The organism is Curtobacterium sp. MCBA15_005, from assembly GCF_001864855.1.
GTDB lineage: Bacteria > Actinomycetota > Actinomycetes > Actinomycetales > Microbacteriaceae > Curtobacterium > Curtobacterium flaccumfaciens.
Map to the genome: position 1 here is coordinate 2,966 of NZ_MJGL01000005.1, position 102,472 is coordinate 105,437.

Sequence of the window (102,472 nt, forward strand, 5' to 3'; positions counted from 1 at the left end):
CGTGCCTCCAGTCCGTCAGCCGTTGCGTTCAGAAGCGCCGGCAGCCGGATCCGCTCGTTGTGTTCAGGGGACGTCCTCGCCGAAGGCGAGCAGCGTCCACGGCTCCAGGTCGTGCATCCCGACGCTGGTCTCCCGCTCGGTACGATCCGGCCGGAACTCTCGCTTGACGTAGTCGACGAGATCATCGCCGTAGATGACCACGTCCGTCTGGTACACCGAGAAGACGGGCGCCCCGCTGCCGACCGGCGCGGCAGGCAGGTAGCGGTGCGAGTACAACGGCACCAGCTGCGGCCACTGCAGCAGGTGCCGCTCGGCCACCTCGAGACGCTGCGACTCATCGCTGGGTCGCTCGCCCCACGACCCGGGCCAGAAGGCGTCGTGACGGACGTCGAACAGGACGCCCTCGACCGGCCACCGGATCGCCCGTCGCAGCCGTTCGTCGTTCCGAGCGCGCCAGTCGAACCAGCCGTCCCCGCTCGGCACTGCGAGGGAGAGCAGGGCTCGGTGGTCCGCGCCGAACCGGACGCCGTACCGACGCTCGGCCCGGGCCAGTTCCCGTTCGGACAACCCGCGTTCGATCGCAACGCCGAACGTCCGGAGGAGTTCGACGGTCAGGGCTGCAGACACCCCCGCAGCCTAGGCGGACGGATGCGAGCCCCACGAGCACGTGGCAGACGAGACGGCGTGGATCTGACGGAACCCTCGGCACGACAGCGAAGATGGCCAGGTGAATCGCACCGATCGGCTCTACGGCCTCGTGGAGGAGTTGCGCGCCGTCTCCCCGCAACCGCGGAGCGCGCGTCGTCTCTCGGAGCGGTTCGAGGTGTCGGTCCGGACCATCGAACGGGACATCTCCGCGTTGCAGCAGTCGGGTGTGCCCATCTGGGCGGAGCCCGGCCGGACGGGTGGGTACGTCATCGACGCGTCCGCGACGCTCGGTCCGGCGGGCTTCACGCCGGATGAAGCCCTCGCGGTGCTGATCGGGCTCGGCTCGCTGGGGCGCAGTCCGTTCCGGCACGCGGCGCACACCGCGGCCAGGAAGACGCTCGCGGTGATGCCCGCCGGGGATGCCGCACGAGCCAGCGCGTTGGCCTCCCGGGTGCACTTCCTGGAGGACGACGAGGACACGGTCGTCCCGGCCGAGTTCGCGGCGGCCCTGCGCGCGGATCGAGTCGTGCGACTCCGGTACCGGGACGCCGACGGAGCGGAGTCCGTCCGGGACGTCGAACCGCTGGGGTCGATCGGGAAGGACGGTCAGTGGTACCTGATCGCCTGGTGCCGGATGCGCGTCGGAGTGCGGGCGTTCCGGGGCGACCGGATGCTGTCCGTCGAGGTCACCGACGAGCGGCCCGCGCAGCGCGTCCTGCGATCCGAGGACCTCGCGATCCAGTACGGACGACTCCGGCCGGTCCTCGACGGGTAGCTGCGCCGTCGGTTTCCGGAAACACCGACAGGACGGTGTCGCGACGGCCGGTGAAGCTGGTCGCTCCGAGTCAGCAGCACCACCGTGAGGAACCCCATGTCGTTCGCATCCGTCCGCATCATCACCGACGACCTCGAAGGCATGGTCGCCTTCTACAAGCGGATCACCGGCCAGCCGGCCGAGCGCCCCGCACCGGTCTTCGCGCAGTTCAGCGGCACGGGTGGGACCCTCGCGATCGCCAGCACCGCCACGGTCGCCATGCTCGGCGGCGCGCTGACGCCCGCGACGAACCGTTCCGTGCTCATCGAGTTCGAGGTCGCCGACGTCGACGGCGAGTTCGCCGGACTGCAGCTCAGCAGCGACGACGTCGTCCTCGAACCGACCACGATGCCGTGGGGCAACCGCTCCGCACTGGTCCGCGACCCGGACGGCAACGTCGTCAACCTGTTCAGCAGGCCCGCCGCCAGCTAGTCGGGGGTGCTCAGGCGGCGGCGGCGTTCGCCGACGAGCGGCACTCCTCCGGCGGCCGCCCCGCGACGGACTCCGCCGCGATGTCGCGGAGCCGCGCGAGGCGGTCGTGGGTGGCACCGAGGGCCTCGATCTGGCGTCGGATGCGATCGCTCTCCTCGTCGAAGTGGTCGAGCATCGTCCGCGTCGCGACCCCGGTGTCGAGGAAGGGCAGGATCTCGACGATCCGACGACTCGGCATGCCCGCCGCGTAGAGCATCTGCATGAAGCGCACCCGCGCGACATCGGGCTCGCGGTACTCCCGGTGTCCGCCCGTGGTCCGCTCGGACTCGAGGAGGCCCTGTTCCTCGTAGTACCGCAGCGACCGGACGCTGACGCCGGCCCGTTCTGCGAGTTCACCGATCCGCATCGTTCTGTCCCTCGGGCTTGATTCTCACGTTGACGTCAGGTTCTACCGTAGCGGCATGAACCTCTCTGGAGCCACTGCCCTCGTCACCGGCACGAACCGCGGTATCGGACGCCACCTCGCCGCACAGCTGATCGCACGCGGGGCGAAGGTCTACGCCACCGCCCGACGCCCTGAACTGATCGACCTCGAGGGCGTCGAGCGCCTCGCCCTCGACATCACCTCCCCCTCGTCGGTCGCAGCGGCCGCCGCGGTCGCCACCGACGTCGATCTGTTGATCAACAACGCCGGGATCGCGACCACGGCGACCCTGCTGGGCGATCTCGATGCAGCGCACGCCGACATGGACACGAACGTCTGGGGCACCCTGTCCGTGATCCGCGCGTTCGCGCCGGTCCTGGCGGCGAACGGCGGTGGGGGCATCGTGAACATCGCCTCGGGTGCCTCGTGGCTCGCCATGCCCGGAGCCTCCGCCTACGCGGTGTCGAAGGCCGCCCTGTGGAACATGGGCAACGCGTTGCGTCACGAGCTGGCCGGCCAAGGAACCACGGTGATGTCCGTGCACCTCGGAGTGGCCGACACCGACATGACCGCGGGGATCTCGATGGCCAAGACCGACCCGGCGGACGTGGCGCGCGCGACCCTGGACGGGGTCGAGCGCGGCGACTACGAGGTCGTCGTCGACGAGCAGACCGCGTTGATCAAGCAGATGCTCGCCGGCCGCCCCGAGGAGCTGTACGCCGTGGTGGCGCAGATGCTCGCCTCGTAGGAGCCGGGCTTCACGCAGCCTTCGGCACGTCCGCCAGCGTGCGGCCGTGTCGTGCTGTCTGCTCTTCAGCACGGACCCGCAGCTCGTCGGCCAGCTCCGCGAACTGGTCGAGGGCGGGGTTCACCCCGACGAGCGTGAACTCACGCGTCACCACGTCGAGGTCGGGCTGCGACTACTGAGACGGCCCGGTCGTGAGTTCGGCCACCTCGACGACCGCATCGTCCGGCATCTCGGGGTAGTAGTTCTCACGGAGCTGCTGGCCGAAGCGCCGCATGTCCGTCTCCGGCGGCTGATGCGCCTGTTCTGCCGTGAGGGTGTCGAGCCGGTACCGGTGCACGGCGGTGATCGTGCCGGCCACCGGTTCGGCGGTCGGGTGATCGTCGAAGACGAACATCGCCTCGCCGACCTGCACGGACTCGTTCCACCGCACGGTGGTGACCTTCTCGCCGCGGACGATCGCTTCGTGGTGCTTCTGGTGGAAGTGGACGGTCCCAGGGGCTGTGTCGGCCATTCCCCAGCTTGCCGCACGTCACGCGCGGTGAGCGCGCCCCGTCCCGCGCTGAGGACTCAGCGATCGAGGAGGACCGGCAACTCGCGATCGGTCTCGGCGACCTGGGTGAGCTTCATGGCGACTGGTCGGAGCGGCCGTGACATCAGCACCTTGTTCAGGAGCCCGCGGAGCGCGAGCGCGAGTCGGGACTGCGGGTACGCCAGGGCCTTGAGTCCGCGAGGGAGGTCCTGCACATCATCGACCAGCGGGCGCATCCACTTCTCGTACGCGGTCAGCGCTGCCTCCTGGTCCTTCGTCGCGTCTGCGAGCTCTGCGGCCAGCACGTACCCGGCGGTGAGCGCGAGCGAGGCACCGCCGCCACCCATCGGCGTGACGCACCATCCGGCGTCACCGGCCATCACGACGTGGCCGCGGTGCCAGGTCCGCATCCGGATCTGCTGGAGCTGGTCGATGTAGACGTCCGGGGACGTGTCGAGCGCGTCCAGGACCCGCGGCGCCTCCCACCCGACTCCGTCGTACCTGCGCCGCACCGCCGCCAGTGTCTGCTCACGAGTCAGACCGATGACGTCGTCCCCGGGAGAGTAGGCGAGGATCGCGCGCGTGGTGCCGTACGGGTCGGGTCGCAGGTGGACCTGGCGTCCGCGGACGGCGTTGTGCCACCGCCACCGGTCGTCATCGCCGTCGGTCCGCGGGATGGTCCCGAAGACCATGGTGACGTCGAGGTCGCGCTGGTCGACGTCGTCCTCGTCGAAGACCATCGCACGGCTCCGGGACCGCACACCCTCGGCGATCACGAACAGGTCCGCGCGGAGGCGCTGCCCCTTCGCGGTCGTCACGGTGACTCCCGCAGCGTCGTCATCGACGTCCGACACGGTGTCCCCGTAGACGAAGGAGACGCCGGGCGGCAGGTTGTCGAGGATCGTCCGAGCGAGGTCGCCGCGCAGGATCTCGAGTTCCGCTGTCGCACCGCCGGCCCCGTCGGAGGGCAGTTCGGCGGTGACGGCCCCTCGCCCGTCGACGAGGACGGTACCCGTCTCGGTGGTGTTCCGTGCCTTCACGGCGTCGAACAAGCCCATCTTGCGGAGCACGTCGCGCGCGACGCCTCGAACATCGACGTTCTGTCCGCCGTCACGGAACGCAGCGGCGCGTTCGATGACGGTCACGTCCCATCCGGTCCGGCGGAGCCAGTAGGCGGTCGACAGGCCAGCGATACTGGCTCCTGAGATGACAGCGGTGCGGTTTGCCATGGTGTTCCTCCGTTGCGAGCTTTACAGTAAAGATACTACACAGTAAAGGAATCAGATGGACGACGTGTTCGAGATGGAGTGGGACGCACCCCAGGTCGAGGTGATGGAAGCGCTCCAGACGTGGGCCGTGGCGTTCGCCGAGCTCAATCAGCTGATGTCCTCGTGGCTCGACCTGCCGACCACGGACGCGAACGCCCTCGGACAGGTGCTCTGGGCCGACTCGTCCGGGGACCCGCTGTCGCCCGCACGGCTCGGGCAGCGGATCGGCATGACCTCCGGCTCCGTGACGGTGCTGCTGAACCGCTTGGAAGCGGCCGGTCTGCTCGCACGCAGCCGCGAGCACACCGACCGGCGCCGGGTGACGCTCCGTCCGACACCGGCTGCGCGGGAACGCGCGCGGGCGTTCACGGAGCGGTCGACCGCCGAGATCGCTGCCGCCCTGCAAGAGGTGCCTGCAGCAGAGCTCGAGCACCACGCCGCGTTCATCCGCCGCATGGTCGGTGCCGCGTCGGATGCCGCGGACCGGCTCCGCGGGTAGACGCCGTCGAGGTTTCCCGGCCGACCACCGGGGGTCTCGCTGGCCGATCGGCCACCCAGACAGGGACGCGTCGGGGGAACGGTCTCGTTCGCCGGCGCCGTCGTCGTGGCGTTGTGCTCACCACTCAGGACGATCGCCGTTCGGTAACGGATCGACCACCGAATGAGCCTGCCAGCGTCTCAGGTTCGCTTCGACCGGTCACGCTCGGATCGGGCAGACCCGTGGAGTGCGAAGCCGATCGCTCCGACGCTCGCAGCCAGCAACCCCATCGTCGCGATGACCAGCCCTCCGGCCACGAGCCCGACGTACTGGACGCCCGCACCGAGGAGCGCGATCACGAGCCCCGCGACCAGAGCCCCGAGGCCGAACGCAAGGCCGAGCACACGAGGCGGAACGCGGGATTGCATCCTCCCACCCAACTCCCTACGAACCGCGCGCGGTATCGGAGCGACGCACGTGCCGGGCCACCTCTAGTCCGTCGACGGCGGCGTTCCTCCTCGCCCGACGGTGACCGCAGGTCACGCCCGATCACTCGACCGCGGTGCCGCCTCGACTGGAGAACTCACCGAACTCCTTTCGTTTCGCCGCGAGCGAGCCAGGTTCGAGCTCGCTGCCCTTTTGTGTTGAGGTCTGGGCCGAACAGCCGCAGGATCCCCGGGCCATTCGGCCCGCTGGTCTCGAGTGACACCGCGAACAGCGTCGGTGACGGAAATGGGTTGCGATCTGCCAAGCGTCCTCGGTCTGCATCCATGCACCTTGCCAACGGACGCCGCTGCCGCCCGAGGCTGCGCGCGCATCACCGTGGCGATCAGGGCACGTCCTCGCCGAACCCGAGCAGCATCCACGGTTCCAGGTCACTCACTCCCCCCGATGCGCATCTGCGACAACGGGTGGGTCCTCGAGGGCGTTCAACGGTGACCGTTCAGCCGAGTGCCGGCGGGAGCGCCCCGATCTGCCCGAGGATGCTGAGCACGTCAGGCTGGCCGACCTCGTCGACGATCAGTCCCTCGTCGAAACGATAGAAGTTGCTCGCGTTCGCGACCACCGTCCTCCCCGTAGCGGGGACACCGAGGAACTCGCCGTCGTGCGTGCCGCGGAGTTCGAAACGTGCTGCGACCGTGTCGCCCTCGACGACGATCCGGTCGATGCTCCACTGGATGTCAGAGAACGCGCCCCGCATGATCGTCAGGATCTGCAGGTACCCCGGCAGCCCGCGCAGCGGCTCGGGCGAGAACGGCGTCAAGAACGCCGCTTCCGGTGCGATGACCGTCTCACCGATGGACGGGTCGGCGCTGTTGATGAATTCGACGAATCGCAGGAACGAGAGGCGTGTGTCTGTGGTCATGGACAACTACTTTACATAGCAAGTAGATGCCGTAGAGTCGAAGCATGAGCACGGACCTCGCCCCCCTCCCTGGAATCGACGCCCCGGATGACCGGACTGGGCGAGCGGCGCGTCTGCACGAGTACTTCGCCGCGCTGGTGCGGCACGAGACCGACGTGTGGAACGCGGTCGAGAAGCGGATGCGGGGCGAGGGTGTGCTGAGCCTGGCCCGACTGGAAGTGTTGCGGATCGTCCAGGCAGCCCCATCGGGCGCCCGGGTGCAGGACGTCGCGACCGGCGTCGGGACGTCGATCGCTGCAGCCAGCCGTTTGCTCGACCGGCTCGCCGCCGATGGCTTCCTCGAGCGTGCGACGGACCCGGACGATCGGCGCAGCGTCCGCAGTGTGCTCTCACCCCAGGGGAGAGACGCCTTCGCCCTCGCGGACGAGCGGTTCGACCAAGCGCTGGACGCCGTGCTCTCGGATGCCGATGCCGCGGCGATCGCGGATGGTGTCGCGGCACTCGAGCGCCTGCAGTCGACGTTGGAGGCAAGGCGATGACGGCCACCATGCGGGCCGTCGTGATCGACGCACCCGGTGGGCCCGACGTGTTGCACCTCCGTGAGCTGCCGATCCCGATCCCAGGCCCGGGCCAGGTGCTGATCCGTGTAGAAGCGTTCGGGCTCAACCGGTCCGAGCTGCACTTCCGCCGCGGCATGGGCCATTTCGGGACCTTCCCACGGGTGCCCGGGATCGAAGCCGTCGGGACCGTGGAGGCAGCCCCAGGTGGAGAGTTCCCCGCCGGTACCCAAGTAGCCGGGCTGATGGGCGGGATGGGTCGCGACTTCGACGGGGGCTACGCCGAGTACACCGTCGTTCCGGCCAGCAGCGTCGTGCCGTTCCGGAGCGGCCTCGACTGGTCCGTGCTCGGCGCCGTCCCCGAGATGCTGCAGACCGCACACGGGTCGCTCACCGTGGGCGTCGGTGCCCGCCGGGGCGACACGATCCTGATCCGCGGTGGCACTTCGTCGATCGGCCTGGCGTGCATCGTGCTGGCGAAGCAGCAGGGCATGACCGTCATCGCCACCACGCGCAACCCGGACCGCACCGAGCGACTGCACGCCACTGGTGCGGACCACGTCGTGGTGGACTCGGGCATGATCGCCGACGCGGTCCGTCGAATCGTGCCGGACGGCGTCAACGGAGCGGTCGAGTTGATCGGCACCGACACGCTGCCCGACACGCTCCGGGCGACAGCCGTCCACGGCACCGTGTCGTTCAGCGGGATGCTCTCCGACGTCTGGACCATCCCCGACTTCTACCCGATGGCGGTGATCCCCAACGGGGTGCGCCTCACCGCGTACTCCGGCGAAGCGAGCGACCTGCCGGCATCGGTGCTGCAGGCGTTCCTCGACACCGTCGCAGCCGGCACCGTGCAGGTCCCGATCGCGAAGGTGTACCCGCTCGAGGGGATCGTGCAGGCCCACCGCGACATGGAGGACGGGACCCGGTCAGGCAAGCTCGTCGTCACCATCCGATGATGGGTACGGGCTCTCCGGAACCCCGCTCTCGGGGTGGAACCCGTTCGTCCTCGACAAGGGCGCCAGCCAGTGCAAGGAAGGAAGGTCTGATGTCTCCTCGCAGCTACAAGATCACCTTGGCCGTCCTCGGCCTGGTCAGTCTCTTGCTCGTGCCGTTCTTGGTGCAGGGCGCCCTGCCAGCGATGTACGGCACGGTCGCACTCGTCGTTGTCGTCGCCTGGCTGCTCTACGGCGTCGTCAGCTCGAAGCTGACCCGACGATCCGGGCACAGCTAGGCAGGTCTCGGTGGCCCGCATCTGACGGACTGGAGGCCCGGTGCCAGCTGGCACCGGGCCTCCAGTCCGTCAGCGGCACGCGTCCAGGGCCTGCGCTCCTGTCGTCGCATCGCACGCGCGCCGCCGTGCCCGGCAGCACCGTCCGGTCACCCCCAGGTCAAGGGCTGTTCACCCGCTGCCGCTACCTCTGCTTGTCGGACCGCCGCCCGAGGTCCCGATACCGGAGGCTCCATGAACACCCGCACCGCACTGTCCTGCATCGCCGTCGCTGCCCTCGCCTCGCTGATGCTCGGAGCACCGGCACACGCCGCCGAGGCCAGCTTCTACAGCAGCAAGCAGCCGTACATCGCCCCCACCCAGTCGGACATCGACGCCTACTCGTCGGCACCGACGGGCTACGCACCCGTCGCCACGGAGTCGGTCGCCCGCCACGGATCCCGGGGGCTCTCCGCGTACAAGTACGACGCGCTGCTGCACCGTCTCGCCGCGACCGCGCAGGCCGAGAACGGGTTCCTGACGCCGGAGATCGGGAAGGAGTTCTCCGCGAACCTCGATGCCATCACCGCGGCGAACGTCGCGAACGGTTACGGCATGCTCACCGGTCAGGGCGCCGCCCAGCACCAGGGCATCGGGGCGCGAGCCGCGCAGCGCAACAAGCAGCTGTTCGCAGCTGCGGCGAAGACGGGCGGGCGAGTGGTCGCCGAGACGTCGGGCGAGTCTCGCGCCACGGAGTCGGGCGAGAACTTCTTGCGGGGCTTCGGGGCCCCGGGTGTCAAGCTCGAACCGCGCCCTGACCTGCTCTACTTCCACGACGTCGAGAACCCGGACGGCACCGACAAGGCCGAGGGATCGCCCGAGCGCCAGCGCGCCCAGGCGTACCAGGACTACGTCGCCGCACAGACCGGTGACGGCGGCACGATCGCGGCGGCCTTGCAGTACATCGAGGCGAAACCGCGATCGGTCGAGGCGGCGCAGGACCTGCTCTCCGGCATCTTCACGCCCGGGTTCATCGCCGCGATCGGCACGGACAAGGCGCACGTCTGGTACAACACCGCCGACGGCTCCAAGGGCGGCCCGGTGGCGTGTGCGCCCGGCGCCGACACCAAGGCCGATCCCGATGCCTGCGGCGACCCGAAGAAGTCGATCAAGAGCACCGTCGATGCGGCGATGTCGCTGTACAACCTGTACATCATCGCGGCCGACATGCAACAGGAGAACGTCGCTCCGCACGCGTTCGACTTCGCCCAGTACTTCGCTGGCCGGCCGGCCGATGCCGAGTGGTTCGCGTACCTGCTCGACGCCGAGGACTTCTACGAGAAGGGCCCGAGCCTCGCCGGGCACGACGAGACCTACTCGATCGCCGAGCCCCTGCTCGACGACTTCTTCGCCACGATCGACGCCCGCGTCGCTGGTGGTGACGTGGTCGCGACCTTCCGCTTCGCGCACGCCGAGACGATCATCCCGTTCGCTGCGCTGCTGCGTCTGCCCGGATCCACCGTCGCCGCGCCCGACAACGCTGCTCCGACCTCGGACGCCGACGTCTACGACGACGCCACCAACCCGTGGCGAGGCTCCCAGGTGACGCCGATGGCGGCGAACGTGCAGTGGGACGTCGTGGCACGAGCAGGCATCGACCCGGCTACCGGAAGGGCCTACACACCGCTCGTGCGCATGCTCTACAACGAGCGGGAGATCGCGTTCGCCTCCGGTTGCCGTGCAGTCGCCGCAGGGTCGAACTGGGTGAAGGAGACCGAGCTCAAGCACTGCCTGACCGGCACGGCGATGACCGAGAGCCCGCTGATCGCTGCAGCCACGCCAGGACCGACCGCGACGCCCACCGCGGAGCCCGCGCCGACCCCGACCGTGACACCGGCGACCCAGGGTGCCGGCACACCGACGACCCCGGCGACGGCGACGGGAACGCTGGCCGCGACCGGAGCGGAGTCGCCTGTCGGACCGGCGTTGCTCGCGACACTGCTCCTGATGGCCGGTACCGGGACGCTGGTGCTGCGTCGCCGGCGTCGCCTGCGACCCACCGAGTGACACTGGCGCGGATCCGCGGCTTCTCGAGATGACCAGCCGGTACCGGCGCCCCGCCCCAGCGGGGTGACGGCCGGACTGGAGGCGCGGCGCCAGCTGGCACCGTGCCTCCAGTCCGTCAGCGGTTGCGCTCCAGGTCCTCGCCGAGTTCACCCGCTCCGGGCGATGGGCGCCTCCCCCATCACGACGAAGGTGGTGGTCCGTTCAACGGACCGACGGCCGGGAGCAGAAGGCATGAGCAGTACAGAGCAGTCCGATCGCCGGACACGTTGGCGCTCGAACCGCGAGCTCATCACCGTCCTCATCCTCTCGATCACCGCGGTCCTCACCGCCTGGTGCGGGTTCCAGGCATCGAAGTGGAGCGGCGAGATGTCGATCGCGTTCAGCCAGGCCTCGAGCGCTCGGGTGCAAGCCGCCGATGCGACCTCTGAAGCGCGCGACGCCCGGCAGTGGGACCTCACGATCTGGGTGCAGTGGGTCCTCGCTGATGCACGCAACGACACGGTGCTCAGGGACTACGTCGAGCAACGGTTCACCCCGGAGCTCCGGACCGCGTTCGAGGCATGGCAGACAGACGGGAAAGCAGCGGCCGGACCGTTCGCCGAGCGGTCCTACTTCCCCGAAGGCACCGCCACCGCTGCCGCACTCGCCGAGCGGGCTGACGGACGCTTCACCCGGGCGCTCGAGATGAACCAGCGTGCGGACAACTACTCCATCCTCACCGTCCTCTTCGCCCTCGTCCTGTTCCTCACGGCCCTGTCCCAACGGGAACTGCGCGAGCGACTGCGAGACGTCCTGTTGATCACAGCCGTCGCTGGCGCGCTCGCCGGCGTCGCCCTGCTCGCCACCTTCCCCGTCAAGCTCTGACCGGCCGGATCGAGGTCCGAGACCGGTGCGGTCGATCGGGAGAGCACCTCGTTCAGACGAGGACATCGCTCGGATGAGCGATGAGCGTCACGGCACCAGCACGGCCCTTCGGATGGAAGGCGCCTGAAGCAGAACGACGCTTCTGCGGCGATCCAGCAGCAGGCTGCACTCCTGTCCGATCCGGCCGTGAAGCAGGGGCTGTTCGACCACGACCGGTGTCATCGCGATCGATCTGCTCATCTCCGAAGAGACCCCGACGGGAGCCTGCGACGCCGAGCGCGTGCCTGAGCCCACCTGGGCGGTCACCTGACAGGGGCGACTGACGGACGGGAGGCCCGGTGCCAGCTGGCACCGGGCCTCCCGTCCTTCCGGGTCGCGCTGCAGATCCCCGGGCAGGCGTCCGCAGGAGGGTTGCGACGGAGGTCACGTTTGCTCGACAGATCGATCTGCGTCTGACCTGTTAACGGCTAGCTTCAGCGCACCTGCTGCTGCGTGAGGGGAACGACGTGACGAAGCGACAGATCACGGCAATCGCGGGCCTGCTCCTGCTGGCCATGCTGTTGACGGTCTTGATCGGGGTGTTCGACGCTCGCCGACGTGTCATCGCCGCGGAAGGCAATGACCTCCGGACGGGTCAGAGTGCGTGGGTGACCGCGACGCTCGACGATCTCGAGCGTGCGCGGAGCGCGGAGCGCGTTCGAACCAGCGCAGCGCGTCGCGATCGCTCGGGCCATCGCGAAGCGCCCAGCCGTCGTCCTCGCCGATGAGCCCACCGGCGCACTGGACGAGACGACCGAAGACGACGTGCTCGCCCTCTTCGACCGGCTGCAGCAAGCAGGAAGCAAGTTCGTGATCGTCACCCACAGTGAGCGCGTTGCACAGCGGTGCGGACGGCGACTCCAGCTGCACCATGAGCAGCTCATCGCGCGCGGCACGTGACGGACTGGAGGGACGGTGCCAGCTGGCACCGGGCCTCCAGTCCGTCAGTGGTTGCGCTCCAGATCCCCGATCACGCGCGCGCAGTGCGGTCGCGGCTGAAGAACTCGGCGAACATCTCCCGCTTCGCCGCGTGTGAATCGGGCTCGAGCTCGAGCCCCTCCATGTTGAGGTCGGTGCCGAACAGTCGCAGGATCCCAGGACCACTCGGCTCCGCGGTCTCGAGGGACACCGAGAACAGTGTCGGCAACACCTCGTCTGCGGCGATCCGCCGGGCCTCTGCAAACGCCGCACGGTACGTCGCGTCGGTGACGCGGATCACACTGACCGAGCAACTCGTGGCGTCCCAGTCGGGCGCGACCATCTCGCCGCTCAGCGCGTGGAAGAAGTGCACGACGAATGTGTCACGCTCGCCTTCGGTGCCGTAGTGCCGCTCGTCCACTTCCTCGATCTGCACGAACTCATCCTGTCAGCATCAGCCGGGGCGTTCGAGGCCGCGGACCAGCGGGCGCGAATCTCTACTGGGACAGCGCGGTGCTGAGGTGCGGCTCGATGCTGTCGGCAAGCGCCGCGTGCCCGGCGTCGTTGGGGTGCACACCGTCGGGACAGAGGAGTGCAGCATCGTGCTTGATCGCTGTTGCGAGTCCCGGGATCAGTTGCAGGCCCACCCGAAGCGTCTGTTCCTGCAGGATCTGCCGCACGGCTCGCCATCCAGGCGGGTATTCGGCCCCGTACGGTGAGTACAGGTCCAGCACCGCGAGGGCACCGTCCGGGAAGTGCTGCACGAGCGCTTCCAGGTCCCGTGCGACGGCTGCGCGCACCTCGTCCTCTCGGCCGAGAACGATCACCGAGTCGTTGCCACCGAGCGCGACCACGCATCCGTCTGCACCAGAGGCGAGGACATCGGAAAGGAGGCCGAGCGCCTCACCGTCGTCGGTGCGGTCCGCTCCCCGGCGTCGCACGAAGCCAACGCCGTTCATTGCGAAGTTCAACTCGCACCAGCCGAGACGGTCCGACACGATCGTCGTCCACCGTTTGTTCCTCGTGCTGATCCCTCGCCAACCCGTGACGATGGAGTCCCCGTAGAACGCGATCACCGGCATGCTCCGATCGTAGAACGCGCGCGGTAAGGGATCGGCTGTCGAGACCGCCGAGCGCCGCCGGAACGGCGACAAGATGTTCGATCAGCTCGAGTGACACGTCGGCCTCGCCTCGCCACGACTCGCGAGCGGAGTGAGAGAAGTAGCCAACCCGTCGACACATCGGGCGCACGTCCCTCGCCCGCGCTTCGAGAATCAGCCCTGCCCTTGGTCGGTGAGGCGCCACCCATCGCCGGTCTTGGTGTAGCAAAAGCTCCACTCCCGCTTGCCGTTCATCGGCTCCTGCTCGCCGGAGGCCTTGCTCGTGACGGTCGTCGCGACGCAGGTCTCCTTCCTGTGCCCAGGATTGAACGGAACGACCTCGGCCTTGCTAGCAACTGTGTAGGACTGCAGCGTCGGGTTCGTGCACCACGCCCACGTTCTGCTGCTCGTGAGTGCCTTCGTGACATCACACTTCTTCGCTTTCGCAGCGGCCAAGTAGATCTTCGTCAGAGCCACGGGATCCGTGGATTTCGGCGGGAGCTCGGGTGAGCTGCAGGCCGACAGCGCTCCGAGGAGCGCTACTGCGGCGATGGCTGCCGCGAGTGCACGCTTCACTTGGCTTCCACCGGTCGGGTTACCCAGAGGTACAGGTGCGGATTGGAGCCGTGCCACGAGTGCCACCCCTTTTCGTTGTTGAGAGAGTCGATGGTGTTGCTGGTGTGCTGCGCGATGTACGCGTTCTTGCTGGTCACTCGAACGATGACCCCCGTGTGGTCGACGTGGTTGCCGCTGCGGTCTCCGTTCCAGTTGACGTAGACAATGTCGCCCGTGCCCATGCCCGCCAACGAGTGGCTCACGGCGGTGCCCTGATTGCGAAGGAACGCGAAGTTGTTCTTCGCAACACCCCACGACTTGGAGTACAGCGGCCGCCAGGTGCGCTGGTGGTACCAATGCTTGTCGTTCGAGTCGATGTGCGGCAGCGATCCAGACGGCTTGATCATGTGCATGCCACCGCCGTAGTACATGGCGCGGGACGCGAAGTCCGTGCAGTCGTCGTTGTAGCCGTTGTCCTGCGAGCTGTAGGCGTTGTTCGAGGCCCACATCGTGATGCCGTCGTAGTTCACGCTGACGTACTTCGAGGCAGCCCGGCTGACGGCCGCGCTTGTCGTAGCCGTGCTGGTGGTCACGCTGGATGACGTGAAAGCACCGGTTTGTGTGTTCAGCTCCAGCGGTGCCGCACCGAGGGACGCGGTCGCGTCGTCAGCAGCTGTCAGGCTGTCGGCCGCAGTCGGGGGCACGGGTTGCGCCAAAGCGCTGGTGTTCCCCGTGCTGACGACCGTTGGGTCACCGCTGTTGGTCAACGTGAAGGCTAGTTCGTTGACGGATCCGGTCTGGATCGTGAAAGCGTCGCTCGGGTCGCTGGTGTCGACCGTGGTGCCCTTGTCCGTCACGGTGGTGAAGACCGTGACAGTGCCGGCGGCAGCGTTGTAGGACACCAGCGTGTCCGACAGGGTGGTGGCGTTCGGTGTGTTCGCCTGATCGTTCAGCTCGGCCCCGTCGCTCTCGGTGATGAGCTGGCCGCCGTTGACACCGAGGGCATCGCGCACGGTTGCGTCGCCCTGTGAGGCGTCGCCGGTGCTCTGGCTGGCGCCGGACTCGAGCTGGGTTTGCGCAGTCGCGAGCTTCTGCACCTCCGAGGTGTACGCCGCAGTTCCGTTCGGTACTGCGACCGGCGTTCCCACAACCGATGCTGCAGGGCTGGCTCCAATCGGGTTCTTCGCGGTCACCGCAACTTGATACGCAGTAGCGTTCGTCAGTCCGGAGATGACGGCTGAAGTACTGGTGGCGGTCGTGGTGATGCTCGCGCCTCCGGCGGACGGAGTCGCGGTGATGGAGTAGCCCGTTACCCCGCTCGTCGTGCCGCTTTGGTCGAGGTAACCAGTGTCGGTTGGAAGAGCCCAGCTGACGAGGAGACCGCCGTCACCGGCAGTGGTCCGCACCAGCGTCGGAGCCGTGGGGACAGTTGGTGTTGCGTAGGTGATTTCAAGGGATTCCGCCGGGTCGAGACGGAATCCGGTCGAGCCGGACGCGGCGGAGAGAATCGCGCCGTTGTTCGAGACCGAACCCGCCCCGTACCAGGACTGGACCAAAGCGGTGAGGTCGGTGTCACCAACATTCCCGCTGAGAGCTACGGCGTCGCTGGTAACTGGGATCGCTGCGGCATCGTCCGGGGTGCTCAACGCTGCAACGTCTGAGTTCGACGGGGTGAGCGCTGCGGCCTGTGTCGAGCAGTTCGAGTTCGTCAGGCAGGTAGCGGATCCGCCGTGCAGCACTGCCTTCACGATCCGTGAACCGACGGGCAGCGCCGAGAAGTTGACCTTCATCGTGGACACCCACTGCGTGGACCCGTCCGTGCCGGCGGTCAGCGGGCCGCTCGCGAATGCACCACCGACTGGGCCTGCTTGGACGCCGAGGTCAGAACCGGTGATCTGCACGGTCGTCGTCGGCGGTGCGACTGTGGTGTCCTGTCCCATCGTGAAGGTCTGCTTCGCAGATGTTGCCTGTGCGGCGCACGAGTCGTCGGTGCTGGCGTGCATCCACCACGTGTACTTCGCCCCGACAGTCAAACCGGATGGGTGGAAGATCGCCGCGGTTCCCGAATCGACGGTGCCAGTCGCAGCGGGAGTTGCACCGACCGCTTTCCCACTCGCATCAACCAGGTAGAGGGCGGTGGTAACGCTCTGCCCGAGACCGTTCGTCACGGCGGCGGACAGGGTGGGAACTCCGTCCGCGGCCCCGGTCGTGGCGATGTTCGACAGCGTGATGTCGTCATGGTTGCACAGCGTCGAAGACGCTCCGGCGTACCAGCCTTCGATGTCGATGACGAAGTCGACGGTGGTGTTGCTGAGGTTGTGGATCTGGATCGCCCCGTCGAGACCGACGGGCACGGTGTTGGTGTTCGATCGGATCGAGTTGGGTGCGTACTCGACGTCAGAGATGTTCGGCTCTGCGGTCCCGTCCGCCCACGCTCGGGCGAAACCAGCGGTGTCGTTCGAGGCGTGCACTGCAGTCAGGTCGACGACGACGGACGAAAGACCTTGGTAGGTATTCGGGATGCCGTGCGTGCCTCCGAGCGGAACGGTCAGCGTCTTCCCCGCAGCGACCGACCTGTGCGGCTTGACACGGGTGTCGTACGCGCGGCCGGAGCCGGCGGTGAAGGCGCCAGTGGTAGATGACCCCTGCACGAAGTAGCCCTCGACGTCGATGTTGAGTTTGATAGCAGATCCGGCTCGGTTCCAGACTTCAAGCTTTCCGTCGGAACTCAACGACACGTGCGCACTGGTAGCGGTTGCCACGTTAGCTACACCGGGATAGTTGAGCGACGTCACCGGCGGCTCCGCTGCAGCGGGACCAGGGGAGATACGCCCCGGCGTGGTGCCCTGGTTCTTCACGATGAAGTCTGCAACGACCGCGGTCGCGTTCGAGGGGATGCCGTTCACCCCGGTGATCTGGCTCGTGAAGTTACCTCCCGATGCGATGACCTGCTCCCCCACGTATCGCTTCCCCGCGATCGGGACGAAGCCCCCGGTGGCGGACGAAGCGTTGGAGTAGTAGCCCTCGACGTCGATCACAAGCTGCGTCGATGCGTTCACCCGCACCTGGATCGTGCCATCACTGTTCACGGCCACGTCCGCCTGGTTCGAAGTCGACCCCAAGTCACCGCCGTCGAACGTCCCAACGAGCGTCGACGCGGTGTCCGCATTCGGCCTGGCAACGATCTGTCCCAGACCGTCCGGACTCACCTCGATCAAGTTCAGCGCCACCGCTGTGACGGCGGTTGAGTCCGGGATACCTGCCATGCCTGTCACCTGTACGGTGCGCCAAGTGTTGGCAGGCATCGCCGTCTTGTACCCACCGGTGCCGTCCCGAGTGTCCAATATTCGTCCAGCTGCCGAAACGAATTGAGCGCCGCTACCAGTATCCGCGACAGCGGTATCCGGCGAAGCGACAAGCAGCGTCGCAAGCAACCCTGCGACGACTGAGATGACAACAACCACGACGCGAATCGGCGTGGACGTCTGGCTCAAGCGCACCGGTATCCCCTTGCTCCGCTAGGTCTCTCCTCGACGGATCGATGCAAGCAAAGCGTAAGAGGACGTTGAACATCCATGAACGCCTCTACAGCTCGCGCCCCCACAACGGGGCACCTAGGCGGTCGGAAGAACAGGGCCCCCGTAAGCGGATGCGCACGTTGGTGACGGAAGAGGTGTCCCGTCAGCCGATCATCTGCCGGAACGACCCAGGACGCTCAGTCAGGCGGAGTCGCTGCCGTGCCATCCCCAGAGTCCGGCGGCAGCAGTGAGGCGTGCGTGTTCTTCGGTGTCGGTCTGATGCCATCCGTAGTTCGCGACGACGACGTAGCTCTCGCCGCCGTGATCTTCCCGGATGCGTCCCTGTCCCAAGCCGTCAGTGAACACCTCTTCGTCGATCCAGGTGAGGAGTTGCCCGACCCAGTCGGCAGCATCCTCCGGTCGGGCGTAGACCCAGTACTGAGGCGACCCGGAAGCGGGCATCCCGACGAGCAGACGAGCGGACTCGCCGTCGCGCTGTGTGACGCGCACGTCGAGGACGTGTCCGTCTCGCACGCGGACGTCCGTGAGTCGGTAGTCCAGCCGACTGCTCTTCCGAGGGTCGAGAAGGCGCCATGCTGTTTCCCGGCGCAGAACCTCAACGATCGCATCGTCACTCAGCATGACCGGATCCTCCCATGCGACCGGTACCCGATCGGTTGTCGGACAGCGTCATCGGCTTCGACGGGCCAGTCCGTTGCGGCGGTAGAAGGTCTCCAAGGCAGCGCGGTCCGACAGGAACACCTTCGGCCCCTCGAACTCGTCGAAGGCCTGCTGATAACGGAGCCGGTTCCTCCTGGCGGGCCCGAGCATGAAGCGCAGCATCTCGACGCGGACTCGGTCACGAGTGCCTTCCAAGCGTCCAGCACGGTCGGGCTCGAAGAAGGTGCGCCGAAAGTAGCGGACGATGCCCACGGCGGTCGAGACGTCCAGCAGCACCAGACCGGTTGCTCGCCGCAACCGGGCTGGCAACCACCGCGAATAGTTGCCCTCGATGACCCACTGATCGGTGCTCATCGCTTCGTTGTGCATGGACTCGAAATCGAGGTCCGGTCGCTCGAGCCAATCTGTTCCGGGTAGGTGTCGGTACTGGTCGAGGTGCACGACCGGCAGCGAGCGGGCTCGGCCGACAGCAGCCGCAAGGGTCGACTTGCCACTGTTGGACGGCCCGAGAATGCAGATCCGTTGACCGAGCTCGTCGAGGTCCATCGTGCGAGTCTCGCAGGCACACGCAGAAATGTCGGCTCACTCGGGCGAGGAGACCGTTGATGGACCGTTTACCGGTCAGGCAGGCAGGTACTGACTAGGCCAGGTCACTTGGCTCGCGAAGCTCACCCCAGGCGAACGTGGTCTCTGCGAGGAAGTCCTGGAGATCACTTTGGACAGACAACACCATCTCTCGGGTGCCTTGAGCCAGCTGCAACGATCCGGAGCCCCCGTCCTCGCCAAACACCGCCCAGCGAAGCCAGGTCGAGCCGCTCTCGATGATGTCGGAGTCGAAGAGCTCGTGCCCGTCGGCGATCTGCTCGACCCGTACCGTGAGCGTTTTCCGTTCACGGGGAGTGAGCATGGAGTCGAACATGGGGTCGAGTAGCCGCATCAGATCCGCCACGGACAGCAAGGTGCTCACGCGGTCACCATAACGCTGCCCATCCGGTAGCCGATCACCTACGGGGCGCCTTCATCGTTCAGGAGAGAGGGCTGAGCACAACGCAGCCGGTTCCAGCGTCGACGCGCACGACTGGCAGACCGTCTCCATGTCCCTCGGCTCGAACGACGACGTCCTTGCCTACTGCTGAACTCACCAGCCGAAACAAGCGAACAAGCCCGTTGACGGCCTCGTCATCGATCAGCTCCCGAAGGTCGAAGTCGAACTCGATGGGGGCTCCCCAGTCGAAGAAGAAATTGACGTGGACGCCGTCGGTCGGCCAGACGGAATAGCTTTCTCCTTCATCACCTCCACGGCGCTCCTCAACACGGATCCACGGCGCGCTCGTGAGGGCGTCACGCAACGTGTCGATGTCACCCCCCAGGGAGCCGATCACCTCAGCATCAGGAAGGACCAGCGGCTCCAAGCCGTCAGCTTCACGGAAAGCCTTCCGCAGAGCCCCTGCAGTGACCTCACCATCCACGACTCGAACCTCTCAGCTGAGCCCGGCGGGCGCAACGTCCCTTTGAGGGATCCCTGACCGGTCGAGCTACGGGACCAGGTGCTGCATGATCGAGCCGTCCGCCCCGTTGAGTCGGACTTCTGCCATGGCGCCGTTCACGAGTGGCATCTGCGGCGGCTGGTGCCCGGTGTCGAAATCGAGGAGTACCGGCACGTCGAGGTCGCCCAGCACCCGACGCACGGCTTCTTCCTGGGTCAGTTCGGGCACGGCCGCGCCGTCGGTGCGGCCGATCAGAACACCGTTCGCGTCGTCGAACCAGCCCGCGAGGCGCAGCGAGGTGAGCATCCGAAGGACGGTGATCGCGTTGGACTCGGCTGCTTCGAGGTAAACGATCGTGCCCTCCGGGGCGTACTTCCGCGCGAATCCAGGTACGTCGCCATAGGGCGTTCCGGCGAGCAGCGACACGGTTTCGAGGCACCCGCCGATCAGACGGCCGCGCATCGTCACGTCATTCGCACCGTCGAGGGACCGCCACCTCGTGGGGGATTCGTACGCGTGTTCGCGATCCAACGGCTCATCAGCCCACGCTCCCCACGGGCGGCTGCGCCGGCGAGGTGCGCTGTACTGCTCGAAGGTGCTCCCTGGCGGAAGCGCCACGACGTCGGTCCATCGCTCGAACTCGGTAGGCAGCTCGTACGGCTCGTCCATGAGGTTGGCGCCGTGGAGTGTCGCGAGCCCTGTCCGCGTTGTCAGCGGCAACAGCAACGTCGAGATGTCCGACCACCCCACGAACCAGGGGCGAGCTTCAACAAGGGCGTCCCAGTTGATCTTCTCGACCAATTCGATAGCAAGCTCCCCGCCCCACGGTGGAAGTACCGCGTCGGCTGCCTCGAACGCAGCGTGCAGATCCTCGGCGCGGGCAGCGGCAGGCGCCGGCGTGAGACCAGTCGTGGACGTGTGCGGGCGCACATGAGTCTCGAACCCGAGTGTCGTGAGCGCTTCGACCGAAGTCTGCAATCGCTCGAGGAGATGCACGGGAACCCCCATCGACGGTGCAGGAACCTCGATCCGCCCGCCTGGTTGGAGCGGCGTTGGGTAGGTGATGCTCGCCATGATTCGACCGTAGCGGCATCCGAAGCATGTCCCGCAAGCCGGTCCTCCCACGGACCACGGTGTCCAACTCGGACTCGGATTCGAACCGGACGATCCGCGAGAAGACTTGTGTCGCAGATAGGTGGTCCGCTCATCGTCGCAATGACGGAGCCCTATGCGGACGACCCAACGACACCCGCCGGAACGACAGAAGCCCACCGAGATCCTCGGCGGGCTTCTGTCGTCGTGTCAGAAACGTTTCGGTCGGGCTGACAGGATTTGAACCTGCGACCCCTTGACCCCCAGTCAAGTGCGCTACCAAGCTGCGCCACAGCCCGCGAGTTCCGGAGAACTCAGGATCCCGGAGGATCCTCGCCCGCGTCCGACCGGAGCGCGAGCGACCGGTCCAGCATAGCGGACGTCAGACCCCCTCCGTGCCACGGCGAGTCGCACCGAACGAGCACCGCACAGGCAAAGAACAGGAGCACGCACGCACGCTCAGCCCGGCCGCACCACCTCGCGCCGCGCCGCCAACCACGGCAACCCGAGCCCGACGAGCAACCCGCCGGACCCGTCCGCCGCCAGGTCCCCGATCGTGTCGTCGTACCCGACGAAGATCTTCGAGTCGACGAAGTTGTGCCCGAGCCACTCCCCCATCTCCCAGACCGCCCCGACCGCGAGTCCCGCGCACAGCGCGAGCACCGCGACGACCACCCGGCGCTCGGCGTGCGGCGCCGGTACCGCCCGCAGATCGGCACCGATGACGTAGAGCACCGCCGCGAGCAGCCCCGTCAGCACGACGTGCATGAACTTGTCCCACAGGAAGACGGTCGTGTACCACTCGAGCACGCTCGACCACCCGGCGAGGAGCACGAGCACGCACACCGCCACGTCGAAGGCCGGCCGCAGCCCGAGCATCCGCGGCACCACGACGCCGAGCAGCGCCAGCGCCATGACCGGGAACGCCGTCCCACCCCACCCGACGCTCGCCACGACGACGCTCACGAGCGTCAGCGCCCGTACCACGTCGGCCACCAGGAACCGCGGCCGCAGGAACGTCGGTCCGAGCGTGGCGATCACGACGCCCACCGCACGACCGCGTGCACGGCAGCGTGGTCGGACGGCCACACGCCGCCCGGCCGCCGCACGTCGACCGCGACGCGGTCCACCTCCGCCTCGGATGTCACGAGCACCCCGTCGATCCGCCGGCCACCGACACGCGGACTCCCGTAGTGCGGGTACGTCCCGTAGGGCTCACCCACCTGCCTGGAGGCCCGCCCCCAGCTGTCCTCGACACCCGCCTCCGCCAGGGCGCGCCATGGTGCGGAACCGGCGGGGCTGTTCCAGTCGGCCATGACCACCGCGGGCAGGCCGCGCTGCCGGACGATCCGGCCGAGCAGTTCGGCGGACCGCAGTCGGGCCCACGGCGAGGCGACGTCGAGGTGGGTGGCGATCGCCAGGAACCTGATGCCGGTCGCGCGGTCGTCGACGACGGCTCCGACGGCGTGCCGGGGGAAGGACGTGGCCCACGACCGCGAGCCGGAGCGGTGGGGTGTGCGGGAGAGTGCCCAGGTGCGGCGCTCGACGACGTCGAGGCGGGAACGGTCGAGGAACAGGCCGACCTGTTCGCCACCGCCGCGCGTTCCCCGCCCGGCCAGGACGGGCTCCCAACCCGACCCGAAGCCGGACATCAGGTCGTCTGCCTGCGTGGGCAGGGCCTCCTGGACGGCGAGGACGGTGGGCGCTTCGGACGTGACGAGCGCGAGCACGGCGTCGCGGCGACGATCCCAGGCGTCCGGATGGGTCGGCTGTCGCGGCACGCGGCGACGCACGTTGAGCGTCATGCAGTGCACCTCGGGCGACCGGACCGGTCCGATGAGCGGGCGGTCGTCGGGGTGGTGGGGCATGCCTCCCTTCTACGAGACGACACCCGTCGGATTCCCAGGGACCTCTCCGTCTGGCTCGTATGGTGGCTCGATGCGTTCTCGTTCCACCCCTCGCTTCCTGTTCGCGATCGCGGTCTCCGGGCTGCTGCTCGGAGCCGCCGGGTGCACGTCGAGCGGACCGGACACGAGCCGCCCGACCCTGGCGAAGGCCTCGGCCGACACCGTCACGGTGGCCGACGCTGCGGACGCCGCCGCCCGGTCCGTCCGCGTCAGCAAGGCCCTGTTCGCGAGCGCTCCCGGAGCGGTCGTCGCCCGGGCCGGCGACGCCGACGGGATCCGTGGTGCGGCGAAGGCAGCGGCGAGCGCCCACGTCCCGGTGCTGCTGACGACCAAGGACACGAGCGCCGCCGTCGCCCGCGAGCTCGACCGGCTCGGTGCCGACTGGTACCAGGCCGAGGGCGACGTGTCGGTCGACACGGACGTCGAACAGCGGCAGGCGCCGGACGGCGGTGACGCACCGGAGCCGACCCGGGCCTCCCGGCAGGCGACCGTGGTGGTGGCGGACGCGAGTGCGGACGCTGCCGCCGTGGCGACCGCGAAGGCCGCCGGCGCCCGCGTCGTGACCATGCCGGAGGGCGTGACCGACCCGGCTGCCGCACCCGACGTGGTGACGGCGCTGCACGAGCGGGCGAAGCACCCGACCGTCCTGGTCGGCGCGGCGTTCGACACCCTGCCGGATCCGGAGTGGACGGTCCGGGCTGCCGAGGGTGGGTTCCAGCTGCGGAACGGCGGCCAGCGGCCGTTCGACGGGCACCGGTACGTCGCACTGTACGGGGCTCCCGGAGCGCCGGCGCTGGGCGTGCTCGGCGAGCAGGGGCCGAAGGAGACCGTGCACCGTGCCGAGCAGGTCGCGAAGCCGTACCGGGCGGAGTCCGACGAGCTCGTGACGCCCGCGATGGAGGTCATCGCGACCGTCGCCGCCGGGGACGCCGGCGCCGACGGCGACTACTCGACGGAACTGCCGGTGTCGACGCTCGAGCCCTACGTCGATGCCGCGCACGAGGCGGACATGCCGGTCATCATCGACCTGCAGCCCGGGCGGTCGGACTTCCTGTCGCAGGCCAAGAAGTACGAGTCGCTGCTGAAGAAGCCGGGCGTGTGGCTGGCGCTCGACCCGGAGTGGCGGCTGACGAAGGACCAGGTGCCCCTGCAGCAGATCGGCAGCGTGTCGGCGTCCGAGGTGAACGAGGTCTCCTCGTGGCTGGCTGCGCTGGTGCAGAAGGAGGGGCTGCCGCCGAAAGCCCTGGTGCTGCACCAGTTCCGGCTGTCGATGATCCAGGACCGCTCCGCACTGCAGACCCACCCGGAGCTCGACATGCTCGTGCACGTCGACGGGCAGGGGTCGCAGCCGGACAAGCAGGCGACGTGGAAGGCACTGCACCAGGGCGCGCCGGAGGGGCTGCACTGGGGCTGGAAGAACTTCTATGACGAGGACACGCCCATGCTGACGCCCGCGCAGACCATGCAGCAGGTGCAGCCGACGCCGTCGTTGGTCACGTACCAGTAAGCGCGCGCCGTCGCGTTGTCCACAGTCTGGAGGCGCGGGTCGGGTTTCGTCGGTCGGTGCTGACAGCATGGGGGCATGGACACCCCCTCCGCCGCTCCGTCTGTCGTCTCGCCTTCTGCGGACATCGCCGCCGAGGCGCAGCAGGCGCTCGCTGCGCTCACCGGGCGCCCCGACGCGGTGTCCCACCCCGGACAGCTCGAGGCCATCTCGGCGCTGGTCGAGCACCGGCAGCGAGCCCTGGTCGTGCAGCGCACCGGGTGGGGCAAGTCCGCGGTGTACTTCCTCGCGACGCTGCTGCTGCGCCGACGCGGAGGCGGCCCGACCGTCCTGGTGTCGCCGCTGCTCGCCCTGATGCGCGACCAGGTCGCCGCCGCCGCGCGGGCCGGTGTCCGCGCGGTGTCGATCAACTCCGCGAACGCCCACGAGTGGGGCGAGACCCAGGCCGCCCTCGCCCGTGACGAGGTCGACGTGCTCCTCGTCTCCCCCGAGCGACTGAACAACCCGAAGTTCCGCGACGAGCAGATGCCGACCCTGATCGCCCGGATGGGCATGCTCGTGGTCGACGAAGCACACTGCATCTCGGACTGGGGCCACGACTTCCGGCCGGACTACCGCAGACTGGCCGAGCTCATCCGGTCGCTCCCCCACGGCGTCCCCGTCCTGGCCACCACCGCGACGGCGAACGAGCGCGTGGTCGAGGACGTCGCCGAACAGCTCACCGCCGGTCCGGCCGACCCGGTGTTCACCATCCGCGGGTCCCTGGCTCGCAAGTCCCTGCGCCTCGGCGTGCTCACGCTGCCCGATGCCCGGCAGCGGCTCGGCTGGCTCCTCGCGCACCTCGGCGACCTGCCCGGCAGCGGCATCATCTACACGCTCACCGTCTCGGCAGCCGAGGACATCGCACGGCTGCTGCGCGACAACGGGTACGCCGTCCGGGCCTACACGGGGCGCACCGACACCGACGAGCGCGAACAGCTCGAACAGCAGCTCAAGGGCAACGAGCTGAAGGCCCTGGTCGCCACGAGCGCGCTCGGCATGGGGTTCGACAAGCCCGACCTCGGGTTCGTCGTGCACGTCGGGGCTCCTTCGTCGCCCGTCGCCTACTACCAGCAGATCGGTCGTGCGGGTCGCGCGACCGACAACGCCGACGTCCTGCTCCTGCCCGGGCGTGAGGACCGCGAGATCTGGCAGTACTTCGCCAGCGCCTCGATGCCGACCGAGGCCCGCGCCGCCGCCGTGCTCGGCGCCCTGTCCACCGACACCGCGATGTCGACCGTGGCGCTCGAGGGCCTGGTCGACATCAAGCGTTCCACCCTCGAACTCCTGCTCAAGGTGCTCGACGTCGACGGCGCCGTCCGACGCGTCACCGGCGGCTGGGTGTCGACCGGGCAGCCGTGGGAGTACGACGCACCCCGGTACGAGCGGGTCGCAGCGGCCCGCGCTGCCGAGGCAGCGTCGATGCTCGACTACGAGTCCACCTCTGCCTGCCGCATGCAGCTGCTGCAGCAGGACCTCGACGACCCCTCGGCCGAGCCCTGCGGCCGGTGCGACAACTGCGCCGGGGCGTGGTTCCCGACCGCCGTGTCCGACACCGACTCGTCCGGGGCAGCGGCCGCGCTCGACAAGGTCGGCGTCGAGATCGCCCCGCGTGCCCAGTGGCCCTCGGGGATGTCGTCGCTCGGGGTCTCGGTGCGGGGCAAGATCGGCGCGGACGAGCTCGTGCAGCCCGGCCGTGCGGTGGCGCGTCTGACCGACCTCGGCTGGGGCGGTCCCCTGCGTGCGCTGTTCTCGACGTCCACCCCCGATGCCCCGATCTCGCGCGAGCTCGTCGACGGCTGTGTCCGGGCGCTCAAGGACTGGCCGTGGGAGACCCGGCCGACCGGTGTCGTGGCGATGTCGTCACGGTCGCGGCCCGAGCTCGTGGGGTCCCTCGCCCAGGCGCTGTCCACGATCGGGCGGCTGCAGTTCCTCGGCACGCTCGGCCGCGCCGGCGGGACCCCTCGTGGCGACGGTGCGACGAACAGCGCCTACCGACTGTCCGGCGTGTGGGACACCTTCGTGGTCGATCCATCGCTCGCCGCAGCCCTGCAGGCGCACGAGGGCCCGGTGCTGCTCGTCGACGACCTGGTCGACAGCCGGTGGACGATGACCGTGGCCGGCCGGGAGCTCCGGCGTGCCGGGGCCGCCGCCGTGCTGCCGTTCGCCCTGGCCACGGTCGCGTAGCCCGGTCGCGCCGCCCCCGCACCTGTTCTGCGACAGTCCACGTGTCGATCGACGCGTGTTCTGTCGCGGTGCCGGTCCGCCCGCGCGAGCGTCGACGCCGACGCCGAACGACACCACCGACGTCGTACGACACCGACATCGTCGCTCCCGAGCGTGCGCAACAACCCGCGCCCGCAAGAAGCGACACCACCGACGTCGTACGACACCGACATCGTCGCTCGGCGTCGGCACCCGCCCGCCGGAGCCCTAACGCCGCGCGGGCTTCGGGAACGTCGCCCGCATGTGGTCGCTCGTCAGCACGTCGCCGATGCCGACCATGAGCACCGAGAACAGGATCTGCTCGATGACCATCCAGAACGGGTAGAGCCCGGGGATCGCCGCGACGATCAGCGTCACGATCGGGAAGATCCGGCTGAACAACCGCAGCCGCTGGTACGCCCAGTAGTACCCGAGCTGCGCCCGCCAGGCGAACACGTAGAGCGTCAGGGTGATGAGCAGCACCACGGTGGACCGGAACCACACCGCCCACGACAGGGACTCCCCCGCGCGGGTCAGCAGCACGGCGACCACGATGGCGGTGAGCCCGACGACGGTCTCGGCGACGAGCAGCCACCGGATCCACCGGAACGAGCGGACGGTGTCGGGGTGTCCGAGCATGTCCTCGCGGATCACGTACCCGGACTGCCGGCCTCCGGCCAACCGGTCGAGCCGCAGACGGCACCACACGCGGTCGGCGAGCACACCGAGTCCGTCGTTCTGCTGCGTCACCAGTACATCGTGCCCCATCCCGGCGGCGGCAGCGGACGCGGCACAGCCACGAGCATCGACGTGGAACGACACTGTCGACGTCGGACGACCACGACAGTGTCGTTCGGCGTCGGCACAGCAAGGCCCCAGCGCGCCGCGCTCAGTCCGACGGGACGAGTGCCGCGCCGCCCAGCACGGTGCCGGTGTCGGCGTCGAGCAGGACCAGGGAACGGACCTCGTCGGGCAGTGACCACGGATCGCTGAGCACGACGGTCAGTCCCTGTTCGACCCCGGCGGCCTGGAACAGGTCGTAGGACTCCCCGGCGGGTGTCCACACCGGCTTCGAACCACCGCGCACCGTCCCCGCGGACAGCACGACGTCGACGGGGCCGTCCCCGCCGGTCTCCAGGTGGTCGATCTCCACCGCGAGGGTCTCGTCACTCGTGTTCGCGGCGATCCGGACGTGCCCGGAGGCCGCAGCCCCGATGCCGACGATGTCACCGGACACCGGCGGGACGCGGCGCCACCACGGGTCGATGGGCGAGCCGTCGACCGGACGGACGGGTTCGGGCTCGATCGGTTCCTCGAGGCCGTTGGACGGCGGCAGTCGGACGTCGGGCGACTGCGCCGGCTCGGAGGGCACGGGGTCGGCACGGGTGACCGTGTCGCCGTCGTCGGACGTGTGCGAGATCGTCCAGAGGGACACCGAACCCACGACGACCACACCGACGAGGACGCCCACCAGGGCGAGTCGACGTCGGTCCGCTGCCCACGGCCCGGTACCCACGCCCCCATGATGCCGCACCGGCGCGACGGACCGGCTCCGGGCCTCCAGGCCGAGCACGAACGCAGAACGCGCCCCGACGGATCGGGGCGCGCTCTGCGTGACGGGTGGGACGGCTCAGCGCTTCCGGCGCTCGCGCACCCGCATGTTGACGTTGATCGGCGTGCCGGAGAAGCCCCAGACCTCGCGGAGGCGACGCGTGATGAAGCGTCGGTACTGCGGGTCGAGGAACGCCGACGTGAAGAGCACGAAGGTCGGCGGCTGGCTCGACGCCTGGGTCCCGAACAGGATGCGGGGCTGCTTGCCGCCGCGCACGGGGTGGGGGTGTTCCTGCACGAGCTCGGCGATGAAGGCGTTGACCTTACCGGTCGGGATGCGGGTGTCCCACGACTCGAGGGCGGTCTCGAGCGCCGGCACGAGCTTCTCGAGGTGGCGGCCGGTACGGGCCGAGATGTTCACGCGCGGGGCCCAGGCGACGTGCGCCAGGTCCTGCTCGATCTCACGCTCCAGGTAACGGCGTCGCTCGTCGTCGAGCAGGTCCCACTTGTTGTAGGCCAGCACGAGGGCACGGCCGGACTCGAGGACGAGGTCGATGATGCGGAGGTCCTGCACGGACACCGGCTCGGTGACGTCGAGGACGACGACGGCGACCTCGGCCTTCTCGAGCGCGGCGGTGGTGCGGAGCGACGCGTAGAAGTCGGCGCCCTGCTGCATGTGGACGCGCTTGCGGATGCCGGCGGTGTCGACGAAGCGCCACACCTTGCCGCCGAGCTCGATCTGCTCGTCCACCGGGTCGCGGGTGGTGCCGGCGATGTCGTTCACGACGACCCGCTCTTCACCGGCGGCCTTGTTGAGCAGCGAGCTCTTGCCGACGTTCGGGCGGCCGAGGATGGCCACGCGGCGGGGGCCGCCGACCTCCTGCTTGGCGACGGCCGAGGTGTCAGGCAGCGTCTTGATGATCAGGTCGAGCAGGTCCGCGACGCCACGGCCGTGCAGGGCCGACACCGGGTGCGGCTCGCCGAGCCCCAGGTTCCAGAGTTCGTAGGCGTCGAGTTCACGGCGCTCGTCGTCGGCCTTGTTCGCGACGACGATGACGGGGCGGTCGGTGCCGCGGAGCATCTTGACGACGTGCTCGTCGGTGGCGGTGATCCCGACCGTGACGTCCACGACGAACAGCACGGCGTCGGCGAGGTCGATCGCGACCTCGGCCTGTGCGGCGACCGAGGCGTTGATGCCCTCGGCGCCGGGCTCCCAGCCGCCGGTGTCGACGAGCGTGAAGCGCTTGTCGTTCCAGTCTGCCTTGTAGCTGACACGGTCGCGGGTGACGCCGGGGACGTCCTGCACGACGGCCTCACGACGACCGAGGATGCGGTTCACGAGCGCGGACTTGCCGACGTTCGGGCGGCCGACGATCGCGAGCACCGGGTAGGCGGGCAGGTAGTGGACGCCGTCCTCGCCGACCTGACCGGCCTCGAGCAGCGCGAGGTCTTCGTCCTCGAGGTCGTACTCCTCGAGTCCGGCGCGGAGCGCGGTCGCGCGCTGCTCGGCCTCGGCCTCGTCGAGTCCGGCGAGCCGCTCGCCGAGGGCGTCGTCGTACTGGGGGAAGTCGTCGTTGTCCGGGTTGTCCAGCTGAGCCATCTTGGGTTCCTCGCGAGCGGCCGGGGCCGCGGTGTCGGTGGCCGTTGCCGGCCGGGCCGGGGGTCCGGCCGTGGTGGACCGTCCCGCCGAGGCGGTCCGGTCTGCGTCAGTGCGTGATCGGCCCGCCGAGGCGGTCCGGTCTGCGTCAGTGCGTGGCCGCGCGGGCCAGGTCGACGACCGCCTGCACGGTCTGGTCGAAGTCGAGGTCGGTGGAGTCGAGCGTCGTGACGCCGTCGGCGGCGTTCATGAAGTCGACGACCTTCGCGTCCGCCGCGTCGCGACGAGCGAGTGCTGCGGAGGTCTCGGCGGCCGACTGGGTCGTGACCTCTGCCGAGCGTCGGGCCATTCTAACGGACTCGTCGGCCGTCAGCAGGATCCGGACCTCGGCATCGGGTGCGACGACCGTGGTGATGTCCCGGCCCTCGGTGATGATGCCCGGGGCGTCGGTCTTCCGCATCACGTTCCGGAACAGCTGGACCAGGCGCTTCCGGACGTCCGGGAGCTTCGCGATGTGGGCGACCGCGCCGGTGACGTCGGGGGTGCGGATGGCCTCGGTCACGTCGGTCTCCCCCACCTTGACGTAGTAGTCGTCGGGGTCGGTGCCGATGGCGTAGTCGAAGGTGTCCCAGCTCGCGAGGATCGCCGCGGCGTCGTCGAGGTCGACCCGCTGCTGCAGGGCGTGCCACGCGAGTGCACGGTAGGCGGCGCCGGTGTCTTGGTAGCCGTAGCCCAGGGCGCGGGCCGCCGCACGGGAGACGCTCGACTTGCCGCTGCCGGCGGGGCCGTCGACCGCGATGACGATCTTCGCCACGTAGGCGCCGTCGGCCAGGCCGGATGGCATCGGGGCGCTGGTCGAACCGGGCTCCCCGCCGGGTTCGCCGAGGCCGCCGGCCGGGCCACCGAGGGGGCCACCCTCAGCACCGCCGCGTGCCCCGTCGCCAGGAGTCGGCGTCGGCAGGCCGGAGTCGGGTCCGTCGGTCCCACCGGCGGGAGCGCGTCCACTGATCACGCCGGAGTCGTTCGTGTCGTCGTTCAGGCCCATGCTGCTGCGATCCTCCATCCGCGCCCCTCGAGTTCCTCGACGAGTCGCTGTTCCTGCTCGGGCAGCACCGACACCTCGACGATGCCGATCTGTGCGCCCGGTGAGTGCTCGAGGCGCATGTCCTCGAGGTTGATGCCGATCTCCCCGATGAACGTCAGGAGTGCGGCGATCTGCCCGGGGGTGTCGTCGACCAGGACGACCACCTGGGCGAAGCGCTTGGTGGTGCCGTGCTTGCCGGGGAGCCGTTCGACCCCGCGGTTGCCGTCGGCGATCGTCTCGGCGATGGTGCGCGGCGATCCGGCACCGTCTGGGTCGCCGAGCGCGTCGATCACGCGGGACAGGTCGTCGCGCAGGTCGGTGAGCACCGGCCGGATGTGCCCGGCGTTCGCCCCGATGATCTGCACCCAGAGCCCCGGGTCGCTCGCAGCGATCCGGGTGACGTCGCGCACACCGCCGCCGGCCAGGCCGAGCGACCCGTCGGGGGCGTCCCGCAGGCGCGAGGCCATCAGCGTCGACACGAGCTGCGGCGCGTGCGAGACGTACGCGACGGCGAGGTCGTGCGACTCCGGGTCCATCGGCACGACGGTGGCGCCGACGTCGAGCGCGAGGTCCTCGACCACCGCGGCACGCTGGTACGTGATGCCGTCGTGCCCGGCGATCACCCACGGGCGACCGACGAACAGGTCGGCGCGGGCGGCGGTCGGTCCGCTGCGCTCGCGTCCGGCCATCGGGTGCGACCCGATGTAGCGGGAGACGTCCGCGCCGGCCGCCACCAGGGCGGCGAGCGGCCCGGACTTCACGCTGGCGACGTCGGTCACCACGGCGTCGGGGTGGGCGGCGAGCTCGCGCTCCACCACCGTCGCGACGACGTCCGGCGGTACCGCGACGACGACGAGCTCCGGCTGGTCGCCGGCAGCCGGTCGACGCCCGGCGCCGTAGTCCACGGCGAGCGCCAGCGCGGCGGGCGAGACGTCGTCGAGGACGACGTCCACACCCTTCTCGCGCAGGGCGAGACCGATCGAGGCGCCGAGCAACCCGGCACCGACGACCCGGACCGGGCCGCGCAGACGGCGGTCGATGTCGGTCGGGGTCACGTCGGTCACCGGGCAAGCCTACCGATCGAGGCTCGGGCATCGGTCGATGCCCGTGCGTCGGGTTCGGTCAGTCCGCCGACTCGTCCTCGTACTCGTCGTCGTCCTGGTCGAGGGCGACGTCGCGGTCGTCACGAGCGGACGGCTTCGCGTCACGGACGGTGCTGAGCAGCTTGCCCACCTCGACCGTGCCGAGCTCGCGCATCTTGCCGGGCGGCAGGCTGCCCAGGTGCAGCGGTCCGAACGACCGGCGGACGAGTTCGAGGACCGGGTGGTCGACGGCCTCGAGCATGCGACGGACGATGCGGTTGCGGCCGGAGTGCAGGGTGATCTCGACGAGCGACTCACCCCGCGAGGACTCGAGCAACCGCACCTTGTCGGCCTTGATCGGACCGTCCTCGAGCTCGACGCCCTCGGTCAGGCGCTGCACCACGGCGGGGTTCACGTTGCCGTGGACCTTCGCGATGTACGTCTTCTGCACGCCGAACGACGGGTGCGCCAGCACGTGTGCCAGGTCGCCGTCGTTCGTCAGGACGAGCAGCCCGGACGTCTCGGTGTCGAGACGGCCGACGTTGAACAGGCGCTCCTCGTAGCGGTCCACGAACTCGGTCAGGTCGCGGCGACCGCGCTCGTCCTGCAGGCTCGAGACGACACCGGTCGGCTTGTTCAGCACGATGTAGCGCCGCGACGAGTCGATCTGCACCGGCACGCCGTCGACGCTGATCGCGTCCTTCTCGGGGTCGACGCGACGCCCGAGGGCGTCCACGACCTCGCCGTTGACCGTCACGCGGCCCTCGACGATCAGGTTCTCCGCGACCCGGCGGGATGCCACGCCGGCAGCGGCGATCACCTTCTGCAGGCGCTCACCCTCTGCCTGGAGGCCCGGCTCGGCCCCGGCAGGCGCCGTTCCGTCCGCCGCGTCCCAGTCCTCGATGATCGGCCGTTCGGGCGTGCCCTCGGCCGGGTTGCCCCGGTCGTCGCGCTGCCCGCTCGGCTTCGGCGTGGTGCGGTCGCTGTTGCGGACACTCGTGGTGCCGCCGACGTAGCGGCGGCCGTTGTGCCAGACGCGGCTCTGCTGGCCGTCCGGGGTGCGGCGGTCATCACGTGGCGCGGAGCTGCCACGGTCGTCACGGCCGCGGTACCCACCACGGTCGTCGCGCGGGGCGGAGCTGCGGTCGTCACGGCCCCGGTAGCCACCACGGTCGTCGCGCGGGGCGGAGCTGCGGTCGTCACGGCCCCGGTAGCCACCACGGTCATCGCGCGGGGCCGAGCTGCGGTCGTCACGGCCGCGGTACCCACCACGGTCGTCGCGCGGAGCGGAGTTGCCGCGGTAGCCACCACGGTCGCCGCCACCGGAACGGTCGTCGCGACCCCGGTAGCCGCCACGGTCCTCGCGCGGGGCAGGAGCACCACGGTCGTCACGGCCGCGGTACCCACCACGGTCGTCGCGCGGTGCGGAGGTCCCGCGGTCGTCGCGGCCCCGGTAGCCGCCACGGTCGTCGCGCGGAGCCGAGTTGCCGCGGTAGCCACCACGGTCGTCACGCGGAGCCGAAGCCCCACGGTCGTCACGGCCGCGGTACCCGCCACGGTCGTCACGCGGAGCCGAGTTGCCGCGGTAGCCACCACGGTCGCCACCGCGGTCGTCGCGCGGCGCAGAAGCCCCTCGGTCGTCACGGCCCCGGTAGCCACCACGGTCGTCACGCGGAGCGGAGGCACCCCGGTAGCCACCACGGTCTCCGCCACCGGAACGGTCGTCACGACCCCGGTAGCCACCACGGTCGTCACGCGGAGCCGAAGCCCCGCGGTACCCGCCGCGGTCGCCGCCACGGTCGTCACGCGACGGGTACCCGCCACGGCGGTCGTCGTCACGCGGCGGGCGTGCGCCCCCGCGGTCGTCGCGACCGTACCCGCCGGAGCGGCCACCGGCACTGGAACCGGCCCCGCCGCGTCCGCCGGCCGGGCGGCCGGAGCGATCCGGGCCTCCTGAGCGTCCGTTGCGGTCGTCTCGGTCTCGGGGCGCGCCGCGCCCCCGGTCGTCAAACCCTGCCATCGGGGATCCCTTCGTTCTGCTCGAAGCCGTCCGCACCGTCGTCCAGGAGGGGCGAGATGAGCGGCAGCTCGTCGAGCGAGTTGATGCCGAGCTGCTGCAGGAGCAGGTCGGACGTGACGTAGTTGATGGCGCCGGTCTCGGCGTCGGTGAACGACTCCTCGATGAGGCCGCGTGCCACCAGGGTTCGGACGACGCCGTCGACGTTGACGGCGCGGATCGCAGCGATCTGCGAGCGGGTGATCGGCTGCTTGTAGGCGACGACCGCCAGGGTCTCGAGTGCAGCCTGCGACAGCCGCGAGGGGCGCTCGGCCTCGACGAACTGCTCGACCACGGGGTCCAGGTCGGCGCGGACGTAGAAGCGCCAGCCGCCACCGACCTCGCGGAGCTCGAAGCCGCGGCGGATCGTACCGTCGACGCCGTCGAAGTCGGCGACCAGGCGGTCGATCGCCTGGCGGACGGCGGGGACGGGCGACCCGACGGCAGCGCCGAGGGCGACGAGCGACTGCGGCTGGTCGGCGATCATCAGGATGGCCTCGAGCTGGCGGTCGATGGGGATGGTCGGGTGGGCCTGCGATGCGGTGCGCTCGTGGATCTCGTGCTCGATCGCGCGGGCGTCGGCCATCTCGTCGGCGCCGCCGGGTTCGGCGCTGGACGTGTCGTGCACGTCATCCGTCATAGTCGGCTCCCAGGTTCGCGAGGCTCTCGTCGGACCAGTCCTCGGCGGTCCACCGCAGTGTCAGCTCCCCGAGCGGCTCGAGCTGCTCGAACGAGATCGACGCGTTCCGGTACAGCTCGAGGATCGCGAGGAAGCGAGCCACCACGATACCCGTCTGGTCGACGCCCGCGACCAGTTCACGGAACGAGACGCCCTCACCATCACGGGTGCGGAGGATCGAGACGACGATCGCGGCCTGTTCGCGGATGCTGATGAGCGGGGCGTGCAGGTGGTCGAGGCCGACGGTCGGGATCTCCCGTGGGGCGAAGGCCAGCGCGGCCAGTGCTGCGAAGTCCTGCACCGACAGGGTCCAGACGAGCTCCGGCGTCCGCGCACGGAACCGCTCCTCGAGCCGGACGCTGCGGACGTGCCGGCGCGACTCGACGCCCCAGCGCTCCCCGAACCAGTCGGCGGCCTGCTTGAACGCCCGGTACTGCAGCAGTCGGGCGAACAGCAGGTCGCGAGCCTCGAGCAGGGCGACGTCCTCGGCGTCCACGAGCTCGCCCTGGGGCAACAGCCCGACGATCTTCAGGTCGAGCAGGGTCGCCGCGACGACCAGGAACTCGCTGGCCTCGTCGAGCTCGTCGGCGGACTCGGCCTGCCGGACGTACTGGATGAACTCCCCCGTCACGGCACCGAGCGACACCTCGGTGATGTCGAGCTCGTGCTTCGTGATGAGCGACAGCAGGAGGTCGAACGGTCCGTCGAAGTTGGCGAGCCGGACCCGGAACCCCGCGTCAGGCGACGGCGCCACGCTGGACGAGCTCTCGTGCGAGCTGCCGGTAGGCGTGGGCGGCAGGGTGGTCCGGCGCGGTCTGCGTGATCGGGCGTGCGGACACCGTGGCGTCCGGGAACTTCACGGTGCGGCCGATGACGGTGTCGAGCACGCGGTCGTCGAAGGTGTCGACGACCCGCTCCATGACCTCGCGCGAGTGCAGCGTGCGCGAGTCGTACATGGTCGCCAGGATGCCGTCGAGCTTGAGCGCCGGGTTGAGGCGGTCGCGCACCTTGTCGATCGTCTCGATGAGCAGGGCGACACCGCGGAGCGCGAAGAACTCGCACTCGAGCGGGATGAGCACGCCGTGCGCCGCGGTCAGGGCGTTCACGGTGAGCAGGCCGAGCGACGGCTGGCAGTCGACCAGGATCACGTCGTAGTCGTTCGCGACCTTGCGCAGCACGCTCGCCAGGATCTGCTCGCGGGCGACCTCGTTGACCAGGTGCACCTCGGCCGCGGACAGGTCGATGTTCGCCGGGATGACGTCGAGGCCGGGGGTGTTCGTCGGCTGGATGACCTGGTTCGGGTCCTTCACGGCACCCATCAGCAGGTCGTACACGGTGTGGATGTCGTGGGTCCGGACCCCGAGGCCGGCGGACAGCGCGCCCTGCGGGTCGAAGTCGACGGCCAGGACCTTGCGGCCGTACTCGGCGAGCGCGGCGCCCAGGTTGATGGCCGTCGTGGTCTTGCCGACGCCGCCCTTCTGGTTGCAGAGCGCGATGATGCGGGCGGGTCCGGTGCTGTCGAGCTCCTCGGGCACGGGGAAGTCCCGGACGGGACGCCCCGTCGGACCGTGGGTGGTCGCGCCGGTGGGGTTGGTCGTCGGGTTCGGGCTCACCCCGTCATCGTACCGGCGACCTCGGGCTGGGCCGGGTCGCACCGCCGCGGGACCGTAGCGCTGCTGGCCGGCAGCCCGGCCACGGGCGCTGCTGCTGCGCTGTTGCTGCTGCTCGTCAGGCAGCGCGCAGGGCGACGCGCATGCTGTCGACCCGCTCGGCGATCACGGGGTCCGTTGACCACCGCTGCTGCAGCCGACCGACGAGCTCGCCGACCTGCTCTCGGTCGAGCCCCGGGTGCAGTGCCAGGCCCACCGTCAGCTCCGGCCCGGCGAACCGGCCGACCGGGTCACCCGGCGCGAGTTCGACACGGGCGACGCTGGACTCATCCTCGACCGAGGCGGCGAAGGCGCGGGCCACGTCGGGGTCCTCGAAGCACGGCGCCCACGGCAGGTCCTGCCCGAGCGCCCACACCGCCGGACGACGCAGCACGAACTCGGTCGGCGACTTCGGGTCGAGCACGACGAGCTGGGTGTCCTCGCTCGCCGCAGCCATCGCCACGCGGCGGGACTCCACCGGCACCGGGCGCGCGTCCGGGTCCCACGCGTGCATGGCGTCGACCGAGGTGAACGCCGGCATGACGCTGCGACCGTCCGGACCTGCGACCGTCACGATCGAGAGTTCCTGGGTCTTGTCGACGAGCTTGCCCTCGTCGGTCTCCCCCACGTCGCCGGCCTCGGCGATGAGCGGGATGAGCAGGCGGGCGGCGCGGAGCGCCTCGACGACCGCTGCCTGGGAGGCACCGTCGGCGAGCGCACCGATCGCGGCGACCACCGCGGGGTCGGCGAGTCCGTCGTCCTCGGCGAACGCGGTGTCGTGGTGGTCGAACGTGCGGCCTTCCCACGAGAAGCCCGCCGAGTCCGCGGCCCCGCCGGGGGTGTGCGCGTCGTCGGCGTCGGGCCCGGTGCCACGGCCGTTCGAGATGCCCGCCACGGCGTTACTCGGAGGCGATGTCGAGTGCGGCAGGCAGCGTGAACGCCCCGGAGTACAGCGCCTTGCCGATGATCGCGCCCTCGAGCCCGTACGGCACGAGTTCGCGGAGCGCACGGAGGTCGTCGAGCGTGGAGATCCCGCCCGAGGCCACCACGGGCTGGTCGGTCCGGTCGCACACCTGGCGGAGCAGTTCGACGTTCGGCCCCTGCAGCGTGCCGTCCTTGGTGACGTCGGTCACCACGTAGCGGGCGCACCCGGCGGCTTCCAGCCGGTCGAGCACCTCCCACAGGTCACCGGCGTCCTCGGTCCACCCACGGCTCGACAGCGTGGTGCCGCGGACGTCCAGCCCGACGGCGATCTGCTCGCCGTACTCACCGATCACACGGGCGGCCCAGTCCGGGTTCTCGAGCGCCGCGGTGCCGAGGTTCACGCGCGCCGCACCGGTCGCCAGTGCCGCTTCGAGCGAGGCGTCGTCGCGGATGCCACCGGACAGCTCGACGGAGACGCCCTCGACCTCGCGGACGGCGTGCGCGATCACCCGGCGGTTGTCGCCACGGCCGAAGGCCGCATCGAGGTCGACGAGGTGGATCCACTCGGCACCCTGGTCACGCCAGGTCCGGGCAGCGGCGACGGGGTCGCCGTAGCCGGTCTCGCTCCCCGCCTCGCCCTGGGTGAGTCGCACGGCCTGTCCGTCGACGACGTCGACCGCCGGCAGCAGGACGAGGGGCGGGGTGTCGGTGAGGTCGGTCATGGTCCTGTCGGTTTCGTTGCGGTGGAGAAGGGGCTGCGGACGGCCGGGAGGCCCGGTGCGCGTCCGGCACGGCCGTCGCGCCCGGCAATGGCCGGGTTCAGAGCGAACGCACCCAGTTGGAGAGCAGGCGGATGCCCGGCTCGCCGGACTTCTCGGGGTGGAACTGCGTGGCGGTGAGCGGTCCGTTCTCGACCGCGGCGATGAACGGCTGCCCGTGCTCGGCCCACGTCAGACGGGGCGCACGGAACGGCCCGTACGCCTCGAGCGGGAAGTCGGTCACCCCGTAGGAGTGCACGAAGTAGAAGCGTTCGTCGTGCAGCCCGTCGAACAGCACGGAGCCCTCGGGGGCCTGCACGGTGTTCCAGCCCATGTGCGGCAGCACCTCGGCCTGGATCTCCTGCACGGTGCCGGGCCACTGGCCGAGCCCTTCGACGTCGGCACCACGCTCGATGCCCCGCGAGAACAGGACCTGCATGCCGACGCAGATGCCGAGCACGGGTCGCCCGCCGGCCAGACGGTGGTCGACGATCTCGCCGCCCTGCACGCCCTCGAGCTGGTCGATCACGGCGGCGAACGCCCCGACACCGGGGACGAGCAGGCCGTCGGCCTTGAGCGCCGCCTGCTTGTCCGAGGTCAGGGTGACCTCGGCCCCGGCGCGCTCGAGCGCCTTGGCGGCGGAGTGGACGTTGCCCGACCCGTAGTCGAGGACGACGACGTTCGGCTTGGCGGCGGTCACAGGGCGCCCTTCGTCGAGGGGATGCCGTCGACGCGCGGGTCCAGTTCGACCGCCTTGCGCATGGCTCGGGCGAACGCCTTGAACTCGGCTTCGGCGATGTGGTGGGGGTCGCGGCCCTCGAGCACGCGGACGTGGACGGTGATGCCGGCGTTGAACGTGATCGCCTCGAACACGTGGCGGACCATCGAGCCGGTGAAGTGGCCGCCGATGCGGTGGAACTCGAAGCCCGCGGGTTCGCCGGAGTGCACCAGGAACGGGCGCCCGGAGACGTCGACGACGGCCTGGGCCAGCGCTTCGTCGAGCGGCACGAGGGCGTCGCCGTACCGGCCGATGCCGGAGCGGTCGCCGAGGGCCTGCTTGATCGCCTGTCCGAGCACGATGCCGGTGTCCTCGACCGTGTGGTGCACGTCGATGTCGGTGTCGCCCGTCGAGCGCACGCGCAGGTCGATCAGGGAGTGCTTGCTGAACGCGGTCAGCATGTGGTCGAAGAACGGGACGGAGGTCGAGATCGACGAGGTCCCGGTGCCGTCCAGGTCGAGCTCGAGTTCGACACTCGATTCGCTCGTCGAACGGCTGATCGAGGCGGTGCGGGCGGTCATGCCTCAACCCTAACCGGCGGCTGCTCGGCGGCGACCTGCCGCATGGCGTCGAGGAACGCGGTCGTCTCGGCCTCGGTCCCCGCACTCACCCGCAGGTGGTTCGGGATCCCGAGGTCACGCACGATGACGTCACGCTCGAGCAGCGCCTCGAACGCGGCGTTCGGGTCGGCGACACCACCGAACAGGACGAAGTTCGACCAGGTCTCGTAGGTGCGGTACCCCATGGCCTGGAGCTCGGTGACCATGCGGTCGCGCTGCCCCTTGATGTCGTCGACCATCGCCAGCATCTCGGGGGCGTGCCGGAGTGCCGCGATCGCCGCCGCCTGGGTCAGCGCGGACAGGTGGTACGGCAGCCGGACCAGCCGGACGGCGTCGACGACGGCGGGGTGCGCGGCCATGTACCCGACCCGGGCACCGGCGAAAGCGAACGCCTTGCTCATGGTGCGGGAGACCACGAGGCGCTCACGACCGGGCAGCAGCGTGAGCGCGCTCGGAGCGTCGGACGGCATGAACTCGGCGTACGCCTCGTCCACCATCACGATGCCGTCGGTCGCGTCGTAGGCGGCCGCGATCGTCTCGATGTCGAGCGGGGTGCCCGTCGGGTTGTTCGGCCCGCACAGGAACACGATGTCCGGCTGGTGCGCACGGATGGCCGCCACGACGGTCTCGGGCGAGATGCGGAACTCGTCGTCCCGCTGGGCCGGGATCCACGTGGTGCCGGTGCCCGACGCGAGGATCGAGTGCATCGAGTAGGTGGGCGGGAACCCGAGCACCGAGCGACCGGGCCCACCGAACGCCTGGAGGAGCTGCTGCAACACCTCGTTGGACCCGTTCGCCGCCCAGAGCTGCTCGGCGGTCAGGTCGTGCCCGAGGTAGTCGGCAAGTGACTGCCGGAGCTCGGTGAACTCGCGGTCCGGGTACCGGTTGACCGTCAGCAGGGCCTGCCGGATCGACTCGACGATGTCGGCAGCGACGTCGTCCGGAACGGGATGCGTGTTCTCGTTGACGTTGAGCTGCACACGGACGTGCTTCTGCGGGGCGCCGTAGGGGCTCTGCCCGCGCAGGTCGTCTCGGATCGGGAGGTCTTCGAGCGTGAATGCCACCGATCCATCGTAGGCCGCTGTCACCGTGCGACGACCAGCCGTCCGGACGGCGCTGCCCGAGTGGCTACTCGCCGTCGGTGTACTTGATGGGGATGGCGATCTCTTCGCCCGCCTGCAGCGCGGAGCCGTCGAGCGCGTTGAGGCTCACGACGTCCTGCACGAAGTCACGCGGGTCCGAGTCGGGGGCCGTCTGCTCGGCCAGCTGCCAGAGCGTCTCGCCCGGCTGGATCGTCACGGTCTCGAACTGAGTGCGGGCGCCGCCGGCGGTGGCGTCACCGGCGGAGGCCTGTCCACCGTTCAGCACGCCGAGCGCGACGACGATGAGGAGCGGGAGCGCGGCGAGCGTCGTGAAGACGATGCGGCCGCGACGCGTCAGACGCAGGCGGGTACGCACGGCGGGCGCCGCGGTGCGCTGGATGTCAGCGATGGCGATGGTGCTCATGTCGTTCTTGCCTTCCCGTTCGGTGGAACCGAAGTCGTGTACCGAACATAGTTTCGAATCAGACGGCGCACAAGTCCTGGGAGGGGATTTCTGCGGGGTTTTCTTGCGACACGCTCGAACAGGTGTTTGTCCGACCATGGCTGGTCGGATACTGTTTCGATCGACTGGGACAAGCCTGACGGGGACCACCGACATTCCCGCCGCGGCCAGACCGGCACCGACGAAAGCGAGACGACGTGGTGGACGAACTGCGGGGCCAGAAGCCGCTGACGCCGAAGCAGCAGGCGATCTTCGACGCGATCCGTGCGTCGATCGCCTCACGGGGCTACCCGCCGAGCATGCGCGAGATCGGCGACGCCGCCGGGCTCTCCTCGCTCTCCAGCGTCTCCCACCAGCTCGGCCAGCTCGAGCTCGGTGGCTGGATCCGCCGCGACCCGAACCGTCCGCGCGCGCTCGAGGTCCTGGTCGACGAGCCGTCGTCCGACGTCGGCGGCCCGGACATCGACGCCACCACGCTCGTGCCGCTCGTCGGCCGGATCGCCGCCGGTGTCCCGATCACCGCCGAGCAGCACGTCGACGAGATCATCCCGCTCCCCCGACAGCTCGTCGGCACCGGCGAGCTCTTCATGCTCAAGGTCGTCGGTGAGTCGATGATCGACGCCGCGATCTGCGACGGTGACTGGGTCGTCGTCCGGTCGCAGCAGACCGCCGAGAACGGTGACATCGTCGCGGCCATGCTCGACGAAGAGGCGACGGTCAAGGTCTTCCGCCAGCGCGACGGTCACACGTGGCTGCTGCCGCGCAACTCCGCCTTCGAGCCGATCCTCGGCGACGCGGCCTCGGTCCTCGGCAAGGTCGTCGCGGTCCTCCGCTCCCTCTGACCACGGCCCGCGACCCGCGCTGCACCGGCGCAAGACGCCGTCGTCAGTGCACGAAACCCCTCGTACGACGCCCCCAGCACGACGAAACGCCGCCGGATTCGGCGGCGTTTCGTGTGTTCCGGGGCGTCTCGGTGACGCGACGGCGTCCGGCAGACCCGTGACGGGCCTCCAGGCCGCGCGGCAGCGCTCTCCAGCGCCCGCCGGAGCCGAGCGTCAGACCGTCGGGACCGGCGTGACCACGTAGGGCTCGAGCTCGGCGACCTGCCGCTGGAAGACGCGCACCCGCAGGCGCGTGCCGTCCTCGACGTAGTCGACGGACTCGACCGAACCGGTGTCGTGCAGCGACGACACCAGGTCGCCGCGGTCGTACGGCACCACGATCGTCAGGTCGACGTCGGGCTCGGGCAGGCGATCCTCGATGACGCTGAGGAGCTCCGGGATGCCCTCGCCGGTGCGCGCCGACACGAACACCGCGTCCGGCACGAGTCCGATGAGCACCAGACGCTGCGCGTCGTCGATCAGGTCGGCCTTGTTGAAGACGACGATCTCCGGGATGTCACCCGCACCGACGTCGCCGATGACCTCGCGCACGGTGGACAGCTGCGCCCCGGGGTCGGGGTGCGAGCCGTCGACCACATGCACGATGACGTCGGCGTCGCCGACCTCTTCGAGGGTGGAGCGGAAGGCCTCGACGAGCTGGTGCGGCAGGTTGCGTACGAAGCCGACCGTGTCGACGAACGTGAACTCCCGGCCCTTGGCGCTCTCGGTCCGACGGACGGTGGCGTCCAGCGTCGCGAACAGCTGGTTCTGCACCAGCACGCCCGCGCTCGTCAGCCGGTTGAGCAGGGACGACTTGCCGGCGTTGGTGTAGCCCGCGATCGCGACGCTCGGCACCTCGTTGCGGTTGCGCTCGGCACGCTTGGCCTCACGGGCCGGGGTGAACCCGGCGATCTGCCGGCGGAGCTTCGCCATCCGCGTGTGGATCTTGCGGCGGTCGAGCTCCATCTTCGTCTCACCGGGGCCACGAGAGCCCATGCCAGCGCCTCCGGAGACCTGGCCACCGGCCTGCCGGGACATCGAGTCACCCCAACCGCGCAGTCGCGGCAGCAGGTACTGCAGCTGGGCGAGTTCGACCTGCGCCTTGCCCTCGCGGGTCTTCGCGTGCTGGCTGAAGATGTCGAGGATCACGGCCGTGCGGTCGATCACCTTGACCTTCACGACGTCCTCGAGCGCACGACGCTGCGAGGGTGCGAGTTCGGTGTCGGCGATCACCGTGTCGGCGCCGGTGGCCTTGACGACCATCGCGAGCTCCTGGGCTTTGCCCTTGCCCAGGTAGGTTGCCGGGTCCGGGTTCGGCCGACGCTGCAGGAGCCCGTCGAGCACCACGGCGCCCGCGGTCTCGGCGAGTGCCGCGAGCTCGCGGAGGGAGTTCTCGGCGTCCGAGGCGTCGCCCTGGGGGTACACGCCGATGAGGACGACCTGCTCGAGCCGCAGCTGGCGGTACTCGACCTCGGTGACATCCTCGAGTTCGGTGGAGAGGCCGGCGACACGGCGCAGCGCCGCACGGTCCTCACGGTCGTACTGGTCGCCGTCGCCGGTCCAGCTGCGGTCGTCGACCGACTGCGTCTGGATGGCCTGAGCGGGTGCGAAGATGGACGATGCTGCGCGGTGGTCTGCGTTGCGCAACACCCTCTCGACGACACCGTCTGCGCTGTCGTCGTTGGTCTGGTGGTTCTGCTGATGGGTATCCGTCATCCTGTGCACAGGCTACCTCCGCAGGCCCTCCGACACACTCGGTTGCCGGTACGGTTCATCCATGGCGAACGACCACTACTTCTCGGCCACCCCCGAGAGCGAACTCCGGCCGCGCCAGGTGCACGTCACGCTCGCCGGTCAGCCCCTCACCCTGTCGACCGCGGCTGGGGTCTTCAGCCCCGACGGCGTCGACCGCGGCACGAAGGTCCTGCTCGGTTCGGTGCCGGCACCGGCTGCCGACGGTGCCCTGCTCGACATCGGCTGCGGCTGGGGCCCGATCGCGATCACCATGGCCCTGCAGTCCCCCGACGCCCACGTGTGGGGCGTCGACGTCAACGAGCGGGTGCTCGGGCTCGCGCGCGCCAACGCGGCTGCTGCCGGGTCGTCGAACGTCACGATCGCGCTGCCCGACGACGTCCCGGCCGACCTGCGCTTCCGCACGATCTGGTCGAACCCGCCGATCCGTGTCGGCAAGGACGAGCTGCACCAGATCCTGCTGACGTGGCTGCCCCGGCTCGAGGTCGGGGGCGACGCCTGGCTCGTCGTGTCGAAGGACCTCGGGGGCGACTCGCTGCAGAAGTGGCTCGTCGGGGCGCTCGGCGAGGGGTTCGCGGTCACCCGCGAGTCGACGGCCAAGGGCTTCCGCATCATCCGGGTGCGCCGCAGCGCGTAGCGCGCGAGCGCGCACCGCGCGAGCGCGCACCGCGCGAGCGCGCACCGCGCGAGCGCGCACCGCGCGAGCGCGCACATCGTGAGCAGAAATGGTCGGGTCGCCGCTGGGCACCCGACCATTTCTGCTCACGAAGCGCAGCGGGGCGAAGCGCAACGGGGCGAAGCGCGCCCGCGCCCCGCGCACCGCGCGGCCGCGCCCGCGTCAGACCGTCAGGTCGCCCGAGAACACGAGTTCGGCGGGACCGGACAACGACACGTGCTCGCCGTCCTCGGTCGCCGTCATCCGCACCGTCAGCAGCCCGCCCGGCACCCGCACGCGCCAGGTGTCCGGCGCCCCCGCACCGACCCAGTAGCGCGTGGCGAGGGCCGCCGCGACGGCCCCGGTACCGCACGAGAGCGTCTCACCGCTCCCCCGCTCGTGCACCCGCATCGTGATCTCGCCGACGCCGTCCTTGATGAGGGGGTCGCCGGGCAGCACGAACTCGACGTTCGCGCCGTGCTCCGGTGCCGGGTCGAGCACCGGCAGGAAGGTCAGGTCGAGGTCGGCCAGTTCGTCCTCGGTCTCGACGGCGACGACCACGTGCGGGTTGCCCACGTCGATGCCGATGCCGGGCCGCGCCCCGTCGAGGTTCTTGGCCCGCACGAGCACGTCGTCGGAACCACCGCCCTCGATGCCCAGGCCCCAGCGGCCGAGGTCGGCGGCGAACCCGTTCGTGGTGCGCTGGATGTCGACCAGCCCCTTGCGGCTGCCCACGGTGAGCGTCTCGCCGGGAGCGAGCTCGACCAGGCCGGACTCGGTCAGGTACCGGGCGAACACGCGGATGCCGTTGCCACACATCTCCGCGACCGTGCCGTCGGCGTTGTGGTAGTCCATGAACCACGTGGCCTCGGGCTCGACGGCCACGAGCGCACGCCCCTCGGGGATCGCCTCGGACCGAACCGCCCGGATCACGCCGTCGCCGCCCACGCCGAAGCGTCGGTCTGCGATGGCGCGGATCCGCTCGGGGGTCATGTCGACGGTGGCGTCGGGGTCGGCGAACAGGACGAAGTCGTTGCCGGTCCCCTGGCCCTTGGTGAAGTGCAGCTCGGTCACGGCACGATCCTACGGGCCAGTTCCGACAGGTCGCCGCGGTCCGCCCCCGTGACGTCGAGCGTCTCGGCCTCGGCGTACCGGCGGAACCACGACACCTGCCGCCGGGCGTACTTCCGGGTCGCGATGCCGGTCGCCTCGACCGCCTGCTCGCGGGTCGACGTGCCGGCGAGCACCTCGAGCGCCTGCGAGTACCCGATGGCGCCCCGCGCGGTCCTGCCCTGCTCGAGTCCCTGCTCGCGGAGCGCCGCGACCTCGTCGACGAGTCCGGCCTCGAACATCCGCGCGGCCCGCCCGTGCAGCGCCGACACGAGCTGCTCGCGGTCACGCCGCAGGTGCAGGATCCGAGACGGTCGCCAGGCGCGGGGCGCGGCCGGGAGGCTCGGGGTCACGACCTCGGATCGGCTCGCGATCTCGAGTGCACGGATCAACCGCCGTGGGTTGCGTGCGTCGATCGTCGCGGCGGCCGCCGGGTCGAGGGCGCGGAGTCGCTCGAGCAGGATGCCCGGGCCGAGCTCCTCGTGCTCGCGCTCGAGTTGCGCACGGAGCGCGGGGTCGGTGCCCGGGAACGCCAGGTCGAAGAGCACCGCGGAGACGTAGAGGCCGCTGCCGCCGACGAGGACGGCCACGCCACCGTCGGCCTGGATCCGGTCGACGTCGGCCCGGGCGGCGTCCTGGTACGCGGCGACGCTCGCCTCGTCGGTGACGTCGAGCACGTCGAGCTCGTGGTGCGGGATGCCGCGCCGTTCGGCCGGCGGGAGCTTCGCGGTACCGATGTCCATGCCCCGGTACAGCTGCATGGCGTCGGCGTTGATGATCTCCGCGGGGCGGCCGGCAGCACGCAGCCGCTCCGCGATCGCGATGCCGAGGTCGGACTTCCCGGTGCCCGTCGCCCCGACCACCGCGATCAGGTCGGCAGTGGCAGCCGCAGTGGCACCGGCGGGCGGCAGGTCAGCGCCCGACACGGAGCGTGGGCAGCCCGAGCGAGACCGGACGGGGCCCGTCGCCGGCGGCGGCAGCGGGTGTGGGCACGCCGCAGCTCTCGGCCTGCGCGCGGTCCCAGGCGTCACCGGCCCGGGTGCGTCGGATGCGCAGCGGAGCGTCGTCGTCGGCGAGCAGGAAGTGCGGTGCAGCGCGGGTGATGTCCACGGTGACCACGTCGCCCGGGCGCGGGACCTCGGACCCGGAGGGCACGGTGAAGTGCACGAGCCGGGAGTCCTCCGCGCGACCGGAGAGCCGGCGGGTGGCGTCGTCCTTCCGGCCCTCACCGGAGGCGACGAGCACCTCGACACTCCGGCCGACCTGCAGCGCGTTCTCTTCCGCGGTGATGCGTTCCTGCAGGGCGACGAGTCGCTCGTAGCGCTCCTGCACGATGTGCTTCGGCAGCTGGTCGTCCATCGTCGCCGCCGGCGTGCCCGGGCGGATCGAGTACTGGAACGTGAACGCCGAGGCGAACCGCGCCTGCTCGACGACGCGCAGGGTGTCCTCGAAGTCGGCGTCGGTCTCACCGGGGAACCCGACGATGATGTCGGTGGAGATCGCCGCGTTCGGGATCTTCGCGCGGACGCGGTCGAGGATGCCGAGGAACCGCTCGCTGCGGTAGCTCCGGCGCATCGCCTTGAGCACCCGGTCGGAACCCGACTGCAGCGGCATGTGCAGCTGGGGCATCACGTTCGGGGTCTCGGCCATCGCGTCGATGACGTCGTCGGTGAAGGCCGCCGGGTGCGGGCTCGTGAAGCGGACGCGCTCGAGCCCCTCGATGGTGCCGGTGGCCCGCAGCAGCTTGCCGAACGCCTGTCGGTCGCCGAACTCGACCCCGTAGGAGTTCACGTTCTGCCCGAGCAGCGTGACCTCGATCGCGCCGTCGTCGACGAGCGCCTGGATCTCGGCCAGGACGTCACCGGGTCGGCGGTCCTTCTCCTTGCCGCGGAGCGAGGGGACGATGCAGAACGTGCAGGTGTTGTTGCAGCCGACCGAGATCGAGACCCACCCGCTGTGCGTCGAGTCGCGCTTGGTGGGCAGCGTCGACGGGAAGACGTCGAGCGCCTCGAGGATCTCGATCTGCGCCTCGTCGTTGTGCCGTGCGCGTTCGAGCAGGGTCGGCAGGGACCCCATGTTGTGCGTGCCGAAGACGACGTCGACCCACGGCGCCTTCTCGAGGATGACGTTCTTGTCCTTCTGCGCCAGGCACCCGCCGACGGCGATCTGCATGCCGGGGTGCTCGCGCTTGATCCCCGCGAGCTGCCCGAGGTTGCCGTAGAGACGGTTGTCCGCGTTCTCGCGCACCGCGCAGGTGTTGATGACGACGACGTCGGCCTGCGCACCGTCCGCCGCGGTGTAGCCCGCGGCCTGCAACGACCCGCTCAACCGCTCGGAGTCGTGCACGTTCATCTGGCACCCGTAGGTGCGGACTTCGTAGGTGCGGGGGCGCGCTTCGACGGTGGCCATGGTCGTTCCAGTGTAGGTCGGAGCGACTACTCGAACCGGACGGTCCCGCGGCCGGGTTGCGGTCGCTTCCCGCCGCCGTCGAGGGCACGTGCCACAGCGATCCGGACGACGCCGGAGCTGTAGCCCTTGCGCATCAGGAAGCCGGACAGCCGACGTTCTGCCGTGGCCCGGTCGAGCCCGCGCATCTGCGGCGCCCGCTTGTCGGCGAGCTCTTGCGCACGGAGGAACTCGTCGTCCTCGTCGTCGGCGGCTTCGTCGAGTGCGGTGTCGATCGCCACCTGGTCGATGCCCCGACGACGAAGCTCCGTCACGACACCCTGTCGACCGAGGCCCTTGCGGGCGTGCAGTCGATCCACCAGGTCGGTGGCGAGGGCGACGTCGTCGAGGAGCCCGACACGGGTCAACCGTTCGATCTCGTGTTCGACCACGTCGGGGTCGAGGTCCTGCTGCAGCAGCAGGGTCCGCATCTCGGACTCACTCACGCCCTTGCGGCCGAGCGCGCGCAGGCTGATCCGTTCGGCATCCGCCCGCTGTTCATCGAGCGGACGCGGTGCGTCGGCCGGGTCGATCTCCTCGCCGCCGGCGATGGAGAACACCGACGCGGTGGTGGCATCAGCGGTCTCGGCGTCGTAGCCGTCCTGCTCCGCACGGCTCGAGCGCCCGCTGCCGTCGCCGATCACGGGCGACACCCACGCCGCCGGCCCCCGGGCACCGTGCAGGGGCACCGGCGAATCGGCGTCGAACGATGCGGGGAACTCGTCCGCCCGGCCTTCGTCGGACTCGGGCAGGGCCCAGCCGTCGGAGTCGCGCGGTTCGTCCGGTGACACCGGAGGCTCGGGGATGGCGGGCATCACCGGCGTGACAGGAGCGCGACGACGCGACCTCGCACCGAACAGATCGGTGACCGGTGCGAGGCCGTCGTCGTCGTGGTCGGTGCTCACGCGCCCTTGCGCTCCGCGAGCTTCGGCGCGATCGACTCGACCGGGGCGTCTTCGGCCTTGGCGCCGCCGACGCCGAGCTTGGCGAGGATCTTGCCTTCGATGTCGGCAGCGATCTCGGGGTTCTGGATCAGGAAGGAACGCGAGTTCTCCTTGCCCTGCCCGAGCTGGTCGCCGTCGTAGGTGTACCAGGCACCCGACTTCTTGACGATGCCGTGGTCGACACCGAAGTCGAGCAGCGAGCCTTCGCGCGAGATGCCGACGCCGTACAGGATGTCGAACTCGGCCTGCTTGAAGGGCGGCGCCATCTTGTTCTTGACGACCTTGACGCGTGTGCGGTTGCCCACCGCGTCGGTGCCGCTCTTGAGCGTTTCGATGCGACGGATGTCGAGACGGACGGACGCGTAGAACTTCAGCGCCTTACCACCCGAGGTGGTCTCGGGCGAACCGAAGAACACGCCGATCTTCTCGCGCAGCTGGTTGATGAAGATCATTGTGGTCTGCGTCTGGTTCAGGCCACCGGCGAGCTTTCGCAGGGCCTGGGACATGAGGCGGGCCTGCAGACCGACGTGCGAGTCGCCCATCTCGCCCTCGATCTCGGCACGGGGCACGAGGGCCGCGACGGAGTCGATGACGATGAGGTCGATGGAGCCGGAGCGGACCAGCATGTCCGCGATCTCGAGCGCCTGCTCGGCGGTGTCGGGCTGCGACACGAGCAGGGCGTCGATGTCGACACCGAGCTTCTTGGCGTACTCGGGGTCGAGCGCGTGCTCGGCGTCGATGAAGGCCGCGATGCCACCGGCGCGCTGGGCGTTGGCGATGGCGTGGATGGTGAGGGTCGTCTTACCCGACGACTCCGGGCCGTAGATCTCGACGATGCGGCCACGGGGCAGGCCACCGATGCCGAGCGCGACATCCAGCGCCACCGACCCGGTCTGGATGACGTTGACGGGTGCGCGTTCGTCCGAACCGAGGCGCATGATCGCACCCTTGCCGAACTGCCTGTCGATCTGTGCGAGTGCGGTCTCGAGGGCCTTCTCGCGGTCTGCCGGTGATGGCATGGGGTGCTCCTTCGTGCTCGTGTTCGGCCGCCTGTAGGCTGTCGCGTCCACGCCGGCCGATGGTGCAAGGCCGGTGGTTCTGCGACAAGGCTTCGGGCTGTTCCCGATGTCCATCAACCTATGGCGAGCCACCGACATCACTGCCGACGGTCACGCGATCTGTGGATGGAACACCCGGGCGACGCCGCTGTGGAGGAAGCTACCACCGATCGAACACGCGTTCGAGCAACACGCCGAACACAGTTTCGGGTGCTCGACCCCGCGGAACCGGCTCAGTCCTGGGGTTCGGCCAGGCCCTTGCCGTGCCGACGGTCCATCGGGACGTCCTGCGAGTCGCACAGGGCGTCCCACACCCGGCGGGCGTCGACACCGGCGGCGAGGGCGTCCACGGCGGAGCGACCGCCGAGCCCTTCGAGCACGACGTCACGGGTGACCACGGAACCGTAGGCCTCACCGAACACCTGGTCGACGGCTCGCCAGAACTCACTCACGCGCATCCGACCAGCCTAGGCGCGTGGTCGCGGGCCGGAACGCAGAACGCCCCCGCCGGGAAGGACCGGCGAGGGCGTTCGGTGCGATGCGCTCAGCGCACCGCGAGGTCGTTGTCGAACTCGGCGACGAGGTCGTCCGGGAGCGTGTCGGGGACGGGGGTCAGCCCCTCGACGATCGCGAGGCGGTCGCCCACTTCGCGCATGATGGTCGAGATCGGCGTGTCCAGAGCATCCGCGACGGACGCGAGGATCTCCGAGCTGGCTTCCTTCTGCCCACGCTCGACCTCACTGAGGTACCCGAGCGCGACACTGGCCTTGGACGCGACCTGACGGAGGGTCCGGCCCTTCTGCAAGCGGAAGTCCCGGAGCACATCGCCGATTTCCTGACGAACGAGAACCATGAGAACTCCTCCTCTCTGTCGTCTCCGCGCCCGCTCGGTCCGGTGGATCGAGTTCGGGTTCAGCAACAATAGCGTTGCCGGTTGCAGCATGTTAGCCAGGCTGGCTGCCGTACTGCTGGAGATTTCGTGAGATGTAACCCAGTGGAAACGGGACCTATTCCCGGCCCCGGACCTCGGACGACATCCGTGCAAGGAGTTCGGAGACGGTGGCGTGCCGGATTGCTCCTCGGTCACCGTCGAGGCGCAGCTCGAAGGCCTCTGCCCCCGCGGCGGAGGCGATCCCCAGGTACACGGTGCCGACGGGCTTGCCGTCCTGCGGATCCGGGCCGGCGACGCCGGTCGTGCTGATCCCCCACGTCGCGGGTTCCCCGTCGACGGACAGCGCGATCCGGACACCGGCGGCCATCTGCCGGGCGACCTCGGGGTGCACGGCGCCCTCGGCCTCGAGCAGCTCCGCCGAGACCCCGAGCACCGAGTGCTTCACGGGCGTCGCGTAGGCCACGACGCCACCGCGGACGACGGCGCTCGCGCCCGGCACGTCGACGAGGGTCGCGACCACGAGGCCGCCGGTCAGCGACTCCGCCACGGCGAGTGTCTCTCCCCGCGCCGTCAGTTCGGCGATGAGTCCCGGTGCGACCGGGACGGGAGGCGCGGCCTGCGTCGAGCGGTCGGGTCCGGTCATGCGGTGGTGCGGTTGTGCTTCCATGCCTGCCAGAGGTAGTCGATCCCGCTCAGGATCGTTGCCAGGAACGCGGCCGTCATCAGGATGCCGTTGACCCAGTGCGCCCAGTCGCCGACCAGGTTCCACCACGGGAACAGCGCCGCCGTCAGGGCGACGGCCTGCAGCACGGTCTTGATCTTGCCGCCGCGGCTCGCCGGGATCACCCGGTCGGAGAGCACCGCGAACCGGAAGACCGTGATGCCGATCTCGCGCACCATGATCAGCACGGTCACGTACCAGGGCAGCTCGGCCAGGATCGACAGCGCGACGAGCGCACCGCCGATGAGCACCTTGTCGGCGATCGGGTCCACGAGCTTGCCGAAGTCCGTGACCAGGTTCTGCCGACGGGCGATGATGCCGTCGGCGCTGTCCGTGACGATCGCCACGACGAAGACGACCGCGGCCCAGATGCGCAGGGGTCCGTCGTTGCCGGCGTCGGCGAGCAGCAGGACGAAGAACAGCGGCGCCATCAGGATGCGCACCACCGTGATGATGTTCGCGACGTTCGCGGTCGACGCCGGGCCGGGGCCCTTGCGCAGCAGCCGCCCGCGCCACGGGAACCGTGCGCCGTGCGTGGTGTTCGTGCTGTCCGAGGCGGTCATCGCCGTCACTCCCTGCCCGTCAGTCCCCACGCGTCCTCATCGGGCTCGTCGTGGACTTCATCGTACCCGCGGGTCATGTCCCCGACGGGGTCTGCTCCGTAGCGGTCACCGTCGCCGGACGGCGTCGGGGCCGGCGCTGCCGGAGCGGCCGCGGCGGGCGGCTCCTCGCCGCGGAGCTTCGCGAGCACCGCGGGCAGCTGGTCGGCGGTCACCAGGACGTCGCGGGCCTTCGAACCCTCGGACGGCCCGACGATGTCGCGCGACTCCATCAGGTCCATCAGACGACCGGCCTTGGCGAAGCCGACGCGGAGCTTCCGCTGCAGCATCGACGTCGAACCGAACTGGGTCGACACGACCTGCTCGACGGCCGCGAGCAGCAGTTCGAGGTCGTCGCCGATGTCGGCGTCGATCTCCTTGCGCTCGACCACGGCCTGGACGTCCTGGCGGTACTCGGGCTGCGCCTGACGCGTGACGTGCTGGACGACCTCGGCGACCTCGCCCTCCTGCACCCAGGCACCCTGCACGCGGAGCGACTTGGACGAGCCCATCGGCAGGAAGAGCGCGTCGCCCTGACCGATGAGCTTGTCGGCGCCGGGCTGGTCGAGGATGACGCGGGAGTCCGTGACGCTCGTCACCGCGAAGGCGATGCGCGACGGCACGTTCGCCTTGATCAGGCCGGTGATGACGTCGACCGAGGGGCGCTGCGTCGCGAGCACCAGGTGGATGCCGGCGGCACGGGCGAGCTGGGTGATGCGGACGATCGACTCCTCGACGTCACGCGGCGCCACGAGCATGAGGTCGGCGAGCTCGTCGACGACGACGAGCAGGTACGGGTACGGCTTGAGCTTCCGCTCGCTGCCCGCCGGCAGGACGATCTCGTTGTTCTCGATCGCCTTGTTGAAGTCGTCGACGTGGCGGAACCCGAACGACGCCAGGTCGTCGTACCGCATGTCCATCTCCTTCACGACCCACTGCAGCGCTTCGGCCGCCTTCTTCGGGTTCGTGATGATGGGTGTGATGAGGTGCGGGACGCCGGCGTAGATGGAGAGTTCGACGCGCTTCGGGTCGACCAGGACCATGCGGACCTCGGACGGCTTCGCGCGCATCAGCAGCGACGTGATCATCGAGTTGATGAACACCGACTTGCCGGAACCGGTGGAGCCGGCGACGAGCAGGTGCGGCATCTTCGCCAGGTTCGCGACGACGAAGCCGCCCTCGACGTCCTTGCCGACGCCGATCGTCATCGGGTGCTTCGACTTGCGGGCGGCGTTCGAGCGCAGCACGTCACCGAGCGAGACGATCTCGCGGTCGGTGTTCGGGATCTCGACACCGATGGCACTCTTGCCCGGGATCGGCGACAGGATGCGGACCTCGTTCGAGGCGACCGCGTACGACAGGTTCTTCGACAGGGCCGTGACGCGCTCGACCTTGACGCCGGGGCCGAGCTCGATCTCGTACCGGGTCACCGTCGGCCCGCGGGAGAACCCGGTGACCTTCGCGTCGACCTTGAACTCGGTGAGCACCCCGGTGATGGCGGCGACGATGTCGTCGTTCGCCTGGCTCCGCGCGACCGAGGGCGTCCCGGAACTCAGCGTCGTGGCGGCGGGCAGTCGGTAGGGCTTCGACGGATCGTCGTCGGAACCGGCGGCGGCCGCACTCAGCTCGGCGGCGGCGTCGATGTCCTCCGGCTCGTCGACGATCTCGGGCTCGGACAGCACCTCCGGCACCGCGGGACGGATGTCGGCCGTCGGCTCCGGCCGCGCGGGGACGTCGGTGCCGAACGCGCGGAGCGCCTGCTCGGCGTCCTGCAGGTCCTGCTCGACGGAGTCGTTGAGGTTTACCGACGCGGGCTCGGCCGGCGTGAGGTCGACGAGCCCGGCGGCGGCACCGGCGTTCGGGCTCACTGCGGGGGCAGCGGGCACGACGGGCGCAGCTGGTGCGACGGCAGCGGCAGCCGGGGCGACCCCGGTGGCCGGCGGCAGCACCGGGCTGTCGTACGCCGGGTCCTCTTCGCGCCCGGACTTGTTCCGGCGCCACCACGGCACATTGTCGCCACCGGCTTCGGCGTCGGCAGCGGCCTGCTCGTCACCGAACCCGAGGTCGTCGAACAGCTGGAAGTCGGCGCCGCCCTTCTTGCCGCGCTTCGAGGTGCGGGCGCGGGCGGCGGGCTCCGCCGCAGCGGCGGCGTCGGCCTCGGGCTCGGCTGCGGGGGCCGGCGCGCCGAACAGGTAGGCGTAGAGCTCGTGCAGGCGTCGCCCGAGCTTGTTCGGCGGCGTCTTGGTGATGATGAAGAGCGAGAGCACGAGCAGCACGATCGCCACGGGGACGGCCACCCAGGCGGTCGCGATCGTGACGAGCCAGCCGATGACCACCCAGCCCAGCACCCCACCGGCGGCGGCCAGCGCGGGCATGCCGTCGGCCGCGCTCGGTCGGCCACCGAAGACGTGGCAGAGCGAGGCGATCGACACGATCAGGAGGCCCAGGCCGATGCCGATCCGGGTGTTGTCGTGCACCGAGGCCGGGTGCCGGAACAGCCACCCGGCGAACACGATCATGATGACGGGCAGGGCGAACGCCAGGCGGCCGAACAGCCCACCGAACGTGTACGCATCGAGTGCGACGGAGACGCTGTTGGTCGGGTTGAGCCACTCCACGACCCCGCCGGCGATGGCCAGCAGGAACAGCAGGAACGGGAACCCGTCGCGCCGCTGGTCCTTCTCGAGGGTCTCCTTGCCGAGCAGCCGGAACATCGCGCCGACGCCGTGCGCCATCGCGAGCCAGAAGGTCACGAGCGGGTTCTGCTCGCGGAACACCGGTGTGGGTGCAGCCTGCGGCAGCTTCTTCGTCGTGGCCTGGGTGCGCGACGAACCGCGCGTCCCGTTGCCACGGGACGACGTGGACGCGCGCGAGCGCGTGGTCGACTTGGTGCCTCCGGCCATGGGCAGAACCCTAACGCCCGCTCAGGACAAACGCAGGAAGGCCCGCCGCAGCGTCCGTGACGGACGCTGGACGGGCCTCCAGAGCGGGGGCGGACGCTACGCCTCGATGACCACCGGGACGATCATCGGACGACGACGGTGCTTCGTGTTCACCCAGCGACCGACCGTGCGACGGACGACCTGCGCGAAGGCGTGCGAGTCGCGCGTGCCGTTCGCGGCAGCCTCGGAGATCGCCTTGGCGATCTGCGGGCGGACGTCGTCGAACACGGAGTCGTCCTCGGCGAAGCCACGCGACTGGATCTCCGGGCCGATCACGCACTGCCCGGTGGTGAAGTCCACCGCGCAGAAGATCGAGATGAAGCCCTCTTCCGCCAGGACGCGGCGGTCCTTCAGGTCGGCGTCGGTGATCTCGCCGACGGTGGAGCCGTCGACGTAGACGTAGCCGATGTCGAGCTGGCCGGCGACCGTCGCGACGCCGTCCTTCAGGTCGACGACGATGCCGTCCTGCCCGAGGATCACGTTGCGCGGCGGGACACCCGTCTGGATCGCCAGGTCGGCATTCGCGTACAGGTGGCGGTGCTCGCCGTGGACGGGGAGCACGTTGCGCGGCCGCAGGATGTTGTAGCAGTAGAGCAGCTCGCCGGCGGAGGCGTGTCCGGAGACGTGCACCTTCGCGTTGCCCTTGTGCACGACCTTCGCACCGAGCTTGGTCAGCCCGTCGATGACGCGGTACACGGCGTTCTCGTTGCCCGGGATGAGCGACGACGCGAGGATGACGGTGTCGCCCTCGCCGATCTCGATCTGGTGCTCGAGGTTCGCCATGCGGGCCAGGACGGCCATCGGCTCACCCTGCGACCCGGTCGACATGTAGACGATCTGGTCGTCGGGGACGTTCTTCGCCTTCTTCGTGTCGATGAGCACGTTCTCCGGCACCCGCAGGTACCCGAGGTCGGCGGCGATCGTCATGTTGCGGATCATCGAGCGCCCCATGAACGCGACCTTGCGGTTCGCGGCCGCGGCGGCGTCGAGGACCTGCTGGACGCGGTGCACGTGCGACGAGAAGCTCGCCACGACGACCTTCTTGCGGGCGCGCATGATGATGTTCTCGAGCACCGGGCCGATGTCGCGCTCCGGAGCGGTGAAGCCCGGCACGTCGGCGTTCGTGGAGTCCGGCAGGAACAGGTCCACGCCGGCCTCGCCCAGACGGGCGAACGCACGGAGGTCGGTGATGCGGTCGTCCAGCGGGAGCTGGTCCATCTTGAAGTCACCCGTGTGCAGCACACGACCGGCGGGGGTCGTGATCGCGACGGCGAGGGCGTCCGGGATGGAGTGGTTCACGGCGACGAACTCGAGGTGGAACGGACCGATCTGCTCGGTCTGGTCCTCGGCCACGACGAGCGTGTACGGCTTGATCCGGTGTTCCTTGAGCTTCGCCTCGACCAGCGCGAGGGTCAGCGTGGAGCCGATCAGCGGGATGTCGTCGCGGAGCTTGAGCAGGTACGGGACGGCGCCGATGTGGTCTTCGTGGCCGTGCGTGAGCACGACACCGAGGACGTCGTCGAGGCGGTCACGGATCGGCGAGAAGTCCGGCAGGATCAGGTCGACACCGGGCTGGTGCTCCTCGGGGAACAGCACGCCGGCGTCGACGATGAGCAGCTTGCCCTCGTACTCGTAGACGGTCATGTTGCGACCGATCTCGCCGAGGCCCCCGATGGGGACGACGCGGAGGGTGCCGGCTTCGAGCGGCTGCGGTTCGGAGATCTGTGTGGGCATTCGGTCCTACGGATTCGGGCGACGCGCGTGCTGCGCGCCGCGGTGTTCGCTAGCGGGTGGTGCCTGGCACCTTCGGTAGTGCACCGCCGGCCGCCGCGTTGCGGTCGGGGCGGAAGTTCGAGAAGTCGGCGCCGGGCACGTCGCGCACGGCTTCGAGGGAGGTCTCGATGGCGTACGCCTCGGAGTCCTCGGGGCCGACGAGCGGCAGTCGGACGCGCGGGCTGCCGATGCGGCCGAGCCCGTGCAGGATGTACTTCGCGGCCACGGTACCCGGAACGTGCGTCATCACGGCGCGGACGAGCGGCTCGAGTCGCTTGTGCTCGGCCGTCGCGGTGGCCAGGTCGCCCCGGTTCACGGCGTCGACGATGGTGCGGTACGGCGCGCTCGTGATGTTCGCGGTCACGCCGATCAGGCCGGTGGCGCCGATCGACAGGTGCGGGAGCACGTTCGTGTCGTCGCCGGAGAAGTACATGAGGTCGGTGTTGTTCAGTACCCGCGAGACCTCGGCGAAGTCGCCCTTGGCGTCCTTCACGGCGAGGATGTTCGGGTGCTTCGACGCACGCAGGATCGTGTCGTACGTGATCGGGATGCCGGTGCGGCCCGGGATGTCGTACAGGATCACCGGCAGATCGGTGGCGTCCGCGATCATCCGGAAGTGGGTGAGGACACCCGATTGCGTCGGCTTGTTGTAGTACGGCGTGACGATCATCACGCCGTCCGCGCCGGCCTTCTCGCTCTGCATGTACAGGTGGATCGCGTGCGCGGTCTCGTTCGAGCCGCCGCCCGTGATGATCTTCGCGCGGCCGGCGGCGACGGACTTGCCGACCTCGACCAGACGGAGCTTCTCCGGGTCGGTCAGCGTCGACGTCTCGCCGGTCGTGCCGGTGACGACGATGCCGTCGGCGCCGGCGGTGATGCAGTCGTCGATGTGCTGCTCGACGCCGGGCCAGTCGACCTCGCCGTCGGCCGTGAACGGGGTCACGAGGGCGACGAGGACCTGACCGAAGGGATTCTCACGCGGGGACACGGGCACCAGCGTACCGGGGATGCGCGCGAGGACCGCCGTCCGTGTGGACGGTGGACCGCCTGCGGCGCGGCCGGGAGGCCCGGATCGCGTCCGTCCCGCCGGTCACGCCCGGTGACACCGGGCACTCAGGCGCGGCGCTGCCACTCCAGGAACCGGTAGCGGGTGCCCGTGCGGGACTCCTGCCAGGGGCCCTCGTCGGCGAGCGTCCAGCCGGCAGCCTCGCCGAGCGTGGGTGCGACGGTGTCGCCGACGACGTCGACGTCGATCAGGGTCTCGGAGATGTGGTCGGCCGCGTCGAGTGCGGCGTCGTACACCTGGCCGCCGCCGATGACCCAGACGGTCGCGTCGGTGTCGAGGGCGGCGTGCAGGTCGTGCACGACCTCGGCGCCGTCGGCCGTCCACGACGTGTCCCGGGTGAGCACGACGTTGCGCCGACCGGGTAGCGGCCGGAAGCGCTCGGGCAGGGACTCCCAGGTGCGTCGGCCCATCAGCACGGTCGCGTCGCCGGTGACCTGCTTGAAGTGCGCCAGGTCTTCGGGCACGTGCCAGGGCATGCCGCCGTCGGCACCGATGACACCGGTGGTCGAGCGTGCCCAGACCATGCCGATCATCAGACGGCGACCGCGGCCTTGATCGCCGGGTGGTGCTCGTAGCCGACGACGGTGAAGTCCTCGTACTCGTAGTCGTCGATCGAGTCGCGCGGTGCGAGTTCGAGCGTCGGCATCGGGTACGCCGTGCGGGACAGCTGCTCCTCGACCTGTTCGACGTGGTTGTCGTAGATGTGGCAGTCACCGCCGGTCCAGACGAAGTCGCCGACCTCGAGCCCGGTCTGCGCCGCGATCATGTGGGTCAGCAGCGCGTACGAGGCGATGTTGAACGGGACGCCGAGGAACATGTCGGCGCTCCGCTGGTAGAGCTGGCACGAGAGCTTGCCGTCGTTCACGTAGAACTGGAAGAACGCGTGGCACGGGGCGAGCGCCATGTCCGGCACGTCGGCGACGTTCCACGCCGAGACGATGAGCCGGCGGCTGTCCGGGTTGGTCGTGATCTGCTCGATGACCTGGGCGATCTGGTCGACGTGCTCACCCGAGGGGGTGGGCCACGAGCGCCACTGCACGCCGTACACCGGGCCGAGGTCGCCGTCGGCGTCCGCCCACTCGTTCCAGATCCGGACACCGTGCTCCTGCAGCCAGGTCGCGTTGCCCTCGCCGCGCAGGAACCAGAGGAGCTCGTACGCGACCGACTTGAAGTGCACGCGCTTCGTGCTGACGAGGGGGAACCCCTTCGACAGGTCGTAGCGGAGCTGCGCGCCGAACAGGCTGCGGGTGCCGGTGCCGGTGCGGTCGCCCTTGGGCGAACCCTCGGTCAGGACCCGGCGGAGCAGGTCTTCGTAGGGGGTCGGGACGGAGGCGTCGGGCTGTACGGTCTCGCTGTCGGTCACACACAGAAGCCTACGTCGGTGTGAGTAGCGTTGCGGGCATGCCCGACACGACGGAACAACCGCTCTCGATCCTGGTGGCCGGCTCGTCCGGGTTCATCGGAACGCCCCTCGTCCGCGCCCTGCGCGAGGCGGGGCACCACGTCACCACGCTCGTCCGCCGCGAAGCGCGTACCGCGACCGAGTTCCGCTGGGCGCCGGGGCGGCGTCCGCTCGACCCGGCGATCCTCGACGGCGCCGACGTGGTGATCAACCTGGCCGGCGCGAACATCGGCAAGCTGCCGTGGACGGACGCCTACCGCAGGGAGATCCGCAGCTCGCGCATCGACGCCACCGACACCCTGGTCGAGGCGATGCGGCACGCCGCCACTCCCCCGGCGCTGTTCCTGTCGGGCTCGGCCTCGGGCGTGTACGGCGACCGCCCGGCCGACGTGCTGCAGGACGACGCCGCCCCGGGCACGGGCTTCCTCGCCGACGTCTGCACCGCGTGGGAAGCCGCCGCGAACGCCGCTCCCGCCGGGGTCCGCGTCGTCACGCTCCGTACCGGCATCGTCATCGGCAAGGGCGGCGGTGCGCTCGCGCCGCTCGTCCCGCTGACCAAGCTCGGCGTCGGCAGCCGGCTGGGCACCGGTGGCCAGCACTGGCCGTGGATCGCGCTCGAGGACGAGGTGGGCGCGATCGTGCACCTGGCGACCGCGGCGCCCGACGTCTCCGGCCCGGTGAACCTGGCGGGTCCTGAGCCCGTCGTCGCCGACCGCATCACGAAGCACGTCGCCGAGGTCCTGCACCGCCCGTACCTCTTCCGGATCCCCGAGTTCGCCCTGCGCCTGGCGCTGCGGGACGCCGCCGACGACATGCTCCTGTCGAGCCAGCGGATGGTCCCGACGAAGCTGCTCGAGTCCGGCTACACGTTCCGGTACACGCAGGCGGCGGACGCGATCGACGCCGTCTTCTGATCCGCCTCCGGCCCGGGGGTCAGCGGTCGGCGGCGCGCGCCAGGGCGGTGCGCATCGCCGATCGTGCGCGCTTGCGGTCACCGGCGGCGTCGTAGACCACGCCGAGCCGGTACCAGGCACGCCAGTCGGCCGGGTCCTGCTCGACCGCGTCGCGGTACCGCGGGAACAGCTCGTCGGCGGCGTCGCGGATCGGCCGGCCCGACGGCCGCACCGGGACGACGTCGTCCGGGGTGCCGCCCTCGGCCTCGAGCCGTGCTCCGAGCCGGGTGATGCGGATGCCGAAGCGGAACTCGAGCACGAGCAGGAGCGCCCCGATCGCGGCGACGACGAACAGCGCGAGGCCGATGCCGATGCCGATCGGGATCCCGGTGGCGATGAAGGCGACGGCGCGCTGCCCGACGAGCACGATGTACAGGGCGAGCAGCACCGCCATCAGCGCCGCACCCCAGAACGGCGAGCGGATCGTGCGTCCGGCCCGCTCCATCCGACCCATGACGCCTCAGCCGATCCCGAGGACGCTGCCGAGGCCCACGGTGAGGCCCCGCGCCGACACCACGTTCGCCAGCGCCGCACGGATGCCCGCGACGTAGGCGACGTCGTCGTTGGTGTCGTGCCGGATCGTCAGTGTCTCGCCGGGGCCGCTCAGCACGACGTCCTGCACGGCCTTCACCCCGGGGAGCCGGAGCGAGTGGATGGGCACGCTGGCGACCTGCTGGCCGCGGGCGCGCTGGTCGACGTGCGGGGCGTCCACGGGACCGACCTCGCGCCGCGCGTCGGCCATCAGCTCGGCGGTGCGCACCGCGGTGCCCGAGGGCGAGTCGATCTTGCCGGCGTGGTGGGTCTCGACGATCTCGGCGGCGGGGAACCACGGGGCCGCGATCGTCGCCAGGTGCGTGCCGAGCACGGAGCCGATTGAGAAGTTCGGGACCACGAGCACCCCCTGGTCCGGGCGTTCCTGCAGCCCGGTGCGGAGCTTGGCGAGCCGGTCGAGCGACCAGCCGGAGGTGCCGACGAGCACGTTCGCGCCGCTCGAGAGCGCGTTCTCCACGATCGCCGGGCTGAGCGACGGCACCGTCACGTCGACCACCAGGGCCGCGCCGCCGAAGACCGACGGCGGCGCCTCGTGCGCGCCGTCCTTCGACGACAGGCGGGCGACGAGCTCGAACTCCGGGAGTTCCTCGACGACGGACGCCACGAGGCCCCCGAGACGACCGGTGGCGCCGACGACGGCGACGGGAGTGACCATGCGGTCCATCCTAGGATCGACGCATGTCAGTCGAGGTCAGGACCGTGCCGGCCGATCTGCCCGAGGTCGACGCGCTGCTCGATGCGTACCTGGACGAGCGTGAGGCGACGTTCCCGAGCGCGCAGGGCACGTACTCGCGGAAGCGCACCCCCGCGGCCGAGTTCACGCCGCCGAACGGGGTGTTCGCGGTGGCGTACGACGACGACGTCGCGGTCGGCTGCGGCGGCCTCCGTCGGATCGCGGACGGGGTCGACGCGACCGGTGCCGTCGACGTCCGGTTCGAGGTCAAGCACGTCTTCGTGGCGCCGGCCGGGCGCGGCACGGGTGTGGCGACGGCCGTGATGGACCTGCTCGAGCAGGCAGGGGCCGACCTCGGTGCGACGAGCATCGTCCTCGACACGAACGACTCGCTCGTGGCGGCGGGCGCGATGTACCGCGGCCGCGGGTACCAGCGGGTCGAGCCGTTCAACGACAACCCGAACGCCACCGCCTGGTACCGCAAGCCGATCGTCTGAGCCGCCACGGGCCTCCCGGCCGCGCCACCGCGAACCGGACGGGCAGCCGCTAGACGGGCTGGTCGACCGGCAGACCGGTACGCAGCTCCACCGGCAGGTGAGCCAGGTCGTTCAGGGTGACGACCTCGGCGGGCTTCGCCGACCGGATCCGGATGATCGTGAGCGCGGTGTGGGCGACGTTCGTGCCCATCCAGCGCCACTCGGGGGCCTGGAACGCCTCGCGCACGAACCAGCCGATCACGGCGTTGTGGGTGATCAGCAGGTCGTGCCGGTCCTCGCGCGCCGGGGTGAACCACTCCGACACGGCGTCGCCCATCTGGGCCTGCCCGGCGACGATCTCCTCTTCGGTGATGCCGCCGTACCAGCCCTGGTAGGCGTGCGGCATGTCCGGGGTCGGGCCAGAGGGGATGCAGTCGAACAGCAGGGTCGAGGGCTCGGGCTGGATCGACGGCAGGCGCTGCGACAGGAACGCGGCGGTCTCGCTCGGGGCCTCGAGCGGCGAGTGGTACACACCGTCGAAGGGCACGCCGCCGAGACGGTCCGCGATCAGGGTCGCCTGACGCTTGCCGCGTTCGGAGAGCTTGCCGTCCCGCAGGCCGTGTTCGGCGTCCTGGTGTTCGCCGTGCCGGACGAGGTACAGGTAGTGCGACATGTCCGTGCTCAGCTGCCGATCCCGATGGCCGCGGCGAGTTCGTCCTGCTGCACGGCACCAACGACCGAGGTGATCGTCGGCCGGGTCAGCAGGTCGCGCGCGAGTTCGAGCACGCCGTCGGTCGTGACACCGTCGACACGCTCGAGCGCCGTCGACAGGTCGGTGTACTCGCCGGTGCCGAGCTCGGAACGGCCGAGCCGGGTCATGCGGGCGTCGGAGTCCTCGAGCGAGAGCGTCAGCGCGCCCTCGATCTGGCCCTTGGCACGTCGGAGCTCGTCGTCGGTGATGCCGTGGTCGACCATCCGGCGGAACTCGGCGTCGACGATGTCGATGACTCCGGCGACGTTGTCCGGCGCGCACCCGGCGTAGACACCGAAGGCGCCGTTGTCCAGGTACGCGGGGGCGAACGACGACACCGCGTAGGCCAGACCGCGGCGCTCGCGCACTTCCTGGAACAGGCGTGAGCTCATGCCACCACCGAGCACGGCGTTCAGGACGCTGAGCGAGGGACGGCGGTCGTCGCGCAGGTCGAGGCCCTGCGAGCCGCGGAGCATGCTGACCTGCTCGGTCGGGCGGTGCACCACGGACAGCTTCGCCTCGACCGGGTCGGCCACGGTCTCGGGCGTGCGGCGCGGCAGCGGCTCGGCGTCGGGGGCGTCGTGGAAGACGCCGGCGACGAGTTCGCAGAACCGGTCGTGGTCGACGGCACCGGCAGCGGTCACGACGATGCCGTTCGGTGCGTAGTGCTCGCGGTAGTGGGCCAGCACCTCGTCGCGCTGGACCGCACGGATGCTGTCCGGGGTCCCGCCGATGGGACGGCCGAGGGGGTGTCCACCGAAGGCCGCGGCGAAGAACGCCTCGCCCGCGACGTCGGCCGGGTCGTCGGCGGCCATCGCGAGTTCCTCGAGGATGACCCCGCGCTCGACGGCGAAGGCGTCTGGTTCGAGCACCGAGCCGGTGACCATGTCACCGATGACGTTCACGGCCATCGGGACGTCGGTGTCCCGGACCCGTGCGTAGTAGCAGGTGTACTCCTTGGCGGTCGCAGCGTTGTGCTCACCGCCGACCGAGTCGAACGCGATGGCGATGTCGAGCGCCGATCGGGTCTCGGTGCCCTTGAAGAGCAGGTGTTCGAGGAAGTGGGTCGACCCGAACTGCCCGTCGCGCTCGTCACGCGAACCGACGCCGACCCAGAACCCGATGCTCGTCGACGCGGCGCCCGGCACCGCCTCGGTCAGCACACGGACACCCGAGGGCAGCACGGTGCGACGGACGAAGGCCCCGCCGGACGTCAGGAACGACGTGTCCGGGGCCCCGAGCGGCAGTGGCACTGGCTGGTTCATCGCAGACGAGCCTACTGATCCGTCGATGCCTCCTGCCCAGTTTCCCGGTCTCGGTCGCGTGCCACTCGAAGTGGGGTACAGAAAATGTGGACAGACCGACTCGTCTGTCTGTCCTCCTTGTGCTACTGTTGGTCACGCCGGATCGAAAGCCCCCCTAAGTTCCGATCCGGCGGCTCGGGACATCAGTCCTGCGCGACCACCGAGTCCCCCCACTCCGGTCGCGGAGCCGATGAGTCCGAGGAGTACACGCTGTGACGGTCGATTCCCCCCAACCGGCCGTCCAGCGTCTCCCCGGCCCGAGCACGAACCTCGCGTCGCCGGACGGGTCGAGCGTCCCCCCGACTCCCCGCTCCGGCGGCGCGAAGGTCCGTGTCCTCGAGACCGCTACGCGGCTCTTCTACGAAGAGGGCATCCACGGCGTCGGCGTCGACCGCCTCATCTCCGAGGCGAGCGTCACGAAGGCGACGTTCTACAAGCACTACGGGTCGAAGGACAACCTGATCCTCGCCTACATCCGCACCCAGCACGAGCGCGTGCAGGAGCGGATGGAGCAGCTGATCGCCGACGCCGGCTCCCCCGACCGGGCCGTCCGTGCGTGGGTCGCCGCACTGGCCGACGACGTCAATGACCCGGCGTTCCGAGGCTGTGCGTTCCTGCACGCCGCCGCCGAGTACCACGACCCGCGCGACCCGGTCCGCCAGGTCGTCGCCGTGCACCGCGACTGGTACACCGAACGACTGGCGACCCTGCTGCAGGAGGCCGGACATCCCCTTCCCGGAGACGGTGCCGACGAGCTCATGCTCGCGCGCGACGGTGCGATGGCCGGCGCGTACGCCGGTGACGCGATCGCCGCCACCGCTGCGCTCAACCGCGTGGTCGACCGGGTGCTCGCGGGCTGACGCCCGGCTGTCGCCGACGCTGTCGCTCCGGCGGGGCGGTCGAGGCGACCGCCATCGGACGGGAGGCCCGTGGCGGGCCCGCACCGTGCCTCCAGGCCGTCGCGTGCGAACTCCCACAGCCCCGCGCGCGCACCGAGCGCAGCCCGAGCCAGCGGGTGTTGGCTTGGGGCATGGCCAACGACCCCAACTGGAACCTGCCCGACGTCCCGTCCTTCACCCTGACGAGCCCCGACTTCACCGACGGAGGCGAGCTGCCCACCTCGGCACGCGGCTCCGACGTCGGCGGTGAGGACCGCTCCCCCGCACTCGAGTGGTCGGACGCACCCGAGGGCACGATGAGCTTCGTCCTGACCGTCTACGACCCCGATGCCCCGACCGGCTCCGGCTTCTGGCACTGGAGCCTGACCGACATCCCGGGCTCGGCGACCTCGCTCCCCGCCGGCGCCGGTACCGATGACGCCCTGCTGCCCGCCGAGGCGCTCCGTCGCCGCAACGAGTTCGGCACGGACACGTTCCTCGGGGCCGCTCCGCCCGCGGGTCACGGTGCGCACCGCTACTTCTTCACGCTGAGCGCCCTCGACGTCCCCGTGCTCGAGGTCCCCGCCGACGCGACCCCCGCGGTCGTGGGCTTCATGCTCCGCGGGCACCTGCTCGGGCGCGCGCAGCTCATGGGCACGCAGGAGACCCCCGCGGCCTGACCCGCACGTGGCACGGCGCGGCGATCTTTCGCGCACAGCGACAGTTCACGCGGCGCCGTGCCCGTGAGGTGTCGCTGACCGCGAAAGCACGCGCGGCCAACACGCACACACGCCCCGCAACGGCGAACGGCCGCCGCCCCGGAAGGGACGGCGGCCGTTCGTGCGTCAGGACGCGGAGGAGGATCAGCCCTCGGCCGGGTCCTCGGCGTGGGCGCGGACCGTCTCGGCCGAGGTGGAGTCACCCTCGGTCTCGTCGGCCACGACCGGCGCGAGCGACAGCTTGCCGCGGTCGTCCACCTTGGTGACCTCGACCAGGACCTTCTGGCCGACGCCCAGGACGTCCTCGACGTTCTCGACACGCTTGCCACCGGCGAGCTTGCGCACCTCGGAGACGTGGAGCAGACCGTCACGGCCCGGGAGCAGCGACACGAAGGCGCCGAAGGTGGCGATCTTCACGACGGTGCCGAGGAACTGGTCCCCGATCTCCGGGTTGGTCGGGTTGGCGATCGCGTTGACCTGGGCACGAGCGGCCTCGGCCGACGGACCGTCGACGGCGCCGATGTAGACGGTGCCGTTGTCCTCGATCGAGATGTCGGCACCGGTGGTGTCCTGGATGCCGTTGATCGTCTTGCCCTTCGGGCCGATCAGCTCGCCGATCTTGTCGACGGGGATCTGCACCGAGATGACGCGAGGAGCGGTGTCCGCCATCTCGTCGGGGGCGTCGATGGCCTCGTTCAGCACACCGAGGATGGCCGAGCGGGCCTCCTTGGCCTGCTTGAGCGCCGCGTCGAGCACCGTCGACGGGATGCCGTCGAGCTTGGTGTCGAGCTGGATCGCGGTGACGAACTCCGAGGTACCGGCGACCTTGAAGTCCATGTCGCCGAGGGCGTCTTCCGCGCCGAGGATGTCGGTCAGGGCCGCGTAGCGGGTCTGACCGTCGACGGTGTCGGAGACCAGGCCCATCGCGATGCCGGCGACCGGGGCCTTGAGGGGCACACCGGCGTTGAGCAGCGAGAGGGTCGAGGCGCAGACGGAACCCATCGAGGTCGAGCCGTTGGAGCTGAGCGCCTCGGAGACCTGACGGATGGCGTAGGGGAACTCATCACGCGACGGCAGCACCGGCACGAGGGCGCGCTCGGCGAGGAAGCCGTGCCCGATCTCGCGACGCTTCGGCGAACCCACGCGGCCGGTCTCACCGGTCGAGTAGGGCGGGAAGTTGTAGTGGTGCAGGTAGCGCTTCTTCGTGACGGGCGACAGCGAGTCGATCTGCTGCTCCATCTTGAGCATGTTCAGCGTGGTGACGCCGAGGATCTGCGTCTCGCCGCGCTGGAAGATCGCCGAACCGTGGACGCGCGGGATCACGGCGACCTCGGCGTCGAGCGGACGGATGTCGGCGAGGCCGCGGCCGTCCATGCGGATCTGCTCGGTCAGGATGCGGCCGCGGACGACCTTCTTCGTGACCGACTTGTAGGCGGCGCTGACCTGCGAGTTGGCGACCTCGGGCAGCGAGCCCGCGGTGACCTGCTCCGCGATGGCGGCCTTGACGCGCGACTTGAGCGCGTCGTCGGCGTCCTGACGCTCGGTCTTGGCAGCGATCTTGTAGACGTCACCGAGCTCGGAGAGCGCGAGTGCCTCGACAGCCGAGTAGACCTCGGGCGCGTACGGCGGGAAGACCGGGAAGTCCTGGATCTCCTTGGCCGACTGCGCGGCGAGCTTGGCCTGCGCGTCGACGAGGGACTTGAGGAACGGCTTCGCCGCCTCGAGACCCTGGGCGACGATGGCCTCGTCGGGCTTCGTGGCCCCGCCCTGGATGAGGTCCCAGGCGTGCTCGGTGGCTTCGGCCTCGACCATCATGATCGCGACGTCCTCGTTGCCGGCCTCGTCCGTGACGACACGACCGGCGACGGTCAGGTCGAACACGGCGTCGGCGAGCTGCGAGGCCTTCGGGAACGCGACCCACTGGTCACCGATGAGCGCGAGGCGCACACCGGCGATCGGGCCGGAGAACGGCAGACCGGAGATCTGCGTCGACGCGGACGCGGCGTTGATCGCCAGCGCGTCGTAGAACTCGTCCGGAGCGATGCTCAGGACGGTGATGACGATCTGCACCTCGTTGCGGAGGCCGTCGACGAACGACGGACGCAGCGGCCGGTCGATGAGACGGCAGACGAGGATGGCCTCGGTCGACGGACGGCCTTCACGACGGAAGAACGAACCGGGGATCTTGCCGGCGGCGTAGGAGCGTTCCTCGACGTCGACGGTCAGCGGGAAGAAGTCGAAGCCCTCACGCGGGTGCTTGCCGGCGCTGGTGGCCGAGAGGAGCATCGTTTCCTCGTCCAGGTACGCGGCGACCGCGCCCTGGGCCTGCTGTGCGAGCCGACCGGTCTCGAACCGGACGGTGCGCTTGCCGTACTTGCCGTTGTCGATGACGGCTTCGGCGAACTTGATCTCGGGACCCTCCAAAAGGGCGCCTCCTTGATGTGTTTCCGGCAGGCCATGGCGACGGCACTCGATGGTGCGTGCGCGCCGATCGTTCCGGACGCATGTCTGGCCAGCAGTAGAAGCACTCGGGAAACCGTTCCGGCCCGCGAGCCACCACCGATGACCAGCTCCGTGCCCGGCCTGCGCAGTGTTGTGTGTGACATCCGGGGAATGAGTCCTCGGACACGATGGACTTTACCAGTCCTCAGGCTGTCGGCGGCGCGGCTCGCTGGACTCCTGGTGAACATCGGTAGCCTGCCGACATGCGCTTCACCCCCTCGCGGGGCGTGCTCGTCGCGGCCGCCGTGGTCGTCGGCGCGCTCGTCGCCCCGGCCCTGACCGCTGCCCCCGCGAACGCCACCGAGTACCCCACGTGGCAGGACGTCCAGCGCGCCAAGGGCAACGAGACCGCGAAGCGCACCGAGGTGCAGAAGGTGCAGGCCGCGCTGCAGTCGGCGCAGGACGAAGCAGCCGCGAAGTCACAGGCCGCCCTGGTGGCCTCGTCGAAGGCGGACGCGGCCGAGTCGGAGTTGGCGTCGGCCACCCAGGCCGCCACGAGCCTCCAGGCCCAGGCGCAGCACGCGAGCGAGACGGCGGACCGGGCCCAGCAGCGGGCCGGCCAACTGGCCGCGAACCTGTACCGCGACGGCAGCACGAACCAGATGACCACCCGCATCGCGACCGCGAAGAACCCGGACCAGCTGCTCTACCAGCTCGGCGCGCTCGACCAGCTGTCGGAGACCTGGTCCGGCGTGATGGACGAGGCGTCCGTCGCGGCCGGCACGGCGTCCTCGCTGCACGAGCAGGCCGAGCGGGCCGAGACGGAACGCGCGACGCGCGCGCAGGCGGCCGAGGAACGCTCGGCCGCGGCGAAGTCGGCGGAACAGGCCGCGGACGCCGCCGTCGAGTCGACGGAGCAGCACAGCGACGAGCTGTACGCACAGCTCGCGTCGCTCAAGGACAGCACCGCGAAGCAGGAGGCCGGGTACGAGCTCGGCCAGCGGGTCGCCGCGCAGAAGGCGGAGCAGCAGCGCAAGCGGGCCGCAGCGGCGGCGGCCGAGGCGGCGGCGAACGCGAACGCCGCGAACGCCAGCAGCAGCGCTTCCAGCGGCGGCGCGACCAGCGGCGGCACCGGCTCGTCCTACCCGAGCACCGGGGGCGTCGCCGTGGACCCCGCGGCCGCACAGGCCTACGCGCGGAGCGCGCTCGGGTCGTACGGGTGGGGCTCCGACCAGTTCTCGTGCCTGGTGTCGCTCTGGACGCAGGAGTCCGGGTGGCGGGCGAACGCCCTCAACTCCTCGAGCGGTGCCTACGGCATCCCGCAGTCGCTGCCGGCCGAGAAGATGGCGGTCGCCGGAGCCGACTGGCGCACCAACGCGAACACGCAGATCGACTGGGGACTCGCGTACATCAAGAGCGCCTACGGCTCACCCTGCGGGGCGTGGGGTCACGAGATGAGCGTCAACCCGCACTGGTACTGAGCCAGGGGTCGACCGCGGTCAGTGGCCGAGGCCGCCGAGCAGGCTCGCGAAGTCCGGGGTCGCGGGGAGCGCGTCGGCTTCCTGCGGGGCCCGCCTGGAGGCCCGGATCGCCCAGGCCAGGTCGGCTCCGGCCCGGCGGATGCGACCGTCCAGGGCGGCCGCGTCACCGTCGGTCCCCCAGTCGTCGGTCGCGGCGAAGACCCCGGTGGGCACGATCGCCGCGCGCAGGTACGCGAAGACGGGCCGCAGGGCGTGGTCGATCGCGAGGGAGTGCCGCGAGGTCCCGCCGGTGGCCCCGAGCAGGACGGGCATGTCGGCCATCGAGTCCTTGTCGAGCACGTCCAGGAACGACTTCGCCAGTCCACTGACGCCCGCGGTGAAGATCGGCGTGACGAACACGACGGCGTCGGCCTCGACCACGGCGGCCATCGCTGCGGAGAGCGCCGGGGCCGCGAAGCCGGTGAGCATCGCATCGGTGATCTCGTGCGCGAGCGGCCGGAGTTCGACGTGCACGACGTGTGCCGGGGTGCCCTCGGCGACGAGCGACGCCACGGCGGCCTCGCCCAGACGGTCGGCGAGCAGGCGGGTGGAGCTGGGCTCGGAGAGTCCGGCGGAGACGACGGCGATGGTGGTCATGATGCTTCCCGACTTTCGATGCGTTTGCATGAACATAGCATCCAACCGGGTCACCGCCACAACCATTCCCGCCGTCGAGCGGCGTGCCGATCGGTCACGACTCCCCGCGCGCTGACTGCGGAGCGGTCACGAAGTGTCGCCTGGGACCGCGGTAGCCGACGAACTGTAACCGCGGGACGAGCGCGGGCGACGTGTCGTGACCAGCCTCGCGACCGGCCTCGCGACCGGCGTCGTGACCGACCGAGGACGGCGCGCGGACTGAACGGGGCCCCGCCGAGCGTCGACCGCCCCGGGAACGACGAACGCCCCGGTCCTCGCGAAGAGGTCCGGGGCGTTCGGTCAAGCGTGTGTCGGTCGACTAGCGACGCAGGCCGAGGCGCTCGATGAGCGTGCGGTAGCGGGCGATGTCGACGTCGGAGAGGTAGCCGAGGAGACGGCGACGCTGACCGACCATGAGGAGCAGGCCACGACGCGAGTGGTGGTCGTGCTTGTGCTCCTTGAGGTGCTCGTTCAGGTCGTTGATACGACGCGTCAGAACGGCGACCTGGACCTCGGGGGATCCGGTGTCGCCCGGGTGGGTCGCGTACTCTTCGATGATCTCCTGCTTGACCTGTGCGTCAAGTGCCATGGTGATCCCCTTCCTGTCCGTTGCGCGGTGCCCGTGCCTGATGCACGAGCGCTCTTTGTCCGCGGCCGTTCGACGGCAACCGCACAAGACTACCAGAGTCCTAGGCGGTCCTGGGGTGCAGACGGCGTCGGCGGCGACGCTCCGGCAGCAGACTGCGGACGAGTCCGACCAGCGTCGCGCCGAGCAGCCCGCCGAGGCCGTTCGACAGCACGTCGCGCGGGTCCGCGACGCGGTACGGCAGGTAGGTGGCCTGCGCGAACTCGATGCCCGTGGACAGCGCGACCGCGACGAGCGCGCCGAGGATCCACCAGCGCCGGGGCAGCCACAGCGCCGCGAGCACCCCCACCGGCACGAACATGGCGATGTTGGCGAGGAACTCGGTGCGCTCGTACGTGAACCACGCACCGTGCGGCAGCTGCTGCACCCAGGCGATCGCGTGCAGCACGAGCGAGTTCTGGGCCGAGGTGAAGACCTGCGGGGTCAGCGTCATCCGCCAGATCACCCAGGCGTAGCCCGCGGTCAGGGCGAGGAGGAGGAGTCGACGGAACATCCGGACAGTGTGCGGCACGGTCCTGGCCGGTCGCTGGAGCGCTCCTGTCAGGCGGCGGTACGACTCCTGGGGGATCGGGCTCGGCGCTGGTCAGGACTCCCCCGCACCTGCCAGCATGGGTCGGGGCGCGATCGGTGCCCACACCACCGACACCGCACGGGCAGATCAGGAGCACCGCAGCATGCCGGAGCACGAGGCACCCAGCACCCCACGCCGCAGCCGCACCGGCGGCCCGCGGCAGTGGGGGTGGATCGCCGTCGCCGCCGTCGCCGTCGCCGCGGTCGTCACGACGCTCGTGGTCGTCGGCCCGTGGAACGGCGGCCAGCCGGACGGCGACGGCACCCCGAGCGGGCGCACCGTCGCCGAGCGGAAGTCCGCCGCCGAGGCGTTCCCGGGCGGGCTCGCGCGCCAGCCGACCGCCGTGAACCAGGCCAGCATCCGCGAGCGACAGGCACGGGCCGCCGGCGACGCCGCGACCGCCGAGCAGATCGCCGTGATCGCCGACCAGCCGATCGCGACCTGGCTGACGAACACTTCGCAGGCCGAGACCCGCTCGACGATCCGGTCGGTGGTCAGCACGGCGAAGCAACGTGGCGGCACCCCCGTGTTCGTCCTCTACAGCATCCCGGACCGCGACTGCGGCAGCTACTCGAAGGGTGGCACCGCGGACGACGCCTACCTGCCGTGGGTCCGGTCGGCCGTCCGTGCGATGGCCGGTTCACACGCCGTCGTGCTCGTCGAACCCGACTCGATCGCGCAGATCCAGAACTGCGAGCGGCTGCGCGACGAGCGCCTGCCCCTGCTGCGGAAGGCCGTCGACGCGCTGACCGGCCACGGGCTCACCGTGTACCTGGACGGCGGCAACGAGAACCGCGTGCCGACCGCCACCATGGCGGACTGGCTGCGGCAGGCCGGCGTCGACGAGGTGCAGGGGTTCTTCACGAACGTGTCCAACTTCTACCGCGTCGACCAGGAGCGCGCGTACGCCGACGAGCTCGCCGACGCGATCGGCGGTGACCCGCACTTCGTCATCGACGTCTCCCGGAACGGGCAGGGGTGGCGGGGAACCTGGTGCAACCCCGAGGGCGCCGGCCTCGGCCAGGAGCCGCACGTCACCGGCGGCAGCACCCGGCTCGACGCCCTGCTCTGGGTGAAGACGCCGGGGCTCAGCGACGGCACCTGCAACGGCGGCCCCGCGGCCGGCCAGTGGTGGGAGTCGTACGCGCTGGCCCTCGTCGAGCACCGCAAGCGCGACTGACCGCCGCCGCCCGACAGCCCGCGCAGGGCCGTGTCGGTGCCCGGTGGTTGCATGTCCGCATGACCGCGACCGACCGCATCCGCTCCGTCGTCCCGCCCTACCTGCTCCGCGCCGTCGCCGACGCCGATGCGTTCCCACGGGCGGCCTCGGCGGCACGCACCGCACTGGCCTCGCTCGACGCCGTGCAGGCGCCGAAGCACGAGCACCTGGTCGCGCCGCGCGGCGTCAGCGGCGCCGTCGACCGCTCCCCGCAGCGGACGATCACCGACGCGCGCGGCACCACGACGCTGCCCGGCACCGTCGTCCGGCGCGAGGGCGACGCCGATTCCGGTGACGCCGCGGTCGACGAGGCGTACGCGGGCCTCGGCGCCACGCACGCCTTCTGGCTCGAGGTGTTCGACCGGGTGTCGATCGACGGCGCGGGGCTCCCCCTCGACGCGACCGTGCACTACGGCCAGGACTACGACAACGCCTACTGGGACGGCAACCGGATGGTGTTCGGCGACGGCGACGACGAGGTGTTCCGCCGCTTCACCGTCGCGCTCGACGTCATCGGCCACGAGCTCGCGCACGGCGTCACGCAGTACACCGCCGACCTGACCTACCAGGGCCAGTCGGGCGCCCTCAACGAGTCGATCAGCGACGTCTTCGGCTCCCTGGTCGCCCAGTACGCTGCGGGGCAGACGGCGGAGCAGGCGAGTTGGCTCATCGGCGAGGGGCTGTTCACCGACGCTGTGCAGGGCGACGCGCTCCGGTCGATGCGAGCCCCCGGCACCGCGTACGACGACCCGGTGCTCGGGAAGGACCCGCAACCGGCGACCATGGCCGGGTTCGTCGACACCACGGACGACGCCGGCGGGGTCCACACGAACTCCGGCATCCCGAACCACGCGTTCTTCCTGGCGGCCACGGCGATCGGCGGCCCCGCGTGGCTGGGCGCCGGTGCCGTCTGGTGGGACGCCCTGACGTCGCCCGAGGTGACCGCCTCGATCGACTTCGCGGGCTTCGCCACCGTCACCGTCGACGCGGCCGGGCGGCGGTTCGGGGACGGCTCGGCCGAGCAGACCGCGGTGCGCCAGGCCTGGCAGCGCGTGGGCGTGCTCGACTGACCGCACCACCCGGGCGTAGCGTCGAGGGCATGCGCATCGAGGTCCGCCGCACCGGGGGCTTCGCTGGCACCACACGGCGCTGGCGGGTCGACACCGACACGAGCAGCGACCCCACGGCGTGGTCCGAGGTCGTCGATGCGCTGCAGCGCACCCCGGCGCCGACGGCAGCCCCCGTCCCCGACGACTTCAGCTGGACGATCACCGTCGAGCGCACCACCGTGACGATCCCGGGTCGCCGCCTCGACGGTCCGTGGGCCGACCTGGTCGCGCGTGTGCGCTCCGAGGGCGACCCGACCTGAGCCGGGAGGCCCGTGGCGGGCCCGCACCGGGCCTCCCGTCCGCCCCGCGGTGACGCCACCACCCACCGATCGTGCGCAGGAACGGTCGCGTGGGACCGACGCAGCCGACCGTTCCTGCTCACGAAGCGCGCGGGGACGCGCGCACCACCGTCAGTCGACGTCGATGACCGTCAGGCGACGGGTCGGACGCGTCATCGCGACGTACACCGCGGCGGCGGCACGGGCGGCGTCGGCGCCCACGCCGTCCGGGTCGACGAGCAGCACGCCGTCGAACTCCAGGCCCTTGGCGTCCGCACCCGTCAGCACCGTGAGCGAGCCGGCGTTCGGCGAGGCGAGCCCCCGGACGTCCGCCTCGGTGCGGGCGAGCCGCTGCCGGACCGCGTCGACCTGGGACTCGGGGACGATGACGCCGATGGTGCCGGAGCCGATCCGGGCACGCTCGGCGTCGGCGACCGCCACGACGGTGTCGAGCAGGTCGGCCCGGGCGACGCGGACACGCTCGACCGGGTCGCCGTCGCGCACGGCCTCGTTGCGGGTGACGGTGAGGCCGGCGCTGTCCGCGAAGGCCCCGGCGGCCTCGACGATGGAGCGCGGGGTGCGGTAGTTCACCGTGAGCTGCTCGATGCGGTGGTCGAGCGGCACCTGCGGCGCACGGCCGCGTCGGCGACGGGCGAGCGCCCCGATGACGTCGTCCCAGGTGCGTGCGGCACCCGGCGAGGAGCCCTGCGCCATGTCGCCGACGATCGTGAACGAGCGCAGCGGGTTGCGGCGGGCGAGCACGCGCCACTGCATCGGCGAGAGCTCCTGCGCCTCGTCGACGACGATGTGCCCGTAGGTCCACTCGCGGTCGTCGGCGGCGCGCTCGGCGGTGGAGCGGGGGTCGCCGCCCTCGGCGAACGAGCCGGCGACCTGCTCGGCGCTGACGATGCCCTCGACACCCATGTTCTCGATGGCCTGGCGGGCGTTCTCGATGTCGCGGTTCCGGCTGGCCTTCGCCGCGCGCTTGGCGGCGCCGCCGGTCGGGTCGAACGGGCCGAGCAGTTCGGCGGCTTCGTCGAGCAGGGGGACGTCCTCGACGGTCCAGGCTGCACCTCGGGCGCGCTGCAGCAGGGCTCGGCGCTCCGGGGTCCAGTCGGGGGTGAGCGAGGCGAGCCAGTTCGGCCGGGCGTAGAGGTCCTCGAGGAACTTCTCCGGCGGCAGCGGCAGCCACGCGGTGTTGAGCAGCACGCGGGCGTCGTACGAACTCCGGATGTCCTCGCGCAGGACCTTCTCGTCGGCCTCGTCCACCGTGGTGCCGCGTTCCCGCAGCTGCTCGGCGAGCAGGCGGGTCATCGCGTCGAGGGCGGTCTTGTTGAACGTGACGCGGGCGGCGTTGTGCGGCTTGCCGCGGTCCTGCGCACGCTTCATGGCGTCGGCGACGAGCTGCGGCGGCACGACGAGCCGCTCGCCCTCGACGTCGAGCGTGACCGACTCGGTCGGCACGACCTGGCGCGAGCGCACCGCCCGCCGAAGGAGTGACGCCATCTGCGCTGCGCCCTTCACGGCGGCGACGTCGCGGGAGTCGTGGGTCGTCGCGTGCACGCCCGGGTAGAGCGACCCGAGCGACGCCATCACCACACCGGTCTCGCCGAGCGACGGGAGCACCTGCTCGATGTACGTCAGGAACGCCGGGGACGGGCCGACCATGAGCACGCCGGAGCCCCGCAGCCGCTCGCGGTACGAGTAGAGCAGGTAGGCGGCCCGGTGCAGCGCCACGGCGGTCTTGCCGGTGCCGGGGCCGCCCTGCACGATGAGCACGCCCTCGAGCGGGGAGCGGATGATGCGGTCCTGCTCGCCCTGGATCGTCGCGACGATGTCGGTCATCCGGCCGGTGCGTTCGGCGGTGACCGCGGCGAGCAGCGCCCCCTCGCCCTGCAGGTGGGTGCGCTCGTCGTCGTAGAGCGAGGCGTCGAACACCTCGTCCTCGACGCCGACCACGCGACGGCCCTGCAGGGACAGGTGCCGACGGGACCGCATGCCCATCGGGTGCGCTGCGGTGGCCTGGTAGAAGGCGCTCGCGCCGGGGACGCGCCAGTCGAGCAGCAGCGGCCGGTGCTCGGCGTCGCGCAGCCCCACCCGGCCGATGTACCGGAAGGTGTCGTCGGGGTTGTCGGGCTCGGCGACCTCGAGCCGGCCGAAGACCAGACGGTCCCCCACCCGCTCGAGCGTCGCGACGGTGTCCTCGTAGAGCCGGGCGTACGCATCGCGCTCGCTGCGGCTCTGGTGGTTCCCGCCGACCGCCTGTCGGCGGGTCTCGGCGAGGCGCTGCTCGGCCTCGGCGGTCAGCTCGTCGAGACGACGGAAGAGGCCGTCGACGTAGCCGCGTTCACGGTCGATCTCGGTCGGTTCGGACACACGCAACCCTTCGGGAAGAGGGGGAACCAGTGTACTGCCCACCGGGAGCCCCGCTGTCCCCGAAGGGTCGCGTCGGAGTCACATCTCTTCGTGCGTGTCCGGGTCGCCGTCCCACAGACGACCGCGCTCGAGCGCGGAGATCGCCTGCACCTCGTCGTCGGTCAGCTCGAAGCCGAAGACGTCGAGGTTCTCCTTCTGGCGGGCGGCATCGCCCGACTTCGGCACCGGCACCGCACCGAGCTGGACGTGCCAGCGCAACACGACCTGGCCGGGGGCCACACCGTGCGCCGCGGCGGCGTCGACGATCGGCTGCTCGGTGAGCAGTTCCGACCGCTTCGCGAGCGGGCTCCAGCTCTCGGTCACGATGCCGAGCTCCTGGTGCACCTTCCGCAGTTCCGCCTGGGGGAAGTACGGGTGCAGCTCCACCTGATTGACGGCCGGGGCGACCCCGGTGGAGTCGACGATGCGGCGGAGGTGCTCCGGCGTGAAGTTCGAGACGCCGATCGAGCGGACCTTGCCGCTGTCGCGGAGGTCGACGAACGCCTTCCAGGTGTCGACGAACTTGTCCACCGACGGGTTCGGCCAGTGGATCAGGTACAGGTCGACGTGGTCGAGCCCCAGGTTGCCGAGGGTCTCGTCGATCGAGCGGTGCGCCTCGTCGTAGCCGTGGTGCCGACCGGGCAGCTTCGACGTGACGACGAGGTCCTCGCGCGCCACTTCGGACTCGCGGACGGCCTTGCCGACGGCGTCCTCGTTGCCGTAGTTCAGCGCCGTGTCGAGCAGCCGGTAGCCGCTCGCGATCGCGGTGCCGACCGCCGCAGCGCCCTCGTCGCCGTTCAGGCCGTAGGTGCCGAGGCCGAGCTCCGGGAACCGGTGGCCGTCGTTCAGCTCGATCGTCGGGGCACCGACCTGCATCAGCGGACCCCGAGCAGGTCGATCACGAAGATGAGGGTCTTGCCGGACAGGAAGTGCCCACCACCGGCGGGACCGTAGGCGAGCTCCGGCGGGACGACGAGCTTGCGGCGACCGCCGACCTTCATGCCGGGGATGCCCTCCTGCCAGCCGCGCACCAGGGCCGCGAGCGGGAAGTCGATGGGCTCGCCGCGGTTCCAGGAGCTGTCGAACTCCTCGCCGGTCTCGTACTCGACCCCGGCGTAGTGGACCTTGACGGTGGAGCCGGCGGACGCTTCCTCGCCGGAGCCCTCGACGATGTCGGTGATGACGAGCTCGGTGGGGGCGGGGCCCTCGGGGGCGTCGAACTCGGGCTTGCTGTTCAGGTCAGTCATGCCGATCAGTCAACCAGAGCACGCACCGGGCACGCGCAACGAGCGTCCAGCCCGCAGAATGGTTCCACCGTGACACCATCGACTCCCGCACCGCCGCGCCGCCGCCTGCTCGCCGACCTCACCCCGCTCCGCCGCTCCCCCGCCTTCGCCCGGCTCTGGGCCGGCACCGCGATCGCCGGCATCGGCACCCAGATGACCACCGTCGCCGTCGGGCTCGAGGTCTACGAGATCACCCGCTCGACGTTCGCCGTGGCCCTGGTGGGTGTCATCGCGCTCGTGCCGATGATCGTCGCCGGCCTGTACGGCGGCATGCTCGCGGACGCCTTCGACCGACGGCTCGTCGCGCTCGTGTCGTCGATCATCGCGTGGGTCGCCGTCGCCCTGATCGCCACGCACGCCTGGCTCGACCTGCACAGCGTCGCACTGCTCTACCTGCTCGCGACGGTCAACGCCGTGGCCGCCACCGTCAGCAACGCCTCCCGCTCGGCCATCGTCCCGCGGCTCGTCGGTACCGACCTGCTGCCCGCGGCGAGCGCCCTGGGCGGGATCGCGTCCGGGTTCCAGGTCACCGTGGGTCCGGCGATCGCCGGCGTGCTCATCGCGAGCGTCGGGTTCGCGCCGACCTACACGATAGACGTCGTGCTGTTCACGTTCGCGTTCCTCGGGGTGTTCACGCTGCCCCGGATGGCCGCCGACCACGACGCACTGCGGCCCGGGCTCGGCTCGCTCATCGAGGGCGCGAAGTTCCTGCGGCGGTCGCGCAACATCACGATGACGTTCGTGCTCGACATCATCGCGATGACCTTCGGGCAGCCGCGTGTGCTGTTCCCCGCGATCGGCGCGCTCGTCATCGGCGGTGGGTCGATCACCGTCGGTACCCTGACCGCCGCGTACGCGATCGGGGCGCTGCTGTCGAGCGTGTTCTCCGGGCCGCTCGGGCACGTCCGACGCCAGGGTGAGGCCGTCGGCTGGGCCATCACGGCGTACGGCGGGGCGATCGCGGCGTTCGGTGTGGTCATCGCGCTGGCGCACGTGCTCGGCGGCCGCTCGGGCGAGGCGTTCGGCGTGGAGATCCTGCCCGCCCTCGGGCTCGCGGCGCTGTTCCTGGCGTTGGCCGGCGGCGCGGACAACGTCAGCTCGGTGTTCCGGAACACGATCCTGCAGGCGGCGTCGCCGGACGGCATGCGCGGTCGGCTGCAGGGCATCTTCATCGTCGTCGTCACGGGCGGCCCGCGGCTCGGCGACCTGTACGCCGGCCTGGTCGTCGCAGCCGGCATCGCGTACCCGCCGGTCATCGGCGGCGTGCTCATCATCGGCCTCGTCGCGCTGCTCCTCCGGATGGTCCCGTCGTTCCGCCGCTACGACGCCCTGCACCCGCACGCCAACTGACCTCGGGCGGCGGTCGGGGTCGGGGCCGCAAAACACCGGTGTTCGCGCGTGGAACACCCGCGTTCCGCGGTGCGGAGTGTGAACACCGGTGTCTTGCCGGCGCACCAGCGCGACCAACAGGCAGTCGGGAGGCCCGTGGCGGCGCCGCCACGGGCCTCCAGGACCGCACGTGTCGGGTACCGTACGACACATGCCGGACAGCGCATCGCGCGACCTCCAGCGGACCGGAGTCCGCGCCGTCGTCCGGCGCACCTACCACTCGGTCATCCGGCACCGCGTCGTCGACGCGGCCGCGTCGCTGACGTTCTTCGCGCTGCTGACGGTGTTCCCGACCGCGCTGGCGGTCGTGTCGGCGCTGTCCATCGTCGACCGCAAGGGCGACAGCCTGACCGACATCGTCGAGGTCCTCGGGTTCATCGTCCGGCCGGAGACCGCCGAGCACCTCGAGGGGCCGCTCCGGCAGCTGCTGACCCTGGACAACCCGTGGCTCGGGTTCACGATCGGCGTCGTGCTGACGCTCTGGTCACTGTCCGGCTACGCGACGGCGTTCGGGCGGGCGATGAACACCGCTTACGAGGTCGAGGAGGGCCGGCGGATCTGGAAGTTCCGCAGCATGATGCTCCTCGTCACGCTGCTCGTCATGGTCGGCGGTGCCGTCGCCATCGTCATCCTGCTCGGCACACCGACGATCTCCGAGGCCGTCATCCGACAGCTCGGGTGGGCGCCCTGGATCGACGACGTGTGGAACGTGGTCAAGTGGCCGGTGCTCGCGGCCGACCTCGTCGTGATGGTGGCGGTGCTCTACTACGCGACGCCGAACGTGAAGACCCCGCAGCTGCGGTGGGTGTCGGCCGGTGCCGCGTTCGCGATCGTGACCTGGGCCATCGCCACGGTGGGGTTCGCGCTGTACGTGGAGACCCTCGGTGGCGGGAACCGCGCCTACGGGTGGCTCGGCGGCGCGATCCTGCTGCTCGTGTACCTGTACATCTCGAACTTCGTGCTCGTGGTCGGCGGGGAGCTCGACTCCGAGGTGATCCGCATGCGGCAGCTGCTCGCCGGCATCGAGGCGGACGAGTCGATCCGGCTGCCGTTGCGGGACGTCACGCGGAACTTCACGCTCGCGCGCTGGCGGGACCAGGACATCGCGGCTGCGCAGCACGTGCGGGCCGAGGCAGCGCGGGTAGCCGAGGAAGAGGACGCCGAGCTGACCCCGGGCGAGGAGCACCTGCGGGCGATGGCGCAGCAGGTGCGGGTGGGCGAGCGGCCGCTGCCCTGACGGGCGTGTGTGGGCGCGCGTGCGTGGGCGCGCGTGCTTGTCGGCACGGACGCCCCGCGTCAGCGCTTGCGCGCCTCGGCGTCCAGCATCTCCTCGGTGATGATCGGGATCGCACCCGTCGCCAGCTCGATGCCCGACAGGCGTGCCGGGCTGAGCACGCGCATGACCTGGTCCTCCTCCATCAGCCCCGCGGCCACGACGAGCGTCGAGATCGGCGTCGAGGTGGTCAGCGCCGTGTGCGCGATCGACGCAGCCGCCGCGTACCCGATGTACGGCGTGAGCGCGGTGACGACGCCGACGTTCGTGTCGACCTGGGCCGCGAGCTTCGCCTCGTTCGCCTCGATGCCGACGACGCAGTGCTCGCGCAGGGTCGCGCAGCCGCGGGACATCCACTGCAGCGACTGCAGGATCGAGTGGGCGATGATCGGTTCGAAGGCGTTGAGCTGCAGCTGCCCGCTCTCCGCCGCCATCGTCACGGTGGTGTCGGCCCCGGCGACCGCGTAGGCGATCTGGTTCACGACCTCGGGGATCACCGGGTTGACCTTGCCCGGCATGATCGACGAGCCGGCTTGACGAGCGGGCAACGTGATCTCGCCGAGACCCGCCTGCGGACCGGACGACAGCAGCCGCAGGTCGTTGCAGATCTTCGAGAGCTTCGCGGCGCTGCGCTTCACCGTGCCGGACAGGGTCATGAACGCACCGGCGTCACTCGTCGCCTCGATGAGGTCGGGGGCGGTGACGACGTCGATGCCGCTCGCCTCCTGCAGCTGTCGACGGACTTCGTCGCGGTAGAGCGGGTCCGCGGTGATCCCGGTGCCGATCGCCGTGGCGCCGAGGTTCATCTCGGCGAGCAGCGGCATCACCTTGCGGAGCAGGTCCGCGTCCTCCTGGATCGTGTGCGAGAACCCGGTGAACTCCTGCCCGAGGGTCATCGGCACGGCGTCCTGCAGCTGCGTCCGGCCCACCTTCAGCACGTCGGCGAAGGCGCGGCCCCGTTCGGCGAACGCCGCCGACAGTTCTTCGAGCTGCACGATCAGACGACGGACCCCGAAGATCATCGCGATCTTGATGCTCGTCGGGTACGTGTCGTTCGTCGACTGGCTGCGGTTCACGTGGTCGATCGGGTGCAGGTACGCGTAGTCGCCCCGCTCCCGCCCGAGGAGTTCGAGGGCCCGGTTCGCGAGCACCTCGTTCGTGTTCATGTTCGTGCTCGTCCCGGCGCCGCCCTGTACGACGTCGACGACGAACTGCTCGCGGAGCGCCCCGTCGCGGACCTCCTGCGCCGCGCGGTCGATCGCATCGGCGCGCTCCTCGTCGAGGACACCGATCGCCCGGTTCGCCCGCGCCGCCGCCTGCTTCACGGTGACGAGCGCCTCGATGAGGTCCGGGTACACGGCGATCGGGACGGAGGTGATCGGGAAGTTCTCCAGCGCCCGCAACGTGTTGACGCCCCAGTACGCGTCGTTCGGGACCTCCCGTGATCCCAGAGAGTCGCTCTCGGTCCGCGTCGTCGTCGTCACAAGTGCCTCCTCGTTGCCGGTCACACGTCGAGGCTAGTCCCGTCCGTCCGGCCGGTCCGGGAACGCGCCGCGACTGGTGGGACCGGCGCGTTCCTGCGCGAGCGGGCGAAAATGCCGCGGTCGCCTCGGCAACGCACGCCGGCATTCCGCCCGCTCGCCACCTGACGGACCGGAGGCGCGGTGCCCGGCTGCCACGGGCCTCCCGTCCGACCCGCGGGCACGCCCGGACGCCCTCGCTCGCACTTCGTGAGCAGAAGACGTCGGGTCCCAGACGGCGACCCGACATCTTCTGCTCACCAAGAACGCGCCGCCCGCGCGAGCGGGCGAAATGCCACGGTCGCCTCGGCAACGCACGCCGGCATTTCGCCCACTCGCCACGCGACGGCCCGGAGGCGCGGTGCCAGGCCGCCACGGGCCTCCCGTCCGACCCGCGGTCACGCCCGGACGCGAGCGGGCGAGATGGCGGGGTTACTGGGCGCGAAGACGCGGGCATTTCGCCCGCTCGCGCAGCGCACGCAGCGCACGCGGCGCACGCGGCGCACGCGCGACGAGGGAGCAGAGGACGCCGGGTCGCGAAGGGCGGCCCGGCGTCTTCTGCTCGCTCGGTGAGCGGGCCCGTCAGTGGAACTGCGGGACGATGAGGTAGATGCCGTAGAGCACGACGGCGCCGCACACGACAAAGCACGCGATGGCCGCGGCACGGAGCGCACGTGCCGCTGCCGAGGCTCCGGCCGGGTTCGGGAAGCCGGCGGTGGCCGGGCCGATCGTGCCGTCGTCCTTCACGGTGAACTTGCCTTCGCGGGTGTCGGCGGCGCTCCAGAGACGGAGGCCGACCGAGTACACGGCGACGACGAAGCACGACGAGACCACGGCGACGAGCGCCACGGTGAGGAAGGCAAACCAGTCGATGCCCATCAGCGACGGCCTCCCTTGCGGGCCGCCATGCGACGGAGCGTGCGCTCGCGGCTCAGTTCGGCGCGACGCTGGGCGACCGCGTCGGCACGCTTCTTGCGCTGCATGTCACGCAGCTCCTTGCGGGTCAGGACCGCGTTCGCGGCGACGTCGACCTCGATCGCGGAGGCCTGCTCGTGCGGCTTGCGGAGCGACCACAGGTACAGGCCGAGGATGACGACGGCACCGATCACGGCGTCGAGTACCAGCCCGATGACGCCGAGGCGGGCGATGCCCGAGGCGACCGCACCGACCGCGGCAGCCGCGGGCAGGGTGATGAACCAGGCGATGACGATCTTGCCGGCGGTCGACCACTGGATCTTCGAGCCGCGGCGGCCGAGACCGGCACCGATGATGGAGCCCGAGGACACCTGCGTGGTCGACAGCGCGAAGCCGAGGTGGCTGGAGGCGAGGATCGTCGCGGCGGTCGAGGCCTCGGCGGCGAAGCCCTGCGTCGCGCGGATCTCGGTGATGCCCGAGCCGAGGGTGCGGATGATGCGCCAACCGCCCGTGTACGTACCGAGGGCGATCGCGAGGGCACAGGCGACGACGACCCAGAACTGCACGCCCTGGTTCGACGACTGCGCGCCCGAGGCGATGAGGGTCAGCGTGATGACGCCCATCGTCTTCTGCGCGTCGTTGGTGCCGTGTGCGAGGGACACCATCGAGCTGGTGAAGACCTGCCCGATGCGGAACCCGCCGCGCTCGTTCGGGAACACCGGACGCTTCGTGATCCGGTACGCGATGCGCGTCGACAGGAACGACACGAGCGCGGCGATCACGGGCGAGGCGAACGCCGGGATGATCACCACCGTCAGCAGCGCGACGTAGTTGACCGACTGGAACCCGGCACCGACGATCGCGGCACCGATCAGCCCGCCGAACAGTGCGTGCGACGACGACGACGGCAGCCCGCGGAGCCACGTGATCATGTTCCAGACGACTGCCCCGATCAGGCCCGCGAAGATCATCTCCGGGCTGATGGCGACGCCACCGGGCCCCTCGTTGATCAACCCGTGCGAGATCGACGTCGCCACGGCGGTGCTGAGGAACGCACCGACCAGGTTGAGCACCGCAGCGACGGTGACCGCCACCTTGGGCTTCATGGCGCCGGTCGCGATCGGGGTCGCCATCGCGTTGGCGGTGTCGTGAAAACCGTTTGTGAAGTCGAAGAAGAGGGCCAACGCGATGACCAGGACGACTATGAGTGTGATGTCCACCGCGGGCAAGTGTCCCAGGCGTCGGCCCTTCGAGCAAACCTGATCGGCAACCTGTTGTTCACCGCAGCTTCACACTCGTTCAGCTTCGGAACCATGCCGATGGGAGAATGCGTCCATGGACACCGCTGAGCTCCTCATCCTGCTGATCGGATCGCTCGCGGTGACGGGGTTCGCCCGGGCCAAGGGGCTCCCCGCTCCGCTGCTCGTCACGGCGGTCGCCCTGGCCGCCTCGTTCCTGCCCGGGCTGCCGCCGATGGAGATCGACTCCGAGGTCATCCTCACGGTGATCCTGCCGCCGCTGCTCTACTCGGCGGCCCTCGACGTGTCGTGGCAGAGCTTCCGCGGCTCGATCAAGCAGATCCGACGGCTTGGCATCTTCCTGGTGATCGTCACCGCCCTGGTCGTCGGCGGGGTGGCGTACCTGCTCATCCCGGACATGACGCTGCCGGCGGCGATCCTGCTCGGCGCGATCGTCGCCCCACCGGACGCGGTGTCCGCCGCCGCGATCGGCCGGAAGCTCGGACTCCCCCGCCGCGTCATGACCGTGCTGTCCGGCGAGAGCCTGATCAACGACGCGGCCTCGCTGACCCTGGTGCGGGTGTTCACGCTCATCATCGCGGGCACGTCACTGACCGTCTGGCAGGACCTCGGCATCTTCGGCCTGGCGATCGGCGTCGGTCTGGTCGTCGGCATCGTGCTCGGCGTCGTCGTGCACTGGATCCGGATGCGCATCAACGACCCCGTGGTCGAGACGATCATGAGCATCCTGCTGCCGTTCGTCGCCTACATCCTCGCCGAGGACCTGTCCGGCTCCGGCGTCATCGCGGTCGTCACGGCGGGCCTGTACATCGGCTACAACTCGCCGAAGGAGGGCTACGCCACCCGCCTGCAGGAGCGCCCGCTCTGGACGAGCATCGACGTCATCCTCGAGGGCTTCGTGTTCGCGCTCATCGGACTGCAGCTCAACACCGTCGTGCAGGACCTGGTCGAGAGCGAACGGAGTCTCGGGCAGACCCTCACCGCCGCGGCCGTCGTGCTCGGCGTCGTGATCCTGGTGCGGCCGCTGTTCGTGTTCGAGTCCTACGCGCGCAACCGCTTCAACGGGAAGTGGCTCCGGCCACTGCGGATCAAGCTGTCCCGCGGGCACCCCTCGCTGCGCTGGATGCGCGGTTCCGCCGAGCCGAAGCTCAACTGGCGGGAGCTCACCGTCATCTCGTGGACGGGCATGCGCGGTGTGGTCACCCTGGCGGCTGCGGTGTCCGTCGTGGCGAGCCCGACCCAGATCCCGGCACAGGACACGATCTTCATCATCGCTTTCTTCGTCACCGTCGGCACCCTGCTGCTGCAGGGACTCACCCTGCCGTTCGTCATCCGCGCGCTCAAGGTGCAGGACCCCGCCGAGGGCGAGGAGGACGTGCGCAGCGAGATGCGACTCAACCAGCGCACCACCGAGGCCGCGATCGAGCTGCTCGAGAAGCGGCGTCCGGCGTGGGCGAAGCAGTACGGCTCGGAGGCCGTCGACTCGGTGGTCAACCGGCTGAAGGCGCGACTCGAGCGTCAGGCCGAGACATTCCGTCAGGACGCCGAAGAAGAAGAGGACGAGGGGCGGAACGTCGCACTGCGCCTGCGTGGCTCGCAGATCCAGGACATCCGGCGCGAGCTCCTCGACCGCCGCCGCGAGATCGTGCTCGAGGAGCGGGAGAAGGGGAACCTCGACGAGGAGGTCATGCGCCGCGTGCTCGTGACCCTCGACGCCGAGGAGCTCGCGATGGACTCGGCGCAGGCGTCGCGCAGTCGCTCCTGAGCACCCCGGGCGTATCCTGGCGCTCCGATCGAGAGCAGGAGCAGAGCGCCGAGTGAGCACGCCGCGGAACGACGTCCCCAGGAACGACGACGGACCGGAGCGCCCCGGCGGTTCCCGTCCCACGCCGCCGAAGCCGCGCGGGACCCGGCCCTCCGCACGTGGGACCAAGCCGCGTCGTGGTGGCAAGGTCGCCGGGCACGCGCGTTCTGGACCCCGGCGACAGGCTCCGGTACCCGCGCCCCAGCAGCACGGCGCCTACCGCCGGTGGTACTCGACCCTGCACCCGTCGCTCCAGCTGATCGGCCTGCAGCTCTGGATGCCGCTGTTCTTCATCGTCGGGTTCTGCCTGTGCTACGTCTTCGCGTTCCACGCCCCGCACCCGCACGACGTCCCGATCGCCCTGATCGGCAGCGACCCGGCGTTCGTGCAGGCGGTGCAGCAGGCGTTGCCCGGCGAGTTCGTGTTCCACACGTACGACTCGCTCGCGCAGGCGAAGCGCGACGTGGTGGGTGGCTCGATGGCGGTCGCGTACGACCCCGCTGCGAACGAGTTCTTCAAGGCGAGCGCGCACCAGTTCCAGGTCGCGAGCCTCGTACCGGCCACCCTCACCGCGGTGCTGACCGGCCTGGGCGTGGCGACCCCGAAGGTCACCGAGCTCGCACCGCTGCCGGCGTGGGACGAGTACGGCACCGTCGCGATGTACGTCATGCTCGCGTGGTGCATCGGCGGCTACATGGTCGCGATGTTCATCGGCATCATGGGCGGCCCGCTCCGGCACCGCACCCGGATGACGGTCATCGTCGTCGGCGGCCTCGTCATCTCGCTCATCACGAACACGCTCGCCGGGCCCGTGCTCGGCGCCATCCACGGGCACTGGATCCAGCTCGTGCTCATCGCCTGGGGCTGGATCGTGGCGATCGGCCTGGCGGTGAACGGCCTGAGCTACTTCGTCGGCCGGTTCATCGCCGCACCCGCGATGATCTGCTTCGTCTTCCTGTCCATGCCGTCGTCCGGCGGCGCCTACCCGAAGTGGTTCATGCCTGAGCCCTTCGCCTGGCTGAACAACGTCGTCGTCGGCTCGAGCATGGTCGACATGATCAAGCACCAGGTCTACGGCGTCGGCCCCGGCCCGGCTCGCGGCCTGATCACGATGGCCTGCTACGCCACGGCCGGCCTGGTGCTGATGTACTTCGGCAAGAAGTGGTGGGAGCGCCGACGGATCCGGGCGATCGTCACCGGCCGGACCACGATGTTCCAGGACGCCAACACCGCCAACCGCGAGTTCCTCGGCACCCAGCGCGACGCCGAGCTCGAGCGCCACGGCCTGACCTCCACCGAGACCGGCACCCTGAGCGTGCTGCGGGACGACGACTGGGAGGACGACCGCACCGGCGGTGACGTCTTCACCGGCGGTCGCGACGGCCTGGAGCCCGGCGGGACGCCGACCGGTCGCATCACCGTGCAGCGCCCCGGGGACCGCACCGGCCCGGTGCAGCGGCCTGGGCCCACGCGGGCCGGTACCGGCGCGTCGCGGAGCCTGCGGAGCGACGTGACGGCCGAGCACGTGGGGGGAGGCGCGGGGACCGGGCCGCGCACGCGTCCCGTCCCACGCACCGAGGGCTCCAGGGCGCCGGCTCGGTCCGACACGTCGGACGAGCCGCCGCACGGCCGGCACGCGGACCGGTGAGGCGCCGCTGACGCGTATCCTGATCGGATGAACCCCCGCATCACCTGGCACCGCGTCCTCATCACCGTCGTCGTCGTGTTCCTCGTGCTGACGGTCGGCTTCTACGCCGCGAGCGTCCTGCTCGCGCCCGCCGACGGCCGCGGTACCGCCGGGCTGTTCGTCGGGTGGGCGATGTTCTCGATGATCGGCGCGATCGTCGTCGGCATCATCGACTTCTTCGTGCGGCCCCTGGGCGGCCGGAGCGGCGACGCCGACGTCATGGCCGCCGCCGAGGAAGCGCGCACCGGCAGCACCCGCACCCAGCAGCCGCGCTAGCCGCTAGTCACCCACGCCGACGCCCGTCCCGGTGAACCCGGCGACCGTCGCGTCGTCCTCGGCGAACGTGAACCGCGCGCGGACGCTCCCCCCGGCGAGCACCCCCGGCAGCCAGTAGCGGGCGTCGTCCCACATCGCGTCGTAGGGCACGGTGTCGACGGGGATCCACCGCGGCTCCAGTTCGTCCGAGCCCGACGGGTCTCCCTGCCAGCGGCGGCAGACGAAGACGTCCGAGACCTGGGACCAGGACGGTCGGTACGGGAACCGGTAGTCCAACGTGCCACGGGCCTCCAGGTCGACCGCGTCGAGCCGCAGGCCGACCTCCTCACGCACCTCGCGCACGGCGGTCTCGACCGCCGACTCGCCGGGCTCGCGCTTGCCGCCGGGGCCGACCAGACGGCCCGTGCCGAGGCCACGGCGCTTCTCTCCCAGCAGCACCTCGGGGCCTGCCTCGCCGTCGCGCAGCAGGTACACGACCACCACCCGGGGATGCTGGGACTTGCTCTCGTCGCGAAGGGTCACGCGTCCAGTGTGACCGATGGAGTGTCGTACGCTTTTCCCATGGCAGGCGTGCTGCGGGGGCACCATGGCTGAGCCCCGCAGGACCGGGCGCAGCCTCGAAGTGCTGCGCGCCGAGGCCGCCGAGGAGATCTCGATGCTCGTCGAGCACCGGAGCCGTCAGGGCGAGGACCCGTGGGAGTTCATGCCGACGCTCCCCACCGTCGACGAGCAGGTCGTGCTGATCCTGCGTGCGGACGCCGTCGACCTGGACGAGGCGATCGGCAAGCGGCACGCGCAGTGGTCGAGCCACCCGGCGTCCGGGCAGGGCACCAGGCTGGGCGAGGAGTACCACCGGCTGCGCCGGATCGCGCTGCAGCACCCCGAGCTGACGCCCGCCGTGTGGAAGCTGCTGGGCGCCCTGCCCGAAGCGGGCTGAGCTGCGGTTGGATGGATGCATGACCGAAACCGTGCTCGCCGTCCTCAACCAGCCCTCCCGCGACGCCGCGCCGCACGACCCCGCGGCCGACGCCTTCACCTGGGCGAAGCCGCTCGAGGAGCACGTCCAGGTGCAGGACCTCGGCGTGACGCGCGGCGACGGCGTGTTCGAGACGATCACGGTGATCGACGGTCGGCCCCAGGCCCTCGAGGCGCACCTCGCCCGCTTCGGCCGCTCCGCCGCGATGCTCGACCTGCCCGCCCCGGACCCGGAGGCCTGGCGCCAGGCCATCGAGGCCGTCTGCGCCCGCCTCGACCCGGTGCGCGAGGCCTTCGCCAAGACCGTCCTGACCCGCGGCGTCGAGGGCACCGACCGCCCGACCGGGTGGGTCTACGCCGCACCGTCGGGCGACTCCACGGCCGCACGCACCGAGGGAATCTCCGTCGTCGTCCTGGACCGCGGGTACCGGCACGACGTCGAGCGCACCTCGCCATGGCTGCTGCAGGGCGCGAAGACGCTGTCGTACGGCGTCAACATGGCCGCCCTGCGCGAGGCCGTCCGCCGCGGCGCCGACGACGCCCTGTTCGTCTCGAGCGACGGCTACGTGCTCGAAGGCACGCGCGCCAACCTGATCATGAAGGTCGGCGACCGGCTCGTCACGCCCCGCACCGACATCGGGATCCTGGCCGGCACGACGCAGGCCGACGTGTTCCGCTTCGCCGAGCAGGAGGGCATCGAGACCGCCTACGAACTCGTCACGCTCGCCGATCTGGCGGCGGCGGACGCGCTCTGGCTCGTGTCGAGCGTGCGGCAGGCTGCCCCGATCCGTTCGGTGAACGGCGACGCGCGGCCGATCGACGCCGAGCTCACGACCCGCATCAACGACTTCCTGCTGGCGCGCGAGGTCTGAGCACGCGGCGCCCCCGGCGCGTGTGCCGCGGGCGTTTCGCGCTGAGCGACACGTCACGGGGCGGCGCGCGCGCGAGGTGTCGCGCACCGCGAAATGGGCGTGGGTCCACGACGGACTGGAGGCGCGGTGCCAGCTGGCACCGCGCCTCCAGTTGTGTGTCGTGCTCGCTACCAGCGCGGCGTGGTGACGCCGGCTCCGTCGGCCCACGTGAAGACGGACTTGCCGTCGATCCAGACGCGCGTCGCGCGGCTGGTCGCGTCGAGCGGGTCGCCGTCCCAGAGCACGAGGTCGGCGTCGTAGCCCTCGGCCAGTCGACCGACGCGGTCCCCGAACCCGAGGAACTCGGCCGGGTTGATCGTGAGCGCCTCGAGTGCGGTCTGGGCGGGCAGGCCCTCCTTCACGGCGGCGGTCGCCTGGTCGACGAGCATGTTGATCGGCACGACCGGCGCGTCCGTCGTGATGGCGACCCGCACCCCCGCCGCCGCGATGGCGGCGAGGTTCGGGATGCCGCGGTCGCGGAGCTCGACCTTCGAGCGGCTGGTGAACAGCGGGCCGTAGATGACCGGGATGTCCTTGGCGGCCAGCACGTCGGCGATCTTGTGCGCCTCGGTGCCGTGGTTCACGACGAGCCGGTAGCCGAACTCCTCGGACAGGCGGATCGCGGTGGCGATGTCGTCGTGGCGGTGGGTGTGCTGGTCCCAGACGAGCTCGCCGTCGAGCACCCGGACGAGCGTCTCCTTCGTCAGGTCGCGGGCGAACGGCTCGTCCTTCGCGGCGGCGGCGTCACGGGCGGCCCGGTAGTTCTGCGCCTCGACGAAGGCGTCGCGGATGATCTTCGCGACGCCGAGCCGGGTCGAGGGTGTCTGGCCCTTGCCGCCGTAGACGCGCTTCGGGTTCTCGCCGAGGGCGCTCTTCACGCTCACCGAGTCGGAGATGAGCTGCTCGTCGATCGTGCGGCCGCCCCAGGTCTTGATGGCGACGCTCTGACCGCCAATCGGGTTGCCGGAGCCGGGCTTGACGACGATGCTCGTGATGCCGCCGGCGAGCGCGTCCCGGAAGCCCTCGTCGTCGATGTCGATCGCGTCGATCGCCCGGACGCCGGCCATGTTCGGCGCGGTCATCTCGTTCGTGTCGTTGCCGGCCTCGCCGTTGGCCTCCTCGTGGATGCCGACGTGGCCGTGTGCCTCGACGAAGCCGGGGACGAGCCACGAACCCGCGGCGTCGATGACCGTCATCCCCTCGGGCGGGGAGACGTCCGGACCGATCGCGGTGATCCGGCCGTCCTCGACGACGACCGCGCCGCCGTCGAAGGCGGGGGCGGAGACGGGGACGACGTGGGCACCGGTGATCGCGAAGGAGTTGCTCATGGCACCAACGGTACGCGTGGGCGGGCGGCGGCGAGCGGGCGGAATACCGATTCCTGGCGTCGAGCGTCCGGGTGGTTCTACCGTCGCGGGATGGCACACTGGATCGACACCTGGCCCACGCACGAACGCAGCGGGCGACCGTGGCGGAGCACCGTCCGCGGGTGCCGCGACGACCGGCTGGTGACCACCGTGCAGGTGTCGCTGCCCCCGTCCATCGCGAGGGCTCGGTGGACGCCCGACGACGACACCGTCGCGCTGCTCGACCGGAGCACCACGGCCCTGCGCGCCCTCGACGTCCACCACGGCTCGCGGCTCGCACCGCTCGGGTCCGTGCTCGGCCGGACCGACGCCCTGGCGTCGTCGCGCATCGAGGACGAGTCCGCGTCGATCGACGACCTGGCGCGGGCACTCGTCGGCATCCGGGCGAACGCGGGAGCCACCGCGGTCGTCCGGGCCGGCGGAGCCGTCGAGCACCTGGTGTCCGGAGCGGACTCGGGCACCGTCACCGAAGCCTCCCTGCTCGAGGCGCACCGCCTGCTGATGCGCGATGACCCGGTCGACGGACGGTACGCCGGCCGGTACCGCGACGTGCAGAACTGGATCGGCGGCGGCGCCACACCCCGCGACGCCGTCCACGTGCCACCGCCGCCCGAGCTCGTGGCACCGCTGATGGCCGACCTGTTCGCGTTCGTGCACCGCGTGGACCTGCACCCGATCGCCCAGGCCGCGATCGCCCACGCGCAGTTCGAGTCGATCCACCCGTTCACCGACGGCAACGGTCGGATCGGGCGGGCGCTGATCGGGGCCGTGCTCCGGCGACGCGGGGTGACGACCACGGTCACGGCACCGGTGTCCGCCGCGCTCGCGGCGGACCGGCGGCGGTACTTCCGGCACCTGGAGCAGTACCGCGACGGCCGGGTCACCGGGTTCGTGGTCGACCTGGCCCTGGCGATCGGGACGGTGTGCGACGAGGCGACGCTGAGCGCCCTGCTGCTCACCGAGCACGACGCCGACCGGTCCGCAGGCCCCTGCGCCTCGGGTCCGCACGCCGTGGTCGGCCGTGCACTCGCCGACGACCCCGTCCTGACCGAAGCGCACCTGGACACCCTGCTCACCGCCGACGAGGTCGAGCGCGTCACGCACGACCTGGTGCTGGCGGGAGTGCTCCGTCCGGTCACCGGTCGTCGCCGTGACCGCGCGTGGGTCGCACCCGCCGTGGTCGCCGAGCTCGAGGCGTTCGAGCAGCGGGTGCACGCCGCTGTGGGCGGCCGCGAGCGCACGGCGGCCTGACCGGGGGTGCGGGCGAATAGGGTGGGACGGTGAGCAACGAGCACACCGCATCCACCCCGCCCAGCGCCGCCAAGCGGCCCGTGACACGGACCCACCACGGCATCGACTTCGTCGACGACTACGAGTGGCTGCGGGACAAGGAATCCCCCGACACCCTGGCGTACCTCGAAGCCGAGAACGCCCACACCGACGCCGCCACCGCGCACCTCGCGCCGCTGCGGGACCGCATCTTCGCCGAGGTGAAGAGCCGCGTGCAGGAGACCGACCTCTCGGTACCGGTCCGCATGGGCGACTGGTGGTACTTCACCCGCACCGCCGAGGGCAGCCAGTACGGCGTGCACTGCCGCGTGCCCGTCGCCGGCCCCGACGACTGGACGCCGCCCGCCGTCGTCGAGGGCGAGTCGACGCTCCCCGGCGAGCAGGTGGTCCTCGACGGCAACGCCCTGGCCGACGGCCACGAGTTCTTCTCCCTCGGCACCTACGACATCAGCGACGACGGCACCCGCCTGGTCTACGGCATCGACGTCGAGGGTGACGAGCGGTACACCCTGCACGTGCGCGACCTGGCCTCGGGGACCGACCTCGGCGACGCCATCCCGAACACCGGGGCCGGCGCCACGTTCGACCCGGCCGGGCGCTACGTGTTCTACCCCACGGTCGACGAGTCCTGGCGTCCCGACAAGATCTGGCGCCACACGGTCGGCACCGCGGCGTCCGAGGACGTCCTGGTGTTCGAGGAGCCCGACGACCGTTACTGGGTCGGTGTCGGTGTCACCCGCTCCTCGCAGTACATCGTCATCGAGCTCGGCTCGAAGATCACGTCCGAGGCGCACGTCCTCGACGCCGCGGACCCGACCGGTGAGTTCCAGGTCGTCTGGCCCCGCCGCGAGGGCGTCGAGTACGAGATCGAGCACGCCATCGTCGGCGGCAGCGACCGGTTCCTGGTGCTGCACAACGACGGCGCCGAGAACTTCGAGCTCGTCGACGTCCCCGCCGACGACCCGACCTCCGAGCGGGACCGCCGCGTCGTCGTGGCGCACCACGCTGAGCGCCGCATCGAGTCGGTCGACGCCTTCGCCGGACACCTCGCCCTGGAGTACCGGTCTGAGGCGCTCCCCCGCGTCGCGATCATCCCGATCGAGGGCGACGGCTACGGCGACGCGCACGAGGTCCCCTTCGACGAAGCACTGTTCTCGGCGGGGCTCAGCGGCAACCCGGAGTGGGAGCAGCCGACGCTCCGCATCGGGTACACGTCGTTCGTGACCCCCTCCGAGGTCAGCGACCTCGACCTGGCCACTGGCGAGGTCACCGTCCTGAAGCGCCAGCCCGTGCTCGGCGGCTACGACCCGGCCGACTACGTGCAGGAGCGCGACTGGGCGACCGCGTCGGACGGCACCCGCGTGCCGATCTCGCTCGTCTGGCGTCGTGACGCCGTCGAGGACGGTACCCCGGCACCGCTGCACCTCTACGGCTACGGCTCGTACGAGCACTCAATCGACCCCGGCTTCAGCGTCATGCGCCTGTCGATGCTCGACCGCGGTGTCGTCTTCGCCGTCGCGCACGTCCGTGGTGGCGGTGAGCTCGGCCGGCACTGGTACGAGAACGGCAAGACGCTGACGAAGAAGAACACGTTCACCGACTTCGTCGCGGTCGCCGAGCACCTGATCGAGTCCGGCCGGACGAGCGCCGACCGGCTCGTGGCCGAGGGCGGCAGCGCGGGCGGGCTCCTGATGGGTGCGGTCGCCAACCTCGCACCCGAGCGGTTCGCCGGCATCCTGGCCGCCGTGCCGTTCGTCGACGCGCTGACGAGCATCCTCGACCCGGACCTTCCCCTCACCGTCATCGAGTGGGACGAGTGGGGCGACCCGCTGCACGACGCCGAGGTCTACCGCTACATGAGCGAGTACACCCCGTACGAGAACGTCCGCGACGACGTGCAGTACCCGCAGATCCTCGCTGTGACCTCGATCAACGACACCCGTGTGCTCTACGTCGAGCCCGCGAAGTGGACCGCGAAGCTCCGCGAGGTCGGCGCTCCGGTGCTGCTGAAGACCGAGATGTCCGCCGGCCACGGTGGCGTCAGCGGTCGCTACGCGTCGTGGAAGGAGCGGGCGTTCGAACTCGCCTGGCTGCTCGACGTGCTCGGGCTCGCCGACGAGACGCCCGCCGCCGCGACCGCCAACCCGATCGCCGCGGGCTGAGCCGCACCGCGCACTTCGTGAGCAGAAGAGGTCGGGTCCGAACGCGGGACCCGACCTCTTCTGCTCACCAAGCGATCAGCGGCGCTCACACGCGGTTGAGCGCGTGCACCGCCTCGTCGTAGGACTCCTCGGCCAGGCGCACCCGGTCTCCCGCGAGCACGCCGTACCCGAACGTGCCCTCACCCCCGCGCTCCGCGATCGCCGCGTTCGCCCGCAGGATGTCGAGGGCGTGCAGGGACCGCACCCGTTCGGTCAGCACGTCGGCCGCGGTGCCGATCCGCTTCCACAGCGCGTGCGGGAACGCGTCGTCGCCGAGCACGTCCATCGCCATCCGGGCGCGCATCGTCTCCTGCCACGCGGCCTCGGTGGTGGTCCGGTCGGCGGCCTCGCGCTCGGCGGCGGTGTCCGAGGTGTCGTCGGCGACGGCGGCCCGGACGAGTTCGCGCACGCGCGGCTTCACCTCGGCGCCGACGTCCTGCGCGACCTGCTTCGGTGCGCGGAGCGACCATGCCGTCGGCGCCGGGCGCTCGGCAGCGTCGTCGAGGGCGTCGAGCAGTTCGAGGAACGGCTCGCCGTGCAGGAACGCAACGACGTCCCGCACCGCCTGGTCGCGACGTTCCCGGGTCGAGGCGAGGATGCGCTCACGGGTCATCGCGTCGACCAGGTCGTCCTGCGCCGGCGACGACGCCCGCGGCAGCCGGTCGATCAGGTACTCGGCCAGCGCCGCACGCGCGGTGACGCCCGCCAGGCCGTCAGCCGCCTCGGCGGCGCGGTCGACGGCCTCGCCGTCGGGGAACGCCGGGCGGTAGGCGCCCAGGATTGCGGCGATCTCGAGGGTGGTGTCTGCCGCCTGCCGGAGGTCGGCCGTGTCGCCGGAGCGGAGCCGGGCCTCCTGGCCGAGCAGCGCGACCCGCAGCTTGCGCACCCGCTTCGCCAGGATGCGTGCGGTCGTGCCCTTGGCCGGCTTCTCCTCGGTCTGGAGGCGCGGTGCCGGTGCTCCTGCCAGCCCGCGTGCCAGCTTGGACGCGACGGCGGCGGGGCCGGCGCCGACGGCCGCGAAGCGCCCGTCGAGGGCCGCGAACAGCTCGTGGGCGATCTGCGGGTCGACGCCGTCGACGGTCTCGACCTCGACCTCGCGCCAGGTGCGCGGGGTCTCCGGAGCGTCGTCGTCGAGGCGCTGGGCGGTGACCTGGTCGTCGGCGAGTTCGGCGATCTGGTCGCCGTCCTCGTCGAGCAGTCGGGTGACGGTGCGGGTGGTGGTGATCCGGACGACGGGACGCAGCCCGCGACCGCGACGCTCCGTGAAGAGCGCGGCGAGGACCTCGTCGGGCACCGTGTCGGCGTCGTCGGTCAGGGGGAACTGCTGCTCGTGGCGGACCGTGTCCGACTCCGAGCGCTTGATGTGCCAGCCGGCGTCGGGGCCGCCCGTGCGGCGGCGCACGGTCACCCGTGCGGCCACCAGGTCGTACCGCTCGGTGTCCCAGTAGGTCGCGTCCAGTTCGAACGGCTCCTGGTGCTCGGTGCGGAGGATGCCGCCCGCGCCGACGAGGTCGGGGAGGGCACCGCCCTCGGGCAGGTCGTAGGTGCGCTCGATCTCGAGGTGCGTGTGGCTCACACGCTCTTGTCTACCAGGGCTTCGGCCTGCGGTTCGACCACGAGGCGTGGCTCTGTGGAGAACCGGCTCGCGACGTACCCGGCGATGACAGCACTCAGCGGAGGCAGCGTGACCGCGAAGGGGTTCCAGCGCAACGGGACCATCGAGAAGAGCACCCCGTTCCACTCGAGCACGAAGACCACGGCAGGGAGCAACAGGAGGAGCCAGGCGCCGCTTCGGACGCGGACGGCGACGAACCAGCCTGCAAGCGCGAGGATCAGCGGGAGCCCGCCCACGGGGAGGTCTGTCGGTGGCGTGAGCAGCGGCTGCAGGACTCCACCGACGGCCGCGGCGAGGACGATGCTCGCGCCGAGACGTCGGCGACCCGACGGAGCGCGCAGGACGAGGGCTGCGAGCGCGATCGCCGCACCGGGCACGAAGAACACCAGGGTCCAGGTACCGGCCGTGGCGAGCACGACGTCGGTCCGGCTGCTGTACCCGCCGTTCGGTTGCACGATGAGCCACGCACCGGACGCGATCAGGGAGACGACCGCGACGGCGACCAGGACCGGGACGGTCCGGACGGTGTGCGGCATGCGATCGAGCTGGGTGGGCGGTGCGGTCACGGTGTTCCCCCACGAGGTGCGGTGCGGCGCTCGTCGGTGGAACAGCGCGGTGGTCAGGGCACCGAGCGCGAGCGCGGTCGACGACAGGTCGAGCTGCTCGGCGTCGCGCACGTCGGCGAGCCACTGCTCGCGTCGGGCATCACGGTGGGCGGCTGGTGAGACCGCGACCGCGATGCCGACGAGCGCGTGGTCGAGCGCACTCACGAGGTCACCGGCCGGTTCGTCGGGCGGCTCGGGCGGCTCGGGCGGCTCGGACGGACCGGTGCTTCGGCCGGGCGCGCAGCGAGCAGGTCTCGGGCGGCGCGGACTCCGTCCGCGGTGAACTCGTAGAGCCGCCGGCGTGGCCCTGACCGCTCCGCGTCGTCGTCCCACGAGGAGGTGATCCACCCCTGCCGCTCGAGCCGTTCGAGGATGGGGTAGACGGTGCCCGCGGGGCGACCGGTGGCCTTGATGACGAGCAGCCCCCAGGTCGGCCCGTCGCTGGCGAGCAGTGCGTCGAGCACGTCGAGCGTGGAGGCGGTCACGCGCCGGATGGGTTCCATGCGCTCAAACTACCTATGTAGAACAAGCCGCACAAGCCCCCTCAGGAGAACGGGTTAGCCTGCAGGGATGAGCGACACGATCACCCGCGAGCAGTTCACGCCCGAAGCCGGCGGCGTCACGATGTTCACCACCACGTGGTGCGGCTACTGCGCCCGGCTGAAGAACCAGATGTCGAAGGCAGGGGTGCCCTTCACCGAGGTCGACATCGAGCAGACCCCGGGCACCGCCGAACTCGTCGCCGAGGTCAACGGCGGCAACCAGACCGTGCCGACGCTCGTGTTCCCCGACGGCACGACGGCGACGAACCCGTCCCTGGCCGAGGTGCAGTCCCGCATCTGAGCGGCGGCCCTCGGCGCGAAGCCTCGGCGAACAACCAAAGTCCGTCCGAACCACGTGGTCGCGTGGTTCGGACGGACTTTGGTTGTGCGGGACGCGACAGCGCCGCGCCGGACGCGCGCCGGCCCTAGCCGCCGAGCGCCTCGGTCAGCAGCGCAGCCATCGCGTCGAGCTGGATGTCACCGGAGTCGACGACCTCTTCGTCCGAACCGTCGAGCGCGCGGGCGGCCAGGGACGCCTTCGAGTCGATGAGCTCGGCGATCTTGGTGTCGATCGTCTGCGCGGCGATGATGCGCCAGGCGGTGACGGGCTCTTCCTGCCCGATGCGGTGCACACGGTCGATCGCCTGGGTCTGCTCGGCGCTCGTCCACGACAGCTCGGCGAGCACGACGTTCGACGACACCTGCAGGTTCAGACCGACACCGGCCGCGGTCAGCGAGCAGACGATGACGGCGACGTCGGGGTCGTTCACGAACGAGTCGATCTCGGCCGTGCGCTGCGTCGGGGTCTGGTCGCCGCGGATCGTGGCGGTGCGCAGCCCGCGACGGGCGAACACCTCTTCGGCCTGGTCCATCACGTCGAGGTGCTTCGCGAAGAACACGACCTTGCCGACGTTCGAGGCGAGCTGCGCCGCGTAGTCGGCCGCCAGCTGGGCCTTGGCCCGGCCGATGCGGCGGACCATCGAGAACACGTTCTCGCCGGTCGACGAGGCGTCTTGGTCCTCGAGCTCCCAGCGCGCGACCTGGCGGACCAGCTTGTGGTCGATGCCGACGACCGGGTCCTGCCCGGTGCGGGCGTCGAGCGCCTGGTGGTAGCGGCGGACGAGCTTCGCGGTGAGCTCGCGCTCGGCGTCGCGGATGGAGCGACCCTCGTCACCGTCGAGCTCGACGGGGATGTCGGCGATCCGGCGTGCGGGGATGTCCGCGGCGACGTCGACCTTGCGGCGTCGGACGATGCCCTGGTCGATGACGGCACGGCGGGCCTCGACGAAGAACCCGGGATCGGCCGGCGTCAGGCCGATCTCCTCGAGCTCGTTCATGAGCTTCGCGCGCGGCTTCTTGTCGTCGATCCAGCCGAGGTACTCCCAGATGGTGCGGAAGTCCTCGACCGAGTTGATCAGCGGGGTACCGGTCAGCGCCATGAGCAGCGGCGCGGCGGTGCGCTGCCGGATGCGCTCGGCGATCTGCAGCACGAACCGGGCGCGCTGCGAGTCCTTGTTCTTGATGAAGTGCGCCTCGTCGACGACCATCCCCTTGAACCCGAAGTTGCCGAGCCACCCGGCGTGCCGGTCGAGGATCTCGTAGTTCACGATGACGATGTCGGCGAACCCGTCGAGGTCGTTGCCGTCCCCGTGGATCACCGTGGCGCGGTGGTTCGGCACCCAGCGCTCGGCTTCACGCGCCCAGTTCGTCTTGACGACGTTCGGCACGACGACGAGGAGCGGGAACGCGTTCGCGGCATCTGCGGCGAGCAGCGACTGTGCGGTCTTGCCCAGGCCGGGCTCGTCGGCGAGCAGGAACGTGCGGTGCCCCTGCGCGGCGGCGGCGACGAGTTCCGCCTGGTGCTTCATGAGCGTGGTGCCCGAGCGCGAGTGCAGCGTCGTGGGCTCCGGCAGCGGCATCGACGCCGCTCCCCCGCCCGCGCCGTACTCGAACGACTTGAACAGCGGTCCGAACAGTTCCCAGTTCGCCAGGCGACGCGGGTGTGCGACGGGCTGGTCGGCGAGGGCGAAGTCCGGCGGCATGAACGGGTTCGCGAGCTGGCGCTGCACGACCGCCTGCGGCACGACGGCCCGCACCGGGGTCTCGACCACCGCGGCGGGCTCGGACGCGATGACGAGGTCCTCCGGCTGCAGTTCCATGCCACCAGCGATCATCATGTCGCGCTTGACCGCACGCGTCGCCTCGGAGACCTGGACCTCTTCGGCGAGGAGCTGGATGACGCTGGTGTCGCGCGCCGCCGTCTTCGCCAGGATCGTGGCCACGCCGTCGAGCCGCTTGAGCTGCTCGGCGCGCTGCGCGTCGGTGAGCTCCGTGTCGGCCTTCACCCGCGCGCGCTCTTCGCGCATGAGCAGGGCGACCGCCTGGAACTTCGTCCGGTTCGATGCCTTGAGCGGTCCGCGCTGCGCCGCGGCCTCGACCTCGCGCACAGCGCGGGCGAGGACGGGGATGACGCCGTCGTTGTCCAGCGGCCTGGTGCGACGTGACGCGGTCCGCGTCCCGCCGGCAGCACGCCGGGTGCCTGATCGAGCCAACGCTCCTCCTGTTCCGCCCACACGTCGGGGCGATCCGCCCGTGGGGCGGGAAGTCCTGCACCGGGGCCTGGCGCGGCTCCGGTTCGGCTGCGGGCCACCGTGGCCCACCGCATCGCCGGTCCCCGCATCGGGACGTCCGGTGGACTCCCGCGAGCCGTTCCACACGAGCACCTGCCGGGAGCAGGTTCGGACGGTCCGCGCCGGGATCCGGCGTCGTCACACGCACGTGATGCCCCCTCGGGGCGGTCACGGCCCGGTCCCCGCGTCGATCAAGTGATCGACGGCTGCGTCCGGAATCGACGCGGCACGCGGGAACGCGGTGCGTGCGCGCTCAGTTTACTCCCGGACCACCGACAGAGGCGACCGGCGCGTTGCCCGCGCGCGTCGCGACAGCGGACGGGAGGCCCGTGGCGGGCCCGACCCGCGCCTCCCGTCCGTTCCTCGGTCGCGTCTCAGACCTGCGGTGCGGACCGCGGGCGGGTCGAACCACCGGTCGGGAGGCTCGGGGCCGCGTCCGCCAGGGCGGCCTGCGTCGCGGCGAGGAGCTGCTGGGCGGTCTGGATCCCATTGGCGGAGCCGGTGGTCGCCTGGCCGCCGGCGTGGGCGAGCAGCTGGGCGCCGATGGCGGGTCCGATGCGGTCGGCCTCGCGCGGGTTGCGCGCGACCCAGTCGCGGGCGATCGCGTCGGCGAGGCGCTCGGCGGCGGCGCCGCGCTCGGCGTCCCCGCGGGACCGGTGCCAGAGCCCGGTGACCACGAGGTGGGCGACGACGGCGCCGACGTCACGGACGGGGAAGCCCCAGCCCGCGGTGTCGATGTCGAGCAGACCGGAGATGCGCCACGGCTCGTCCTCGTCGACGAACACCTGTTCCAGGTGCAGGTCGCCGTGCACGACCTGCTTGGTCGAGCTCGACCAGCCGATGGAGCGGCGGCCGATGGCGTCGTACAGGCGGTCGATCTCCTCGGCGTCGCGCGGCAGGGCGGCGATGAGCGTGCGACGGTGCCAGTCGGCGTGGTCCATCGCGTCGGCGCGCGCCTGCTGGGTCATCGGGACGGTGGCGACCCGGCCGCTCAGCGCGGCGAGCGACGCCACGAAACGGGGGTCGTCGGCGATGTCGAGGATGCGACTGCCGGCGGGCACGCCGCGGATGCGCTCGAGCACGAGCAGGCCGTCGCCACGGCTGGACAGCACACGCGGCACGGGCAGACCGGCCGCGACGAACTGCTCGTGCGACTGCACGATCGGTGCGACCCGGTGCGGACGGACGATCTTCAGGAACAGGGTGCGTTCGGGGGCCTCGACGCGCACGACCGCGCGCTTACCGGGCCGGTACGCCGCCACGGTGAGCACCGGGTCGGTGACGGGCATGCCGAGCGTGGTCAGGAGCTCGGCGACGGCGTCGCGGTAGGTGACCTGCGGCAGCACCGGCAGGCCGGGATCGTTCGGGTACGCCCACACCGACACCGGGTCGCCCGTCGCCGGATCGGTGACGATCGCGCTGTTCTGGTCGTGGGTGCCGCCGGTGTCGACGTAGGTCAGGACCGTGGCGCGCTGGCCGTTGCGGTCCACCGTGTCGACCTCGTAGCCGTACAGGTAGCCGTTGCCCGAGGGCTCGACGGAGTGCGCCCGCGCGGCCACCACGGAGGTCCCGGAGCCGGCGAAGGCCTGCGGGATGACGCGCTCATGGTTGGGCCACACGACATCAGTCAACCGTGTCGCGCGGGTTTCGTCGCGTTCGTGCACGGCTCGGCGCGCGGCCGGTGGCTACCGTGGTCGGTGTGAACCCGGTCGCGCGCCTCCGCAGCTCCAGTCGCACGCCGTTCCTGCAGGTCGTGAAGACCGCCGTCGCGGTGGTCGCCGCCGTGCTCCTCTGCCGCCTGGTCATCCAGGGGCCGTTCCCCACCTTCGCGGCGATCGCTGCCCTGCTCGTGGTGCAGCCGAGCATCAACCAGTCGTTCGTGAAGGGGCTCGAGCGGAGCGCGGGCGTCGTGATCGGCGTCGTGCTGGCCACCGGGTTCCACCTGGTGCTCGGCGACGGCGTGTTCGTCGTGTTGCTCGTCATCGTGCTCGCGATCCTCATCGCCTGGGCGCTCCGGCTCACCCCGACGTCGGCCACCCAGGTCGGGATCAGCGGGATGCTCGTGCTCACCGCCGGGGTCGTGACGCCGAACTACTCCGCCGACCGGATCCTCGAGACCGTGATCGGTGCGATCGTGGCCCTGGTCGTGAACGCGCTCATCGTGCCGCCCGTGCTGCTCGAACCGGCACACCTCGCCGTCGCCCGGCTCGCCCGTGACACCGCGGTGGCGTTCGAGCGGATCGCGATCGGCCTGACCGAAGGGTGGGACCGCGAGCGATGGGACGAGGCGCTCGTCGCCGCCCGGGCACTGCGGCAGCAGCATGCCAAGGCCGAGGCGTCCCTGGGGTCGGCCCGCGAGTCCCTGACGATGAACCCGCGCGGCGGCCGGCACCGGACGATCCTCGACCGCGACGTGGTGACCACCGACCACCTGCGCGTCCTGGTGACCCGGGTCACCGGGATGACCCGGGCGATCCGCGACAACACCGCACCGGACCTGCGGGACGACCCGGTGGTGCACGGCATCGCGACCGAGGTGGCACGGATCGGTGCGGACGTCCGCGCGCTCAGTGCGCGGGTCGAATCGACACGGCTCGACCCGGTGGACGGGGTCGGCCGGACGGACGCCGCCGCCTTCGGACCGGACGTCGAGCCGTGGGCGGAGGCCTCGGAGCCGGCGCTCACCGCGCCGCTCGAGGTGGTGCGGCCGAACTCCCGGCACTGGGTGCTCATCGGGGCACTGCTCGAGGACATCCGACGGGTGCGTGGCGAGCTGCTCGGCGAGGACGACTAGTCGGTCCGGTTCAGTGCGCTGCGCAGGCCGCTCGG

The 102,472-nt window shown here is 70.6% G+C and carries 103 protein-coding genes and 1 tRNA gene; 33 read left to right on the forward strand and 71 right to left on the reverse strand.

What is annotated here, in order from left to right:
* Positions 1-63: 63 nt before the first annotated feature.
* On the reverse strand, positions 64-627 hold the full coding sequence (locus tag BIU89_RS04770) for a hypothetical protein (protein ID WP_071244961.1): 564 nt from the start codon (positions 625-627) through the stop codon (positions 64-66).
* A gap of 100 nt (positions 628-727) precedes the next feature.
* Here BIU89_RS04770 and BIU89_RS04775 point away from each other — a divergent pair, with 100 nt between their 5' ends.
* A complete protein-coding gene (locus BIU89_RS04775) occupies positions 728-1,423 on the forward strand; it encodes a helix-turn-helix transcriptional regulator (protein ID WP_071244962.1) in 696 nt (231 codons plus the stop codon).
* Positions 1,424-1,519: 96 nt separating this feature from the next.
* Positions 1,520-1,894 carry a VOC family protein gene (locus BIU89_RS04780; RefSeq protein ID WP_071244963.1) on the forward strand — a complete coding sequence of 125 codons (375 nt, stop codon included), beginning with the start codon at positions 1,520-1,522 and terminating at the stop codon, positions 1,892-1,894.
* A 10-nt stretch (positions 1,895-1,904) separates the two neighbouring features.
* On the opposite strand, the gene BIU89_RS04785 is transcribed toward BIU89_RS04780, so the two are convergent.
* A complete protein-coding gene (locus tag BIU89_RS04785; RefSeq protein WP_027464801.1) occupies positions 1,905-2,300 on the reverse strand; it encodes a MerR family transcriptional regulator in 396 nt (131 codons plus the stop codon).
* Positions 2,301-2,355: 55 nt separating this feature from the next.
* Here BIU89_RS04785 and BIU89_RS04790 point away from each other — a divergent pair, with 55 nt between their 5' ends.
* The gene (locus tag BIU89_RS04790; protein WP_071244964.1) at positions 2,356-3,066 is read left to right on the forward strand and encodes an SDR family oxidoreductase; all 711 of its coding nucleotides are present in this window, start codon (positions 2,356-2,358) and stop codon (positions 3,064-3,066) included.
* Between the two features lie 10 nt (positions 3,067-3,076).
* Here the strand turns inward: BIU89_RS04790 and BIU89_RS17985 are convergent, their stop codons facing one another.
* From BIU89_RS17985 to BIU89_RS04800, 3 genes are read right to left on the reverse strand one after another with little or no spacing between them, the layout of a single operon-like run.
* On the reverse strand, positions 3,077-3,217 hold the full coding sequence (locus BIU89_RS17985; RefSeq protein ID WP_217642814.1) for a hypothetical protein: 141 nt from the start codon (positions 3,215-3,217) through the stop codon (positions 3,077-3,079).
* A 21-nt stretch (positions 3,218-3,238) separates the two neighbouring features.
* Positions 3,239-3,577: an ASCH domain-containing protein gene (locus BIU89_RS04795; protein WP_071244965.1), complete on the reverse strand. Its 339-nt coding sequence runs from the start codon at positions 3,575-3,577 to the stop codon at positions 3,239-3,241.
* Between the two features lie 56 nt (positions 3,578-3,633).
* Positions 3,634-4,824, reverse strand: a complete 1,191-nt coding sequence (locus BIU89_RS04800; RefSeq protein ID WP_071244966.1) for an FAD-dependent monooxygenase — start codon at positions 4,822-4,824, stop codon at positions 3,634-3,636.
* A 55-nt stretch (positions 4,825-4,879) separates the two neighbouring features.
* Between BIU89_RS04800 and BIU89_RS04805 the strand changes: the two genes are divergently transcribed.
* Positions 4,880-5,362 (forward strand): MarR family winged helix-turn-helix transcriptional regulator, encoded by a 483-nt coding sequence (locus tag BIU89_RS04805; RefSeq protein WP_027464797.1) that lies wholly within the window; start codon positions 4,880-4,882, stop codon positions 5,360-5,362.
* Between the two features lie 179 nt (positions 5,363-5,541).
* On the opposite strand, the gene BIU89_RS04810 is transcribed toward BIU89_RS04805, so the two are convergent.
* Together BIU89_RS04810 and BIU89_RS04815 are read right to left on the reverse strand one after the other, a co-directional pair.
* On the reverse strand, positions 5,542-5,769 hold the full coding sequence (locus BIU89_RS04810; protein WP_139178792.1) for a hypothetical protein: 228 nt from the start codon (positions 5,767-5,769) through the stop codon (positions 5,542-5,544).
* Positions 5,770-6,284: 515 nt separating this feature from the next.
* The gene (locus BIU89_RS04815; protein ID WP_071244968.1) at positions 6,285-6,707 is read right to left on the reverse strand and encodes an ester cyclase; all 423 of its coding nucleotides are present in this window, start codon (positions 6,705-6,707) and stop codon (positions 6,285-6,287) included.
* 44 nt (positions 6,708-6,751) lie between these two features.
* On the opposite strand from BIU89_RS04815, the gene BIU89_RS04820 reads away from it, so the two are divergent.
* From BIU89_RS04820 to BIU89_RS04840, 5 genes are all read left to right on the forward strand, one after another.
* Complete coding sequence (locus BIU89_RS04820) at positions 6,752-7,246, forward strand: MarR family transcriptional regulator (protein ID WP_071244969.1); 495 nt, start codon at positions 6,752-6,754, stop codon at positions 7,244-7,246.
* Complete coding sequence (locus BIU89_RS04825; protein WP_071244970.1) at positions 7,243-8,226, forward strand: zinc-binding alcohol dehydrogenase family protein; 984 nt, start codon at positions 7,243-7,245, stop codon at positions 8,224-8,226. The genes BIU89_RS04820 and BIU89_RS04825 overlap by 4 nt, the downstream gene beginning before the upstream one ends.
* An 89-nt stretch (positions 8,227-8,315) precedes the next feature.
* Positions 8,316-8,501: a hypothetical protein gene (locus tag BIU89_RS04830; protein WP_071244971.1), complete on the forward strand. Its 186-nt coding sequence runs from the start codon at positions 8,316-8,318 to the stop codon at positions 8,499-8,501.
* A gap of 231 nt (positions 8,502-8,732) precedes the next feature.
* Positions 8,733-10,544: a histidine-type phosphatase gene (locus BIU89_RS04835; RefSeq protein ID WP_071244972.1), complete on the forward strand. Its 1,812-nt coding sequence runs from the start codon at positions 8,733-8,735 to the stop codon at positions 10,542-10,544.
* 231 nt (positions 10,545-10,775) lie between these two features.
* A complete protein-coding gene (locus BIU89_RS04840; protein ID WP_071244973.1) occupies positions 10,776-11,408 on the forward strand; it encodes a hypothetical protein in 633 nt (210 codons plus the stop codon).
* A gap of 473 nt (positions 11,409-11,881) precedes the next feature.
* Here BIU89_RS04840 and BIU89_RS18390 read toward each other — a convergent pair whose 3' ends face one another.
* Positions 11,882-12,142 carry a hypothetical protein gene (locus tag BIU89_RS18390; protein ID WP_175474968.1) on the reverse strand — a complete coding sequence of 87 codons (261 nt, stop codon included), beginning with the start codon at positions 12,140-12,142 and terminating at the stop codon, positions 11,882-11,884.
* A gap of 70 nt (positions 12,143-12,212) precedes the next feature.
* Between BIU89_RS18390 and BIU89_RS19015 the strand changes: the two genes are divergently transcribed.
* Positions 12,213-12,347 (forward strand): hypothetical protein, encoded by a 135-nt coding sequence (locus tag BIU89_RS19015; RefSeq protein WP_302847405.1) that lies wholly within the window; start codon positions 12,213-12,215, stop codon positions 12,345-12,347.
* Positions 12,348-12,417: 70 nt separating this feature from the next.
* Here the strand turns inward: BIU89_RS19015 and BIU89_RS04855 are convergent, their stop codons facing one another.
* From BIU89_RS04855 to BIU89_RS04910, 12 genes are all read right to left on the reverse strand, one after another.
* A complete protein-coding gene (locus BIU89_RS04855; RefSeq protein ID WP_071244976.1) occupies positions 12,418-12,801 on the reverse strand; it encodes a hypothetical protein in 384 nt (127 codons plus the stop codon).
* A 61-nt stretch (positions 12,802-12,862) separates the two neighbouring features.
* The gene (locus BIU89_RS04860; protein ID WP_071244977.1) at positions 12,863-13,447 is read right to left on the reverse strand and encodes an SGNH/GDSL hydrolase family protein; all 585 of its coding nucleotides are present in this window, start codon (positions 13,445-13,447) and stop codon (positions 12,863-12,865) included.
* 192 nt (positions 13,448-13,639) lie between these two features.
* Positions 13,640-13,921, reverse strand: a complete 282-nt coding sequence (locus BIU89_RS04865) for a hypothetical protein (RefSeq protein ID WP_217642815.1) — start codon at positions 13,919-13,921, stop codon at positions 13,640-13,642.
* A gap of 116 nt (positions 13,922-14,037) precedes the next feature.
* Positions 14,038-17,520 (reverse strand): amidase domain-containing protein, encoded by a 3,483-nt coding sequence (locus BIU89_RS04870; protein ID WP_139178796.1) that lies wholly within the window; start codon positions 17,518-17,520, stop codon positions 14,038-14,040.
* Between the two features lie 219 nt (positions 17,521-17,739).
* Positions 17,740-18,180, reverse strand: a complete 441-nt coding sequence (locus tag BIU89_RS04875; RefSeq protein ID WP_139178798.1) for a hypothetical protein — start codon at positions 18,178-18,180, stop codon at positions 17,740-17,742.
* Between the two features lie 48 nt (positions 18,181-18,228).
* Positions 18,229-18,765: an AAA family ATPase gene (locus tag BIU89_RS04880; protein ID WP_071244981.1), complete on the reverse strand. Its 537-nt coding sequence runs from the start codon at positions 18,763-18,765 to the stop codon at positions 18,229-18,231.
* A gap of 94 nt (positions 18,766-18,859) precedes the next feature.
* Positions 18,860-19,186, reverse strand: coding sequence for a hypothetical protein (locus BIU89_RS04885; RefSeq protein ID WP_071244982.1), 327 nt, complete (start codon positions 19,184-19,186; stop codon positions 18,860-18,862).
* Positions 19,187-19,244: 58 nt separating this feature from the next.
* On the reverse strand, positions 19,245-19,688 hold the full coding sequence (locus BIU89_RS04890) for a hypothetical protein (RefSeq protein ID WP_071244983.1): 444 nt from the start codon (positions 19,686-19,688) through the stop codon (positions 19,245-19,247).
* 66 nt (positions 19,689-19,754) lie between these two features.
* Positions 19,755-20,780, reverse strand: coding sequence for a S66 family peptidase (locus BIU89_RS04895; protein ID WP_071244984.1), 1,026 nt, complete (start codon positions 20,778-20,780; stop codon positions 19,755-19,757).
* A 243-nt stretch (positions 20,781-21,023) separates the two neighbouring features.
* A tRNA-Pro gene (locus tag BIU89_RS04900) sits at positions 21,024-21,097 on the reverse strand.
* Between the two features lie 160 nt (positions 21,098-21,257).
* Positions 21,258-21,839 (reverse strand): hypothetical protein, encoded by a 582-nt coding sequence (locus BIU89_RS04905; protein WP_071245046.1) that lies wholly within the window; start codon positions 21,837-21,839, stop codon positions 21,258-21,260.
* Entirely contained in the window at positions 21,836-22,666 is an 831-nt protein-coding gene (locus BIU89_RS04910; protein ID WP_071244985.1) for an endonuclease/exonuclease/phosphatase family protein, read from the reverse strand. Before BIU89_RS04910 ends, BIU89_RS04905 begins: the two co-directional genes overlap by 4 nt.
* 70 nt (positions 22,667-22,736) lie before the next feature.
* On the opposite strand from BIU89_RS04910, the gene BIU89_RS04915 reads away from it, so the two are divergent.
* Both BIU89_RS04915 and BIU89_RS04920 read left to right on the forward strand, forming a co-directional pair.
* Positions 22,737-24,212: a hypothetical protein gene (locus BIU89_RS04915; RefSeq protein ID WP_071244986.1), complete on the forward strand. Its 1,476-nt coding sequence runs from the start codon at positions 22,737-22,739 to the stop codon at positions 24,210-24,212.
* Between the two features lie 75 nt (positions 24,213-24,287).
* Positions 24,288-26,435, forward strand: a complete 2,148-nt coding sequence (locus BIU89_RS04920) for a RecQ family ATP-dependent DNA helicase (protein WP_071244987.1) — start codon at positions 24,288-24,290, stop codon at positions 26,433-26,435.
* 246 nt (positions 26,436-26,681) lie between these two features.
* Here the strand turns inward: BIU89_RS04920 and BIU89_RS04925 are convergent, their stop codons facing one another.
* The 15 genes from BIU89_RS04925 to BIU89_RS04995 form a co-directional block, all read right to left on the reverse strand.
* Complete coding sequence (locus BIU89_RS04925) at positions 26,682-27,203, reverse strand: hypothetical protein (RefSeq protein WP_071244988.1); 522 nt, start codon at positions 27,201-27,203, stop codon at positions 26,682-26,684.
* A gap of 139 nt (positions 27,204-27,342) precedes the next feature.
* Positions 27,343-27,969, reverse strand: a complete 627-nt coding sequence (locus BIU89_RS04930) for a hypothetical protein (protein WP_139178800.1) — start codon at positions 27,967-27,969, stop codon at positions 27,343-27,345.
* Positions 27,970-28,083: 114 nt separating this feature from the next.
* Positions 28,084-29,604 carry a ribosome biogenesis GTPase Der gene (gene der, locus BIU89_RS04935; RefSeq protein WP_027464783.1) on the reverse strand — a complete coding sequence of 507 codons (1,521 nt, stop codon included), beginning with the start codon at positions 29,602-29,604 and terminating at the stop codon, positions 28,084-28,086.
* A 145-nt stretch (positions 29,605-29,749) separates the two neighbouring features.
* The gene (cmk, locus tag BIU89_RS04940) at positions 29,750-30,445 is read right to left on the reverse strand and encodes a (d)CMP kinase (RefSeq protein ID WP_051596569.1); all 696 of its coding nucleotides are present in this window, start codon (positions 30,443-30,445) and stop codon (positions 29,750-29,752) included.
* A 191-nt stretch (positions 30,446-30,636) separates the two neighbouring features.
* Complete coding sequence (locus BIU89_RS04945) at positions 30,637-31,749, reverse strand: prephenate dehydrogenase (protein ID WP_051596539.1); 1,113 nt, start codon at positions 31,747-31,749, stop codon at positions 30,637-30,639.
* A 58-nt stretch (positions 31,750-31,807) separates the two neighbouring features.
* On the reverse strand, positions 31,808-32,596 hold the full coding sequence (locus BIU89_RS18870) for a pseudouridine synthase (RefSeq protein WP_231495626.1): 789 nt from the start codon (positions 32,594-32,596) through the stop codon (positions 31,808-31,810).
* A gap of 1,177 nt (positions 32,597-33,773) precedes the next feature.
* On the reverse strand, positions 33,774-34,463 hold the full coding sequence (scpB, locus tag BIU89_RS04955; protein ID WP_027464780.1) for an SMC-Scp complex subunit ScpB: 690 nt from the start codon (positions 34,461-34,463) through the stop codon (positions 33,774-33,776).
* Entirely contained in the window at positions 34,453-35,256 is an 804-nt protein-coding gene (locus BIU89_RS04960) for a segregation and condensation protein A (RefSeq protein ID WP_171907825.1), read from the reverse strand. Before BIU89_RS04960 ends, scpB begins: the two co-directional genes overlap by 11 nt.
* The gene (locus tag BIU89_RS04965) at positions 35,240-36,115 is read right to left on the reverse strand and encodes a ParA family protein (protein ID WP_017885900.1); all 876 of its coding nucleotides are present in this window, start codon (positions 36,113-36,115) and stop codon (positions 35,240-35,242) included. The genes BIU89_RS04960 and BIU89_RS04965 overlap by 17 nt, the downstream gene beginning before the upstream one ends.
* A 115-nt stretch (positions 36,116-36,230) precedes the next feature.
* On the reverse strand, positions 36,231-37,046 hold the full coding sequence (locus BIU89_RS04970) for an SseB family protein (RefSeq protein WP_071244990.1): 816 nt from the start codon (positions 37,044-37,046) through the stop codon (positions 36,231-36,233).
* Between the two features lie 4 nt (positions 37,047-37,050).
* Positions 37,051-37,797: a bifunctional 1-(5-phosphoribosyl)-5-((5-phosphoribosylamino)methylideneamino)imidazole-4-carboxamide isomerase/phosphoribosylanthranilate isomerase PriA gene (gene priA, locus BIU89_RS04975; RefSeq protein WP_017885902.1), complete on the reverse strand. Its 747-nt coding sequence runs from the start codon at positions 37,795-37,797 to the stop codon at positions 37,051-37,053.
* A 97-nt stretch (positions 37,798-37,894) separates the two neighbouring features.
* Complete coding sequence (gene hisH / locus BIU89_RS04980; RefSeq protein WP_071244991.1) at positions 37,895-38,533, reverse strand: imidazole glycerol phosphate synthase subunit HisH; 639 nt, start codon at positions 38,531-38,533, stop codon at positions 37,895-37,897.
* Positions 38,530-39,132: an imidazoleglycerol-phosphate dehydratase HisB gene (gene hisB / locus BIU89_RS04985; protein ID WP_027464776.1), complete on the reverse strand. Its 603-nt coding sequence runs from the start codon at positions 39,130-39,132 to the stop codon at positions 38,530-38,532. The genes hisH and hisB overlap by 4 nt, the downstream gene beginning before the upstream one ends.
* The gene (locus tag BIU89_RS04990) at positions 39,129-40,235 is read right to left on the reverse strand and encodes a histidinol-phosphate transaminase (RefSeq protein ID WP_027464775.1); all 1,107 of its coding nucleotides are present in this window, start codon (positions 40,233-40,235) and stop codon (positions 39,129-39,131) included. The genes hisB and BIU89_RS04990 overlap by 4 nt, the downstream gene beginning before the upstream one ends.
* A 64-nt stretch (positions 40,236-40,299) precedes the next feature.
* On the reverse strand, positions 40,300-40,677 hold the full coding sequence (locus BIU89_RS04995; RefSeq protein WP_071244992.1) for a LysM peptidoglycan-binding domain-containing protein: 378 nt from the start codon (positions 40,675-40,677) through the stop codon (positions 40,300-40,302).
* 236 nt (positions 40,678-40,913) lie between these two features.
* Between BIU89_RS04995 and lexA the strand changes: the two genes are divergently transcribed.
* Positions 40,914-41,558 carry a transcriptional repressor LexA gene (gene lexA / locus BIU89_RS05000; RefSeq protein ID WP_027464773.1) on the forward strand — a complete coding sequence of 215 codons (645 nt, stop codon included), beginning with the start codon at positions 40,914-40,916 and terminating at the stop codon, positions 41,556-41,558.
* A 213-nt stretch (positions 41,559-41,771) separates the two neighbouring features.
* Here lexA and hflX read toward each other — a convergent pair whose 3' ends face one another.
* On the reverse strand, positions 41,772-43,313 hold the full coding sequence (gene hflX, locus BIU89_RS05005; RefSeq protein WP_071244993.1) for a GTPase HflX: 1,542 nt from the start codon (positions 43,311-43,313) through the stop codon (positions 41,772-41,774).
* Between the two features lie 61 nt (positions 43,314-43,374).
* Between hflX and BIU89_RS05010 the strand changes: the two genes are divergently transcribed.
* Complete coding sequence (locus BIU89_RS05010) at positions 43,375-43,986, forward strand: class I SAM-dependent methyltransferase (RefSeq protein WP_071244994.1); 612 nt, start codon at positions 43,375-43,377, stop codon at positions 43,984-43,986.
* Positions 43,987-44,187: 201 nt separating this feature from the next.
* On the opposite strand, the gene dapF is transcribed toward BIU89_RS05010, so the two are convergent.
* The 14 genes from dapF to BIU89_RS05080 form a co-directional block, all read right to left on the reverse strand.
* The gene (gene dapF / locus BIU89_RS05015; RefSeq protein WP_071244995.1) at positions 44,188-45,078 is read right to left on the reverse strand and encodes a diaminopimelate epimerase; all 891 of its coding nucleotides are present in this window, start codon (positions 45,076-45,078) and stop codon (positions 44,188-44,190) included.
* Positions 45,075-46,040, reverse strand: a complete 966-nt coding sequence (miaA, locus tag BIU89_RS05020; protein WP_254791495.1) for a tRNA (adenosine(37)-N6)-dimethylallyltransferase MiaA — start codon at positions 46,038-46,040, stop codon at positions 45,075-45,077. Before miaA ends, dapF begins: the two co-directional genes overlap by 4 nt.
* Complete coding sequence (gene miaB / locus BIU89_RS05025) at positions 46,027-47,523, reverse strand: tRNA (N6-isopentenyl adenosine(37)-C2)-methylthiotransferase MiaB (protein ID WP_027464768.1); 1,497 nt, start codon at positions 47,521-47,523, stop codon at positions 46,027-46,029. The genes miaA and miaB overlap by 14 nt, the downstream gene beginning before the upstream one ends.
* 26 nt (positions 47,524-47,549) lie before the next feature.
* Positions 47,550-48,464, reverse strand: coding sequence for a regulatory protein RecX (locus tag BIU89_RS05030; RefSeq protein WP_071244996.1), 915 nt, complete (start codon positions 48,462-48,464; stop codon positions 47,550-47,552).
* The gene (recA, locus tag BIU89_RS05035; protein WP_027464767.1) at positions 48,461-49,522 is read right to left on the reverse strand and encodes a recombinase RecA; all 1,062 of its coding nucleotides are present in this window, start codon (positions 49,520-49,522) and stop codon (positions 48,461-48,463) included. Before recA ends, BIU89_RS05030 begins: the two co-directional genes overlap by 4 nt.
* Positions 49,523-49,794: 272 nt before the next feature.
* Positions 49,795-50,019: a DUF3046 domain-containing protein gene (locus BIU89_RS05040; protein WP_027464766.1), complete on the reverse strand. Its 225-nt coding sequence runs from the start codon at positions 50,017-50,019 to the stop codon at positions 49,795-49,797.
* A gap of 86 nt (positions 50,020-50,105) precedes the next feature.
* On the reverse strand, positions 50,106-50,414 hold the full coding sequence (locus BIU89_RS05045; protein ID WP_027464765.1) for a helix-turn-helix domain-containing protein: 309 nt from the start codon (positions 50,412-50,414) through the stop codon (positions 50,106-50,108).
* A 154-nt stretch (positions 50,415-50,568) separates the two neighbouring features.
* Entirely contained in the window at positions 50,569-51,096 is a 528-nt protein-coding gene (locus BIU89_RS05050) for a CinA family protein (protein ID WP_071244997.1), read from the reverse strand.
* Positions 51,093-51,737, reverse strand: coding sequence for a CDP-diacylglycerol--glycerol-3-phosphate 3-phosphatidyltransferase (gene pgsA / locus BIU89_RS05055; RefSeq protein WP_035807862.1), 645 nt, complete (start codon positions 51,735-51,737; stop codon positions 51,093-51,095). The genes BIU89_RS05050 and pgsA overlap by 4 nt, the downstream gene beginning before the upstream one ends.
* 5 nt (positions 51,738-51,742) lie before the next feature.
* Positions 51,743-54,676: an FtsK/SpoIIIE family DNA translocase gene (locus BIU89_RS05060; protein ID WP_071244998.1), complete on the reverse strand. Its 2,934-nt coding sequence runs from the start codon at positions 54,674-54,676 to the stop codon at positions 51,743-51,745.
* A 96-nt stretch (positions 54,677-54,772) separates the two neighbouring features.
* Positions 54,773-56,449: a ribonuclease J gene (locus BIU89_RS05065; protein ID WP_027464761.1), complete on the reverse strand. Its 1,677-nt coding sequence runs from the start codon at positions 56,447-56,449 to the stop codon at positions 54,773-54,775.
* 49 nt (positions 56,450-56,498) lie between these two features.
* Complete coding sequence (dapA, locus tag BIU89_RS05070) at positions 56,499-57,476, reverse strand: 4-hydroxy-tetrahydrodipicolinate synthase (RefSeq protein WP_071245048.1); 978 nt, start codon at positions 57,474-57,476, stop codon at positions 56,499-56,501.
* A 125-nt stretch (positions 57,477-57,601) separates the two neighbouring features.
* Entirely contained in the window at positions 57,602-58,087 is a 486-nt protein-coding gene (locus BIU89_RS05075; protein ID WP_071244999.1) for a dihydrofolate reductase, read from the reverse strand.
* A complete protein-coding gene (locus BIU89_RS05080) occupies positions 58,087-58,917 on the reverse strand; it encodes a thymidylate synthase (protein WP_035807687.1) in 831 nt (276 codons plus the stop codon). The genes BIU89_RS05075 and BIU89_RS05080 overlap by 1 nt, the downstream gene beginning before the upstream one ends.
* A 38-nt stretch (positions 58,918-58,955) precedes the next feature.
* Here BIU89_RS05080 and BIU89_RS05085 point away from each other — a divergent pair, with 38 nt between their 5' ends.
* On the forward strand, positions 58,956-59,870 hold the full coding sequence (locus tag BIU89_RS05085; protein ID WP_071245000.1) for a TIGR01777 family oxidoreductase: 915 nt from the start codon (positions 58,956-58,958) through the stop codon (positions 59,868-59,870).
* 19 nt (positions 59,871-59,889) lie between these two features.
* Here the strand turns inward: BIU89_RS05085 and BIU89_RS05090 are convergent, their stop codons facing one another.
* The gene (locus BIU89_RS05090; protein ID WP_071245001.1) at positions 59,890-60,354 is read right to left on the reverse strand and encodes a tetratricopeptide repeat protein; all 465 of its coding nucleotides are present in this window, start codon (positions 60,352-60,354) and stop codon (positions 59,890-59,892) included.
* Positions 60,355-60,369: 15 nt separating this feature from the next.
* A complete protein-coding gene (locus BIU89_RS05095) occupies positions 60,370-61,116 on the reverse strand; it encodes a 4-hydroxy-tetrahydrodipicolinate reductase (RefSeq protein ID WP_027464757.1) in 747 nt (248 codons plus the stop codon).
* Positions 61,117-61,139: 23 nt separating this feature from the next.
* On the opposite strand from BIU89_RS05095, the gene BIU89_RS05100 reads away from it, so the two are divergent.
* Entirely contained in the window at positions 61,140-61,631 is a 492-nt protein-coding gene (locus tag BIU89_RS05100; protein ID WP_071245002.1) for a GNAT family N-acetyltransferase, read from the forward strand.
* A 49-nt stretch (positions 61,632-61,680) separates the two neighbouring features.
* On the opposite strand, the gene BIU89_RS05105 is transcribed toward BIU89_RS05100, so the two are convergent.
* The gene (locus tag BIU89_RS05105; RefSeq protein WP_027464756.1) at positions 61,681-62,283 is read right to left on the reverse strand and encodes a histidine phosphatase family protein; all 603 of its coding nucleotides are present in this window, start codon (positions 62,281-62,283) and stop codon (positions 61,681-61,683) included.
* Positions 62,284-62,291: 8 nt separating this feature from the next.
* Complete coding sequence (locus BIU89_RS05110) at positions 62,292-63,626, reverse strand: M16 family metallopeptidase (RefSeq protein WP_071245003.1); 1,335 nt, start codon at positions 63,624-63,626, stop codon at positions 62,292-62,294.
* A 251-nt stretch (positions 63,627-63,877) separates the two neighbouring features.
* Here BIU89_RS05110 and BIU89_RS05115 point away from each other — a divergent pair, with 251 nt between their 5' ends.
* Positions 63,878-64,525 carry a TetR/AcrR family transcriptional regulator gene (locus BIU89_RS05115; RefSeq protein WP_071245004.1) on the forward strand — a complete coding sequence of 216 codons (648 nt, stop codon included), beginning with the start codon at positions 63,878-63,880 and terminating at the stop codon, positions 64,523-64,525.
* Positions 64,526-64,695: 170 nt separating this feature from the next.
* Positions 64,696-65,223, forward strand: a complete 528-nt coding sequence (locus BIU89_RS05120; protein ID WP_071245005.1) for a YbhB/YbcL family Raf kinase inhibitor-like protein — start codon at positions 64,696-64,698, stop codon at positions 65,221-65,223.
* 183 nt (positions 65,224-65,406) lie between these two features.
* On the opposite strand, the gene BIU89_RS05125 is transcribed toward BIU89_RS05120, so the two are convergent.
* A complete protein-coding gene (locus BIU89_RS05125) occupies positions 65,407-67,686 on the reverse strand; it encodes a polyribonucleotide nucleotidyltransferase (RefSeq protein ID WP_017885932.1) in 2,280 nt (759 codons plus the stop codon).
* Positions 67,687-67,967: 281 nt separating this feature from the next.
* On the opposite strand from BIU89_RS05125, the gene BIU89_RS05130 reads away from it, so the two are divergent.
* Positions 67,968-69,185: a coiled-coil domain-containing protein gene (locus BIU89_RS05130; RefSeq protein ID WP_071245006.1), complete on the forward strand. Its 1,218-nt coding sequence runs from the start codon at positions 67,968-67,970 to the stop codon at positions 69,183-69,185.
* 18 nt (positions 69,186-69,203) lie between these two features.
* Here the strand turns inward: BIU89_RS05130 and BIU89_RS05135 are convergent, their stop codons facing one another.
* The 3 genes from BIU89_RS05135 to BIU89_RS05145 all read right to left on the reverse strand — a co-directional run bounded on the left by BIU89_RS05135 (position 69,204) and on the right by BIU89_RS05145 (position 70,999).
* Positions 69,204-69,821 (reverse strand): CE1759 family FMN reductase, encoded by a 618-nt coding sequence (locus BIU89_RS05135; RefSeq protein WP_071245007.1) that lies wholly within the window; start codon positions 69,819-69,821, stop codon positions 69,204-69,206.
* Between the two features lie 358 nt (positions 69,822-70,179).
* Positions 70,180-70,449 carry a 30S ribosomal protein S15 gene (gene rpsO, locus BIU89_RS05140; RefSeq protein WP_017885935.1) on the reverse strand — a complete coding sequence of 90 codons (270 nt, stop codon included), beginning with the start codon at positions 70,447-70,449 and terminating at the stop codon, positions 70,180-70,182.
* Positions 70,450-70,549: 100 nt separating this feature from the next.
* Positions 70,550-70,999 (reverse strand): VanZ family protein, encoded by a 450-nt coding sequence (locus tag BIU89_RS05145; protein ID WP_035807673.1) that lies wholly within the window; start codon positions 70,997-70,999, stop codon positions 70,550-70,552.
* A 181-nt stretch (positions 71,000-71,180) separates the two neighbouring features.
* On the opposite strand from BIU89_RS05145, the gene BIU89_RS05150 reads away from it, so the two are divergent.
* Genes BIU89_RS05150 through BIU89_RS05160 form a run of 3 tightly spaced genes read left to right on the forward strand, consistent with a single transcriptional unit; the run spans position 71,181 to position 73,665 of the window.
* Entirely contained in the window at positions 71,181-72,257 is a 1,077-nt protein-coding gene (locus BIU89_RS05150) for a glycoside hydrolase family 6 protein (protein ID WP_175474969.1), read from the forward strand.
* A 59-nt stretch (positions 72,258-72,316) separates the two neighbouring features.
* Positions 72,317-73,366, forward strand: a complete 1,050-nt coding sequence (locus BIU89_RS05155) for a M4 family metallopeptidase (RefSeq protein ID WP_071245008.1) — start codon at positions 72,317-72,319, stop codon at positions 73,364-73,366.
* A gap of 29 nt (positions 73,367-73,395) precedes the next feature.
* Positions 73,396-73,665 (forward strand): protealysin inhibitor emfourin, encoded by a 270-nt coding sequence (locus BIU89_RS05160; protein WP_071245009.1) that lies wholly within the window; start codon positions 73,396-73,398, stop codon positions 73,663-73,665.
* Between the two features lie 150 nt (positions 73,666-73,815).
* Here BIU89_RS05160 and BIU89_RS05165 read toward each other — a convergent pair whose 3' ends face one another.
* From BIU89_RS05165 to BIU89_RS05175, 3 genes are all read right to left on the reverse strand, one after another.
* Positions 73,816-76,059, reverse strand: a complete 2,244-nt coding sequence (locus BIU89_RS05165; protein WP_254791497.1) for a HelD family protein — start codon at positions 76,057-76,059, stop codon at positions 73,816-73,818.
* Between the two features lie 78 nt (positions 76,060-76,137).
* A complete protein-coding gene (locus BIU89_RS05170; RefSeq protein ID WP_071245011.1) occupies positions 76,138-76,974 on the reverse strand; it encodes an aldo/keto reductase in 837 nt (278 codons plus the stop codon).
* A complete protein-coding gene (locus BIU89_RS05175) occupies positions 76,974-77,345 on the reverse strand; it encodes an FKBP-type peptidyl-prolyl cis-trans isomerase (RefSeq protein WP_173035534.1) in 372 nt (123 codons plus the stop codon). The genes BIU89_RS05170 and BIU89_RS05175 overlap by 1 nt, the downstream gene beginning before the upstream one ends.
* Before the next feature lie 69 nt (positions 77,346-77,414).
* Here BIU89_RS05175 and BIU89_RS05180 point away from each other — a divergent pair, with 69 nt between their 5' ends.
* Positions 77,415-78,734 carry an MFS transporter gene (locus tag BIU89_RS05180; protein ID WP_083404173.1) on the forward strand — a complete coding sequence of 440 codons (1,320 nt, stop codon included), beginning with the start codon at positions 77,415-77,417 and terminating at the stop codon, positions 78,732-78,734.
* 190 nt (positions 78,735-78,924) lie between these two features.
* Positions 78,925-80,010 carry a YihY/virulence factor BrkB family protein gene (locus BIU89_RS05185; RefSeq protein WP_051596533.1) on the forward strand — a complete coding sequence of 362 codons (1,086 nt, stop codon included), beginning with the start codon at positions 78,925-78,927 and terminating at the stop codon, positions 80,008-80,010.
* A gap of 59 nt (positions 80,011-80,069) precedes the next feature.
* Here BIU89_RS05185 and BIU89_RS05190 read toward each other — a convergent pair whose 3' ends face one another.
* From BIU89_RS05190 to BIU89_RS05200, 3 genes are all read right to left on the reverse strand, one after another.
* Positions 80,070-81,554: an aspartate ammonia-lyase gene (locus tag BIU89_RS05190; RefSeq protein WP_071245012.1), complete on the reverse strand. Its 1,485-nt coding sequence runs from the start codon at positions 81,552-81,554 to the stop codon at positions 80,070-80,072.
* A gap of 594 nt (positions 81,555-82,148) precedes the next feature.
* Complete coding sequence (locus BIU89_RS05195) at positions 82,149-82,445, reverse strand: hypothetical protein (protein ID WP_027464739.1); 297 nt, start codon at positions 82,443-82,445, stop codon at positions 82,149-82,151.
* A complete protein-coding gene (locus BIU89_RS05200) occupies positions 82,445-83,701 on the reverse strand; it encodes an inorganic phosphate transporter (protein ID WP_035807670.1) in 1,257 nt (418 codons plus the stop codon). Before BIU89_RS05200 ends, BIU89_RS05195 begins: the two co-directional genes overlap by 1 nt.
* A 115-nt stretch (positions 83,702-83,816) precedes the next feature.
* Between BIU89_RS05200 and BIU89_RS05205 the strand changes: the two genes are divergently transcribed.
* Genes BIU89_RS05205 through BIU89_RS05215 form a run of 3 tightly spaced genes read left to right on the forward strand, consistent with a single transcriptional unit; the run spans position 83,817 to position 87,507 of the window.
* Positions 83,817-85,505: a cation:proton antiporter gene (locus tag BIU89_RS05205; RefSeq protein ID WP_071245013.1), complete on the forward strand. Its 1,689-nt coding sequence runs from the start codon at positions 83,817-83,819 to the stop codon at positions 85,503-85,505.
* Between the two features lie 52 nt (positions 85,506-85,557).
* The gene (locus BIU89_RS05210; protein ID WP_071245014.1) at positions 85,558-87,192 is read left to right on the forward strand and encodes an ABC transporter permease; all 1,635 of its coding nucleotides are present in this window, start codon (positions 85,558-85,560) and stop codon (positions 87,190-87,192) included.
* Between the two features lie 27 nt (positions 87,193-87,219).
* Complete coding sequence (locus BIU89_RS05215; RefSeq protein WP_027464737.1) at positions 87,220-87,507, forward strand: hypothetical protein; 288 nt, start codon at positions 87,220-87,222, stop codon at positions 87,505-87,507.
* A gap of 3 nt (positions 87,508-87,510) precedes the next feature.
* Here the strand turns inward: BIU89_RS05215 and BIU89_RS05220 are convergent, their stop codons facing one another.
* Positions 87,511-88,029, reverse strand: a complete 519-nt coding sequence (locus BIU89_RS05220) for an 8-oxo-dGTP diphosphatase (protein ID WP_175474970.1) — start codon at positions 88,027-88,029, stop codon at positions 87,511-87,513.
* Between the two features lie 64 nt (positions 88,030-88,093).
* Between BIU89_RS05220 and BIU89_RS05225 the strand changes: the two genes are divergently transcribed.
* Both BIU89_RS05225 and BIU89_RS05230 read left to right on the forward strand, forming a co-directional pair.
* The gene (locus BIU89_RS05225) at positions 88,094-88,444 is read left to right on the forward strand and encodes a tryptophan synthase subunit alpha (RefSeq protein ID WP_027464736.1); all 351 of its coding nucleotides are present in this window, start codon (positions 88,094-88,096) and stop codon (positions 88,442-88,444) included.
* Positions 88,445-88,463: 19 nt separating this feature from the next.
* Positions 88,464-89,354: an aminodeoxychorismate lyase gene (locus BIU89_RS05230; RefSeq protein WP_027464735.1), complete on the forward strand. Its 891-nt coding sequence runs from the start codon at positions 88,464-88,466 to the stop codon at positions 89,352-89,354.
* Between the two features lie 167 nt (positions 89,355-89,521).
* Here BIU89_RS05230 and BIU89_RS05235 read toward each other — a convergent pair whose 3' ends face one another.
* Entirely contained in the window at positions 89,522-90,721 is a 1,200-nt protein-coding gene (locus BIU89_RS05235; protein WP_071245016.1) for an amidohydrolase, read from the reverse strand.
* Between the two features lie 90 nt (positions 90,722-90,811).
* Between BIU89_RS05235 and BIU89_RS05240 the strand changes: the two genes are divergently transcribed.
* Together BIU89_RS05240 and BIU89_RS05245 are read left to right on the forward strand one after the other, a co-directional pair.
* The gene (locus BIU89_RS05240) at positions 90,812-92,011 is read left to right on the forward strand and encodes a Fic family protein (RefSeq protein ID WP_083404175.1); all 1,200 of its coding nucleotides are present in this window, start codon (positions 90,812-90,814) and stop codon (positions 92,009-92,011) included.
* Positions 92,012-92,040: 29 nt separating this feature from the next.
* On the forward strand, positions 92,041-94,212 hold the full coding sequence (locus BIU89_RS05245) for a S9 family peptidase (protein WP_071245017.1): 2,172 nt from the start codon (positions 92,041-92,043) through the stop codon (positions 94,210-94,212).
* Between the two features lie 85 nt (positions 94,213-94,297).
* On the opposite strand, the gene BIU89_RS05250 is transcribed toward BIU89_RS05245, so the two are convergent.
* The 3 genes from BIU89_RS05250 to BIU89_RS05260 are packed head-to-tail and all read right to left on the reverse strand — an operon-like array spanning position 94,298 to position 96,974.
* Entirely contained in the window at positions 94,298-95,827 is a 1,530-nt protein-coding gene (locus BIU89_RS05250) for a CYTH domain-containing protein (protein ID WP_071245018.1), read from the reverse strand.
* Entirely contained in the window at positions 95,824-96,636 is an 813-nt protein-coding gene (locus BIU89_RS18395; RefSeq protein ID WP_071245019.1) for a hypothetical protein, read from the reverse strand. The genes BIU89_RS05250 and BIU89_RS18395 overlap by 4 nt, the downstream gene beginning before the upstream one ends.
* On the reverse strand, positions 96,633-96,974 hold the full coding sequence (locus BIU89_RS05260; RefSeq protein WP_071245020.1) for a PadR family transcriptional regulator: 342 nt from the start codon (positions 96,972-96,974) through the stop codon (positions 96,633-96,635). Before BIU89_RS05260 ends, BIU89_RS18395 begins: the two co-directional genes overlap by 4 nt.
* A 67-nt stretch (positions 96,975-97,041) precedes the next feature.
* On the opposite strand from BIU89_RS05260, the gene BIU89_RS05265 reads away from it, so the two are divergent.
* Complete coding sequence (locus tag BIU89_RS05265) at positions 97,042-97,314, forward strand: mycoredoxin (RefSeq protein WP_027464730.1); 273 nt, start codon at positions 97,042-97,044, stop codon at positions 97,312-97,314.
* A gap of 124 nt (positions 97,315-97,438) precedes the next feature.
* Here the strand turns inward: BIU89_RS05265 and BIU89_RS05270 are convergent, their stop codons facing one another.
* Positions 97,439-99,565, reverse strand: coding sequence for a DEAD/DEAH box helicase (locus tag BIU89_RS05270; RefSeq protein ID WP_071245021.1), 2,127 nt, complete (start codon positions 99,563-99,565; stop codon positions 97,439-97,441).
* A gap of 452 nt (positions 99,566-100,017) precedes the next feature.
* Positions 100,018-101,262 carry a phosphotransferase enzyme family protein gene (locus BIU89_RS05275; RefSeq protein WP_071245022.1) on the reverse strand — a complete coding sequence of 415 codons (1,245 nt, stop codon included), beginning with the start codon at positions 101,260-101,262 and terminating at the stop codon, positions 100,018-100,020.
* A gap of 80 nt (positions 101,263-101,342) precedes the next feature.
* Here BIU89_RS05275 and BIU89_RS05280 point away from each other — a divergent pair, with 80 nt between their 5' ends.
* Entirely contained in the window at positions 101,343-102,437 is a 1,095-nt protein-coding gene (locus tag BIU89_RS05280; protein ID WP_083404185.1) for an FUSC family protein, read from the forward strand.
* Positions 102,438-102,472 lie beyond the last annotated feature (35 nt).

What these genes read in the sequence shown, in the direction of transcription:
- BIU89_RS04915 (WP_071244986.1), top strand. Translation starts at nt 22,737, where the DNA reads ATGCGTTCTCGTTCCACCCCTCGCTTCCTGTTCGCGATCGCGGTCTCC.
- BIU89_RS05060 (WP_071244998.1), bottom strand. Translation starts at nt 54,676, where the DNA reads ATGGCCGGAGGCACCAAGTCGACCACGCGCTCGCGCGCGTCCACGTCG.
- BIU89_RS04815 (WP_071244968.1), bottom strand. Translation starts at nt 6,707, where the DNA reads ATGACCACAGACACACGCCTCTCGTTCCTGCGATTCGTCGAATTCATC.
- BIU89_RS04910 (WP_071244985.1), bottom strand. Translation starts at nt 22,666, where the DNA reads ATGCCCCACCACCCCGACGACCGCCCGCTCATCGGACCGGTCCGGTCG.
- BIU89_RS05050 (WP_071244997.1), bottom strand. Translation starts at nt 51,096, where the DNA reads ATGACCGGACCCGACCGCTCGACGCAGGCCGCGCCTCCCGTCCCGGTC.
- BIU89_RS04810 (WP_139178792.1), bottom strand. Translation starts at nt 5,769, where the DNA reads ATGCAATCCCGCGTTCCGCCTCGTGTGCTCGGCCTTGCGTTCGGCCTC.
- BIU89_RS04840 (WP_071244973.1), top strand. Translation starts at nt 10,776, where the DNA reads ATGAGCAGTACAGAGCAGTCCGATCGCCGGACACGTTGGCGCTCGAAC.
- BIU89_RS04875 (WP_139178798.1), bottom strand. Translation starts at nt 18,180, where the DNA reads ATGCTGAGTGACGATGCGATCGTTGAGGTTCTGCGCCGGGAAACAGCA.
- BIU89_RS05130 (WP_071245006.1), top strand. Translation starts at nt 67,968, where the DNA reads ATGCGCTTCACCCCCTCGCGGGGCGTGCTCGTCGCGGCCGCCGTGGTC.
- BIU89_RS05195 (WP_027464739.1), bottom strand. Translation starts at nt 82,445, where the DNA reads ATGGGCATCGACTGGTTTGCCTTCCTCACCGTGGCGCTCGTCGCCGTG.
- BIU89_RS05010 (WP_071244994.1), top strand. Translation starts at nt 43,375, where the DNA reads ATGGCGAACGACCACTACTTCTCGGCCACCCCCGAGAGCGAACTCCGG.
- BIU89_RS05105 (WP_027464756.1), bottom strand. Translation starts at nt 62,283, where the DNA reads ATGTCGCACTACCTGTACCTCGTCCGGCACGGCGAACACCAGGACGCC.
- BIU89_RS04800 (WP_071244966.1), bottom strand. Translation starts at nt 4,824, where the DNA reads ATGGCAAACCGCACCGCTGTCATCTCAGGAGCCAGTATCGCTGGCCTG.
- BIU89_RS04860 (WP_071244977.1), bottom strand. Translation starts at nt 13,447, where the DNA reads ATGCCGGTGATCGCGTTCTACGGGGACTCCATCGTCACGGGTTGGCGA.
- pgsA (WP_035807862.1), bottom strand. Translation starts at nt 51,737, where the DNA reads ATGACCGCCTCGGACAGCACGAACACCACGCACGGCGCACGGTTCCCG.
- BIU89_RS05120 (WP_071245005.1), top strand. Translation starts at nt 64,696, where the DNA reads ATGGCCAACGACCCCAACTGGAACCTGCCCGACGTCCCGTCCTTCACC.
- BIU89_RS05150 (WP_175474969.1), top strand. Translation starts at nt 71,181, where the DNA reads ATGCCGGAGCACGAGGCACCCAGCACCCCACGCCGCAGCCGCACCGGC.
- hisB (WP_027464776.1), bottom strand. Translation starts at nt 39,132, where the DNA reads ATGACCGCCCGCACCGCCTCGATCAGCCGTTCGACGAGCGAATCGAGT.
- BIU89_RS04830 (WP_071244971.1), top strand. Translation starts at nt 8,316, where the DNA reads ATGTCTCCTCGCAGCTACAAGATCACCTTGGCCGTCCTCGGCCTGGTC.
- hflX (WP_071244993.1), bottom strand. Translation starts at nt 43,313, where the DNA reads ATGACGGATACCCATCAGCAGAACCACCAGACCAACGACGACAGCGCA.
- BIU89_RS05040 (WP_027464766.1), bottom strand. Translation starts at nt 50,019, where the DNA reads ATGCGCGTGAGTGAGTTCTGGCGAGCCGTCGACCAGGTGTTCGGTGAG.
- BIU89_RS04825 (WP_071244970.1), top strand. Translation starts at nt 7,243, where the DNA reads ATGACGGCCACCATGCGGGCCGTCGTGATCGACGCACCCGGTGGGCCC.
- BIU89_RS05230 (WP_027464735.1), top strand. Translation starts at nt 88,464, where the DNA reads ATGACCGAAACCGTGCTCGCCGTCCTCAACCAGCCCTCCCGCGACGCC.
- miaB (WP_027464768.1), bottom strand. Translation starts at nt 47,523, where the DNA reads ATGGCCACCGTCGAAGCGCGCCCCCGCACCTACGAAGTCCGCACCTAC.
- BIU89_RS05175 (WP_173035534.1), bottom strand. Translation starts at nt 77,345, where the DNA reads ATGACTGACCTGAACAGCAAGCCCGAGTTCGACGCCCCCGAGGGCCCC.
- BIU89_RS04820 (WP_071244969.1), top strand. Translation starts at nt 6,752, where the DNA reads ATGAGCACGGACCTCGCCCCCCTCCCTGGAATCGACGCCCCGGATGAC.
- recA (WP_027464767.1), bottom strand. Translation starts at nt 49,522, where the DNA reads ATGCCATCACCGGCAGACCGCGAGAAGGCCCTCGAGACCGCACTCGCA.
- BIU89_RS05265 (WP_027464730.1), top strand. Translation starts at nt 97,042, where the DNA reads ATGAGCGACACGATCACCCGCGAGCAGTTCACGCCCGAAGCCGGCGGC.
- der (WP_027464783.1), bottom strand. Translation starts at nt 29,604, where the DNA reads ATGGCTCAGCTGGACAACCCGGACAACGACGACTTCCCCCAGTACGAC.
- BIU89_RS05145 (WP_035807673.1), bottom strand. Translation starts at nt 70,999, where the DNA reads ATGTTCCGTCGACTCCTCCTCCTCGCCCTGACCGCGGGCTACGCCTGG.
- BIU89_RS05100 (WP_071245002.1), top strand. Translation starts at nt 61,140, where the DNA reads ATGTCAGTCGAGGTCAGGACCGTGCCGGCCGATCTGCCCGAGGTCGAC.
- BIU89_RS05090 (WP_071245001.1), bottom strand. Translation starts at nt 60,354, where the DNA reads ATGGAGCGGGCCGGACGCACGATCCGCTCGCCGTTCTGGGGTGCGGCG.
- BIU89_RS05095 (WP_027464757.1), bottom strand. Translation starts at nt 61,116, where the DNA reads ATGGTCACTCCCGTCGCCGTCGTCGGCGCCACCGGTCGTCTCGGGGGC.
- BIU89_RS04780 (WP_071244963.1), top strand. Translation starts at nt 1,520, where the DNA reads ATGTCGTTCGCATCCGTCCGCATCATCACCGACGACCTCGAAGGCATG.
- BIU89_RS05110 (WP_071245003.1), bottom strand. Translation starts at nt 63,626, where the DNA reads ATGAACCAGCCAGTGCCACTGCCGCTCGGGGCCCCGGACACGTCGTTC.
- BIU89_RS04795 (WP_071244965.1), bottom strand. Translation starts at nt 3,577, where the DNA reads ATGGCCGACACAGCCCCTGGGACCGTCCACTTCCACCAGAAGCACCAC.
- BIU89_RS05085 (WP_071245000.1), top strand. Translation starts at nt 58,956, where the DNA reads ATGCCCGACACGACGGAACAACCGCTCTCGATCCTGGTGGCCGGCTCG.
- BIU89_RS05185 (WP_051596533.1), top strand. Translation starts at nt 78,925, where the DNA reads ATGCCGGACAGCGCATCGCGCGACCTCCAGCGGACCGGAGTCCGCGCC.
- BIU89_RS05235 (WP_071245016.1), bottom strand. Translation starts at nt 90,721, where the DNA reads ATGAGCAACTCCTTCGCGATCACCGGTGCCCACGTCGTCCCCGTCTCC.
- BIU89_RS04920 (WP_071244987.1), top strand. Translation starts at nt 24,288, where the DNA reads ATGGACACCCCCTCCGCCGCTCCGTCTGTCGTCTCGCCTTCTGCGGAC.
- BIU89_RS05170 (WP_071245011.1), bottom strand. Translation starts at nt 76,974, where the DNA reads ATGCAGGTCGGTGCCCCGACGATCGAGCTGAACGACGGCCACCGGTTC.
- BIU89_RS05225 (WP_027464736.1), top strand. Translation starts at nt 88,094, where the DNA reads ATGGCTGAGCCCCGCAGGACCGGGCGCAGCCTCGAAGTGCTGCGCGCC.
- BIU89_RS04785 (WP_027464801.1), bottom strand. Translation starts at nt 2,300, where the DNA reads ATGCGGATCGGTGAACTCGCAGAACGGGCCGGCGTCAGCGTCCGGTCG.
- BIU89_RS05135 (WP_071245007.1), bottom strand. Translation starts at nt 69,821, where the DNA reads ATGACCACCATCGCCGTCGTCTCCGCCGGACTCTCCGAGCCCAGCTCC.
- BIU89_RS04995 (WP_071244992.1), bottom strand. Translation starts at nt 40,677, where the DNA reads ATGAGCACCATCGCCATCGCTGACATCCAGCGCACCGCGGCGCCCGCC.
- BIU89_RS04790 (WP_071244964.1), top strand. Translation starts at nt 2,356, where the DNA reads ATGAACCTCTCTGGAGCCACTGCCCTCGTCACCGGCACGAACCGCGGT.
- BIU89_RS04880 (WP_071244981.1), bottom strand. Translation starts at nt 18,765, where the DNA reads ATGGACCTCGACGAGCTCGGTCAACGGATCTGCATTCTCGGGCCGTCC.
- BIU89_RS05215 (WP_027464737.1), top strand. Translation starts at nt 87,220, where the DNA reads ATGAACCCCCGCATCACCTGGCACCGCGTCCTCATCACCGTCGTCGTC.
- BIU89_RS05260 (WP_071245020.1), bottom strand. Translation starts at nt 96,974, where the DNA reads ATGGAACCCATCCGGCGCGTGACCGCCTCCACGCTCGACGTGCTCGAC.
- BIU89_RS05205 (WP_071245013.1), top strand. Translation starts at nt 83,817, where the DNA reads ATGGACACCGCTGAGCTCCTCATCCTGCTGATCGGATCGCTCGCGGTG.
- BIU89_RS18390 (WP_175474968.1), bottom strand. Translation starts at nt 12,142, where the DNA reads ATGGCCCGAGCGATCGCGACGCGCTGCGCTGGTTCGAACGCGCTCCGC.
- BIU89_RS05065 (WP_027464761.1), bottom strand. Translation starts at nt 56,449, where the DNA reads ATGCCCACACAGATCTCCGAACCGCAGCCGCTCGAAGCCGGCACCCTC.
- BIU89_RS05160 (WP_071245009.1), top strand. Translation starts at nt 73,396, where the DNA reads ATGCGCATCGAGGTCCGCCGCACCGGGGGCTTCGCTGGCACCACACGG.
- BIU89_RS04805 (WP_027464797.1), top strand. Translation starts at nt 4,880, where the DNA reads ATGGACGACGTGTTCGAGATGGAGTGGGACGCACCCCAGGTCGAGGTG.
- BIU89_RS04895 (WP_071244984.1), bottom strand. Translation starts at nt 20,780, where the DNA reads ATGGCGAGCATCACCTACCCAACGCCGCTCCAACCAGGCGGGCGGATC.
- scpB (WP_027464780.1), bottom strand. Translation starts at nt 34,463, where the DNA reads ATGACGGATGACGTGCACGACACGTCCAGCGCCGAACCCGGCGGCGCC.
- BIU89_RS05240 (WP_083404175.1), top strand. Translation starts at nt 90,812, where the DNA reads ATGGCACACTGGATCGACACCTGGCCCACGCACGAACGCAGCGGGCGA.
- cmk (WP_051596569.1), bottom strand. Translation starts at nt 30,445, where the DNA reads ATGCCATCCGGCCTGGCCGACGGCGCCTACGTGGCGAAGATCGTCATC.
- rpsO (WP_017885935.1), bottom strand. Translation starts at nt 70,449, where the DNA reads ATGGCACTTGACGCACAGGTCAAGCAGGAGATCATCGAAGAGTACGCG.
- BIU89_RS05155 (WP_071245008.1), top strand. Translation starts at nt 72,317, where the DNA reads ATGACCGCGACCGACCGCATCCGCTCCGTCGTCCCGCCCTACCTGCTC.
- BIU89_RS05075 (WP_071244999.1), bottom strand. Translation starts at nt 58,087, where the DNA reads ATGATCGGCATGGTCTGGGCACGCTCGACCACCGGTGTCATCGGTGCC.
- BIU89_RS05045 (WP_027464765.1), bottom strand. Translation starts at nt 50,414, where the DNA reads ATGGTTCTCGTTCGTCAGGAAATCGGCGATGTGCTCCGGGACTTCCGC.
- BIU89_RS04835 (WP_071244972.1), top strand. Translation starts at nt 8,733, where the DNA reads ATGAACACCCGCACCGCACTGTCCTGCATCGCCGTCGCTGCCCTCGCC.
- priA (WP_017885902.1), bottom strand. Translation starts at nt 37,797, where the DNA reads ATGACCGACCTCACCGACACCCCGCCCCTCGTCCTGCTGCCGGCGGTC.